This window comes from Paenibacillus sp. GM2FR (genome assembly GCF_002803325.1).
In the GTDB taxonomy this organism is placed as follows: domain Bacteria; phylum Bacillota; class Bacilli; order Paenibacillales; family Paenibacillaceae; genus Paenibacillus_AQ; species Paenibacillus_AQ lautus.
The window spans coordinates 1-115,343 of sequence record NZ_MKZM01000009.1; the positions used below are offsets into that span (position 1 = coordinate 1).

Genomic DNA, 115,343 nt, shown 5'->3' on the forward strand with positions numbered 1-115,343 from the left:
AGCCCCCCTCAAGATGAGATTTCCCAACTAGTAAGACCCCTTGAAGACGACGAGGTAGATAGGTTGGAGGTGGAAGTGCAGCAATGCATGGAGCTGACCAATACTAATCGGTCGAGGGCTTATCCAACATATTTCAATGTGCTGCAAATTTCGTTTCGTATCTAGTTTTCAGGGAATCAATCTCTGTAACTGCATACAAGTTATGATGGAGAGATACCCAAGTGGCTATAAGGGGACCCTCTGCTAAGGGGTTAGACTGCGTAAGCGGTGCGAGGGTTCGAATCCCTCTCTCTCCGCCATTTGAATAACTTGAACGCAAATAGGTTTATATGGCGGTGTAGCTCAGCTGGCTAGAGCGTACGGTTCATACCCGTGAGGTCGGGGGTTCGATCCCCTCCGCCGCTACCATACATACCTGGAGGCTTAGCTCAGCTGGGAGAGCATCTGCCTTACAAGCAGAGGGTCGGGGGTTCGATCCCCTCAGCCTCCACCATGTACTATTTTTATCACCTTACCATGCCGGTGTAGCTCAATTGGTAGAGCAACTGACTTGTAATCAGTAGGTTGGGGGTTCAAGTCCTCTCGCCGGCACCATTTTTAATAATGTGGAACTGTGGTGTAGAGGCCTAACATGCCTGCCTGTCACGCAGGAGATCGCGGGTTCGAATCCCGTCAGTTCCGCCATTATTAATTTTAAGGAATAAAAATGGTCGGTTTTCCACAGATTAAAGTGGGAATCCGTGCTTTATTTTTATGTAAGGCTCGGTAGCTCAGTCGGTAGAGCAGAGGACTGAAAATCCTCGTGTCGGCGGTTCGATTCCGTCCCGAGCCACCTTTATATCCTGGAGGATTAGCGAAGTGGCCAAACGCAGCAGACTGTAAATCTGTTCTCGTCCGAGTTCGGTGGTTCGAATCCATCATCCTCCACCAGTAATAAGAGCCATTAGCTCAGTTGGTAGAGCACCTGACTTTTAATCAGGGTGTCGAAGGTTCGAGTCCTTCATGGCTCATCCGAAGAGTCGTCAACAACGTTGACGGCTCTTTTTGTGTTGTTTTTAAGCTGTTTTTCCCCAATGTAGGTGGATATAGAGAGAAGGCATTGTCGTTTGTACAGGGTGTTATGCTAAAATAAGAAAAAACGATAAAGTGGTGGAGTCATCAATGGTGGAGATGGAGCACATCGTTCAGAAACTAGAGCAGACCTTGGGTACCTCACTCGGTTTAAAAACATTGAATGATCAGGAAGCAGCATGGTTAACACAATCAATGGCGACCTCACCGCAATTCGGTGATCGGATTGTTCATGAGGAAGGAGCCCAGGGATCGAGTAACCGTAATGGAACCTCACAGAAATCACGAAGGGTTCAAGGCATCTATGTACACAAGGATCTCGGTGAGATTTGGATTCCGGTGAATCAACAGGATCCTCGCCGGGTAATCGTAGCGGATCAAGGTACTTTGACGGAGTCGGAGATTGGGCTTATAACTCTGCTATTGTCCAGCCTTCAGGATACGACGCCAGGGTTAACGTCAAAGAATGCCGGTAAGGTAGAAGAAGAACGGCGCGCCCAACAGTTGGGTGGTTGGTTAAAGGAACGCCTGCAGGCCGGTGAACTGCTAGCGGAGTTACCAGAGGAACTGTTGATTCGGACAAGCTTGACGGAGGACATGGTTCCCTTTCTTCTTATTCATGAGAGTGAGCATGCTCCCACTCCAAGTTATAAGGCGCTGCATCGGTTGTTGCGAAGCTATTTTGACGGGGACATCATTTTGGTGCCACTGCTTGATAAAGAATGGATTATTCTAGCCGACCAAGAATTGCTGGACGGTATAACGACCGATGATAAAGAGGATACTCCGGCAGAAGGCGATCAGGATTTACTCTCCTTATTCTGTATGGGGCTCTACGAGCTTATCTCAACGGAATGGGTGGGGGATTTCCATATCTCCGCGATACCGGCAGTTAATGCTCTCCATGCTCTGCCACAGACCGTTAGCATGTTAAGAGAGACCATGACCATCGGCCGTACATTCCAGGTGAAGGAACACATCCATCTGTCGACTGGACTTCATCTGGAGCGTCTGGTCTATAGCATTCCCGAGTACCAGCGCAATCAATTCCTGCGAGAGTACGCTGCCGGACATACCGATTTATTCGAGGATAGTGAGACCTTGTCAACGCTGGAGTCTTTTTTCGAATTGGATTGTAACGTGAGTGAGACGGCCAAGCACCTGTATATCCACCGTAACACGCTGCTGTACCGCTTGGATAAGATCAAACAGGAGACGGGGCTTGATGTTCGCAGCTTCAGTGATGCGGTTTTAGTAAAAATAACGCTTCTATTGTATAAAGTGACGAAAAGGAAATAGGTTTTTTGTGCAGATTGTGTATAGCAAGTCAGGTGCCTATGGGGTAATATAAGATTATAAATTAATTGTATTCGATTTCATAACATTCATATGAGGGGGCAAATGCACATGGCTGGTGTACGCTTAGAGCATATTTACAAAAAGTATGCAGGTGCGGATAAAGCAACTGTAATTGACGTTAATCTGGATATTAAAGATAAAGAATTCTTGGTATTGGTAGGTCCTTCCGGTTGCGGTAAGTCCACAACACTGCGTATGATCGCAGGTCTTGAGGAAATTTCTGAGGGTAAACTTTACATTGGCGACCGCGTTGTTAACGATGTAGCACCTAAAGATCGCGACATCGCGATGGTATTCCAATCCTACGCCTTGTATCCACATATGAACGTATATCAGAACATGGCATTCGGTTTGAAACTCCGTAAAGTGAAGAAAGACGAAATCGATAAACGTGTACGTGAAGCAGCGAGAATCCTGGATATCGAGCATTTGCTGGAGCGCAAACCAAAAGCTCTGTCCGGTGGTCAGCGTCAGCGTGTTGCCTTGGGTCGTGCGATTGTCCGTGATCCACAAGTCTTCTTGATGGATGAGCCGCTTTCCAACTTGGATGCGAAACTCCGCGGTCAGATGCGTGCCGAAATTACAAAGCTGGTTAAGCGTCTTGAAACCACTTGTATCTATGTAACGCATGACCAAACAGAAGCTATGACGATGGGTGACCGTATCGTTGTTATGCAGGACGGCATTATTCAACAAGCGGATTCCCCAGAGCAACTGTACAACAATCCGAACAACCTGTTCGTTGCTGGTTTCATCGGTTCCCCAACCATGAACTTCATCAACGGTAAATTGTCCGAGCAAAACGGTGGCGTATACTTCACTTCCCAGGGCTTGAACGTTCAAGTACCAGGCGGTAAAGCACAATTGCTCAAAAATAAATCCATGATTGGCAAAGAAGTAATCATGGGTGTTCGTCCGGAAGATATTCATGAAGAGCCAGTCTTCCTGGAAGCTTCTCCGAACACAATCTTCACTGCAAAAGTTGACGTAACCGAGAACCTTGGTCACGAAATGCTCTTGTACCTGAGCGGTTTGGGCACCGATACGGTTATCGGCCGTGTAGACGGACGTTCGACTACTCGTGAAGGCGACAATGTGAAATTGGCACTCGACATGAACAAAGTTCATATCTTTGATAAAGAGTCTGAATTGAACGTATTGCTCGAAGACTAATCTTCAGCAATCGGGATCTCTTGGAAACCGCCCCCTCAAGGGGCGGTTTTTTTAGGAGCAAAAGACATAAATCAAGGTAGTATTCGTATTCACCCCTAAAGAAGGTGTAAGGCGCTTTACGCAGAAGGTAGTAAATATATTCAATAGAATAGCAGATTATTAAAGCAGTAAACCCGGAGGCGGGAAAAGAATAGAGTTAATAATGCCTTTCGTAATAAAACATTACATTTATATTATTCAAGTTATAGTACGTAACTGTAGCGTCGGTTCACCCCGATATGAGCCTAATGTCCCTAGCGAATAGTCGAAGAGAATTGCATTCATTGGCTTTTTTCGATAAGATAAGCACAAAGCAAGGGATACATAAGTATGGATCACATGGGATGTTGAAGCGTATTTCATGCTAAGTAACAAACGGCTGTACGGCATGTGAAGCATTGTTTTGTAGAAGGACATAACCGAATCATGAAATATATCATCATAAGACGAGCCGTGGTGACGGTTGCGTTGTGATGTCAACATACAATGGAAGAAGAGGGGTAAGACCATGGCCAAGAAAGTGAAGGTATCCGAGCTGGTCCAGCAGTTTCAGCTGGAGGTCATCGCAGGTGAGGAAGGCTTGAAACGTCAGATTACAACGGACGATCTGAATCGCCCGGGATTGGAAATGGCCGGTTATTTTGAATACCATCCGCGGGAACGGGTTCAGCTAATGGGGCGCACGGAGTTGGCTTTCTTCGGAATGCTGAAGCCGGAAGAGCGGAAAGAGCGGATGCGCAGCCTGTGCACGGAAGAAACACCTTGCATCGTGGTAACACGTTCCTTGGAAGTACCGGAAGAACTGGTGGAACTCGGGAATGAGAGAGGTTTGCCTGTACTGCGCAGCAGCATGGCGACAACCATTCTGACAAGCCGATTCACAAGCTTCCTGGAGCGCAAACTTGCACCAACTACAACCATCCACGGGGTATTGTGTGATGTTTATGGCGTAGGGATGCTGATAACAGGCTCAAGCGGTATCGGGAAAAGCGAGACGGCACTGGAGCTCGTCAAACGCGGACACCGACTAATTGCGGACGATGCGGTGGAGATACGTCAGACATCGGATTTTCAGCTTCACGGAACGGCGCCGGAGCTCATTCGCCATCTTCTGGAGATTCGCGGAGTCGGTATTATTAACGTGATGACTTTATTCGGTGCAGGAGCCGTTCGGAACAATAAACGGATTACGCTTGTTGTTCGATTGGAAGCCTGGCAGCAGGATAAACAGTATGATCGTCTGGGGTTAGATGAAGAGACAACACGAATTATCGAGACAGACATCCCTCTGGTCACCATTCCGGTTCGTCCAGGACGTAACCTTGCGGTTATTATTGAAGTGGCAGCTATGAACTACAGATTGAAACAAATGGGACTGAATGCTGCACTGCAGTTTACGAACAAACTGACAGCTACGATCGCTGAAGATATGGACGATTTGGACTAGGACTAGGGAGGTTATAAAAGATGCAAACATTGCTCATCGATCCGGTGGCGTTCTCCATCGGATCGCTGCGTGTTCATTGGTATGGCTTGATTCTGGGTTTGGGTGCTTTGGCGGGCCTGTTACTGGCCATACGCGAGGGGAAGCGTTTTGGCATTCCGCAAGAATTTTTCATGGATTTGCTCCTGCTTGGCGTTCCTTCCGCTATCATTGGTGCGCGTATTTATTATGTAGCTTTTAAATGGGAAGACTATAAAGACAACTTCCTGGATGTGTTCAAAATATGGAACGGCGGGATTGCCATATTCGGTGCACTTATTGGTGCCATTATCTGTGCGTTGATCTATGTTCGCCGCAAAGGCTATTCGTTCTGGCGGATTGCTGACATCTGTGCTCCGTCCCTGTTGGCCGGCCAGATCATTGGACGCTGGGGGAACTTCGTTAACCAGGAGGCTTATGGCGGTCCTGTAAGCGAGTCCTTTTTACGCGGACAACTGCACCTGCCTGATTTCATCGTCAATCAAATGAATATACAAGGCGTATTCCATCATCCTACCTTCTTATATGAATCCTTATGGAACTTGGTGGGTATTGTCATACTGCTTATCCTCCGCAGACAGAAATTCCTGCGCGCAGGCGAACTTTTCATCGGATATTTCATCTGGTATTCCATCGGCCGATTCTTCATTGAAGCGGTGCGCACGGACAGTTTGGCGTTCCAAGGCGCAACCGGACTTGCCGACTTCATTAACAATACGTTATGGGCACCGATGACTTGGATGGGCTTTGAACTGGGCCATCTGGATCCGGCTTACGGCAATATTAGGATCTCCCAGCTGCTGTCCGTGTTGATTGTCATTGGAGGCATCGTACTGATCATTGTACGCCGCGTGACAGGTCGCGCCAATGTGCGGTATTTGGACCCGATCGTGTCAATGAAGACCGGAGCAGGCCCTACGCCTGAAGCGGACCTTCAGACCAATAAAGCCGTGAAGCCATCCGCGCAGGCACCTGCTAAGCAGGACAAACCGGCAGCAGATCCAGAAGAGACGGCTGATAAAAGCTCTCTAACCCAGGAGACGGAAGACAAACCGTCCCGAGTAGAAGATACTCCGGCAATAAAACCGGATACGGAGGACAAAAAGGAGTAGTTGCAGCATGATCGAAACCGTACTGTTTGATTTGGACGGAACCATTATCGATACGAATGAATTGATTATCTCGTCGTTTCTGCATGTCTTCGAGGCTCAGGCCCCGGGGCCGTTAACCAGGGAGCAGATCATTCCACATATGGGAACCACGCTGGAACAGCAGCTGCAGGCGTTCTCGGGAGGCGTCGAGGATGTTAGTCCGCTTGTCAAAGCCTACCGCTCCTTCAACACGCTTCATCATGATGAGATGGTGAGACTGTTCCCCCATGTAAATGAAGTCGTGGAGCGTCTTCATCGTCACGGGCTTTCGCTGGGAATTGTAACCACGAAGATCCGTCCTTCCACGATGATGACTTTGGAAAAGTACGATCTGGAGCGTTTCATGTCGGCGATTGTTACGGTGAACGACGTCGAGCATCCGAAGCCGCATCCTGAGCCCGTTCTGACGGCGATTGAGCGGCTGGGCGCCAATCCGGCTACGACATTGATGATCGGGGACAGCCCGGTTGACATTCAATCTGCCAAGGCGGCGGGCGTGAAGGCCGCCGCTGTAGCTTGGTCCCTGAAGGGTGAGCAGAAGCTGATGGAGTATGGTCCGGATTATGTTTTAAGGGATATGAAAGACCTGTATGAAATCGTAGGACTTCAAGAGGAATAGGAGTTTTGGCAGCATGGCCAGAAAGATTACCCGTTATCCTGTAGAAGGGCCCAACGCGTTATGGCAAATCTACCGCACCGTGAGCCCGATCAAGGGCGTCAAGAACTTCATCTTTATCCAGTTGGCCCGCTATTGTCCTATCCTGCCCTTGAAGAACTGGATATACCGCCATATGCTCGGGATGAAGGTGGGGAAGCATACCGCGTTTGGATTGATGGTCATGGTGGATGTGTTTTTTCCGGAGAAAATATCCATCGGCGAGAATTCGGTCATCGGCTACAATACAACGATTCTTGCTCATGAGTATTTAATAAAGGAATATCGTTTGGGTGAAGTGCGGATCGGGGAGAACGTGCTCATCGGTGCGAACACCACGATTTTGCCTGGCGTAACGATCGGAGATGGAGCGGTTGTTGCTGCAGGGTCTGTCGTACATAAAGATGTGGCACCGGGTGTTTTTGTAGGCGGCAATCCATTGCGAGAGCTGAAAAGGACATCGACGGAAAGTGAGTCAATTTGAGGTAATGTGACAAGTTAGGTTCTCAATCTGCCTGAATTATTGTAGAATGAGTAGAGGATAACATGACACAAAGTGATTCCATAGTCCCCTGGGTATGATAGCCTTGAGGGACTTTTTTGCCCGCCTATCCTTAAACACTGGCTCTATGAAAATACTTGAAATCAAGGAGGCGACGCCTGACATGAGTGCAACGCTGAACAAAAAGGAAAGGCTCCCGCAGCTCGATATTTATCGTGCGCTGGCCATCCTGGGCGTGCTTCACGTTCATGCGACTTCATTTGCAACGGTTGATGCGATTGATTCGCGATTCTATTATATTATTAATTTTTTGAATATTTTCTTTAAATACGGTACACCCTCGTTTATATTCCTAAGCAGTTTTGTGCTGTTCTATAACTATGCAGACCGGCCACTGACCAAGGATCTGATCAAAAACTTCTACAAACGGCGGCTCTTGTATATTTTGCTGCCTTATGTGTTGTTCTCGATTATCTATTTCTTTGTGCGAATGTATCAGAACGGGTTGCTCAACAGCTCATTTGATCTATGGGCACAGATGCCGATTTTCTTTGAACGTTTAATTCGGGGACAGAACTACACGCACTTATATTTTGTATTTATCAGTTTGCAGTTCTATATCCTGTTCCCGATTTTCCTTAAGCTGTTCAAATCGTCACGGTTTCTTGTACGGTGGGCGGTTCCCATCGGGTTCCTGCTGCAATGGGGCTTTATCATTTGGAATAAATACGAGCTGCACTACACGTTTAAAGGAAGCTTGGCCATCTCGTATTTAGCCTACTATATGCTGGGTGCTTATCTGGCGATGAATTATGACAAGTTCAAGGGCTGGCTAACATCATCCTGGAAAAAGCAAACTTCAGGTCAAAGAGCAGGTACGATCGTGTTATGGGCCGGCTGGCTCGCGATGGCGCTAACGCATGTGCAGATTTGGTACAATCAGAGATTGCACGGTGCCAAATACGATTCCCTGTTGTACGAGCTGTTGTGGAATCTGCACACGGTTTTCTCCGCGATTGTGCTGATGCAGCTGGCCAGCTGGCTGTACAACAGCGGTTGGAAACTCATCGTAAGGGTTCTGACACGTATTGGCGAGCTGTCCTTCGCGATCTATCTGGTGCATCCTCTTTGGCTGTTCCTGTATCGGGAGTACGATCTCAAGCTGAATCCGGTAACCGATGACTATCTCATCTGGATATATGGCGGCATGGTAACTGCGCTCATTGTCAGCGCACTGGTGGTACAAACGGTGTTCCGGTGGATTCCAGGCTCCTGGATGCTGCTTGGCAGCGTTCCACGATCATTGAAGCCATCATCCAAAGCACCGAAAGCACCATCGCAGAGAAAAGACACCGTTGCAGGCGACAGCAAGAAATCAGTTGATCTATAACCAAAGCAGGCATACCTTTTTCTTTTCTATCATCATGAAGCAAAGCCGCCCGGCTGCCGGGCGGCTTTTTTTATTATGCCGCATGCACATAGCAAAGTTCATCCATAGACAAGCAAGCCACTCCAGCATGTTCTTGTGTTACAATTATACCCAGAAGTGAAGCGGATTTTTTGGCGGCTAGGCTGGATGACAACTGAGAACGATACATAAGCAGAACGCATCCCTGATGCATTGACGATCAGGCTGGGTTCATGGTAATATAGCCAATATCCTTTAATTTATTAGCAAGGTACCACTTTACCATATTAAAGACTTTACTGAATTTGAGGTGGAGCGTCATGTCTAAACCGAAAGGCTTCGAGAAACCGGCAGGTGTTCGTGATTATCTCCCTCATGCGGTCACCAAGCTGCGTCGGATTGAACGCGAAGTGCTTGCATGCATGGACCGCTGGGGTTACCGGCAGATTATGACACCAACGATGGAATATTACGATACGGTAGGCGTGGCAAGTTCTACGTCGGACCAAAAACTGTTTAAATTATTGAATAAACGCGGGACGACGATGGTGCTGCGGTCCGATCTGACCGCTCCCATAGCACGGGTTATGTCGTCGCTGCTGAAGGATGAGCCGCTGCCGGTGCGTTTGTCTTACCATGCAAATGTGTTTCGCGCAATCGAAGAGGAAGCAGGCCGGGAGGCTGAGTTCTTCCAGACCGGCGTCGAGCTTGTAGGCGATGATACGCCGGAGGCGGATGCCGAGGTGATTGCGCTGGCCATCGAATCCCTGAAGGCGGCAGGCGTGGAGAAATTCAAAATCGCGATGGGACATATGGGTTATCTTAATGGCCTTCTCCAGGAGGTGCTGCCTGAGCGTACGGAGGATCAAGAGAGCCTGAAGCAGGATCTGCTGAACCGCGACTATGTCGGATACAGAAATACCATTGCCAGTCTGCGCCTTACGGAGTCACAGCAGAACCAACTGGAGGGAATCCTAAAGCTGCGCGGGGGCAGGGAGATTGCCGGGCAAGCACTTGAGATTAGCAGCAACGATCTCGCAAGAGCTTCTATTGAGCACCTGTGCAGAGTATGGGAGGTGCTGGAGGCATACGGCGTCTCCAGACATGTTCTGTTTGATCTGACGATGCTCGGCGACTTCTCCTATTACACGGGAATGACGTTCGAGGGATATGCTGCCGAACTGGGCTCGCCCGTCGCAAGCGGTGGTCGTTACGACAAGCTTCTGCAGCAGTTTGGCCGTGCGGTTCCGGCAACCGGCTTTGCACTCAAGACCAATCGCATTCTGGATGGGGTGCAAGGGGAAGAGATTGCGGAGGAGCTGCCTATTCTGATCCGGTACACGGCCTCCTATCGCAAAGAGGGATTGGCAAAAGCATCAGAATTGCGGGCACAGGGCCATACCGTCATCACCTCGATCATGCCGGACTCCGCGAGTGTCAGCGATGCGGGGGTACCCGTTGTATCCGGCAGTCTGCTTAATCGAGGCTATCGGGAGATCATTACCCTTCAATAGAACGCTGATATATCACTCTATTTTATATAGGTTAAGGTCAGGAGGATGTGAACGTGGCGGAAACGTTGAAAGTAGCGATGCCCAAAGGGCGTATTTATAAAAAAGCATCCGCGCTGTTCCGTTCAGCCGGACTTCCGATTCCCCTCGATGTGGATGAGACGCGCAAGCTGGTCATTCCCTTGCCGGAGGCAGGAATGGAATTTATTCTGGCGAAGCCGGTGGATGTGCCGACTTATGTGGAATACGGTGTCGCGGATATCGGAATCGTTGGCAAGGATGTGCTGATGGAAGAGAACAAAGACGTATATGAGCTGCTGGATCTCGGCATTGCGCGGTGCAGGATGTCGGTTATCGGCTTGCCGGACTGGAAGCCGGGCATACGTCAGCGGGTTGCCACCAAATATCCGAACGTGGCATCACAATATTTCCGTGAACAAGGCCAGCAGGTTGAAGTGGTTAAGCTGAACGGTTCGATCGAGCTTGCACCGCTAATCGGTTTGGCGGACCGGATCGTGGATATGGTGGAAACGGGCCAAACGCTCAAGGAGAACGGACTTATAGAGATGACCAGCATTTTTGAAATTACAAGTCGCCTGATTGCCAATCGTGTCAGCTATCGGATGAAGAATGATGAAATTCAGGCATTGTGCGATCGGCTGCAAACGGTCATTATGTCTGAGGGAGCCGATATACAGCGATAAGAAATGAAGGTATAAACAAAGATGTGCATGGATAGATCGGACAAATAGATTGACGATTCGTAAGAAACGCTAAGCGTGTATCGAAACAAGATGTGATGCAAGCAGCGGGATTGGGGGAGATTAAGGTGAAGGTTGTATCAGCACGGGACTTTCAGCTAAAACGGGAAAATGATTACGGCACACCAGAGCAGAATGAAGTCGTGAAGGCGATCGTGCGGGATATTCGGTCTGAAGGAGATGCTGCCTTGCTGCGGCATACCGAGCAATTGGACCGTGTCCGTCTGACCGCAGATCAGCTTCGAGTTACGGAAGAAGAGCTCAAAGCGGCTTATGAACATGTGGAGCCCTCGTTCGTGAAGGCGATTCAGGCCGCGGCGGATAATATTCGGGCTTTCCATGTGAAGCAGAAGCGAAATTCCTGGATGGATCTACAGCCGGATGGTAGCATCTTAGGACAAATCATTCGTCCGTTGAAGCGCGTGGGTGTATATGTACCCGGTGGAAAAGCAGCCTATCCTTCGTCCGTGCTGATGAACGTGATCCCGGCGCAAGTGGCAGGCGTGCCCGAGATTGTCATGGTCACCCCTCCGGCTACCGGTGGGAAGGATGGGATTAACCCCTATATCCTGGTCGCTGCGGCCGAAGCGGGCGTTACGGAGATCTACCGCGTAGGAGGAGCTCAAGCGATTGCAGCTTTGGCCTACGGCACGGAGACCATTTCCCCCGTCGATAAAATCTGCGGTCCCGGCAATATTTACGTTGCGCTGGCTAAGCGAGAAGTGTACGGGGCGGTCAATATTGACAGCCTGGCTGGTCCGAGCGAGATTGCGGTATTGGCCGATGACAGCGCAGATGCTTCGTATATTGCGGCGGATTTGCTCTCCCAAGCAGAGCATGACGAAATGGCATCCGCCATTCTCGTGACGCCTTCGCGCAAGCTGGGCGAGGCGGTTGCCACTGAAGTGGAGCGGCAGCTTGAGCTGCTGCCGCGGCGCGACATCGCCCGAGCTTCCGTTGACACTTACGGTGCGGTGATCATAACGGAATCCCTTAGAGAAGGGATCGAGGTTATTAACCGTTTGGCGCCAGAACATCTGGAAATCGTGACGGAGGAGCCGATGGCGATTGTGGGCCAGATCGAGAACGCGGGTGCAATCTTCCTGGGGCCATACAGCTCGGAGCCGGTAGGCGATTATTTTGCAGGACCGAATCATATCATCCCGACGAATGGGACGGCACGGTTCGCATCGCCGGTTGATCTGGACGATTTCATTAAGAAATCGAGTTTGATCTACTACAGCAAGGAGGCCTTGCTGCGCGACGGCGAGCAGATTATGGAGCTGGCCCGGCGCGAAGGGCTTGAAGGCCATGCCCGGGCGATCGAGATTCGGCTTGAACAGGAGCGTTAAGCATCAAAGAGGAACTTGAATGATTCGTGCATACTAGATACGTTTAGAGGAGGCAATCAACGTGAGCAGTTTGGATGCAGCAGCAAGATCAGCCGGCGTGAGCCGCAAAACCAATGAGACCGACATTGCCCTGGATTTCAATGTCGATGGAACCGGGATTTCGGAATTGGAGACCGATGTGCCGTTTCTGAATCATATGCTTGACTTGTTTACGAAGCATGGCCAGTTCGATCTTCGCGTCAAGGCGAAAGGCGATATCGAGATCGATGACCACCACACGGTGGAGGATATCGGGATTTGCCTGGGGCAGACGTTCCGGGAAGCGCTGGGCGATAAAAAAGGGATCAAGCGGTATGCCAGCGTGTTTGTACCGATGGACGAGGCGCTTGCTCAAGTCATTGTGGATATCAGCAACCGCCCGCATTTTGAGTATCGGGCCGAGTATCCTTCGCAGCAGGTAGGCTCTTTTCATACCGAGCTTGTCCATGAATTTCTGTGGAAGTTGGCGCTGGAAGCCCGGATCACGCTGCATGTCATCGTTCATTACGGACACAATACCCACCATATGATTGAAGCGGTGTTTAAGGCGCTCGGCCGTGCATTGGATGAGGCGACTACCGTGGATCCGCGAGTGACCGGCGTGCCATCCACGAAGGGAGTGCTCTAATCGATGGCCATTGCAATCGTGGATTACGGCATGGGCAATCTGCACAGCGTCAGTAAAGCAGTGGAGCGGCTTGGATATAAGCCGCTTCTGACGGGGGAGCGTGAGGAGATTCTGGCGGCGGACGGCATCATTCTGCCCGGGGTCGGCGCGTTCGGAGATGCCATGGAGCAGCTGCGCGAAACCTCGCTGGACTCGGTCATGAAGGAAGCTGCGGAATCGGGGAAGCCGCTGCTGGGGATTTGCCTCGGCATGCAGCTCCTGTTCAGCCGAAGCGAGGAGCATGGCAAGTATGAAGGACTGGATATTTTGCCCGGATCGGTTGTACGGTTTGCGGGTGGTGACTACAAGGTGCCGCATATGGGCTGGAATTCGTTGCAGTTCGAGAAGCGGGAGCATCCGCTGTTTGCGGGGCTTGAGGAAGGTCATGTGTATTTTGTCCACTCGTATCATGTTCTTCCTGAGGTTCAGGCTGATTTGCTGGCGGTTACCGATTACGGTCAGCCAGTGACGGCCATCGTGGGCCGTGGTTCGGTGTACGGCATGCAGTTCCATCCCGAGAAGAGCGGGGAGCTTGGGATGAGCCTGCTTCGGAATTTTTTAGCTTTAACATAGGCTTTAACGTAAATGTAAGGCGATCAAATAGACCAGAAGGAAAGTGGGAATGGGGATGTCCTCTTTTATCATATATCCGGCAATCGATATTCGTGGTGGCAAATGCGTCAGGCTCGTGCAAGGTGATTATAATCAAGAAACGGTATACAATGACAATCCGCTCGAGGTAGCCAAATCGTGGGAAGAGCAGGGCGGCACCTTTATTCATCTTGTAGATTTGGACGGAGCAAAGGCTGGTCATCCAGTGAATGACGATATCATCGGGAAGATCGCATCCAGCGTCCAGGTTCCGGTTCAGGTAGGCGGAGGCATGCGTACGCTGGCGGATGTGGAGCGGCTGCTCTCGCTTGGCGTCAGCCGGGTTATCATCGGTACGGCGGCAATTGAAGACCGTGTCTTTACGGAAGAGGTGCTGGGAAAATACGGCGATAAGGTGGCCATCGGGATCGACGCGCGCAACGGATACGTCGCAACAAGGGGCTGGCTGGAAACGTCGGAGGTTCAAGCCGAGGTGTTGGCTAAGGAGCTGGCAGCCAAAGGAGCGGAAACCTTCATCTTTACCGATATTTCCCGCGACGGGATGATGCAGGGGCCTAACGTAGAGGCGATTGTCTCGCTTGCCAAAGCCAGCGGCCGCTCGGTCATCGCTTCGGGAGGCGTGACGAAGCTGGACGATCTGCTGGCGCTCAGCGCGCACAGCGGTGACGGTGTAGGCGGAGCAATCGTAGGCAAGGCGCTGTATACAGGCAATATTGACCTGAACGAGGCCATTTCGCGAATCAAGTGAGGCTGGACCTTGGATCCGTTCAAATAAGCGATTGATTGAGTTCAAAGGGGAAGAGGGGAAAGGCATGCTGGCAAAACGGATCATACCTTGCTTGGACGTGAAGGACGGCCGGGTGGTGAAGGGCGTAAATTTTGTGAATCTCCGCGATGCGGGCGATCCCGTGGAATTGGCGGCGCTCTATGACCGGGAAGGCGCAGACGAGCTAGTCTTTCTGGATATATCAGCTTCGGTTGAAGGCCGGGCAACGATGGAAGAAGTCGTTCGGAGAACGGCAGGTGAAATCGCCATTCCTTTTACCGTGGGTGGAGGGATCTCGTCCGTCGAGGACATGAAGCGGATTCTGCGTGCGGGCGCGGATAAAATCGGGATGAATACGGCCGCGGTCAAGCAGCCTGAGCTGATCTCCGCCGGAGCACGCAAATTCGGCTCCCAATGCATCGTCGTGGCGATCGACGCCAAGTACAACGAAACGTGGGGAGAATGGGAAGTGTACACGCACGGCGGACGTACGCCTTCCGGCATCAAAGCGCTGGATTGGGTAAAACAGGCGGAGAGCCTGGGTGCGGGCGAGATTTTGTTGACCAGCATGGATGCGGACGGTACAAAGGATGGGTTCGATCTGTCGCTAACCTCTGCCGTATCTTCGACGGTGCAGATCCCGGTCATCGCGTCCGGCGGCGCCGGCAAAGAGGATCACTTCTATGACGTGTTCACCAAGGGGAAGGCGGATGCGGGTCTTGCCGCAACGATTTTTCACTATAAAGAGATCTCGATTCCTCATCTGAAGTTGCATCTTAGTCAAAAAGGAGTGGATATACGGTGAGCGAAGATATGTTGAAGGATTTATCCCTGGAGCAGGTCAGCGAGCACATCCGTTGGGATGCCTCGGGCCTGGTGCCGGCGATTGTACAGGATGCACAGAGCAAGCAGGTGCTGATGATGGCTTATATGAATCGGGAGTCTCTTCGATTGACGCTGGAAAGCGGCGAAACTTGGTTCTGGAGCCGTTCGCGCGAGGAGCTGTGGCATAAGGGGGCAACATCCGGGAACGTCCAGACGGTAGTATCCATGACGTACGACTGTGATGGAGACACCCTCTTACTGCAGGTGAATCCGAAGGGACCGGCTTGTCATACCGGACAAACGACCTGCTTCCACAATGAGATTACCGTTCAGGGGCAGAAAAGCGGGTCAGGGAGTAACCCTTCAGCTGCTGAGAGCGGGCGGTTTGCGGTTCTTGCCGAGTTGGAAGAGGTCATTGCCCAGCGTGAAGTGGAGCGGCCTGAAGGGGCTTATACGACATACCTCTTTGATAAAGGGGTGGACAAAATCCTTAAGAAGGTGGGCGAAGAAGCCTCCGAAACGATCATCGCCGCCAAAAATAAAGACAACGCCGAGCTGAAGCTTGAGATCAGCGATCTGATCTACCACCTGCTGGTGCTTCTTCAGGAGCGGAAGCTCCCGCTGGATGAGATCATGGATGAGCTGAGCCGCCGCCATGAACGGCCGCGCCGCGATTAGGAGGCCTGCTCGATGCATATTGATTACCATACCCATCATGCCCGGTGCGGGCATGCCGAGGGGCAGCTGGAGGAGTATGTTCGGCGCGCCATTGAACTCGGGTTGGATCAATTGGGCTTGTCGGATCATATGCCCTTGATTCACGTCAACCCGGAGACGTATTATCCGGAGATGGCCATGCCGATGGACGAGCTGCCGCGTTACGTGGAAGAGTGCCTGCAGCTGAAGGAGCGTTACAAAGGACAGATTGACATTCGGATTGGTATCGAAGGCGATTATATCGAGGGATATGAAGAACAGATCGAGCGGATCGTGAAAGACTATCCTTGGGATTATGTCATTGGCTCCGTTCATTTTCTTGGTGAATGGGATATTACGGATTACCGCCAGACCCAAGGCTGGGAGGGCAAGGATCCGCTTGAGGTCTATCAACAATATTATGATGCGGTGCAGAAGGCCGCCGCGACCGGCTTTTATGATATCATGGGCCATCTGGATGTGATTAAGCGGTTCGGATATGGGCCAGGACCCGAGCAGAAGCCGGACGTGATCGCTCTGGAGCGAGCCGCGCTTGCGGCCGTGGCCCAAAGCGGGCGAGCCATGGAGCTGAACGCCTCCGGTTTATCGAAGGCCTGTGAGGAAATGTTTCCGAGCCGCCGCATGCTGGAGGAAGCGATGAAGCTTGGCATTCCGTTGACTTTAGGGTCGGATGCCCATCAGCCGATGAAGCTGGGCGAGCATCTGGACAAGGCCCGGACACTGCTCTGGGAGCTTGGCGTTCGGGAGATCGCGACCTTCCGTAACCGGAAGCGGGAGATGGTGCTTTTGAATGTTGAGGGAAACGATGTATAATAAAGAAAAGCTCTAATTGCAAACAGGTTTATTGCAGACGGCTGTTTTCTACTCCTAGAGACCCTTCTTCGAAGAGGTTGAAGGAGGCGGGAACAGCCTGATTTGACGATAGCGCTTTCAACGAGATCGCTGCATCAGCCGACATTATCAACCACTCTCGTCAGGAGGTCCTCATGTATCGTTCATTACGATTGTTCGCCGGAACTTCCAATCCGACGCTTGCCGCAAATATCAGTCAGCAGTTGGGAGTTGAACTGGGAAAGATCAAGATTTCCCGCTTTCAGAGTGGCGAAGTTTATGTACACTTTGAAGAGAGCATCCGCAATTGCGATGTTTTTCTACTGCAGTCCTTTTCTCACCCGATCAATGAAATGTTCGTAGAACTGCTGGTGATGATTGATGCCGCAAAGCGTGCTTCCGCCAGAACGATCAATATCATTGTGCCCTATTACGGTTATGCCAGACAGGAACGAAAGTCAGCGCCTCGTGAACCGATATCGGCCAAAATGGTAGCCGATGTGCTGACCACAGCCGGGGCCAACCGCGTGATTACGATTGATCTGCATGCGCCCGCCATTCAAGGTTTCTTCAATATACCGGTGGATCATCTGACTGCACTGGATCTGATTACGGAGTATCTGAAGTCCAAGAATATCGAGAACCCGGTCATCGTATCCCCCGATGCCGGGCGGGCGAAGACAGCCGAGAAGCTCGCAAGCCGCTTGGGATCGCCGTTTGCCATGATGGTCAAGCAGCGTCCTGCCCATAACGAAGCCGTTATCACCCATGTGATTGGGGACGTGGCAGGGCGTACGCCGATTATTATCGAGGACTTGATTGATACCGGAACCACCATCGTGCAAGTGGTCGAAGGTCTTAAGGAACGGGGAGCTAACGATGCCATCGTTTGTGCGACCCATGGGCTCTTCTCCGGTGAAGCGCTAAGCCGTCTGGACCATGCTCACATCGAGGAAATCGTGGTCACAGACTCCATCGTGCTCCCGGATCATCACTGCAAGATGCGGCTTAAGGTGCTGTCTGTTGCGCCCATGTTGGCCCAGGCAACCCACATTATTATCGAGGGCGGATCGATCGCCACTTTATTCAAAGACGCCGGTGTGTAAACTGGTGTCTTTTTTCTGCAAATGACGTTGAAACTTGTGTTATACTGTTGTGGATAGAGGAGCAAGTTAAAGGAGGTGCCTTGCTTTTCGTGAATGGTCATCCATATGGGTCCAGTGACCCCCACAATGTTATATCTATCGAGATGAATGCCAATTTCTTCTTCGATCGCGCGGTTCGTTCGCTTGATCGTTTCCAATATGACAAGGCTCTGAAATATTTTCGCAAAGCTGTTGAATATGAACCGGATAATCCGGTGAATCATTGCAATATGGCGGGTATATTATCAGAGACGGGAGATTATAAAGCTTCCAACGATGTGCTGGCTCACGTTCTGGAGCAGGTTGACCCGTTGATGACGGAGTGCTATTTCTATATGGCGAACAACTACGCCAATATGGAACAGTTCGAGAAAGCGGAAGAAGCGCTTGTCACCTATCTGGAAGAGGATCCCAGCGGTCAGTTTCTGGATGAGGCCGAGGAGATGATGGAGCTGCTTCATTACGAGCTGAATCGTCCTGCCAAGCTGAACCGGATCAAGAGTCGTGAAGGCGTGGTCGAGCATGAGCATGCCCGGGCACTGCTTGAGGAAGGGAAATTCGCTCAAGCGGTCAAGCTGTTGGAGGAAATCGTCAAGGATAATCCGGATTTTCTGGCTGCGCGCAACAATCTGGCTCTGGCTTATTATTATATGGGGCGCTTTGATACCGCGAAGCGCACGATTGGCGAGGTGTTGGATCAGGAGCCGGGCAATCTGCACGGTCTATGCAATCTGGCTATCTTCTTTCAGCATGAAGGAAATCAGGAACAGCGCGACCGATTGATGGACATGCTAACGGTGACGGTTCCTTTTCATCAGGAGCATGTATTTAAGCTGGCGACAACGATGGGAATACTGGGGCAGCATGAAATCGCCTACGGTCATTTTCGCCGCTTGTTGAAGGAAGAGGAGTTTAGCGGAGATCCTAGTCTGTATCATTATACTGCTGCTGCGGCTTGCAATAGCGGTTATTATGATAAGGCCGAGAAATATTGGCGGCAAGCATTGAAGCTGGACGGAGACTCGGTGATTCCGAATTTCTATCTGGCACAGCTGCAAAAGCGTAAAGAGACCGGTACGGACCAGATGAAGGTGAGTTATCACTATCATCTTCCATTCGAAGAGCAGTTCAAACGCTGGGAGCATGACGGCGACAAATTGACGGAGGAAGCGAAGCAGAATCCGCTGATTCGATCTTCGTTCTTCTGGGCGCTCCGACATGGCGATCCCCATACCAAGCTGCAGGTGATCCGGACGTTGGAATTGATTGCCGATGAAGAGGTGCAGCATGCGCTGCAGTCGTTCTTGCAGGAGCCGGGAGAGGATGCGGAGCTGAAGGATGCCGCCCGCCTGGTACTCCAGCAGATGGAGGCCGCAAGCAATCGGCTGAAGGAACGCCGCGACGATCGCGATGTATCCAGCAGCAAGACCCGCGAGGTGCTGCCGGATTGGCTGCCTTCCTGGAAAGCGGTGCTGGAGAAGGCAGAGCAGACGATGGACATGCGGGTAGACGCTTTTTGGAAAAAAGAGATGGAGAATCTCTGGTCCGATTTCCTAAGCCGGCTGTATCCTGATATTCCGAACATTCGGAATGTGGAGGGCTGGGCAGCGGCATTGGAATATCTGACGGCCAAGAAGCGCGGACGAACCCTGACCTATGAACAGGTGGCTGTCCGTTATGGTATATCGCCATCAACCGTTAGCCGTTACGCACGTCAAATGGATAGCGTATGTGAAACGAAAGCACAGCCGGATGATAATTTTCGGCCATTTACGGAAAACATTTAAGTAAGAACCCATATTCGGATACTTAGGAGACCTTGGTACATGAAGATTCCATAAGTCCAGAATAGAATGAAGCACGCAACAAAAATCGACACCTTAAAGGAGGCCGTATCTATGTACAAATCAATCGTAATCGGAACAGGACCTGCCGGATTGACGGCAGCCATCTACTTGGCACGCGCGAACTTGAAGCCGCTCGTTATCGAAGGAATGCAGCCGGGCGGTCAACTTACGACAACGACGGAGGTTGAGAACTTCCCTGGATTTCCGCAAGGAATCATGGGTCCTGAGCTGATGGATAATATGCGTCAACAAGCGGAGCGCTTCGGTGCGGAGTTCAAGAGTGCCTGGGTCGAGTCCGTTGATTTCTCCGAGCGTCCGTTCAAGGTGAATGTCGAGGGCATGGGCGAGCTTCTGGCTGAGTCCGTGATTATCTCGACAGGAGCTTCCGCGAAGTATCTTGGAATTCCGGGAGAGCAGGAGAACGTTGGCCGCGGCGTAAGCACATGCGCAACATGCGACGGATTCTTCTTCCGCGGGAAAAAGATCATTGTCATCGGCGGCGGCGACTCCGCGATGGAGGAAGCCAGCTTCTTGACGCGTTTTGCTTCCAGCGTAACGGTAGTGAACCGTCGTACCGAACTGCGTGCATCCAAGATCATGCAGGATCGCGCACGTGAGAACGAGAAGATCCAGTGGGCTCTGGACCGTACGCCGGTTGAGGTGGTTACCAGCGAAACCGGTGTTAAGGGGCTAAAGGTCCGCAACAACGAGACCGGAGAAGATGAACTGATTGAAGCGGAAGGCGTGTTCGTGGCGATCGGCCATACGCCGAACACGGGCTTCCTTGGCAATCAGATTACAACCGATCCGACCGGCTACATCCTGGTTAAACCGGGTACGACGGAGACGAACATCCCGGGCGTATTCGCCTGTGGTGACGTTCAGGATACGCGTTACCGTCAAGCGATTACGGCTGCAGGCACAGGCTGTATGGCCGCTATGGACTGTGAGAAATATCTCGAGGGTCATATGGTGCATGACTGGAGCGAAACGCTGAATAAATAATCCCTATCTTTTTGAGGGATGATATGTAAATTAGAAAAAGCCTCTGAGCTATACAGCTGACGGTTTTGGCGAGACTAACATCTCGTAAAAACCTGTCTTGTGTAGCCTGGGGCTTTTTTGCTGAGGTTAGAGACTTAATGCCTTGTTGGCATTTTTCACGTCATTCTCCAGCAGCTGCTTCAAATTGTAAGATGGATACAGACCGCGCGCATACATAAAATAGAAGACCTTCCCGTGCAGCTCAATGGCTTTGTTCAATTGCTTCTGCAGGGTTTCTCTTACGCTAGGCGTTGCGGCTTCGGTAATGGCAATAGCGTAGCTGCGGACAGAGGTTTTGGCAAAGCCCAAGAGATGGCCAGCGTAGTACGCCGTCAAATCGGCACCGGAAAGACTACGGGTTCCGGTTGGGGCTTCCGAATAGTAAGGTAAAAGCTCTCGTAAGTTTTGTTCTACTCCTTGGATCGCCTCGGTGTATAGTCCATGGAGTTGAGGGTCTTTAATATCATGCAATGACATTTTGAATCCCATCAGGTGGTTAGCCTGAAAGGCGGTTAATTCATGAATCTCCAGCGTTTCATGCCAAGCAAGATGCCTCGGGTTTTGACTCATGCTCAATAGATTCTCCTCCATAATCAATATGCGATAGCCTATTCACCGAATGAAGGAGTGGTGCATAGCCCAGCCCCGAAACCTTACAAATCTAACGACAACCGCACCATGTCGCGCAGCAGCATGCCGTTCTCATAGATTTCCTCTTCGTAATGACGGACAAAAAAGTCCCGATCGATGCCTGTCATCCGAAATCCGCATTTCTGATACAGCGCCAGCTGCGCCACGCCGGTACTCCCTGTGCCAACTTCAATCGTTGCATATCCCAGCTCTCGTGCTTGCCCGATGGCATGATTCACGAGCTGTTTGCCATATCCCTGGCCGTGCAGATTCTCGCTTACGGCAACGTTAACCAGCTCGATCGTATCGGGCCTTGTCGGCAGCAGAACGTAGACCCCGATTGGATGCGAGTCCTCTTCAGCCACATAGCAATGACCTCGTTTTACATAGTCCTCTACAAGCCTGATCGACGGGTCTGCAAGGAGCAGCAGGTCCATAGGGGGTTTTTCATGAGTATTCAGCTTTCTAATGTTCACGAGCGTTCTCCCTTATTATCATCTATAGTGATTTTAAAACAGGTTTATTGTAACATGCCTGGGCACTGAATTCCTGAATTTGGATGATTTCAACTGGCGGTTGAATTCTTCCGGGATTCAAAGATCGGGTTATTGTGTGCCCCGTGCAGGCCCCCTACAATGTGGTTATATAGGAGTGTGATACGTATGAGAGACATGTTAGCCAAAAATATTCATCGTTACCGCAAAGAACGGGGGTTTACGCAGGAGGGATTGGCCCACAAGCTGGGCGTTACGTTCCAGGCGGTATCCAAATGGGAAACGGGACAGACCATGCCCGATATTGCGCTGCTTCCCGAGCTCTCTCTGCTGCTTGATGTCAGCATCGATAAGTTGTTTGGTTATTCTGGGGCGGGCAAGCCGATCAGCATATATGAAGAGGAGTATAAAACACCAGGGTACTATTGGGGCACGGAGCCGAACGCAGCCTGTTATCAGGTGCTTGAAATGATCCCGCCCACAAGAAGGGTAAAGCTGCTGGATATCGGGTGCGGTGAAGGGAAGGATGCCGTGTTTTTTGCCCGTAACGGCTATGATGTCACAGCATTCGACATTTCGGATGCGGGGATTGAGAAAACGAAGCGATTGGCCGATCACATCGGGGTTCACGTGAACGTATTCAAGGCGGATATTTCCGATTACCGTCTGGACTCGGAGTTTGACGTGCTGTATTCCAGCGGCGTGCTGCATTATATCCGACCCGAGTATCGTGAAGAGATCTTTGCGAATTATAAAAAATTCACGTCGGCAGAGGGACTTCATTGCCTTAATGTGTTCGTACAAAAGCCGTTCATTGCGCCTCCTCCCGAGGATGAGCCGTACGCTTACGACTGGAGGTCCGGGGAGCTTATGATGCATTATCACGATTGGTTGATTCACAGCTGCCCTGAGGTGATTTTTGATTGCAATTCGTCGGGTATACCGCACCGTCATGCGATGAGTAAGTTGATTGCACAGAAGGCGTAAGGAAGGCGACTTGAAAAGCCGAGTATAGACGGTTACCAATCCGGGTACGGCAAGAATGGTAATCCACCAACGACAAGATGATGCTGGAGAGCTAACGATTAGCATCAAGCATCATCACAACCGCCAATTTGGCGGTTTTCTTAAGATATCAGAAAGTATACACTTCGAAGCTTGTGACTTCCTGATATCGCAAGAAAAACTTCTTCTAACTGCGGTCTGTCATCTGTGAAGGTGCGTCGATAGACGTTTTTCTTGCTTGTTGGTATAAATATGAGGATTGTTAACATAGCGGCTCCTTCCCGGACATACATAAGGGTGTAGGATTAATATTGGCATGGGAGGTCTTTCATGAACAACCATAACAATCTTGGTTATCCAGCGCCGTCTGCGGGTTATGCACCGGGTTACTATGCCTATCCCCCGCCCCAACCTATACCGCCGTATTACGCGCCGCGTACCCCGGAAATTCCGCAGCCAGCCCACTACGCAGCGCTGGTTGAACCGGTATTTATTGAGCATCTGCTGCGGCATAAAGGAGCCAAGGTGGTCATCATGACCACCGCGGGGAAAGTCGATGGGATCTTATCCGGCGTTGCGGTGGACCATCTCCAATTGACGGTCGGGGATCATAAGGCGCTGCACATTCGGTTAGCCGAGGTGGTATACTTCGAAGGCGTTCCGTACTAATAAACAGGTGAGCAAAAATAGTTTAAACGGAAAATTACCGGCTGGAAAGGAAGGATTAGGCCGGCAAATCGCCAATTCATACAATACAGATCCGAAGGCGTTCCGATGGGGACGTCTTTATTCTATTGAACTGAGGCCGACCGATTGGATGGGGCGGTGTGGAGGAACGATGAAAAAAGTACGCATTCCATTCGACATCATGACGCTGCCTGTCAGCTTGCAGCCATATATCCAGACAGCTGTCGTCTATGACAGCAGCTCCTCGGAACAGGCCAGAACCCTGTACATCGAGGGAGCGAACCAATCGATGTTTTTAAAGATAACGAAACGGGATGAACTTATGAGAGAAGGGTTGATGTCGGATTATTTACACGGAAAAGGCCTGGCTCCCAAGGTGCTGGCTTATGAGCAGCATGGCGAGAACGATTACCTGCTCACCGTTGCGCTGCAAGGGGAAGATGGAGTGTCCGGAGGTCATCTGAAGGATCCGAAGAGGCTGGCTTCCGTGTTCGGGGAGAGTTTGTGTTATCTCCATTCTGTATCTGCAACCGATTGTCCCTTTCCGAATCGAACGGCTGAACTTGTCCAGGAGTATCAGGAAGGCATCATGAACAAAATGGAAGATGTCAAAGGGTTTCCGGGTGGAAGAGAACAGGCCCTATTATGCCTTGAGAAGCTGCAGGGAACGGCTGATCATGATGTGCTGCTCCACGGCGATTATTGCCTGCCGAATTTGATTATGAGAGATTTCCAGCTTGAAGGTTTTATCGATCTGGGCAATGGCGGGATCGGGGACCTTCATTACGATCTCTATTGGGGAATATGGACGCTGCGATATAACCTGGGGAGCGATGACTACCAGGATATTTTTCTCGACCATTACGGTCGGAACGATTTTGATCCGGAGAGATTGGCGTTATGGACCGCATTGACGGATCGTATCTAGGGTGGAAAGGAAGATGCACATGAATTCATATCATATTCGAGTCGCTGGCCGGGAGGATGAATCCTTTTTGCGGGAAATGCTGTATGAGTCTCTGTATGTGCCCGAGGGAGAGGAGCCTTTTAGCCGAGACATACTCGAAGAGCCGTTCATGAAAAAATACGTGGAGGACTGGGGGCGAGCGGGCGATCTGGGCTACATTGCCGTGAATGCCGCAGGCAAGCCGGCAGGCTCGATTACCATCCGTTATTTTGATGAAGGGAACAAGGGGTTCGGTTACGTGAGCGATGACATCCCGGAGCTGGGCATGGCGCTGCTGCCGGAATCCCGCGGGCAGGGGCTTGGAACGGCCCTGATGAAGGAATTGTTCAGAGGAATGAAGGAGCAGGGGATTCAAAAGGTATCGTTAAGCGTCGCTCCGGAGAATACAGCAGCTATGAAATTATATGAGCGTTTCGGATTTCAAGAGGTAGGCATGAGCGGAACCTCTATCACGATGGTTGCGGATGTCATCTGAGACACGGGAATTGGATGATCTAATAAGGAAGATGGGGGATTACGATGCTGGTGTACGAGGCAGGGCCGATAACGGTTCGCGAGCTGGAGGAGAAAGATGAATGGTCCTTAGCTTCTTGGCTGTCCAATCCGGATGTGCTGCAGTATTATGGGGGACGGGACCATCCTCACGACGTGGAGCGGGTGCGGGAGCATTTTTACGTGGATGATGATGAGACTCGCTGCATCATTGAATATGAGGGGAAGCCGATCGGGTATATCCAGTTCTATCTTTTGGATGAAGAGACGTTAGGCGAGTATGGGTATGGCGGGAGTGATTCGGGCGGAAGAACATTTGCCACGGATCAATTCATCGGGAAGCCGGATTATTGGAACCGAGGCATCGGTACGAAGCTCGTGACTTCCATGGTGGATTATCTCGTGTTTCAGAGGCAGGCCGATCGGATCGTAATGGACCCGCAGGCTTGGAATGAACGGGCGATTGCCTGTTACGAGAAGTGCGGTTTCCGGAAGGTCAGGCTGCTGGAGAAGCATGAACAGCATGAGGGAGAACTGCGGGACTGCTGGATTATGGAGTATCGGGCGGAGCGAAATTAAATAGATTGGGCATTGAAGGGATGGAACGAAGCGGCTGAGTTTTCAGTGTAGGTAAGAAGCAAAAGAGTACGGTCCTAGGGGATACCGTACTCTTTTGCTCTTTTTCTTTAAAATACTCATATCATTAGTAACCGTTAGCGGTATTCCCTTGGGATTCGGCGCGCTACCCCGGTTCGGATGGCTGCCTGGATGACAAGGTCCCGGATGCCGCTGACGACTTGCTGGTTGAATACGCTCGGAATGATGTAATGCCGGCTCCGTTCCTTGTCCGTGACCGCCGATGCGATCGCTTCGGCCGCGGCGAGTTTCATCTCCTCGTTGATGGTGGAGGCTCTGCAGTCCAGGGCGCCGCGGAAAATTCCCGGAAAGCATAACACGTTGTTGATCTGGTTCGGATAATCCGATCTTCCCGTTGCAATGACGCCTGCGATATCCTCGACCTCCTCCGGGAGAATCTCCGGGATCGGATTGGCCATCGCGAAGACGATAGGACGCTCTGCCATCGCTTGAACATCCGCTCTCTTCAGGATTCCGCCGGCAGACAAGCCGATAAACACGTCGGCGCCTTGGATGACGTCTTGGAGTGATCCGGAACGCCGTTCGGGGTTGGTATGGCTGGCGTACCACTGCCACATGGCATGGTCATACGTCTGATCAGCGGTCAGCGCGCCGAGGCGATCGACGCCGATGATGTTCTTCACGCCCGCTGACATAAGTATTTTGCTGCAGGCAATGCCGGCGGCGCCAATGCCGCAGACGACAACCTTCAGATTATCCACGGATTTACCGACGACCTTCAGCGCATTGATCAAGGCTGCATACAGGACGACGGCGGTTCCGTGCTGGTCGTCATGGAACACCGGGATGTCCAATTCCTCGCGGAGGCGCTGCTCAATCTCAAAGCATCGCGGCGAGGAGATATCCTCCAGATTGATACCGCCAAACGCGGGAGCGATCGCTTTGATCGCCGTAATGATGCCCTCGGTATCCTGCGTATCCAGGCAGATCGGGAAGGAGTCCACGTCTGCCAGCTGCTTGAAGAGCATCGACTTGCCTTCCATCACCGGCATGGCCGCATAGGGGCCGATATTGCCAAGCCCCAGGACGGCGCTGCCGTCGGATATTACGGCCACGGTGTTGCGCTTTACGGTTAGCGTAAAGGCCTTGCGGGGCTCTTCGTGAATGGCCATGCACACGCGCGCGACATCCGGGGTGTACACGCGGGAGAGGTCGGCGCGGTTCTGGATCGGCGCTTTCAGCTTGGTCTCGATCTTTCCTCCCAAGTGCAGCAGGAAGGTGCGATCAGATAGATGCAGCAGCTGAACGCCGGACATGCTGCGAATGCGCTCGGCAATAATGTCGATGTCGACGGTGTCGATCACGGTGATGGTAACGTCTCGAATCGTGGCATGCTTGCTCGTCTGAATGACGTCAATGGCGACGATATCGCCGCCTGCCTCGAAGATGGCGGCCGCGACTTGGCCGAAGTTGGCTTCTTCCATATGCATTTCGATTCTTGCGATGACACTTTTGCCGCCTAATTTGCTGGTATTCATGACTGCCTCCTTCGCCTACGATATACGTATGATGGTTAGCCTTCTTCGTTCACGACAACTTCCTTGCCTCTTCGCTTGAGCAGAATCGGAACGATAATCCAGAGCAGGGCGATGATGAGGAATGCCAGCGACATCGGCTTCTGCAGGAAGATCATAAAGTCGCCGTTGGATGTGGTCAGCGCCCGGCGCATATTGTTCTCGATCATGGGACCCAGCACGAGTCCGAGCACCAGCGGCGCGAGCGGAAAGTCATTGCGGGCCAGCAGGAAGCCGGCAATGCCGCAGATGAGCAGGAGGACCAGGTCGAAGATCTGTGCTTGAACGGCGTAAACGCCGAAGATGGAGATGGCAATAATGATCGGAATGAGATATTTGGCCGGGGTCTGGATGACCTTGGCGAAAACCTTGACCAGCGGCATGTTCAGCACGAGCAGAAGCAGGTTGCCGATAAGCATGCTGGCGATCAGTCCCCATGCAACCTGTGGGTGCTCTTCGAACAGCAGCGGGCCTGGCTGGATGTTGTACATGATGAGCGCCCCCATCAGGATGGCAGTTGTCCCGGAGCCTGGAATGCCAAGCGTCAGCAGCGGGATCATAGCGCCTCCTGATGCCGCATTGTTGGCCGATTCGGGTGCAGCCACGCCAGCGATGTTGCCTTTGCCGAAGGATTCCGGATGCTTGCTGACCTTTTTCTCAACGATATAACTGAAAAAGGAAGCAAGCGTTGCGCCAGCGCCCGGCAGAATACCGATAAAGAAGCCGAGGATCGAGCCTCGGGCAATCGGTCCCGCGCTATCCTTCAGGTCTTGGCGTGTCGGCAGGATGCGGCCGATCTTGGAAGTTGGACCTGCTGCGTAGTCTCTCTCCAGAATGGATTTAAACACTTCGCCAAGGGCAAACAAACCGACGGCAATCGTTAGAAATTCCAGTCCGGAGTACAGGATGGGGATATCAAAGGTGAAGCGGGCGACGCCGGATACGGTATCCATGCCGATGGTAGCAAGCAGCAGACCGAATACGGTCATAATAAGTGCCTTCGTGATCGATTTGCCTGCAAGTCCGCTTACTGCACAGAGTCCCAGCAGCATGAGCGAGAAATAATCAGCTGGCCCGAATTTAATGGCTACATTGGATAATGGCTCCGCCAGTGCGATCAATGCCACAAGCGCGAAGAGCCCGGCTGCGAACGAGCCGATCGCAGCGATGGACAAGGCAGGGCCTGCCCTGCCTTGCTTCGCCATCTGGTAGCCGTCCAGCGTCGTAACGACAGACGAGGACTCTCCCGGCGTGTTCAGCAGAATCGAAGTTGTAGATCCGCCATACATAGCTCCGTAATAGACGCCTGCCAGCAGAATAATCGAGCTGGTTGCTGCCGCTTCCGCCGGCAAGCCGCTAGTCATGGAGGCGGTGACGGGGATCAGAAGCGCGACGCCGCTCATCGGACCGATGCCGGGAAGGACCCCGACCGAAGTGCCGATCAGCACGCCTAAAAAGGCGAAGAGCAGATTATGCCACTGCAAGGCGGTCATAAAGCCATCCGCCAAATAATCCAGAACGTTCATTGTAGATTCCTCCCATGCTCATGATAGCCAAGACGGGAAGCCCGGCATGGAGCCTTCCAGCAAGATAACAAAGATGACGTACACGCCGCCGGAGAACAGCGCGGAGATTAGAATGGATTTCAGCCACTTGCCTCGTTCCAGCGTCTGAAACGCAAACAGGAGGAACAGGAAGGTACCGATGATATATCCGATGAATTCCAGGAAATAAGCATAGAGAAAGGCTGCCGCAAAAATCATGAAGAACCTTCTGTAGTCCAGTTTCTCTGTATGGTTCTCCGTCGGCTTGGCTTTCAGTGCTTCATAAAACAAACGAATGCTGAGCAGCACAAGCGCCAGGCCGAGGCCGAACGGGAATATGTTAGGGCCGACGGTGCTTCCGTACGCGGATGAGCTGATCTTGGCGCTCTGCCACATAAAGCCGATGCCAAGGAGCAGGAATACGATGCTGGCGTAACGGTCAAACGTTCTGTTCAAGGTTGACACCTCCTCAAGATGAAACGGGAGAGGGAGTGTGCGCCACCCCCTCATTCCAAGGCGTTACTTCTGCATGCCTAGAGCCGTAAGCAGCTCCTGCACGTCTTGGTCTTGCTCTTCAAGGAAGGCCTTGAAGTCAGCGGCGTTACGATACTCACTAGCCCAATCGTTAGCAACGAGCTCTTGCTGCCATACTGCGTTCTCGGAGAGGTCCTTCAGCGTTTTATCCCAGAAGGCCAACTGCTCTTCCGTCAGTCCCTTCGGACCGAATACACCGCGCCAAATGGTGAATTCGGCGTCCAGACCGAGCTCCTTCAGGGTCGGTACATCCGCGAAGTCTCCGCCGAGTCGTTCGCTTGAAGTAACGGCCAGGATCTTGATCTTGCCGGCCTTCAAGTAGCTGCCGAGCGAAGAGATGTCCGTGCCGATCGCATCGGCATTGTTGCCGAGGAGTGCCGCGATGGCCTCGCCGCCGCCATCATAGGATAAGTACTTCACGGTTCTCGGATCCACGCCCGACTTGAATGCAGGCAGAACGCTGATCAAATGGTCCATCGAGCCCGGAGCGGAACCGCCCGCTAGTGTGACGGAGGTCGGATCGGCTTTGATCGCGTCGATCAGCGATTGCAGATCGGTGAATTTGGAGTTTGCCGGTACGGCAATCGCTCCGAAGTCTTTGGTCATTTGGGCGAGCGGCGTCACGTCCTTGTAGCCGAATGGACTGTTCCCTTCTTTTTTCAGATTGTTAATTAGAATAGGCGGGGAGCTGACGAACAGCTTGTAGGGGTCTTCGTTGTCTTTAGCTACGTATTCCGCGAGAAACACGGTTCCGCCGCCGCCAGGCTTGTTCTCAACGGTCATCGTCTGTTCGATAAGCTTGGTTTCCGTTAATACCTTGGTGAGAGATCGGGCGGTTTTGTCCCATCCGCCGCCCGCCCCTGAAGGTGCGGTCACGATAAATGGTTTTTTCGGATATTCGCCGGTGCTGCTTCCGGAAGTACTGCAGGCTGTCAGGCTCATCGCCAAGACAAGCGCAGCGGTTATGATTTTTATGCCGTTTCGTTTAAGCATGGATAAATTCCTCCTTATCGTTGACCGAGAGTTCGCAATATCTGTAAGCGCTTACTTAATGAAGTTCCTTCATACTATCATCGAGCGTCTGGCTTGAATAGAATTGCGACATAAGTTGAAAAAACTTCATTTCGCTAATTTTGTTCATAAAATTTACGGCTGATTTTTTTAGAGGACTATGTTAGAGGTATGATCTAGAATACAATAGGAAAATCAGAGACATGTGTGTTTAGGCGACCATGCGTATGGGGGAGATTGAATGCGTTTACAGACGAGGCTTATTCTGCTTATCGGCACCCTGTTGTTTGCCGTCATTGTCGCCTTGACCTTCAGTTTTGAGCGACTGCTCGTAACGACGCTGGAGAAGAGCATCGGCGCATCGGCATTAAAGCTGGCGAAGGCCGTGGCGGAAATGGACGTCATTCAGGATGCGTTCGAGGAGGAGAACCCGTCTGCCATTATTCAGCCCGTCGTGGAGGAAATCCGGCTGGAGACAGACGCCGAGTATATCGTCATCGGTAACCGTGAAGGGATCCGGTATGCGCATCCTCTTGCCGATCGGATCGGCAAAGAGATGGTCGGAGGCGACAACGGCCCGGTATTGGAGGGCATGAGCATCATATCGAAGGCGAATGGCTCCATGGGGCCCTCGCTTCGGGGGAAGACGCCGATTTACAATGACAAGAACGAAATCATCGGCATCGTATCGGTGGGCATTCTAATGAGAGATATCGAGACATCGGCACAATCGTATCGCAATCGAGTCCTGTTCTTTGCGGGAATTGCATTAATCCTGGGGTGCGGCGGAGCTATATGGATATCGTCCAGCGTCAAGCGATCCATTCACGGGCTGGAGCCGAAGGAAATCGGCTTATTGTACCAAGAGAAACGCGCGATTCTGGAAACGATTCATGAAGGTATTATCGCCGTTAATCGGGAGGGCATGGTAACCCTGGCCAACCATACAGCGATGATGCTGATTGATCCGGCGGAGCGAAGGGCGATCGCCGGGCAGTATATTCAGGATGTCATCCCGGGCACCCGATTGCTGGAGGTTATGCAGACCGGGGTAGCGGAGAAGGATCAGGAGATGGTCATTAACGATCATGCGGTTGTGGTGAACCGGCTCCCTATCTATGATCATGAACATCGGATTGTAGGGGCAGTCTCCAGCTTCCGCAATAAATCCGAGCTTCTGCACCTGACCGAAGAGCTTACGCAGGTGAAGAGATATACGGAAGCGCTGCGCGCGCAGACGCATGAATATTCCAACAAGCTCTATACGATTTACGGTCTGATTCAGCTGGAATCATATCAGGAGGCGATGGATCTGATTACGCATGAGACCGATGTGCATCAGAACCTCATTCAATTTCTGCTGCAAGAGATACCGGACCCTATCATCGGTGGTATTCTCATCGGAAAGTTTAATCGCGGAAGCGAATTGAGAGTGAAGGTGGAGATCGACCGGAGCAGTTCCTTCAAAGACATCCCCGGTCATATTAGCCGGAACCAGCTGGTCACCATTATCGGTAATCTGATCGACAACGCCATGGAGGCGGCATTGGGATCCAAATCGGATAACAGATGGGTAAGAGTAGAGTTACGCGACAAGGATCATGAATTAATGATCGAAGTATCCGACAGCGGGAACGGTATTGCCGAGAATGATACGGATCGTTTGTTTGAGCTGGGTTACTCCACCAAAGGGGAGCACAATCGGGGCTTTGGCCTATCTATCGTTAACGGGACCGTACAGCAATTGCATGGTACGATTGCTTACCGTAACGCACCTGAGGGCGGGGCGGTATTCACGGTCAAGATTCCAAAAACAAGGGGGGATATCCATGATTCGGGTCGCAATCATTGAGGATGATGTGCGTATTGCCAGCATTAACCAACGGTTCGTAGAGAAGGTAGAGGGCTTCGAGGTCGTTGGCATTGCAACGGATCGGGCCCAGGCGCATGAGCAGCTGGACATTCTGGCACCTGATCTGGTGCTGCTGGATTTGTATTTTCCGGATATGTCGGGACTGGATCTGCTGCAGCATATACAGTGGGGATATCCGAATACCGATGTTATTATCATAACAGCAGCCAAGGAATTCGATACGGTGCGGGAGGCGATTCGCGGCGGGGTGTACGATTTCATGATCAAGCCGGTGGTCTTCGACCGTTTTCAGGAGAAGCTGAAAGCCTACCGGAAATATTACGAGCAGATGAAGCAGCTCGGCGGTGCGAACAAGCAGATCGACCAACAGGGCATCGACCAGCTGTTATGGCGTTCCGGCGAACGAATGGACAAAGAGACGTATTTTCCGAAAGGCATCGATAAGCTGACAAGCGAGAAGATCCTGTCCTACATCGAGGAGTCGGAGGATGTGTGGACCGCGGAGGAGCTGGGTAAGCGCGGCGGCTTTAGCCGTACTACTGCTAGAAGGTACCTAGAGTACTTCGTAGAGAAAGGCGTGCTGATAGCGGATATTTCATACGGCACGGTAGGCAGGCCGGAACGGGTGTACCGGAGAGCGTAGGGTTAAATAACCGGATGCGAGACTGGGATATTCCGCCTACACTTGCAGCTGCATATCGCTGGGATCCTTTCCTTGGATTCGAAATTCATAGAAAGGAGGGAGTGACGCGATGATTACCACCGTTGTTTTTGATTTGGACGGGACGCTGCTTGACCGCGACACGTCATTGGTTCATTTCGTTCAAGATCAGTATGATCGTCTAGCGCTCCATGGAGGTTTAGTTGTGGGCAGAGATGAGTACGTAAGACGGTTTGTCGAGCTTGATCGCAGAGGTTATGTATGGAAGGACCAAGTATATCGTCAGCTAACCGAGGAGTTTGCGCTCCCCCTGGGTTGGGAAGCTCTGCTGCGGGATTACATATCGGGGTTTCAACAACATTGCGTCGGTTTTCCCCATTTGCATGAAATGTTAGCTTACTTGAGGAGTAAAGGGATAAAGCTCGGACTGATCTCCAATGGGTACGGCGATTTTCAATACAGCAATATCAGGGGGCTTGGCATTGAGCCTTATTTTGATATGATCGCGATTTCCGAGTGGGAAGGTTTACGTAAGCCGGATCCTAGGATTTTCCTCCATACATTACATCGGCTTGAATCAAAGGCCGAAGAATCGATCTATGTTGGAGACCATCCGGACAATGACGTAACTGCAAGCCGGCGTATCGGCATGAAGGGCATCTGGAAGCGGGATCCCTATTATGATCAGGACTTCGCCAAGGATGGGGAGATTACCGATTTGCTTGAGATTATCGATTATTTGAAAAATTGAACAACCATTTCATTCTTTTACTCGTTATCATTTATATAAGCCGAATCGAGATAACCGGTTGTTCTGCGTGAGGAGGGTGTCCCCGTGAATCGAAATAAAACCATGACCTTTATAGGCAAGGGTGAGAAGTGGAAAGCGACTTATGCCATTACCCATCAGGATAAGGTCAATGCGAAGTTTACCGTGTTTCAGGATTCGCTTGGCGGAAAGTTGAAGCTGCAGTACTTAGGAAAGGAACTCCTCGACCATGGCAAGGTAGACTATCGGCTAGAAGATATGACGGGCCACTCCATGGAGGGCGGAATTGTCGTGGGGATCGATCATGCTGCCATGAAGGAAACCAAGGGGAAGCTGGATTTTGAGCATCTGCTCGATATGATGAACCCAAACAAGGTTCTAACCCTAAAGATTGAGTGGAACGGGCACCGTGAAGAGTTTACGCTGGGGCTTCCCCGGAAGATCGGCTTTGGAAAAGTGGTCCGTAAGCGGAAGGAATAGCGGGACTTCATGGAAGCAGGACAGGGGCCGACTCTTCCATCATCACTTACGCGTAAGGCTGGTATAACGACCACATTATTCCAATGATATTGCATCAAATGCTTTTTTGCATATGGTGATCCTGCCCACACTGTTGGTGTGGGTTATTCGGTTTTGGGTTATAGCCATAAACCCCCAGGATAACAGCAGGGCTGATTATGACGCGGGTGTGCGTTTTTTAAACGCATTTTAAACGAAGGAATCCCCGTCATTTAAACTTGATCCTGTAACTTATAAGTAGAACATCAATGAGGGAGTGAACGAAAGCATGCTGGAAGCCTACCTGTTTCCAATATCTTATGCATTTTTAACCTTTCCCATAGCGGCTTTGCTGTGCGCAGTTCCCTTTCTGATTGTGCAGTATCGCAAATATGGTTATTTTAATAAATTCCGGGGATTTCTGTTGTATCTATTTCTGCTCTACATGATGAACGCAGTGTATCTGGTGCTCCTTCCTTTGCCTGCCTCGCGGCATAATGCTCCGATGAATGTCGCCTCGGTTATGCAGTGGATTCCGCTGAATTTTATACAAGATATATTGAAGGAGACCAAGGTGGTATGGGGCGAGCCTTCGACTTACATGCATCTGTTGAAGGAAAGAGCCTTCTTGCAGGTCGTGTTTAACGTATTTCTCGTGGTTCCGTTCGGCATGTTCCTGCGTTATTACGCTCGGGCGTCCTGGGTTGTATGTCTGGCGGCCTCGTTCGGTTTGTCGTTGTTCTTAGAGGTGACCCAGGTAACCGGCATTTACGGCTTCTATGATCACCCTTACCGATTGTTTGACGTGGACGATCTGCTGATGAATACCCTGGGCGGAATGATGGGCCTTGTGCTCGCGGATTGGATGAAAAATCACCTGCCCCGCCTGGATCGTTTGGATGAGAAGGTGGATCTGTCGCAGAAGAGGGTCAGTTATACGCGCCGGGCCATTGCATTTGGCATAGATGCAGCGGTCATGCTGCCGATCATTGGTGTGCTGACCGTGATGAACGTGAGGGGTGCATACTTCTTTGCCGTGATTTTATATCATATCGTGCTGCCTTATATGATGCAGGGGCAGACGCTGGGGAAATGGGTCGTCCGGGTCCAGATCCGCGGAGCGGGCGAACATCTGAAGCTGAAGGAAGTAATTGTCCGCAACGGCCTGCTGTATGTGGTATGGGGCGGGTTCCATGCCCTGTTCATTACGGTTAATGTCACCGGCTCTCATGTCCTGCTTGCGATGTACGCGCTGGGGATATTGCTGCTGGACGGCGTTGTGTTCCTTAACGTGCTGTTATGTCTCATCCATCGCGACCGGAAGCTGCTGCATGAAGCCAAGAGTGGAACAAGGCTCGCTATCGTAGTCAATAAACCATTAAGCAAGACTGATTAATTAAGGCTACCACAGGGTCTCTTATTTGTTATAATGTGGAAAACGGGTTCACAAGGAGGAGATATAACTGAAAGGTAAAATCCTCTCCATTTCCGCAATCATCGTGGGGTTGCTGTTTATTTCCAACCAGCATCTGGGCTATTCGTTCGGGGATGATCTGTTCCGCTGGGCAGGGGTCTCGCCATGGACTAAGAAAGGCAATTATGGCTTTCATCTGCCTGTAATTACCGGTCTAATTTTGTTGATGGTCGGTATCCTGTGGGTGGTCCGCATATATCGCCCCCGTTATCCGAAGATCATGAGCCGGGTGATGATCGGCTGCGTCGCATGGATCGTTGTTTTTCCATTCGTATCGGAGTCCGCCATGTTTGTGGCGAACTTCAATTCGAGCGGAATATCCACCGTCGCCTATTCCAAAAAAGACAGCAAATGCGACTATCGTACAGAGGACGATGCTATTCGGGCACACTGCCAGATTCATATTTACAGCTATGGCACCGAGCAACAGGTTACGGTACGACCGCTAAGCGTTGATATTGGCGGGAGGATGGTTGATTTCAAGCCTAAGGTGGTTACGGTTCGGCCACGAGGGGTGGTGCAGGTCCATGAAACCTTCGAGGGTTCAACAGAGCAAATCGATGCTTCATACGGTGTTTCGGGCGGAATAAACGAGCCGGGCATCGAGCTGATCGTGGATGGCAGAAGCAAGCAGGTGAAATAGCCATCCGGTTCTTCAGATAACATGACTCTGAAATGTGGGGTGAACCATGGTTGATATTCGCCGTGCGGGTCGGCTTATGCCGATATCGCTGTTCACGCTGCTGTTGCTGGTGATGTGTTCTTCGCCCGCTGCGGTTGCTTCCTGGGCATATCCATTTGTCGTGAATGACGGGAAGATTTTTGTTGTGTCAGAGGACCGCGTGGAGGAGTCCACCCTTGGAGACGTGGTGGGGAAGGTCACCTACCATACGGATCAGGAAGGGACCTACGGCGGCAACTTTTCTAATATTTACCCAAAGGGAACGAAATACTATGCCATCCAAGGAATTGCTCCTGAATCCACCCTTGCGGTTGAGACGCAGGAAGGTTATGTCATGGCTCGTTATGAGGGTGAGTATGGCGGGTCTTATGTTCCTTGGGAAGTCATCAAGAATTGGATTGCGGCGGGGCTGATCCTGCTGATCGTTGTGTGGATGAGTGCCGTTGTTCGAAAGAAGCGGCAGAGTGGCTCATATAGGCGCTAGATGGCTTCGGGAGATGGGCAGACTTATTCACGATGCGCAATAACACAGCCGGTATTCTTTGAGCGTGCTCATAGGACACCGGCTTGTTATATTCATGTATCTATGCGGATTGCAGGTTAGCCTATGGAGGATTTATATTTGCTACAATAGAAAATAGAACTAGAAACCGATACGATAAGGAGACAGCCCATGAAACCGATACGAAACTCGGCCAAGGCCGTTATTATGCGGAATCATCACATTCTTCTAACAAAAAACGTAGACCATTTGGGGGACTTCTATCTGTTCCCTGGAGGCGGACAAGAGAAGGGGGAAACCTTGGTGCAGGCGGTGATTAGAGAGTGCCAGGAGGAAATCGGACGTAAGGTTGAAGTTCGCGATCTGCTGCATGTCCGTGAATACATAGGGTCCAACCACGAGTTCGCGGAATGGGATTCCGACGTGCACCAAGTGGAGTTTTATTTTGAGTGCAGCTTGGCAGATGCAGGGGATACCTTTCTTGGCCATAACCCGGATGAATATCAGGTGGGTGTGGAATGGATCGATCTGTCCGCATTGGATGAGATTCGAGTATACCCTCGCTCCCTGGTCAAGCCACTTCAGGATAAGGCTGCGCGCCCCGTGGTTTGCTATGTTGGCGATACGAACTAATTTTATTTACAGAGATTCTTGAAGTTTGTGGTCAAAAATCAATGGATGATGGAGGATGCTGAATATGGATCAATGGGAATACAAAACGCTGAAATACAAAACCGGAGGATTCCTTGGAGGCAAGGTAAACGAGGAGGAATTCGAGGATTTATTGAACAGCTACGGGATTGACGGCTGGGAATTGATCTCGTGTTTTGATACGAGCGTGCATCAAGGCCAGTCCAGAGACATCATTGCCGTAATGAAGCGAAGAGCGTATCTGGGGTAAGGAAGGAATAGAGGGGAGACGATCTGATGATCATTCGCGAGACAGAGGATGCTTTTGTCATGACGGCCCAGGATGACCATGGCCGATTCTCGGGGGATGTTGCCCGGGGCTTCCGGCGAGACCTGTTTATGGATGAGTCTGTATTGGAAGAAGTACTGCTGGCTATAACCGAGCATGACCGCGCTTGGCTTCGGATGGATGATACACCGATCTGGAATGACGAGAGCCGGACTCCGTTCACTTTTATCGATTATCCGGTCCTGCCAAAAATGCTAATGTATACGAAGGGTGTTGATGAGATCGAAGCGATGAGTCCTTATGCAGGGTATCTCTGCAGCCTTCATTTTGCGTCATTTATGAAAAATGCGACCGAAGCGCCGCTGGTGGAATTCTACCATGAAGAGTTGGATCGGCAAAAACGGCTGCGTGATCAATTTCCATTTCCCGATGAAGACGTGGTTAACAGGCAGTTTGGCCTGCTGCAACTGTGCGATGATATCTCGCTCTATGTAAACATGAATGCACCCGGTGTTTCCAAGGATCAGGAGCATCCTTGGTTTAAAGAGGGTTTTGATATGTCGATCGATGGGGAACGGGTTATGGCGGCATGGGCCAGCGAGCACGAGATTCGATTGAGTCCGTTTCTGTTCGAACAGCCATGGTCGGCTTCGGTGAAGTGGAAATATGTGTTGAAGGCGAAGATTGATGAACAGGGAGTGGCCAAGGCATTTGATGATGCGGCGTGGACGGAGCAGACGGTTACTTTTGTACCGTAAGTTCATATAAACGATCATACTTCATAAGGGAAAAATATGATATGATCACCACAGTGGTTTGTAGACTGAACAGATTTGATTCTGTAGGAATGTAGAGGATGAATAATGAAGAAAAAGGAATTTTTGATCGTTGCGCTGTTTAATTTTTTGGCCGCGATAGCGTTCTTGGTGGTCGTTTTCATTACAGATCGAAGCTCTTGGCAATGGGGATTTGGAATCGTTTCACTGTTGTTTGCGATTGGTGGAGTAGGGAATTTGGTATTGCATGCCAAGAACAAGTAAAACCTCCTTCGCAGGGCTATCACGATAAGATTCATTTTGTAAGGCAGGAGGAGTATGATTTTGATGGAATGGAAGAACCTTTATCGGGGTGTGCTGATGGGAATCAGTGACCTGATTCCAGGTATAAGCGGCGGCACGATTGCTGTCGTGCTGGGTATCTATGATCGTCTGCTCGCGGCTATCAGCGGATTTTTCAGCAGGGAATGGAAGAAGCAGCTGGGCTTTTTGATTCCGCTTGGCGTTGGAATTGGAGCAGCTCTATTGTTGCTGAGCCGCTTGATTGAATACCTGCTGGCAAGCTATTATGAGCCCACCCAGTTTTTCTTTACGGGATTGATTTTAGGGGTGTTGCCTCTTATTCTGCGTAAAGCGGAGGCGAGAACCCAATTCAAAGCCGTGCATGTGGTCGTGTTGATAGTGGCAGCGGGTTTATTGGCTTCAACGGCCTTTCTCAGAACGGATGCCACATCCGATCCGATATCGACACTGACCTGGTCCAACGGGATCGGACTGTTCTTATCCGGCTGGTTGGCCAGCATGGCGATGCTGCTGCCTGGCATTAGCGGGTCGTTTGTACTTCTCCTTCTGGGCGTGTATTCGACTGCCATCTCAGCACTTTCTTCATTAAATATAGGGATTATAGCTGTCATTGGGGCGGGAGTGGTGATTGGCTTCGTGGTTAGCAGCCGGTTGATTCGGTACCTGCTTGACCGTTTCCCGCGTATGACGTATGCCGTTATTATTGGCTTGATATTAGGATCTATTGTTATCGTGTTTCCGGGAATTCCATCCGGAACGGGTATGATGGCTACCAGTATTGGAACCTTGCTGCTGGGACTTATCGTAGCAGTATTCATGGGTAGAAAAGAATAAGAATGAAGTATAAGACAGGGAGCCGCAGGCTTCCTGTTTTTATATTGGCACGGAGCAACGCTGCACTGGAGGAGCGGAGGGTTGAGATGGAATATAAATCATTTATGCCTTTACTTGTTATCGCATTTATGTGATAATATTCACAATTAAATGAATTTTACTAAAGTGCTCATGGATAGGATCCGTGAGGATTCCGTCCATAAGACATGTTAAACGATAAAGAAATGCTTAGATGTCGATGTTGTCTTTCCAAGTAAAGGAGCGTTATTCATGAGGAATAATGGGAATTGTGTCAGCTGCGGCGGCGAGGTACACCCTGCCTCTAACAGATGCGCTCAATGCGGAATGCTGCAGACGTTTGGTCCAACCAAGCACACATTCATGCTGCAGGTTGCTTCGATGATTGGTGCCGGGCTTCTTATTTTTGCGGTCCCGGTGATCCTGCTGATGATGTGGAGACATTAGGATAGAAACGAATACATTTTATAATCCCCACTAGAAGACTGTGATCGAAGCGTTCATCAAGTGATGAGGGGGAATATTTCATTATACTGATCTTGTACCGAGACCCTCATCCCGAATCATGTTAAAATACCCCTAACCAGATAAGGGATGGGGTTCGTGATGATACATAAAATGAAGGAATTTGCCGCCAGCATCCGGTTTTCGGGAGCTGTGCTCGTAACAGATGAAAATGACAACATCGTATGGGACGGTGCCTTCGGTTATTCAAACCGGGCCGATCGCATCCCGAATCAAGCAGACACCAGGTTTGGCATTGCCTCAGGCTGTAAGCTGTTTACCGCTATTGCGGTTTGTCAGCTTATCGAACAGGGCAAGCTGTCGCTGGACAGCAAGCTAGGCGATTGCCTGGATATTTCACTGCCTCATTTTAGCCCGGAGATTACCGTTTTTCATTTGTTGAGCCACAGCTCGGGTATTCCGGATTATTTTGATGAAGAGATCATGGATGATTTTGAAGATCTGTGGAAAGCGGTTCCCATGTATACACTCCGGAACGGAAGGGATTTCCTTCCTCTGTTCCAGGATGAGCGCATGAAATTTCAGCCCGGCGAAAGATTTCATTACAACAATGCAGGATTTGTGGTGCTTGGCTTGATCGTTGAACAGCATGCCCGAATGCCGTTTCGCGACTATGTCCAGCAGTATGTATTTCAGCCGTGCGACATGCAGGACTCAGGTTATTTCCCGTTGGATCGTCTGCCTGCGAATACGGCTTACGGGTATATTGATGAGGAAGACGGCACGTGGAGAACGAACCAGTATGCCATTCCGATTCAAGGTTATGCCGATGGCGGGGCGTATGTGACGGCACCGGACATGGTGAAGTTATGGAAATCGCTTATGAATAATACGCTGCTCACCGCATCCATGACAGAGAAGCTGCTGGCTTCACAAATGCAAGTTCCGGACAGTGACCTGCATTATGGACTTGGCGTGTGGATTAGCTTGAGAAATGAGGATGTGTTTAAATACCACGTCATGGGCTATGATCCGGGTGTGAATTTTCGGTCTGCCTATTATCCGGCTACCGGTTATACCCTTGTAGTGGCTTCCAATGCCGGTGGTGGCGCTTTTGAAATGATGCAGTTCATCGAGGAAGAATGGTTGAAATGAGCTTGACCTACATGAAACAGCCCCAGGCCTTGAATAGGCCAGGGGCTGTTGTTCTGTGGATCCCAAGATCAAGCCGGTGTTGGTGGGTTGGTTACGTTTCAGCTTTGAAGTACCGATTCGCCGCGGGTCGGAACATAAAAACCAAGGCTGCAACAACGGCTATAATATGAAGGGTACGGCTGGAGGCAAATAGTATGGAAATATTGTCTGCATTAGCGAAAGCGTTCCAAAGGGAACCTCCTGTAATGAGCCATTTAATGGGGTCAATGATTAGGGAGAGAATGCCAAACCCGCCTAAAAACAAAGCCAGTGCGATACGCGCCCAATTTTTACCTCGAAGCATTCTGAACATGATGTAGACAAGGACAGCGAACATCATTGTTCGTGCTGCTACTTGAATGAGAATACCGACAATTCCAGTACCCGTTAGGCTGGATATCGAATCGATGACAGCCAGGGTCATCTCGAATACCCCTGCACCAATGGCAATGATCCATAACAGAAAAGACTGGAACACTTCATGGGGGACAGCATCCTTTTTCAAGATCCATCATTCCTTTCGTGTTAGAATGATCCAATAACGCGTTGTTAGGAGAAACAAGCTTAAACGATGGTGCGTCTGGCCGTGAACCACCAGCCTCCTGCGAGCAGAACGAGGGAGATGATCAGCGTGAGTCCGAGTCCTTGCAGCAGCGAATCGTTGAAGAGAAGGGCCAGCAAGCCATCAGCCAGCGTATGCCGGAGTGAAGGAATGGATGTAAAGATAGGGATTGCCGCAATAAATACCACCCAGACTACCCAGCCCAGTACATGACGCAGACCGGAAAACAGCAGATTCAGTAACGAAATAAGTAGCAGGTACGCTCCGAATTGATAGAAGAACATGCCAACGATTCCGAATTGATTCCACCCAAAGATTTCAAGGATGTTGAAGGTATTTTCATATTGCCGTATAAAGCCGATCTCCACCTGAAGCCAGATGATATTGAGGACAGCAAAGATGGCGGACCAAATGGAGTAAACCAGGAGCATGCCAATATAATATTCTTTTCGAGTAGCTCCTAAATTCATCACCCGCCGGAACAAGCCTGCCGGGAGTACACTGCCTACAAATAACAGGAACACCGTAAGGAGGTTGGCCGCAGACACCTGCGTATTCTCCGAACTGTCTCCAAGAGACAGGCTTATGATCACATTTGCAATCATACTAATCGCAATGGTGCCGAGCATTACCAAGAGATAAGGTCGAAGCTGAAGAAATGAAGCCCTCATGAGTGCGGTGGTCTTATTCAATGGATTGCCCTCCTTCGATTAAATAGGAGAAAAATTTTTGCAGCGGTAAACCGTCAATAGCAATACCAAGCTTGTTGGCTTGTGTACGATCTGCCTCATGAATGGCTCCATATATCGCGGTTAAGGAACCCTTACCGTAAGATTCTTTATAGATCACGTGACGATCCTTCGTAAATTGTTCGATTTGCTCCTGGTTCCCGGTCAACAGATGAGAATTGGCGCGGATATGGTCAACATCGTCATGCAATAACATAGCGCCGGAATCCATGATATAGACTTTCTCAACGACGGTTGCGATCTCATCAATCAGATGGGTCGAGAGCAGGATGGTCCGGGGATGATTGGCATAATCCTCAACCAGGACGCGATAAAATTTCTCTCGCATGAGTACATCCAATCCCAGCACCGGTTCATCAAATACGGTGATCGGGGCCCGGCTCGCCAGACCGATTATGTTTCCGACCAGAGATTCCATTCCCCGTGATAGCTGACGGATTTTTTTGTCCGGGTTTAGCTTGAATGTCTTCAGCAGGCTCTGGGCATAGTCCCAATCCCAGTTCTCGTGAAAGGCCGAAGCCAGGCGCAACACATCCATCACCTTGGCACCGCCGAAGAACAAATTTTTCTCTCTAACGTAGCAGATTCCTTTGGGAGTTTCCCCACTCTTAAGCGTTACCCCCAAAACCTGAATACTGCCATAGTCGGGAAAAGATCCGCCCGTCATCATATTAAGAAGCGTAGTCTTTCCGGCGCCATTGCGGCCCAGCAGACCGTAGATCGTATTCTCTTCCAACTGGAGCTCGAGATTTCGGACCGCTTCCGTACGCCCGTAACTCTTGCTCAGGTTGGAACAGGTAAGTATTGCGTTCATCCCGCTCATCTCCTATCTCTTTGTTTGATCATTTCAATAACATCCTCGGTGGTCAATTCAAGCTTTTCGGCTTCATCAAGCAGCTTCAATACGAGTTCGTTGTAAAACCGATCCTGTCGTTTGGTCAATATGATCTGTTTGGCATCTGCTGCAACAAACATGCCTAGCCCCCTTTTCTTGTACAAAATCCCTTCATTGACAAGCAGGGCAATGCCTTTTACAGCTGTTGCGGGATTGACCTGAAAAGTACTCGCGAACTGCGACATCGAGATAATCTGATCATCCGCTTGGTATGTCCCGTTCAATATGTCATCTTCAATCATATCTGCGATTTGCTGAAAAATCGGCTGTCCTTCGTCAAACCTGGAATTCATGGATATCACCCTGTCGGTATGTTAGTCTTGTAACATACTATAATGCCGGATGGGAGGATGTGTCAATCAAAAAGAAAAAAACAGACCCGAATGGGCCTGTTTGCGCTGTGAAGTATAAAAAGCCCTCGTCTCTTCAAGACGAGGGGAAGGTGTGTGATCAAGCAACAAGGAGGCTATATCCAGCCCTTCTCTTCCGCCATCGAGATGGCCTCGATCCGGTTCTTGGCATTCAGCTTGCTTAAAATCTCGGACATATAGTTGCGGACCGTCCCGTAGGATAAGTGGAGCTTCGACGCAATTTCATTGGAGCTGTTACCGTCTGCAGCCAACCGCAGCACTTCCCGTTCGCGTTCGGTCAGCGGGTTGGCACCCGCACCCGAAAGCGTACCGAATACGAGCTCAGGGGAGACCTCCCGCCGTCCATCCATTACCCGGCGGATGGCTTCCGCCAGCCGTTCACTGGGCTCGTCCTTAAGCAAGTATCCCTGAACCCCCGCCTGTACGGCCCGCTCGAAATAACCGGGTCTGGCAAACGTGGTCAGGATGATGACCCGGCTGGTATAACCGCGCAGCTTCACTTCCTCTGCCACTTCGAGACCGCTGCGCGCAGGCATTTCGATATCCAGCAGGCATACATCGGGTTGATGCAATGCAATCAGGGATAGAGCTTCATCGCCGTCGCCGGCTTGACCAATCACATCAATATCGTCTTCAAAATCAAGCAAGGAAGCCAGAGCGCCGCGCAGCATTCGCTGATCCTCGGCGATCAGCACTTTGATGCTCATGGGATGTGTCCTCCTTCCGGTTCTTGATGATGATCGGAACACGAATGTCCAATATCGTGCCTTGTTGGTCGGAGCTGGCCTCAACGGTGCCTCCGATGAGGGACAGTCGCTCCACCATGCCTTTCAGGCCATTACTGTTGGAGGAGGATGCATCCTCTTCCTTGCATTGAAGACCCACTCCATTGTCGGCCACCTCAAGACGCCACTCATTATCAAGCGACTCAATGGCAATCCGGCACTGGCTTGCCTGGCTGTGCTTCACCACATTGGTTACGGCCTCCCGCAAGCAGAGACTCAGAATATTGTGGGCTAGGTCGGATATTCCGTCCAGCTTTGGATCGCCGCTGCAGATAAACCGGATATCGGCACTCTCCAGAATGATCTGGGCCTCTACCAATTCCTCGGGCAAGGTGGCGGTCCGCATATCGGATACCAGCTCACGCACTTGGCGCAGCGCCGCGCGCGAGGTGTTCTGAATCTCTCGGGCCTCCAATTGGGCTTTCTCGGGATCCTTCATTGCCAGCTTCTCGACAAGCTGGCTCTTCAACGTGATGAGGGAGAGGGTATGCCCCAAGGTATCATGAAGATCTCTGGCGATACGCATCCGCTCTTCGCCTTTAATCAGATTCCGAATCTGCTCGTTAGCCTGCGCGAGCTCCTTCTCCAACTCCTGCCGCCGGTTCAGTGAGCGGATACCGAAGGGTGAGAATAGCATGATGAGAAAGAAAGGAATCATGAACACCAGATCCTTCCAGCCCAGCATGCTCGCATTTTTGATTAAAGGAACGGTCTCGATGATGCCGAACAATACGAGGGAGATCGTGAAATTACGCCGGTCGGTATACCAGCCGATGAAATTGGCCGTAAAGAAGCCCATGTACATGTAGGTTGGGTGGTACCACATACAGAGAATGAAAATGATGGACATCTGAACGCCCAGCCACGCAAAGAAACGAGGCGTGCCGGCGGCGAAGTAAAGCTGGCGGTACGTGACGAGAAACAAGGCAATAAGCGTAAAGCCGATCCCCATCTTCCATCCTTGTTCGCTCATCATGTTGATCACGGGCAGGGATATATAAATGAGCCATAAATAGGGGAAAAACCCCAATTGCGTTGGAAACACCTCAAACCCTGCAGATTTCGCGTCTTTCAATTTTTTCATAAAGCCATCATCCTAACCCCTTAATCGGCTTGTTGTTTTTTCCGAATATAGGTGGATAGTAACATAAATACTACCAAATATCCTGCCAAAACCATGAAATTATCCAAGCCCGGCGCTTCTCCGCGCACGATCGACCAGGCACCTCCGCCGAAATGGTAGGAGGGCATCCACTTGCCGATAGCTTGCATGATAGAAGGCATCGCCTCGATCGGGAACCACATCCCACCCGTCACGGCCAGCCCTAAGTAGATGCCGTTGCTGACACCGCTTGCCGTATCGACCCGTTTCATGGAGCCGATCAGGGTACCGATGGCAAGAAACGGGACGGATGCGATCAGAATCCACAGACCGCTGAGCAGCCATTGTCCGAAGGTGAGGGAGACGCCGTTAATCAGATAGCCGGCTACGAAAATCACAATGATGCAGAGCAGATGCATGACCGTCTGCACAAACATTTTGCCAAAGAAATACACGCTGCCGGGAAGCGGCGTTACCCGCATGTATACGGCCCAGCCCTGGACTCGTTCCTGAACGAGGCGTATGCCGAGCGACATGATGGCGGTGCCCATGACACTGAAGGATGCCATCGACATGAGATAATGGGCCTGCCATTGTCCGGTATCGTCGGCTCCCGTATTCACGACCCGTGTAAAGATGAAATAGAACAGAATCGGCATAGCAAGCGACCAGAAAATATAATATGGATTGCGTACCATCCGGAGCAGTTCCATCCTGCACTGTGTGGCCATCAGTTTCCAGGTTGTCATGATTATACGGCCTCCCCTTGATTCATCGTTAATTGGTCGAATGCCTCATCCAGGCTTCCTTGATCGATGCGGATGTCACGTACGGCCAGCCCGGCCCGGAACAGAGCCGCTAGTGCCGTGTCCGTATTATCCGTTACGGCGTTTAGCCGACCGTTCAGTTCATATACATCCGTTACGCCGGGCACCTCATGAAGCAGCTCCTTGACCTGCTGGTGATTCGCATCGACGATAAAGGAGAGCGACCTTCGGGTCAGCTTAGCCTTGATCGCTTCCGGTGTGCCGTCTGCAGCAACCTGACCTTGGTGGAATAGCACAATGCGGTCGGCCATATCGTCTGCCTCTTGCAGGTAATGGGTGGTGAACAGAATTGTTTTGCCCTGATCGGCAAGCTTGCGTACCGTCTGCCAGAATAACCGGCGTGCCGATGTATCCAGGCCGACCGTGGGTTCATCGAAGAATAACAGCTCGGGGTTCCCCGCAATCGCCAGTGCAAAGCTGAGCTTGCGTTTTTGGCCGCCGGACATTTTGACAGCCCATTTGTTAAGCTCTTCCGTTGTGAGCCCGCTAAGCAGGGCGATATCGTCAAGCGACAGAGGATTCGGATAATAGCCGCGAATGAGGTTGATGATCTCGCGTGTGCGGAGCCCGTCCATGACGCTGACTTCCTGGAGCATGGCGCCGATCTTCTCGCGGACCTTCAAGTCCTTCGGGCTTTGACCGAACAGGAGGACCTCGCCTTCGCTGGCGTCCTTCAGACCGAGCATCATGGAGATGGCGGTTGATTTACCTGCTCCGTTTGGCCCGAGAATGGCCGTGATAGATCCTTTTTCTATCGTAAACGACACTTGGTTGACGGCTTTTTTGCTTCCGAACATTTTGGTTACCTGCCGCAGTTCCGCAATAGGTTCATGGATTGGTTTTGACATGGTATCGCTCCTTCTGTCATCGAAATGATCTGAATTCATCATACGAAAGCGAAGGGATACCCGTTAGTAAAGGATGTCATCACTTCGGAGTGACATTTGTCATGTGTGATCTGATGAAGGCTAGAGGGGGGGGGATTATGAACAAATAAGGGCGGTTTCGAGGCGGATTGTATGCGCTTACATAAGCGCGATTAAAGGTCTGCTTACGATTTTCCGTAACGTTGTCTTCTCTTGACCGCAGGAGTGCCTTCAATTATAGTGGGTACAGTAGGAGCAATCTATAATATAGAAGGAAAAAGGTGGCTTGAAACATGTCTGAGAACATCTACGTCGGTGTCGATCTGGGCGGAACAGCAATTAAAGTTGGAATTTGCAACGAAGAAGGGCATCTTCTGCATAAGTATGAGGGGCCGACGGAAACAGCCAAAGGCGTTGACACGGTTATTGACAACATTGAGAAATATGTGCGTCACATTGTAGAAGAATCGCCATACAGCTGGGATCAACTTGCTGGTGTGGGAGCTGGATTCGCCGGCTTTACGAATATTCGTGAAGGCATCATTATTCTGGCACCGAATGTAGGATTTAAAGATGTACCGATTCGCGCACTGCTTGAAGAGCGTCTCGGCAAGCCCGTCAAAATAGACAACGACGCCAATGTGGCTGCATTGGGTGAAGCCTGGAGCGGCTCAGGCCGCGGCGTTGAGAACTGCGTATGCTACACGCTGGGTACCGGCGTCGGCGGAGGCATTATTATTAATGGCAAGATTTATCAGGGTTTCGGGGGCATGGCTGGCGAGCTTGGACATATCTCGGTTGTGCCGGACTTGGAAGCGATTCAATGCGGATGCGGTGAAATGGGCTGCCTGGAGACGGTTTCGTCGGCAACCGGCATTATCCGCATGGCGAAGGATGCCGTAGAGCGTGGCGACCGTACTTCCCTTGCCCATGTAGAGAGCATTGCGGCGAAGGAAGTGTTTGATGCTGCAAAAGCCGGCGATGAAGTTGCCATTCGGATCGTGAATCGCGCAGCGTATTACCTGGGCAAATCCATGGCAGCCGTTGCGGCTGTGTTGAATCCGGAAGCCTTTATTATTGGCGGCGGCGTATCCAAAGCCGGCGACATTCTGTTTAACGAAGTCCGTGCTGTATTTGCGAAGCTGACACCAGAGCCGCTTCAACGAGGTGTACGCATCGTTCCGGCTGAGCTTGGCAACGATGCCGGCGTTGTAGGCGCTGCTGGCCTGCATTTGCGTTCATAGTCATTATTCACCATACATCGTCTGATCTAAACTTATAAGGGAGGGAAAGCTGATGCTGGAAGCAGCCAACCGCGGCAGCAACACATCATCCATGGCCACCCTGATCATCATCACCGGGATGTCGGGAGCAGGTAAGACCTTGGCCGTACAAAGTCTGGAGGATCTTGGATTTTTTTGCGTCGATAATCTGCCTCCGGTGCTCATTCCCAAATTCGCGGAGCTGATCGATCAATCCAAGGGTAAGATCGGCAAGGTTGCATTGGTCATCGACCTGCGTGGCCGCGAATTTTTCACGGCTCTTTCAGAGTCTCTGAGTTACATCAAGGACCACTTCACCATCCACTGCGAGATTCTGTTCCTGGATGCAACGGATTCCGTGCTTGTTCAACGTTACAAGGAAAGCCGCCGTCGCCATCCGCTCGCTCCGGAAGGCATGCCGCTTGACGGAATAAGGTTGGAGCGCAAAATGTTGGATGAGCTGAAGAATTCGGCCACTCAGGTGATCGACACCAGCAATATGAAGCCTGTACGACTGAAGGAGAAGATTATCTCACGCTTCACACATCTGGAGAGCAGCACGTTATCGGTAAATATCACATCCTTTGGGTTTAAATACGGTATTCCGATTGACGCTGATCTGGTGTTTGATGTGCGCTTTCTGCCCAACCCGCACTATGTTGAGCAGCTGCGCCCCAATACCGGCCAGAACAGTGATGTATATGAATACGTGATGAAATGGCCGGAGACGCAGGCTTTTCTGACCAAACTGCTCGATATGCTGCATTTCTTGATCCCGCAGTATCGGAAGGAAGGCAAAAGCCAGGTTATTATCGGCATTGGCTGTACCGGCGGGAAGCACCGCTCCGTTGCGATAGCGGAATACCTTGGCAAAATGCTGGGCGTTAGCGAAACGGAGACGGTTTCGGTGAGTCACCGTGATTCTGATCGGGATCGGCATTAATTAAGGGAAGTGATAAATGTGGCTGTGCAAGCTAGAAAGCGTCCCCGCATCGTGGTGATGGGTGGAGGAACCGGGCTGTCCGTTATGCTGCGGGGACTCAAGGAAAAGCCGCTCGATATTACGGCCATCGTTACCGTCGCTGATGATGGGGGAAGCTCCGGCATACTGCGTAGCGAATTGCAGATGCCGCCCCCGGGAGATATTCGAAATGTACTTACAGCGCTTGCCGATGTGGAGCCGCTGTTATCCGATATATTGAAATACCGTTTTAAGAATGGCTCGGGACTGGCCGGGCACAGCCTCGGCAATTTAATCTTGGCTGCCATGACGGATTTGCACGGTGATTTTGTCACGGCAGTCAAGGAGATGAGCCGGGTTTTTGTTGTTCGTGGACAGGTGCTGCCCGCGGCGGGTGAAGCTGTTATTTTGCATGCGGAGATGGAGGACGGTTCCATTGTGACCGGTGAATCCAAAATCCCGGAGGCTGGACAGCGCATTAAGCGGATCTTCCTGGAGCCGGAGCATGTCGAGCCGCTGCCGGAGGCGCTGGAGGCGATTCAGCAGGCCGATGCGATTCTGATCGGTCCGGGAAGCCTGTATACCAGTATTTTGCCCAATTTGCTTGTTCCCAAGCTTGCTGAAGCCATCGTATCCTCTGAGGCGATCAAAATGTTCGTGTGCAATGTGATGACGCAGCCTGGAGAAACCGATAATTATACGGTGAGCGATCATTTGCAGGCCGTTTACGATCATATTGGTCTTCATCTGTTCGATTATGTTATTGTAAATGATGGAGAAATCCCGCCTCAGGTTCAGGATAAGTATGCCCAGAAGGGGGCAAAGCCCGTGTTCCTGGATCGTGATGAGGTGACCAGCAGAGGGTACAAACTCATTGCAGATAAGCTTGTGCTATTTAGAACATACTTAAGGCATGACGCTGACAAGCTGAGCAACCATATTTTTCAGCTGGTACAGGATTGGATTACACGAAAGGGGTGAGTACCTTGTCCTTTGCGGCACAGACGAAGAAAGAACTGACAATGATCGAAAGCCAGAACTGCTGTGAAAAAGCCGAGCTGTCCGCGCTCATTCGGATGAACGGTTCTGTTCAGCTTTCGAACAAAAAGGTAATCCTGGATATTTCAACGGAAAATGCCGCGATTGCAAGACGTATTTATTCCTTAATTAAGAGGCATTTCCAGGCGCATACTGAACTTTTGGTGCGTAAAAAAATGCGTTTGAAGAAGAATAACGTATATATCGTTCGTATTCCCGCTCAGGTTCAGGAGATACTTAAAGAACTGCGCATCGTTTCCGAAGGCTTTCTGTTTCAATCGCGGATAGATAAACAAATCGTTCGCAAAAATTGCTGTAAACGCGCCTATTTGCGCGGTGCCTTTATGGCTGGCGGTTCAGTGAACAATCCGGAGGGATCTTCGTACCATCTGGAAATTGCCTCAATGTATGAAGAGCACTGCCAGTCCCTGGTGGACCTGGCGAATGAATTTCATCTGAACGCACGTTGCATCGAGCGGAAGAAAGGCTTTATCTTCTACATTAAGGAAGGCGAGAAAATTATCGAATTCCTTAATCTGATCGGTGCCCACCAGGCATTGTTCAAGTTCGAGGATGTCCGGATTATGCGGGATATGCGCAACTCGGTAAACCGGATCGTCAACTGCGAGACCGCCAACCTGAACAAAACGATCGGCGCGGCCGTCCGGCAGATCGAGAACATCAAGCTGCTCCAAAGGGAAATGGGTCTTGAGAATTTGCCCGATAAACTGCGGGAAGTGGCGGAAATTCGGCTGGCTCATCCGGACATGAATCTGAAGGAAGTCGGCGAGCTGCTTAAAGGAACCGTCAGCAAATCCGGCGTCAATCACCGTCTGCGCAAAATCGATGAATTGGCCGAAAAGATTCGGAATGGGTAAGAATTTTTTCTTCTAGTGTCCTGTATGGTAAAATGGTATAATATTATAAAATGTCAATCGCGCTTTCAATGCAGCAGATTTATTAGATAGGGGGTAATTTTCATGACAAAGCACCCGGTAGTCGTTCGGTTAAAGACGGGTCTTCACGCCAGACCGGCCGCGCTGTTCGTTCAGGAAGCGAATAAATACTCATCTGAAATCTTCGTTGAAAAAGATGATAAAAAAGTAAATGCCAAAAGTATCATGGGAATTATGAGCCTTGCGATCAGCTCTGGTACGGAAGTTTACATTAGTGCTGAGGGAGCCGACGCGGAGCAAGCGGTTACTTCACTCGTGAACTTGGTGAGCAAAGAGGAACTCGAGAACCAATAAGGGTATCCGTGATTGAAGTTTAAGAAAAGTCTTGTTACTGCAAGGCTTTTTTTGCTATCAAGTTCTTGTTGCTGTGATTCTCGCTTGTTTTTCGCGTACATAAGAATAGATTTCGAGAAGGGGCGGAGCTATCCGCCCTTTTTCAACATATACGAATTCATAAGTTTTTTTGGGTCCCCGCAAAGCATTTGGAATAAGCATCGCAGCATAGGCTCCACTTTGTGGGGTTGTTTTAGGTTGTTTTCCCAAAAGTAAGACTTCGTTTAACTTCAGTTTAACTTGTTGAACTATTCTTTCCTTACAGACAATAAACAGGGATGGAAGGGAAGAGGAAACGATGAGAGAAACGGATCATACTTCTATACAGGAAATAGCCCAGGAAAAGCCGGCCGGCAGCAGCAAAGCAGGTTCGCAGGCCTTCTTCCGGCTGTTGAAAGAAACGAAACCTCCGATGCTGCTGCTGATTGGAGCCATCCTGCTGAATGTGGTATCAACCCTGGTCGGACTTGTCATTCCGATGTTTACGAAGAGCCTGGTGGATGGCTTCTCCTTAACGGATATGAATTCTTCCCATATCATCGGGCTTGGAATCGCGTTTGTAGTGCAGACAATTGCCGCCGGGGTTTCGATTTTCTTGCTGAGTTATACCGGACAGAAGATGGTGGCTGCCCTTAGGGAACGGCTGTGGAAAAAGCTGCTTGTGCTGCCGATCCGCTACTTTGATCATAACCGTTCAGGGGAATCGGTCAGTCGAATGACGAATGATACAGGCGTGATCAAAAGTCTCATATCGGACCATGTGGCCGGATTTTTCAGCGGGATGATCTCCATTGTCGGTTCCATTGGGGTGCTCCTCTATTTAAACTGGAAGATGACGCTGACGATGTTCATCGTCATTCCGATTGCAGCGCTGATCCTTGTGCCGCTTGGCAAGAAAATGTACAAAATATCGCTTGGCATGCAAGACGAGACGGCGACGTTTACGGCGAATATCAGTCAGGTGCTGTCGGAGATTCGCCTGGTTAAAGCTTCTAACGCTGAGGACAGAGAGTATGAGAATGGGCATAAAGGTATCACCAATCTGCTGAATTTCGGGATCAAGGAAGGCGTGGTATCCGCCTGGATCGCTCCGCTGATGTCCTTCGTGCTGATGATGCTGCTGGTGGTTGTCATCGGGTATGGCGGACTTCAGGTATCGACAGGGGCACTGACCGCTGGCGAGCTGGTTGCGTTTATTCTGTATCTGATTCAGATCGTGATGCCAATGACGCAGTTGACGACGTTTTTTACCCAGTTTCAGAAGGCCAAAGGAGCAACGGAGCGAATATTGGAAACCCTGGATGCAGAGGAAGAGTCCATTTCGGCAGGTAGCGATGTGGTGAACGCGAATCAGCGGGTGTCCATCGAGAATCTTTCGTTTGGTTACAAGCCGGATGAGCTGGTACTGCATGATATAAGCTTTCAGATGGAGCCGGGCACGGTCACGGCAGTGGTGGGCCCGAGTGGCGGCGGTAAAACGACGCTGTTCTCCATGCTGGAGCGTTTTTACCTCCCGCAAAAAGGACAGATCCGATTGGGCAAAACGGCGATTGATACGTTCTCTTTACGCTCATGGCGCGGATTGATCGGCTATGTCTCACAGGATAGTCCCATGATCGCGGGAACCATCCGTGACAACTTATGTTATGGGATGGACCGGGAAGTGAGCGATGGGGAGATCCGAAGAGCGGCAGAAATGGCCTACGCCGATGGATTTATCGACGAGCTGCCTCATGGTTTTGATACGGATGTGGGTGAACGGGGCGTGAAGCTCTCCGGGGGCCAGCGGCAGCGGATTGCCATCGCCAGAGCCCTGCTGCGGGATCCGAAGATTCTGATGCTGGACGAAGCCACCTCCAGCCTGGACAGCCGTTCCGAGATTGAAGTGCAGAAGGCGCTTAAGAACCTGATGGCTGGACGGACAACAATTATTATTGCGCACCGATTATCCACGGTTGTAGGAGCGGATCAAATTATTTTCATTGAAAAAGGAACGGTAACCGGACGGGGAACGCATGATGAATTGATTGAGCAGCATGATATGTATAGAGAGTTTGCCGTGCAGCAGCTGCAGATGAATGAAACGGTCGAGCCTAAGGGCGCCTAGAAGATGCTGGGGAAGAAGGGATGGCCACCATGGCAAAAATATTGGTAGTGGACGACGACCCGAATATCCGCGAACTCATAAAGGTGTTCCTGGAGGAAGCGGGGATGGAAGGGGTGTTCGAAGCCTCGGACGGCGTCGAGGCCTTATCCGTCATGGATCAGACATCCGTCGATCTGGTCGTGATGGATATCATGATGCCGAATATGGACGGATGGGAGTTATGCCGGGAGATCCGGAAGAACACCGGTATTCCGGTGCTGATGCTGACGGCCAAAGGAGAAACGAGACAGATCGTAAAGGGCTTTGAGCTGGGTACCGACGATTATCTGGTGAAGCCCTTCGAGCCTGCGGAGCTCGTCGTTCGCGTCAAAGCGCTGCTGAAGCGGTATCAGGTAGCCGCATCACAGACGGTGACCATCGGCAAGCTGCAGATGAACCGCAGAACCTATGAGGTCAAGGCGGGCGATGAGGTCTTTACCCTGCCGCTGAAGGAGTTCGAGCTGCTCTTCAAGCTGGCCAGTTACCCGGGGAGCACGTTGCCGCGCGACCGGCTGATCGAGGATATTTGGGGTTATGACTTTGAAGGGAACGAACGCACGCTGGACGTTCACGTGAATCGGCTGCGGGAGCGATTCCCAGAGGAGAAGTACCGGTTCAGGATTCGAACGGTGCGCGGGCTGGGATATCGCCTGGAAGCAGGTGAGGGCTGATGAAAAAAACGCCCAAAATCTTGTGGAAGATCGTTCGAGAAACACTTCAGACGATCTTGGTCTTCGCGGTCTTGGGAGCGTCATGGACAGCGGCGACCTATGTGACTCGGTTTGTTTACACCTGGACGGGAACCCCGCCGTGGGATTATGTCATCCAGCTGATCGACTTGTTTGTCGGCGTGATCATCTTCTTCCTGTGCATGCTGGTCGTGGGCATGTTCTTCAAGCACCGGCAAATGGCCATGCTGAATTCCATTACGGATGCCATGCGGCGGATATCGCAGGGGGACTTCAATGTAAAGATGAACGAAAATGAATGGCGCGGGGAGTTCAAGATGATCGCGAGCGGCATTAACGACATGGCCGGCGAATTGGGGCGGATGGAGACCATGCGTCAGGATTTCATCTCTAATGTGTCCCATGAAATCCAATCCCCGCTTACTTCGATTCGGGGGTTTGCAAGGGCGCTCCGAAATCCCCGCCTCACGGAGGAGAAGAGAGCCCGTTACCTGGAGATTATCGAAGGAGAGAGCCGCCGCTTGTCGCAGCTGAGTGACAATCTGTTAAAGCTGTCATCCCTGGAAGGAGAGCAGCCGGCATTCGAAAGAGCGCGTTACCGGCTCGACGGGCAGCTGCGTGCGGTCGTGTTGGCGAATGAACCGCAATGGCTGGCGAAGCGGATTCAGGTGGATCTGGACCTCGCTGAGGTAGAGATTGAGGCCACGGAGGATCTGCTGAGTCAAGTGTGGACCAATTTGCTGCACAACAGCATCAAATTCACGCCCGAAGACGGCATGATCACGATTGTGCTGAAAGCAGGGGAAGACGGTGCCGAGGTTACGATATCGGATACGGGAGTCGGGATGTCGGAGTCGGATCAGCTGCATATATTCGAACGCTTCTACAAAGCCGATAAATCGCGCAATCGCGCCGCTGGCGGCAGTGGGCTGGGATTATCCATCGTGAAGCGGATCGTCGATATTCATCAGGGGAAGATAACGGTCCAATCCGAGCTAGGAAAGGGTTCAACGTTTACCGTGATGGTGCCTTATAAGCGATCTCTGGATACGAAGCATTGATTGAGCAGTGAAGGTTTGACATTAAAATTGTACGTGAAGATGTGACATGGACATGAAGTTGGATATGAAGATTCGAATATGAAGATTAGATGGGCTTGGATATGAAGAATAGATGGGTTTAATGAAGTACGTGGGGAGCTGACATAAAAAGGGCGCTGATCGTGTGACTCTCCTCCAGGAAGGCGGGAAGGTATAGAGAATTAGGACTGTTTCGGGGATGTTCCCAAGCAGATTTAGAACTAAGGTGTGAGGAGATGGCTGCTTACCCGCCATATCTGGAACAACTTGAACCGGATATGTCCATAGAACAGGAGTAAGGGCTATGATCGCCCCTACTCCTGTTTGAGCTGTGCGTGATGCGATATGGACAAACTCACCGAGTTGGGTTAAAGCAGGTGAATTAGCTAAAGCGGTCGCGAATTTAGCGGACACCAATGACCTTATTTGCCGAATTAAGCGCCGTATTCTAAAATAACGGACTCCAGATCCGTTATTTTAGGGTTTGTTTAGGTAAATGCCGCCTTTTGGAAGGAATAACGGATCCTTGGTCCGGAAGTTTCCGGAAAACCGCCATTTTCCCTCAAATAAGGTACTCTCGGTCCGTTAGCTCCACTAAAGCAGCGTGCAGCCACCGCACGACCACCGCAGTCGACTCTAATTTTAATGCACATGCCATTACTATCCGTATGTTAGTCTCACCCTAACGGGCTAGCCGGAAGGGTCACTGGTTACTGCTTGAATCTAGTCGACAGCCCTCCAAGCCTGCTCCGGACCACACACCGTGCGCACAGGGAGCAGTGCGCACAGGGAGCAGCCCGCACAGGGAGCAGCCCGCACAGGGAGCAGTGCGCACAGGGAGCAGTGCGCACAGTGAGCGCCCGCACAAGGAGCAGTGCGCACAGGGAGCAGTGAGCACAGGGAGCAGTGCGCACAGGGAGCAGTGAGCAGCCCGCACAGGGAGCAGTGCGCACAGGGAGCAGACCGCACAGAGAGCAGTACACACAAGGAGCAACCCGCAAGGTGCGTGCTGCCATGCCAAGCACACCCCGAGGGCCACGCACCGTGCGCACAGGGAGTTGTGCGCACGGATGATGCAGCCGCACGGCAGCAGCTTGTTAAAGATAGGTTAGCTGTATGATTACAGCACCTTCTCCAAAAAGCTGATCGTACGCTCATGCTTCGGTCTGCCGAATACTTCCTCCGGCGGGCCTTCCTCTACGATATACCCGCCATCCATAAAGATCACCCGGTCGGCAACCTCGCGGGCAAAGCCCATCTCGTGCGTGACGATCATCATCGTCATGCCTTCGCGTGCCAGATCCTTCATGACGCCGAGCACTTCGCCGACCATCTCCGGGTCCAGTGCTGAAGTCGGCTCGTCAAACAGCATGATGTCCGGATTCATCGCCAGCGCCCGGGCGATCGCCACACGCTGCTTCTGACCGCCTGAAAGCTGGCTTGGGAAGGCCTCCGCCTTATCGGACAGGCCTACTTGTTCCAGCAGCTTTAGCCCCGTGGCACGCGCCTCGGACGCGTTCTGCTTGCCCAGCTCCACCGGGGCAAATGTAATGTTCTTCAGCACGTTGAAGTGAGGGAACAGATTAAAGTGTTGGAACACCATCCCGATATTCTCCCGTGCCTTGTTGATGTCTGTTTTAGGGTCATTGATATCCTTGTCATGCACGAACACCCTGCCTGCCGTAATGTCCTCCAGTCGATTGATGCAGCGCAGGAAGGTGCTTTTGCCGGAGCCCGAAGGTCCGATGACACAAACAACCTCGCCTTCCTGGACCTGCATGTTGATGCCCTTCAGCACCTCGTTCGTGCCAAAGTTCTTCTTCAGTCCTTCTACGCGGATTTTATCCATGACGCACCTTCCCTTCCAGACGGCCAGAAATTTTGGTCAGAATCGTGATCACGACCAGATACATGATGGCCACCACGAGCCAGATATCAAACGAAGCGAACGTTCTTGCGATGATGATTTTCCCGGATTGGGTCAGTTCGACCAGACCGATTACCGACAGGATCGACGTATCCTTGAGCGTGATCACGAGCTGGTTAATAAAGGTCGGAATCATAACCTTAATCGCTTGGGGAATGATGATTTTCATCATGGCTTTGCGGTATGGCAGACCGAGTGAACGGGCAGCCTCCAGCTGTCCAGGGTCAATGGATTGGATACCGCCGCGAATAATTTCCGTGACATAAGCGCCGGCATTCAGGCTAAGTGTCAGGACCGCTGCCACGATCGGCGACATCGTGAATCCGAGCGCCTGCGGAATACCGAAGTAGATGAAGAAGGCTAGGACCAGCAGCGGTATGCCGCGGAAAATGTCCACGAATACGGTGGCGATCCCTCGGAGCCATTTATTGCGTCCGACCTTCATAAAACCGAATATTAATCCTAAGAAAAACGCAAAGAACAGCGATACGATGGTCAGCAGCAGCGTATTGCCAAGGCCCTTCAGCAACGAGGGCAGCGACTCCACGACCAGCTCCCAGCGGCTTTGACTCGCCGCACCTACCGCATTTTCGCCAATGTATTTTGCCTTAATACGTTCATATTCTCCGCTTGCCTTCAGGTTGATCAAGCCGGCATTGAATTTCTCCAGAAGCTCCTGGTTCCGTCCCTTGCCGACGGCAAATCCGTAGGAAGCGCCGGGCTCCATATCCGTAACGATCTTCAGTCCGTTGTTCTGCTCGACTCCGTATGCCAGCACGGGGAAGTCGTCAAAACAGGCAACAGAATTGCCAGTCCTGACATCGTCATACATCTGGGCCGAATCGTCAAAAGGCACGATGGTGAATCCGTACTTGGAGGATATGGATTCAGCAAAGCTGTAGCCCTCCGTACCGGTTTTAACGGCGACTTTTTTTCCTTTTAAATCCTCATACCCTTTGATGGACTCCTGATCTTTGCGAATGGCCATGACCACACCTGAGTCAAAATAAGGATCGGAGAAGTCGAATTTCTGCTTCCGCTCATCCGTGATGCTCATGCCGGCAATGACTCCGTCCACCTGGTTGGCTTCCAGCGCTTGAACTGCCGCATTGAAGCCGAGCGGCTTGATCTCATATTTGAAGTTCTGATCTTTCGCGATCGCATCCAGCAGATCCATGTCGATACCGACAAATTTGCCGCTTGCATCCTGGAATTCAAACGGGGCAAACGTAATGTCCGTTCCGATCTGATAGGTTTTACCGGAGGCTGGCTCTGCCGCGGCGCTTGCCGTCCCGTATGGCATGCCCGCTGCCATGAGTAGCAGCAGTGACATGAACGCGTATAACATCCGCAATGATTTCATAGTGACCTCCTCTTTTTAAACACCGATGTAAGTTAGTTACCCATTAAGGCTTCCTTATTAAACAGTTACTGCCTTCTTCATTGGGTATCTTATTTTGCTAATCAACCAATCATGCCTAGATATACCAATTAACAGGGGCGTATTAAAATAAGTTGAAGAAAAATTTTAAAACGCTCCGTTCCGGATGCAACATTTACCAATGCCCCCACGTTAGAAGGGTAAGGCAAGCATGGCAGCGATGCCAATATTGAAGGAGGCTGACAATAATGAAAAGATGGGTCAAACAAGTAGGTTCCATCATGATTGCAGGTGCACTGTTGACTGGAAGTACGGCTTTAGTAGGATTGAGCGGGGCAACCGAGGTGCATGCGGCGGAGGCGGCACAGCAAAACCTTCTTACCGTACTCGGTAAAGGCGAGATCTCGGTGAAGCCAGATATCGTATATCTTTCCATCGGGGCTGAATCATATGCGGAAACCGCAAAATCCGCACAGAAGAGCAATGCACAGAAAATGGATAAGATTACGAAGCTGTTGAAAGAAACATGGAAGATTGATGACAAGGATATCAAAACCGAACAGTTCTATGTCCAACCTAACTATACGTATTCCGATGATAATGGACGTAAAGTGAAGAATTACAGCGCCTATCATTCCCTGGAAGTCACCCTTCGCGACTTGAGCAAAGTGGGCGATCTGCTTGATGCAGCGTCCGATGCCGGCGCTAATTCCATTGGCAACGCCCGTTTCTCGGTCGAGAACCGTGATGCCTTCGAAGCTCAAGTGATAGATAAAGCCATGGCGAATGCGGACCTGAAAGCCCAAGCTATGGCAAAGGCCTCCAAGCGCCAGCTGGGTATCGTGCTAAACATTGTGGAAGGTTCAGTTGGTGTAGATAACATCTATGGCCTCGAAAAAATGGCGATGGAAGCACAGTCTACTGCAGCGGACGCGGGCGCCAACACATCCGTGAAGCCGGGCGAAATCAAAATCTCGACGCAGCTGTACGTGCAATATGAGCTGAAATAGCAGCTGTTTTCGACTAAGAATACTGAAAACCGTTCATCCTGGTCTTTCCGGGTGAACGGTTTTTTGTGCATCCCTATTCGGAAAATGAAATACCATAATCCGGTCCCATATCCGTGCCTTCCCCTGTCGAAATACGCAGAAAAGTGTTGTGTATAGGGGGAAAACGAGGTATAGTGAATATGCGAAAAACTGAACTTTATGTTAAACGTTAAAGCCATACCCATGGATATGGCTTTTTTTTCTTAGTAGAGACTTCTAGACGCTTCCACCCTTAAGAAACGGATTCTGCCAACCTGAGCACGATAGGCAGTATGACCGTTTCTTCTTAGTGGGGAACGTTTTTGTGCATACTGGTTAGCAGGAATGTACACATGGATTAGGTCGCATTTTGAAGAAGGGGTTGATGCATGTGATTGAACTTGTCCAGATCGAGAAGCATTTTCAGGGACAAGCGGTCGTGCATCCGCTGTCGCTCTCCATTAAAGAAGGGGAATTCCTGACTTTGCTGGGCCCCAGCGGCTGCGGCAAAACGACGATTCTCCGAATGATAGCAGGATTCGAACAGCCGACCAAAGGACAGGTCTGGCTGGCGGGTCAGAATGTGACGGAAATGCCTGCGAACAAGCGGGACTTGAATCTGGTATTCCAACACTATGCTCTGTTCCCGCATATGACCGTAGAAGACAATATCGCTTTTGGGTTGAAAATGAAAAAAATGCCGCGTCAGCTTATCAAGGAGCGGGTGGACGAGGCCGTTGCCATGACGCAGCTGACTCCCCTGCGGGAACGATTCCCGCACCAACTGTCCGGCGGACAGCAGCAGCGCGTGGCCATCGCCCGCGCCATCGCCAACAAACCGAAGGTACTGCTGCTGGATGAACCGCTTGGCGCGCTGGATTTGCAGCTGCGGAAGAACCTGCAGTCCGAGCTCAAGCATTTGCAGCGGACGCTCGGGATTACGTTTGTATATGTAACCCACGACCAAGAGGAAGCCATGATGCTCTCCGACCGGATCGTCATCATGAACCACGGACGGGTAGAGCAAATCGGCACGCCGCGCGAGATCTATGCGAAACCGCAAACGCTGTTTGCCGCCACGTTTGTTGGGGAGAATAACGTCTTCTCCTCGCCAGAGGGTCTTTTTGCCGTAAGGCCGGAGAAACTTATTCCGCAACGGGAATCGGGTGCCAGGAAGAGCGGCGTGATCGAGGATGTGCAGTACCTCGGCAGTGTTCATAAGCTGCTGGTCCAATTGGATGATGAACCGATGAAGGTCACGATTGCCTTGGATATCTCGGATGACCATCCTTGGGAGGTTGGTGAACGGGTCGGGGTGAACTGGAACACCAAAGATGAGGTGATCATCGGGCCATGAGGAAATCAAGGTTCCTGTTGACTCCGGTGCTGCTGTGGTTATCCCTGTTCCTGATCGTTCCGATGCTGATTGTGGTCGGCATCTCCCTGCTCTCGCGGGATTCGCTGGGGAATATCGTTTTTTCCTTTAGTCTCGAAGGCTATAAAACCTTTTTTGACCCTTTATATTTGGGGATTTACTGGGATACCCTGGTATTGTCGCTGCTGACTACGGTGATTTGCTTGTTAGTCAGCTATCCTTTGGCCTATTATATAGCCAACGCTTCCCCGCGTATCCAAACCTGGGGATTAATTCTGATCACGGTCCCGTTCTGGATTAACTTTCTGATCCGGACCTATGCTTGGGTTCTCCTGCTCCGGACGCAAGGCGTGGTGAACAGTCTGCTGCTGTGGATGGGATGGATCGACGAGCCGATTCAGATGCTGTATACGTATGGCGCCGTACTTCTCGGCATGGTCTATAACTTCATCCCCTTCATGGTGCTGCCGATTTACGTGGCTCTGGAGCAGATGGACAAGCGTCTGCTGGATGCGGCCAGCGATCTGGGCGCTTCCAGGTGGAAGGCATTCCGGCACATTACCTTCCCGCAAAGTAAATCCGGCATCATGACGGGAGCGGTTCTGGTGTATGTCTCGACTTCCGGGATGTTTGTAGTTACGGATATTTTGGGAGGCGCGAAGTCCTCCATGATCAGTAATATTATTCAGCAGCAGTTCCTGGGTGCGCGCAACTGGCCCTTTGGAGCGGCGTTGTCGGTGATCTTTGTGATTACGTCCCTCGTGCTGATCCTGCTCTTTAACCGGGCGATGCAAGCCCGCCATCAACGCGTAGGGGAGGGGAGATAAGTGAAGAAGAAGAATCACCCGCTGCTCGGGATTCACTCTTTCCTTATGATGGCTTTCATCTATGTACCGATCATCATGATCATCATCTATTCCTTTAACAACACGCGGCTTAGCGGCAACTGGGAAGGATTTACGTTGGATTGGTATGTGTCGCTGTTCGAGAACCGGCACGTGATGGAAGCGCTGATGAACAGTTTGACGGTGGCGGTCATATCGACGATCGTTTCCACCCTGCTCGGAACCGCAGCGGCACTCTCGCTTCGGAGTATGGGGCGCAGAGGTCGCAGCGGCATGAATGGGCTGCTGTATCTGCCGGTCATTATCCCGGATATTATTATGGGGCTGTCGCTGCTGGTTTTGTTCAGTCAACTTAATATGCCGCTCGGTAAAACGACCGTGATTATAGCCCATATCACCTTCAGTATGTCTTATGTATATGTTGTAGTTACGGCCAGATTGTCTGGAATGGGCAAACAGCTCGGTGAAGCGGCGCAGGATTTGGGAGCTACGCCTTGGCAGACGTTCCGGTACGTCACGCTGCCGCAGATTGCACCGGGCATTATCTCCGGAGCCCTGATTGCTTTTACGTTGTCATTGGATGACTTTATGGTCAGCTTTTTTGTCGCCGGCCCAAGCTCAACGACGCTGCCGATCTATATTTACGCTCAGGTGAAGCGTGGCATCTCGCCAGAGATTAACGCGCTATGTACGCTGCTCATTCTGGTCAGCATCACGCTGATTCTGTTAGCCCAATATATTCTTAACCGCGGCAGCGGGGAAAAGAAACATAAAACATTACCGATTTAAGCGATAGAAACGCTTTTTCGAAATAAAACATGGAACCGGAAAGAGAGGAGATATTGAATTGAAAAAATCAAGATGGACCCGCCTGCTGACGGCAGGCATGGTTGCGGTATTGTCTGTAGGACTGCTGGCCGGCTGCGGCTCAGATAAGGAGACGCTTCACATTTACAGCTGGGCGGATAACTTTGATCCCGAGGTGCTGAAGGACTTTGAAGAGAAGTTCGACGTGAAGGTAACCTACGACAATTACGCAAACAATGAAGACCTGCTGGCTAAAATCAAGGCTGGCGGCAGTGGATATGACCTCATTCAGCCGTCCGATTATATGGTGAAAACGATGATTGAATCGGAGCTGCTTGAGCCGCTTGATATGAATAATATCCCGAACTTCGTCAATCTTACGGATACTTTCAAAGATCCTTCTTATGACCCGGGCAATAAATATTCGATTGTCTACACGTCCGGTGTAACGGGAATTGCATATAACAAGAAGTATGTTAAGGACGAGATCAACAGCTGGGAAGACCTCTGGAACCCGGAATACAAGGGGAAAGTCCTGCTTCTGGACGACAACCGCGAAATGATCGGCATGGCGCTGAAGAAGCAGGGGAAATCCAACAGCAGTACGGATGAAGCGGAAATCACCGCAGCTACGGATGACCTGAAGACCTTGCTGCCCAATGTGCTCGCGTTTGATACGGATAACATCAAGCAGAAGATGATCCAAGAAGAAGGCTGGATTGCTACGGTCTGGTCCGGAGATGCGGCCTTTATTGCAGCTGAGAATCCGGATGTGGCGTATGTCGTGCCAGAAGAAGGGGCTACCATCTTCTCTGATAACTACGCGATTCCTAAGGGTGCCAAGAATAAAGAGCTGGCCGAGAAATTCATCAACTTCATGATGGAGCCTGAGGTCAGCGCCAAAAACTATGAATTCATCGGATACAGCAATCCGAACACCAAGGCGATGGAATTCCATAGCGAGGAATACCGCACCAATACGATGATCAACCTGACAGATGAAGAGCTGGGCCGTACCGAGTGGCTCGATAATGTCGGTGACTCGCTCTCAATCTATGATCGTCAGTGGTCCGAGCTGAAGAGCGGTCGTTAATGATAGCTTACATTTTCATATTTTTGTAATAAAAAAGTCTGTCCCATTGGGGGCAGGCTCTTTTTTTGTTTGCGAAGAATAGGCCCTAAGACCCCGAATAGGAAAAAATGGCCGATTTATACGAATTGAACCACAACTTTGGGGCCCGTCTCGTTGTTATATATAAGGGAAGGACGCAAATGACATAAACGAGGTTTCTATGCGTTTAATCAGAAAAGGAGAAAGCGGCTTGAGCGATGTGATGGGCTTGTTGGTTATTGCGGGAATCGTGGCTGGTGCTGGAGCGGTATTGCTTCTGAACTTCTTCAGGAAAAGCGCGCTGCATCTGCTGTTATTGAGTATTCACAGTGCACTCGTTGGCATCGGTTTTATTTTTCTTGCTTACGTTGTCCAAGGCAGTGAATTACTGCTGCTTGCGGGTTCATGTGCTCTCTTGTTCGGTGTGTTTCTTAGTGTAGCGGCGTGCGTACGGAAAGAATAATGAAAACATATAGGCCCTACGGCCTGGAATCAAAATTGTCACTGGCTTTGTTACCAATACATTGAAAGCTTTCCTTATAATGATTAAGGGTAATAGATTAACAACTAACGGAAACTTAATTTAACAAAGGTGGAATTCTAATATGAATCCTAAATTTCGTGTATGTGCATCATTAATTGCAACTAGCGTCCTGCTTGGCAGTCTGGGTTTGAGCGGACAGGTCATCGATGCAAGCGCCGCTAAGGCAACCGTTTCCGCCAGCCAAAAATCCTCAAAGAATGAAGTCGTACTGAAATGGAATGGCAAGACCCTGTCACAGAAAGGTCTCGTGCTGCACGGGGTAACTTATGTGCCGGCAACCGCTTTGCGGGACGGCCTGGGGATGCCTCTTAAATATGATGCAAAAAACCGTACGTATACACTGGGTAACGGTTATAACAAACTGAGCGCTATCGTATATGATTCAACTGAAATCGGTATTCTGGTAAATGGCTCGTATGCCGGCGAGCCTGGCGGACAGATCATGAATGGTCGTCTCTATGTGCCGTTCAAAACGATCAGCGAATACATGGGTGTTCAGGGGCAATGGAATCCTTCCTTGAAAACTCTCAGCATGACACAGAAGAAGCAGAATGACATCACCATTAAATCGGTAGCGCTGAAGAAGAAGATTCAGGGCGTGGATGCCGTTGTGAACTATCCTGTAATCAGCGGACTCGATAATGCAGAGGTTCAAGCCGAGATCAACAAAGTGCTGAAAGAAAATGCGTCCGGCGTAATCACCGGTGCCGAAGGGAATGCTGAGGAATTCCCGCCGTCGGAATCCAGTTTCCCATACGAATTCAGTGGTGACTTCGTGGTCCATTACAACCAGAACGACATCCTGAGCATTACGGCGTACGATTACTCGTATACCGGCGGCGCCCATGGCATGACCTTCCGTAAAAGCTTCACGTTCTCCTTGAAGGACGGCAAGCAGATGAAGCTGGGCGATTTCATCAACATGCAGGGCAAGAACAAGCAGAAGCTGAACAACCTTGTGCTGAGCAAGATGAAGAAAGAAGGAGGCTATCTCGGCGGATTTGAGGGCGTGCCGGCCGATGCTGATTTTTATGTGAAAGATAATGCTGCGGTGCTGTACTTCCAGCTTTATGAGTACACGGCGTATGCTTATGGATTTCCGGAGTTTGAGCTGAAACTGAAAGAGTGGAAGTAAGAGTATATGATAAGCGGTTTGTGTAAACTGTGATCATTTAATTTCATACCATAGCTTGTTGAGATATATGATGCTGTCCTGAAGTAACACTGTGCTGGAACCAATTGCGATAAATCCCTTGATCATGGAACGTGGAGAGTGTGTATTCTCCCTTCCAGCGATCAAGGGATTTTTTGTGTTTATCGAGGCAAATGGGTTTTCCTGTATTCCCCTCCCCTCAAGTTAAGGGAGGCCTTTTAGGAGGGGAGTGCCCTTACCGTCTTTATGTTTTATTGAAAAAATCGTACCGAAGTGAGAGTATCCTTGGAGGAGCAACGCGTTCGCCTTTGAAATCGGGAAACCTCCTTATCCATTCATTCATGTTTCCCGATTTCAACAGCGACCGGAGGGGATACACTCACTATTTAGTACTCGAAGTTTTCAATGAATCCAGAGGATAACAAAGGGCAGGAACCGGATAACGGCGCCTGCCCTTTGCTTCATTTCTTTTATAGTCCTTGCGGTGGTGTATTTTCCAGTACTTGATCGATCAGGCCATACTCTTTAGCTTCGTCAGCCGTCATGAAGTAGTCACGATCGGTATCCTTCTCAATGCGCTCCAGCGGTTGGCCCGTGCGTTCGGACAGGATGCGGTTCAGTTTGTCGCGCATTTTGAGAATGCGGCGAGCACGGATCTCAATATCCGTGGCTTGACCTTGTGCGCCGCCGAGCGGCTGGTGAATCATAATTTCGCTGTTAGGCAGACCGTAACGTTTGCCTTTAGCGCCTGCGTTGAGCAGGAATGCGCCCATGGAAGCAGCCATGCCGACACAGATCGTCGAAACGTCCGGCTTGATGAACTGCATCGTATCGAATATCGCCATACCCGCGGTAATGGAACCGCCAGGACTGTTGATGTAAAGATGAATATCCTTCTCAGGATCCTCAGCCGACAAGAACAGCATTTGAGCAATGATGGAATTGGCGACCACGTCATTTACGTCGGAGCCGAGGAAGATAATGCGGTCTTTCAGCAATCTGGAATAGATGTCGTATGCCCGCTCACCGCGGTTGCTTTGTTCAACGACCATAGGTATAAAACTCACGTGGAAAACCTCCTCTTAAGTACCTCATATAAATACTGTTACCGTATTACCCACATGATAAACAATTTAAATCAAAAAGTCAAAGATAGTCAAACTATTGGGTAAAAAAAAGAGCCGTCATGGGCACTTTAGGGTAATCAGTATAGAGAATAAAGATAAAATGGCGCGCCCGCGAGGAATCGAACCTCGATCTCAGGCTCCGGAGGCCTACGTCATATCCATTGGACCACGGGCGCATAAGAGAAACGTCTATCGACGTACATTCAAAGAAGACAGACCGCGTTTAGCAGTAGTTTTTCTTGCGATATCAGGAAGCTGACTCCGCGAAGTTTATACTTTCTGATATCTAAAAAAATTAGCAACGAAGTTGATTATACCGCATCTTTTTCAAAAATACAATAGCAGGCAAAACTTTGTTCCTATTATATAGACAAGCCTGTAGTTGGTCATAATGTATAAGAATGCCTGGGGCAGAGAAATATACTTTCGGACACTTGCAACCGGCCTGATTATTGGTTAGAATAAGGGTGGGACTTAAAAAGTTTGACTGGGACATTTTACGACCAGGCAGAGGAGAGCCGAGACGAAGTTTGCAGGAGTGGAATGCATGCGTAACCTATTAGAAATACAAGAGCAGCTTCTGCCGGATCTGATGGACACTCTTAAACGAAGGTATTCCATCCTTCATCAGATCAAGTTGTCCGGAATTGTTGGCCGAAGAACACTGGCTTCATCACTCTCGATGACCGAGCGTGTCCTCAGAGCAGAGACGGATCTTCTGAAAGCGCAAGGGCTGATCGAGATTGAAACGCTTGGCATGCGGATCAGCAGTTCAGGGGTATGTTTGCTGGAGGAACTGGAACCGGTTATGAATGAGTTATTCGGACTGGTTGAACTGGAAGAGAAGATCCGTCAGGCTTACGGGCTTCGTAAAGTGGTCATTATTCCCGGTGACAGTGAGTCATCTCCGGAAGTCAAACGCGAGCTTGGCCGTGCCGGAGCAAGAACGCTGCTAAGCTTTGTACAGGATGGAGATACGATTGCCGTAACAGGCGGCTCCACGCTTGCCGAAGTAGCAGAGCAGATGTCCTCTTTGCCTGGTGGCGAACCGCTGACAAGCACATGGTTTGTGCCTGCCCGGGGCGGTCTCGGGGAGAGTGTCGAGATTCAAGCGAACACCATTGCCTCTAAGATGGCTAAGCGCGTGGGAGCTGAGTACCGATTGCTGCATGTACCGGATCTGCTTAGCGAGGATGCCTACCAGTCTTTGGTGCAGGATCAGCATATCCAGGAGATTGTGGATGTGATCAGGCGCTGCCGAGTCATTATTCACGGCATCGGAGATGCCATGGAAATGGCAAGAAGACGCAAGCTGGATGAAAACTCGATTCAGAACTTGCAGGCCGATGGCGCGATTGCGGAATCCTTCGGCTACTACTTTAGTGAAGATGGCGAAGTTGTCCACAAAATGCTTACCCTCGGGCTGCGGCTTGAGGATATTATGCGGACGGAGACGATCATCGGCATTGCTGGGGGTCAAGGCAAGGGCAAGGCGATTCACGCGGTGCTGAAATTCGGACATGAGGATATTCTCGTTACCGATGAAGCCGCGGCACTGGAAGTCGAGAAGGAGATTGACGCCGGTATTTGAATCCACGGGCGTACAATTGATTTTTCATTATTGTTGTCTTGATTGGCTTAACGGCCAATCTTGAATATATAAATTTTACAAATATGGAGGGAACTACTCATGGTTAAAGTAGGTATTAACGGTTTTGGACGTATTGGACGTAACGTGTTCCGCGCTGCGCTGAACAACAGCGAAGTTGAAATCGTGGCAATCAACGATTTGACGGATGTAAAAACGCTGGCACACCTTTTGAAATATGACACAACTCACGGCAGACTTAATGCAACGGTTGAAGCTAAAGAAGGCGCACTCGTTGTAAACGGCCGTGAAGTGAAAGTATTCGCTGAGCGTAACCCAGAAGCATTGCCTTGGGCTGAGTATGGCGTAGAAATCGTTGTAGAATCCACTGGTATTTTCACAGCGAAAGACAAAGCTTCCGCTCACTTGAAAGGCGGCGCTAAGAAAGTTATCATCTCCGCTCCAGCAACTGACGAAGATATCACGATCGTTATGGGCGTTAACGAAGACAAATACGATGCAGCTAACCATACTGTAATCTCCAACGCTTCTTGTACGACAAACTGCTTGGCTCCTTTTGCTAAAGTTCTTGACGAGAAGTTCGGTATCGTTAAAGGTATGATGACTACAGTTCACTCCTACACGAATGACCAGCAAGTGCTTGATCTTCCGCACAAAGATCTGCGTCGTGCTCGTGCAGCTGCTGAGAACATCATTCCATCCACAACAGGTGCTGCTAAAGCGGTTAGCCTCGTTCTGCCACAATTGAAAGGCAAATTGAACGGTATGGCAATGCGTGTACCTACAAAGAACGTTTCCGTAACGGACCTCGTAGTTGAGCTGTCCAAAAACGTAACGCTTGAAGATGTAAACGGAGCACTGAAAGCTGCTGCTGAAGGCCCGCTCAAAGGCATCTTGAACTACTCCGAAGAGCCGCTTGTATCCAGCGACTACAATGGCGACCCAGCTTCTTCCACGATCGATTCGCTCTCCACTATGGTAGTTGGCGACAACATGGTGAAAGTTGTTTCTTGGTATGACAACGAGTGGGGCTACTCCAACCGTGTCGTTGACCTCGCTGCTTACATCGCAAGCAAAGGTCTGTAATTGATCTAGCCATACAATCGAAGAGGAGTTCCGTTTCACGGGTCTCCTCTTTGGTTCATGGTTTTTCCTTGTTTTCATGCCAGAGCACTGGGAAGAATAGACAAGATCCGGGCGCTGGTTAGCGATAGAGAGAAACGAGAGCAACTGCATGCTGTCGGTGAGGAGAATAGTTTTCTTAGGAGGAACGTGGAGATGAACAAGAAAAGTGTACGTGATGTAGAAGTAAGCGGCAAACGGGTGTTTGTCCGCGTCGATTTCAATGTACCGCTCGAAGATGGTAAAATTACAGACGACACTCGTATTCGCGAGACTTTGCCGACCATTAAATATTTGGTAGAGCAAGGAGCGAAAGTCATCCTGGCCAGCCACATGGGCCGTCCAAAAGGTGAGGTCGTTGAATCTTTGCGCCTGACTCCGGCAAGTCAGCGTCTGTCCGAGCTGCTCGGCAAACCGGTAGCCAAAGCGGATGAAGCCGTAGGAGAAGCGGTTAAAGCGCAGGTAGAGAAGCTGCAAAACGGCGATGTGCTCGTGCTTGAAAATGTTCGTTTTTACGCTGGTGAAGAGAAGAATGATCCGGAACTTGCGAAGCAATTCGCTGAACTGGCCGATCTGTTCGTGAATGACGCGTTTGGTGCTGCTCACCGTGCGCACGCTTCGACAGAAGGTATCGCTCATCATCTTCCGGCTGTATCGGGATTGTTGATGGAAAAAGAGCTGTCCGTTCTCGGCAAAGCCCTTTCGAATCCGGACCGTCCTTTTACCGCCATCATCGGTGGATCGAAGGTTAAGGACAAAATCGACGTGATCGACAACCTGCTTACGCTTGCTGACAATGTCATCATCGGCGGTGGACTTGCTTACACGTTCTTCAAAGCTCAAGGCCATGAAATTGGTCAATCTCTGCTTGATAAAGAGAAGCTTGATGTTGCACTCGGTTTTATCGAGAAAGCTAAAGAGCTGGGCAAAAACTTCTACCTGCCGGAAGATATCGTCGTTACGGACGAGTTCAGTGCAGACGCGAATACCAAGATCGTTGATATCGACGGCATCCCAGCCGATTGGGAAGGCGTTGACATCGGTCCTAAGACTCGCGCCAAGTATGCAGAAGTGATCAAGAACTCCAAACTTGTCGTGTGGAACGGTCCTATGGGTGTATTCGAAATCGCTCCGTTCAGCAACGGTACTCGTGAAGTGGCACAAGCTTGTGCGGATACGGAAGCTTACACGATTATCGGCGGCGGCGACTCGGCTGCAGCAGCGGAGAAATTCGGCCTTGCCGACAAGATGAATCACATCTCGACAGGCGGCGGTGCATCTCTTGAGTTCATGGAAGGCAAAGCACTTCCTGGTGTTGTGGCACTGAACGATAAATAGAAATAGGCACTACAATTGGATAGCAAGTGGATGAAGTTTGGACCCCGATTCTTCGGGGGAATAAAGGAGTGAATCGTGTGAGAACACCTATCATAGCTGGTAACTGGAAAATGTTCAAAACCGTTCCGGAAGCAGCTTCATTTATTGAAGATGTGAAAGGCAAAGCGGAAGTAGAAGGCGTGGAAAGCGTGATTTGCGCGCCATTTACCAATCTTCCTGCATTGGTTGAAGCGGTCAAGGGCACGAACATCAAAATCGGTGCACAAAATCTTCATTTTGAAGATAATGGCGCCTTTACGGGTGAAATCAGCGGGTTGATGCTGAAGGATCTGGGCGTGGACTATGTCATTATTGGACATTCCGAGCGCCGTCAGTATTTTGCCGAAACCGATGAGATTGTGAACAAGAAGGTACATGCGGCATTCCGTCATAGTCTTCTTCCGATCGTATGCGTTGGAGAAAAGCTGGAAGAACGCGAAGCCGGCCAAACCAAAGACGTGTGCAAAGTACAAACGGAAGCTGCGTTCGCAGGTGTTCCGGCTGATCAAGCGATTCATGTTGTTATTGCTTATGAGCCAATCTGGGCGATCGGAACGGGCAAGTCCTCTACGGCAGAGGATGCGAACGAAGTCATCGCTTATATTCGTGAACTCGTTAAAGGTCTGTACGGCGAAACCGTTGCCGAGCAAGTTCGCATTCAATACGGCGGTAGCGTGAAGCCTGAAAATGTAGCGGAGTATATGGGACAAAGCGACATCGACGGCGCGCTCGTTGGTGGTGCAAGTCTACAACCGGCTTCCTACATCGCACTCGTTGAGGGGGCGAAGTAAATGTCTGCTCCAAAACCCGTAGCTCTGATCATCATGGACGGTTTCGGGCTTCGCAACACCGAGGTGGGCAATGCGGTCGCTCAAGCGAACAAGCCTAACTACGACCGGTATTTGAAGCAATACCCGAACACCACGTTGACCGCTTGCGGTGAAGCTGTAGGCTTGCCGGAAGGCCAAATGGGGAACTCCGAAGTGGGTCACTTGAACATCGGCGCAGGCCGGATTGTGTATCAGGACTTGACCCGTATCACGAAGTCGATTCGTGAAGGAGAATTCTTCGAGAACGAAACGTTGGTGGAAGCCGTTCGCGCTGCCAAGAACAACAACAAGAAGCTGCATTTGTACGGATTGGTATCCGACGGCGGCGTTCACAGTCATATTGAGCATATGTTCGCCATGCTGGATCTTTGCAAAAAGGAAGATTTCCATGACGTATACATCCATGGCTTCATGGATGGACGCGACGTGGCACCGGACAGCGGCAAGCAGTTCGTTAAGGATCTGATTGCGAAGATTGAAGAAGTGGGCGTTGGCCAAATCGCTACGCTTTCCGGTCGTTATTATGCGATGGACCGCGACAAGCGTTGGGACCGTGTCGAGAAGGCTTACCGTGCCATGGTGTATGGCGAAGGACCTAAATATACGGATCCGCTGAAAGCCATCACTGAATCTTACGAGAAATCGGTTTACGATGAATTCGTTGAACCGACCGTAATGGTGAATGGTGAAGGCGAGCCGGTTAGTCTGGTGGAGAGCGGAGATTCCGTCATCTTCCTGAACTACCGTCCTGACCGTGCGATTCAGCTGTCCCAGGTGTTTACGAATAATGATTTCCGTGGCTTTGAACGTGGACCGAAGTTCCCGCAAAACTTGCATTTTGTCTGCTTGACGCTGTTCAGCGAGACGGTGGAAGGCTTCGTCGCCTACAAACCGAAGAATCTGGACAACACGCTGGGCGAAGTGCTGGTTCAGCACAACAAGAAGCAGCTTCGTATTGCGGAAACTGAAAAGTATCCACACGTCACGTTCTTCTTCAGCGGTGGACGCGATGTTGAGCTTCCAGGCGAAACACGCGTACTGATCAACTCACCGAAAGTGGCGACGTATGATCTGAAGCCGGAGATGAGCGCCTATGAAGTGGCGGATGCTTGTGTGAGAGAAATCGAAGCGGATAAGCATGACGCGATTATCTTGAATTTCGCGAACCCGGACATGGTCGGCCATTCCGGTATGCTGGAGCCGACGATTAAAGCCGTTGAGACGACGGATGAGTGTGTCGGCAAGGTTGTAGAGGCTGTTTTGGCAAAAGGCGGGGTTGTTCTGATTACCGCTGACCACGGAAATGCGGACATGGTATTTGATGAGAATGGACGTCCATTCACCGCACATACCACGAACCCGGTTCCGTTCATCGTAACGGATGAGAATGTCACGCTGCGTGAAGGTGGTATTCTCGCCGACATCGCGCCAACGATTCTCGACCTGATGGGTCTGCCGAAGCCGGACGAAATGACCGGAACCTCGATGATTGCAGCACGTAAATAAGTGGTTCATAATGGAACATAAACATAACATATCAAAGGAGACTATACACATGACTATTATTTCTGATGTATATGCACGCGAAGTCCTTGACTCCCGCGGCAATCCAACCGTAGAGGTTGAAGTATACCTGGAATCCGGTGCAATCGGTCGCGCGATCGTTCCATCCGGTGCTTCCACTGGCGTTCACGAAGCTGTTGAGCTTCGCGACGACGACAAATCCCGTTACCTGGGCAAAGGCGTTCTGAAAGCTGTTGAGAACGTGAACGAAATCATCGCTCCTGAAGTGATTGGCATGGACGCTCTGGACCAGCTCGGCATCGACAAGCTGATGATCGCTTTGGACGGTACCCCGAACAAAGGCAAATTGGGTGCGAATGCAATCCTGGCCGTATCCATGGCTGTAGCTCGCGCTGCTGCTGATGCATTGGATCTTCCACTGTATGTTTACCTTGGCGGATTCAACGCCAAACAACTTCCAGTACCTATGATGAACATCGTGAACGGTGGCGCTCACGCGGACAACAACGTTGACGTTCAAGAGTTCATGGTATTGCCGGTTGGAGCACCTAGCTTCAAAGAAGCACTTCGCATGGGCGCTGAAATCTTCCACAACCTGAAATCCGTTCTGAAGGGCAAAGGCCTGAACACGGCGGTTGGTGACGAAGGCGGCTTCGCTCCTAACTTCACATCCAACGAAGATGCACTGTCTTCCATCATCGAAGCAATCGAAAAAGCCGGCTACAAGCCAGGCGAAGATGTATTGCTGGGTATGGACGTAGCTTCAACTGAGTTCTTCAAAGATGGCAAGTATGTTCTGGAAGGCGAAGGCAAATCCTTCACACCAGCAGAATTCGTGGACTTGCTCGCTTCTTGGGTAGACAAATACCCAATCGTAACCATCGAAGACGGATGCTCCGAGGACGATTGGGAAGGTTGGAAATTGCTCACCGAGAAATTGGGTAACAAAATTCAACTCGTGGGTGACGACCTGTTCGTTACCAACACCGAGCGTCTGGAAAAAGGCATCAACGAAGGCATCGGCAACTCCATCCTGATCAAAGTAAACCAAATCGGTACATTGACGGAAACGTTCGATGCGATCGAAATGGCAAAACGCGCAGGATACACGGCTGTCATCTCCCACCGTTCCGGTGAGTCCGAGGACAGCACGATCGCTGATATCGCAGTGGCTACCAATGCAGGTCAGATCAAAACGGGTGCTCCTTCCCGTACGGACCGTGTGGCAAAATACAACCAATTGCTTCGCATCGAAGATCAATTGGGCGAGCTTGCTCAATACAACGGCTTGAAGTCGTTCTACAACTTGAAGCAAAAATAATTGAAATAAGAGAAAGTCCGGCTCCTGCTTTTGAGGGAGCTGGGCTTTTTTGCATTCATTTGAGAGCTGCGGGGTTAGGGCTGCACAGTCTGTTATCGTGCCGTGGGGCGGTGCGTATATCGTCTCCGGTCGCTGTTAAAATCGGGAAGCTGGAATGGAATAGGCTAAGGAAGCTTCCCGATTTTAAAGGCGAACGCGCTACTCCTCCACCGATATACGCACCTGAGCGGGGAAGAAGTGTGCAGCCTCTTGGGGCATCTCGTAGTCGTGCAAAGAAAGCCCCAGCTCATGTCCGATGAGATGAGCTGGGGCTTTTGGGCGTGGGAGGAGTAGAGAGCGAAGGGCTGCATACACTGTTATCGTCTCATGAAATAATTTACTTTAATGGGTAATATTAGCATATATACTAAATAATTTATTCAGAAGATAAAAATTGATGAAGAAATTTGTTTCTGCTTGCTTGACAGCTGCGCTCAGTTTTTCGTTGTTAACAGGTTCTGTAATTGCTTCTAGCCCATTGACCGAAGCTGATTACGATACCGCCTGAAGGGACATGTTGAACATACAGTTCATGTTAACATGCCTTATCCAATCCCGGACTACGGCGAAACGTTCACAAATAAGATTTCACAATCTTGCGACACGTACTAGATACATCAAGCAGATTTTTTTGGTGGGAAAGAGCAGGCGCTTATCAGGTTGCTTGGGCTTCCGTTGATAAATGAGATTCCGTTAAATTCAAAATAAGACCCATTCCGAGACGAAAGCTTTGGAGTGAGTCTTATTTTATCCAAGATTTTATCTGATAGCCGCCACCTTCTTGCTATATCAACGGGATCCGCAGAGCTCTTGGGACCGCCAACAGTTCTATCGTTGCTACCAGTGCGCATTGTTGTTTCAGTTGAAAGTTCAACAACTTTCCATTCTTCTTGGTGTACAAGTTTTAGACTTAGGGGATCAGGTATATTTCCTTTGAAGACTTTTGAAGAAATTCAATATTTTTAAAATCGGCCTTGATAGTATTCCCGATATTACGAATTTTTTTTATTTCATCTTGATAGGCGCGTTCGTCGTTTAAAGAATCCTTTGATGTTGTAATCCCCATTCCCGGTGGAACAATTACAAAATCCCTTCCATCGCTATCTTTCAGTTTGAGCATAACAGATATACCTACTCCCCTAAGTGAAGCATGTTGTTCTTCTGTATATTCAAACCCAAGCCCCAATGCACCGTCTATTATGTATGGTTTTGTTAACTCTGGCCAATTATATCTTGCATTGTTTGGAGGATCGACTTAGCCGTCCAGTTTCCATGTTCATAAATATTTATTAAATATGCTTCATCTTCTTTTACATATAAAAATAATAAAGGGCCTGTTCTCGCAATAAACCGTTCGTCTTTTTCCCTTAGATGAAACTTTATAAGAAACAAGCTTTTTCCCAAATAGCGGTTTTACAGGATTAAGGGTAAAAATATAGCTTTTTTGTGATAAGCTCGTGCCGATAATATCGTAAGCAATTTCGGTATAACCTGGATCAATCTGGAGCTCTTCATCTCTTGAGAAGGAGTGTTTGTTCTGTTTAAGCTGCGAAAGTTGAGTTAATAATTTTATGCGTTCGTATTAATGTCAGCAATAAAGACCGATTCATAGCTATGTAATTAGATCTTATCAAAGGCAATGGAAATAATTGAGTGAAATTATAAATTTAAGTATAAAAATCAGATATAAAGAAATTTAGTTGTTGAGTTTAGATATATTTATATATATACTTAATTGGGGGTATTTGTATACATACCTTTTTATTCCCAGTCGGCCGACTGAATTTATAAATGGAGGTGTGAGTCCTTATTACGTAAATTGTGCCTCCTTATTATTCCACTAATTATTTTGGCTACTCTTGTAAAAGTATTTTTAATCGACACAGATAGAGCTAACAAAGAGTGGGGAATAAGGATGATAAACACTGAAGCCTTCTGGTCTAGTGGAATTACTGGCGAAGGGATAAATATTGCTATTCTAGATAGTGGTATTTATGCGGACCATTTCGATTTCGGACCCCAAATGAAAGAGGGCGTTAATTTTGTGAATAAGGGCCAACCACCTATAGATTATGGTGGACATGGGACCCTTGTCGCTGGGATTATCTCTGCGAAGCATAATAATTTGGGGATAGATGGAATAGCGCCTAGTGCAAATGTTTACCCATTGAAGGTGTTAGATAAATGGGGAAATGGTAACACAGCACATATTATTGAGGCTATTGACTGGTGTATAGAACATAAGATCGACATCATTAACATGAGTTTTGCAATGGATCAGAATAGTCCTAAACTTGAGAGGGCAATCCGAAAAGCGCTTGATGCAAATATTATAGTTGTTGCTGCAGCAATGAATTCATACGGCGGTGATGTTGGATATCCTGCAGCATACGATGGAGTAATCTCGGTTAATGCTATTAACTACAAAAAAAAACTTTCAAAGACAGGACCTCATGGAAAGATCGATTTTAGTGCCCCGGGTGTAGATGTATTATCTACATCTATAGATAATGACTTATCCTTTGTCAGCGGAACCTCTATTGCTGCTCCTCACATCACAGGAATTATTGCTCTCTTACTTCAAAAGGACATTTCAAACAAATCAGACATCTATAACGAATTGCAAGCTTATGCTATTGATTTAGGCGATAAAGGTAAGGACCCTTACTTTGGGGAAGGTACTATTTCGCTAATAAACAAATAAAGGAGATCACAAGTTGAAGAAAACGTTTAAAATTCCAATGTCCATACTTATGGTTTTTGCCATAGTATTTTCCGCGCTAAATCTTTCTGTTTTTGCTGAAGAAAAAGAGTCTAACGATGAGTACAATTTCGAACTGGTTCAAAAAGATGATAATATTGTAATTGCAAAGGCAACCCATGAAAATGGAGACGAATTGTATGCTACTTTAGATAAAGCGACAAGCGAAATCACTCTGGAAGCTGTGGAAAAGCCAAAAGGTTTATTGAAGTTTGGCGATGATAAGACAACTAAATATATCGTAAAAGCAGAAACAATTGATCCTGCTCTTGATGTGGTAGATGTAACAATTATTGATGAAACGACTAAGAGTGAGCTTCGTATTTCACCGGAATATGTGCAGGCACAGCTTCCGGTCTTAGTACCAGTAGTTACATGGGGCGGAAGAGCATTGCTTTTGTGGCTTATGGAACACGCTTTAGCAATGACCATCGCAGGTATAACAGCGTATGTTGCTACTGATTTGATAAGCGACATTAGAAAAAGTAATAAAAACTATTGGCCTGCATGGATAAGAAATAATAATGTATATATCGGTGGCGATGCATTTGATACCGATTATCAAGCTGTTGGGTGGGTTAAGACTGCAAATAGCGGAGAATATAATCTCTGGGCAAGAACTGAAGCAAAAGCTAAAGAAGCAGCGAATAAGGCAGCAGGAACTAACGTATGGCATCAAGGGAAACCAACAGATGGACATTACGATCACTATCACCCTGCTAAACCGTTAGTTACTGATCCATGGGTTGTGAAACTCGATAACCACTTATGGTATTAAATAACTAAAGATAAGAAATATGTGAATAGGAGGCCCTTCTATATTTCTTGTTCCTTATATTGAAGTAAGGACGATATATGAAGGGCTTTATCTATAAGGTGGTGAAGTCATGATTTCAACAACATTGATTGCAGGGTATGAGGAACATAATAAGATATATTGTTCTTCTTCAGATCGCTACAAGATTTTTAGAGTCAGCAAGAACATCAACGAGGAATGGAATATCCTGGAAGGATTTGATATTGGTTTAATTCGGTATGATAATGTTACTTCTCAGGTGGACTTTCATTCATTTGAAAAAACCGCACACATTGTTCCAGTTAATTATGCAGATGACATTTTTTATTACGGTACTTTAAGTTGGAGTGGAAACGTAGCTACTTTTACTTTGAATAAGATCCAATATAGAACCTCAAAAATTACTGATGATGAGATTTATTCATTTGAATTGATGGACTATGGGCAGGATGGAATCGAATATTCAAACTTGTGGGGGATGGAGTTATTTGTACTGTCAGAAAGATATATATGTCTGGCTATTCCGTATGCAAACAAAATAGGGGGGATTCCGTCTCGGTTTTCGCAGTTTATGTTAGTTGATACTATTGAAAAAAACAGCTATACATTACCGGAATCTATTGGAGACAAAGATACAATTTTACGATTGGACGCCATTCGAGTTTTTAACATAGATAATCAAACATTCATTCTCCTTCATACCGGACGAATATTAATTAACGAGAAAGAGGAGCTTTGGAGAAATGAAGGCAACAACAATTTACATGCAATGCTTCAAAGTGTGGTCTTAATGGAACTTGATGAGTTCGTGGATCATATTATGTCAGACACTCCAATAGGTTCTTCCTATATTATCGATACCAGCCTTTATGAAAGTGGTATTGCAAATATCTCAATTAATGAAAACATGGTGATTTTGCTTAAGCGAATCTTTCACAACAATACCACGGAATGCGTATTCACTAATGTGCTTACAGGAGAGCAAAGAGTTATTATCTTTAACGATAGCTATACTAGTATTCTTTCGGTACAAGGGAAGATAATCGGCTTTCTATATCACGAGAGTGGTATTGGGATATATAATCTTGATACAGGTGAATTAGAATTATCCCTTAATGATTCGGAAATGTTAGTATATATCGGTACTCAGGGGAGTTATATAGTATCCCGGTCAGAGAATAACAGGTTATTTGTGGATTGTAAAAGCACTCGAAATGTAACGAATATACTTGATATTGAGGTTTCCGACAACAGATATCTTTTAATGTATAACGAACAAATGAACGGAATGGTTTGCATTCTATAAACACAATGGAGAGACCGGTTGACTATGTTGAAAATAATTGCGATACTTTCAATGTTAATTGATCATATAGGGATAATTTTCTTTCCAGGCGAAATTTTTTTTTCATTAGTAGGAAGGCTGGCGTTCCCATTATTTTGCTGGAGTGTCGCCGAAGGATTTATTAGAACCAGAAATTCAAATAAATACCTAATCCGTTTAAGTGCTATTGCTATTGTTTCACAAATTCCATATTACTACTTGTTTAATAACTTTTATTTAAATGTGTGTTTCACACTTGCGATTGGTCTACTGTCTATTAAGGTGTATTCCAGTTCTATGCATTACTTTCTCAAAGCTTTGGTGATCATCGGTTTGCTCTTAATTACGGACGGCTTACAGTTAGAATACGGAATGTACGGGGTGCTCTCGGTTTTGTTGTTTTTTATTTTCAGGAACAAACTACTCGAACTAATAATGGGGCAAACCATAATTACGATCTTTGCAATAAACCTTTATAGCTATCAAGATATACAGATCGTTGCATTATCGGCACTACTTCTTATAACCGGTTTCAAAAAATATGATTTTAAGATCAATAAGTTAGTCAATTACTTCTTCTATCCCTTACATTTAACGATGTTGTATTTTCTTATGAACTTTAATTAAATCTGTTTGAGAACCATTGTCATTCACGGATCATATCACCGAGGCAATATAGCTACTATGTTGCGGCAAATGGGGCACATCTCCATTATGCAAGATTTTGGACTTTACCTATATACAAAATAGAAGTGAGTAACTCAAGCACATTCACTTTAAATAGAATAGTTCTTCAACTAACGGGAGATGATAGTTCAATCAAATAAGGGTATCTATAATATGTAAGAAAAAAATTTTAACGTTATAGTTACCCGTCTTTAAATGAACTTTGGTATCAAGGCTGCCAAGGTTCTTTTTTCTGTAACTAGTGCTAGAAGGTATAAAACTATACTCGTCATCTTCTCTAAATGAGGGATTAACACATGTCGGAAATGTTTGATGTTTATCTTCAGAATCTTGATCGTAAAGGATTGGCCACTTCCACGATTAACAATTACAAGGCAACCTGGGGCACGTTTAGGAAGTGGATGCTTCGGACTGATCCAGATCTGCAGGATACCAGTCATGCCACGCAGAAAGATATCGCTGACTTTAAGCGACACATGATGGAGCATGGAGGGAAGGGAGGAGGGCCAGCAAAAGCCAAGTACGATGCAACTGACCTTTGTGCATTTAAATGCGATCTTTCAATATTTTGCCGAGCAGAAGCTTATTCCGGATAATCCGGTTGGGCCAGTAAAAAAACCACCGGCACCTCGTCGAACACCGAAATGGCTTATTCGAAACGAACAGAACGCATTTCTAAGAGAGATACGCAAGAGTGGATCATCGAGGGATTACGCCTTAACCTTGATGATGCTTCAAGCAGGGCTCCGAGTTCATGAAGCGTGTGATCTCTTCAAAAGTATGAAATTCATTTTAAGAGCTAGAGGGAAACGATAGTACTATCTGCCACAAACCATTCGTTAAACGAATGGTTTTTTTATAGACTTTTGAAGGACAAGCCTGGTAGACTTTTGTTATTCTGTTAAAGTGAGCTTAATTGTTATTGAGACTGTTCAAAATATTAATCAGGGGTGTCAAATAGGAATGGAAATTGATCTGAAACAAAGATGGACACTAGGATCTCAACTCGGAAGTGGTGGCTTTGGAAGAGTTTTTGAAGCTAAAAATGAAAACGGTGACGTAAAAGTAGCAATTAAACTCATTCCAAAGACGCCTGGCGCAGATCGTGAGCTTTTGTTTGAAGATCTTAGTGGTGTTCGTAATATCATCCCCATAATTGATTCCGGTGAATTTGGGGATAACTGGGTTCTTGTGATGCCACGGGCTGAGAAGTCGTTACGTGACCATATTAGAGAAAATGGGAGTTTATCTGTTTCTGAAGGTGTGAGCGTATTATCAGACATTGCTACAGCATTGTCTGATATTAAGGGTAAGGTTGTTCACAGAGATCTTAAACCAGAGAATATCCTGCTTCTTGATGGGAAATGGTGTATATCCGATTTTGGGATAGCACGATATGCAGAAGCTTCGACTGCAGTTGACACTCATAAGTTCTCATGGACGGGTGCCTATAACGCACCGGAGAGATGGCAATATTACCGTGCTACTGCAGCCTCGGATATGTATTCGTTGGGCGTTATTGGTTTTGAAATAATCACAGGTCGACGACCGTTTCCAGGTATTGATCCTAGGCAAGAACATCTAACGCAGAATCCTCCTCCGCTGACAGGTTGCCCGCCGCTTTTAACAGCTTTAGTAGCCCAATGTCTGATGAAGGCTCCAGAAGTACGACCATTAGCCGAAAACTTCTTGGCTCGTCTTGCTCCAATCCTTCGCCCATCATCTGGAGGTGCTTCACTTCTACAGTCAGCTAATTTAGCTCAGTCTCAAAAATTAGCCAGTGAAATGGCAGCACGGTCAGCAACTGAGGATGAGGATCAGCAAAAAAGAGAGATTGTAAAATCCGCAAGTCAAATTTTTTCTATGGTTCTCAACCAACTAGAACAATTAATCAGTGATAATGCTCCAAACGCAAGGATAGAACAAATAAGAAACAAGCGGATGGTGGGGACGACACGGAAAGTCCAGATCCTTGATAATAGTAGGGATTACTCTTATGGTTTGTCCACCAAATTAGGTCCTGCCACACTAACAGCTCAGCCTGTTGAAGAGACCAATAATAACAATTGGGGGCATTACAAGCCAGCCTTTCAGGTGCTGGCACATACTTCAATTGAAGTTCGAATTCCACCAAACAGATATGAATACGAGGGAAGAGGGCATTCACTCTGGTATTGCGACGCTGAAGAAGAAGGGGTATTTCATTGGTATGAAACCGCATATATGTTTACGCCTCTAACAAATAAGAGAGGGCGCCAAAATCCATTTTCTCTCTCACCCGGTGAAGAGTCCGGAAAAGCTCTTAGTCGAGCATTGACGGAATATCAAGTGGCTTGGCCATTCATTCGGATCGAAGTAGGCAATGAACATGAATTTCTTGATAGATGGATGACTTGGTTCGCACAGGGAGCAGTGAACCAATTGTCTCACCCTTCATCCATGCCAGAAAGAAACACACACGCAACATGGCGTCAGTAATAAAGTACAGCCGGTTAATATTCCAACCTTCCAACCGGCTGTTTATTTGTTCAATCTGGACAAGAATATTAATAGATGTGAGGTGTGGTTGGGGGACAAGAACTTCTATACACTCCCTGGGCCAAAAATACCCCGAGTTAAACGGGAAACGATAGCTCAATAAAAGCAAGAAGCAGCCGATTAACTTGGATCGGCTGCTCTTGTTCAACTAACGGGCAGATTAGTTCAATCAAGCCACGCGGAAATAATCCAGTCGTTTGTTAAGCTAACGGGAAACGATAGCGAAATAAACACGCAGGCAGCCGGCGACGCGATCGGCTGTCTTTATAATTCAACTACGGGCAGGGCACGCAGAAACGGACTGCAGGTCTTTTTTCTTTTGTACATACTGTTAGTCAAAAGTCCTGTTTTGTACATATGTCTAAAGTGTCGGAAAAAAAGAAAAACGACCAGCAGCTAATTGTCGGAGGACAAGAACATGTACCGTTAAAGGACAAGAACTTGTACCCATTGCCGTAACTTGCCCTTTTCCCTCTTAGATTTCTTCCATCATCGTTTTAATAAAAAATAAAAACCCGTAATTAATCATCAACGGGTTTAAAAATTCAATTTTTTAACATATAGATCAACCGATTTTTGGAGTTGTTGTATATTCTCATCATCTGGTTTGCTCATGACCAACATTGCAATTTTCTAAGGTGTAAATGATAACATAGATTGGATTGCTTCATTGCTTAGTTCATCTTGATACGGACAATTGTATTGGATAACTGATTGTTCTGATTGTTCTGAAGCTAAATGGTGAAATTCAACGGAACTTATGGAGCCATTTTCCATATGGGCGTATTTAAAAGCTATGTTAGGAAAACACAAATCCCTCATTTTTTCGATATCGTCCCAGCGAGGAACACTAGTTTCTTGACTTCTCTTCCCTGATATACTCAACCACGCCTTGAAGAAATTGTCACTAAACTTAGTCACTATTTTTTCAAGTGCCCAGAATAAACTGTTTGGATGGATACCTCCCGATACACTCATTTGATGTCTGACAATTTGGTCTGCAAAGTACTCCAAAAGATCTCTTATAATTAATGGTGATCCTATAAAAAGAGCTATGCTCCATCGTTCTGCACAGATTATCACTGTAGAAATATTCTTCCTTTAGCAGAGACGTTCTCCAAAAAACATAAGCATATGCATAGGGACATATGATGGGGAAATCAGCAAACTTATCCGCTTTTTTGAGCTCCTTCAGCTGAGAAATACAATGTCTATGATCAAGCAATATACTTTTGAGCAACCCCTCTTCTACTTTTTTGAAAGCATCGGAACAGATACGCAACAACTAATAATTGTCTAATGACACAAATCAGGAAACGTAATTGACACAAAAGTAGCTACATTCCTCCCCTTGTGTGATGAATCACCGAAACAATGATATCAACGATCACTTTCTTGCTGCGCACGGATATCCAAAAGAAGTCATTGAAGTTCTGGATATTGGCCAGAAGGAATCATTCTATATGCAAAATGCAGCCTATGTTTCACACCAGTTTGATAGTGCAAACTTAGTAGAAACGAATAAAAATGAAGTGAATGGAAGTTCAATTGATCTGATAACACCTATGGCGTTACCTAACTGGAAAGCCAATTATCCTCAAATTATAACCACGCTGTTGATACTGGTAAGTCGTGGGATTGGTATCACAGTGATTTTTAAATGAAATCGTATTTTTTCAATTGAAAGAATATAAATAGAAAATTTGATAGTAGAAAGCCCATTCTTCATTGAATGGGCTTTGAAACATTATTTGGAGGTTGATTATCTTATGGGGAAAGCCTCATTTCTTTCAAGGATTAGCCTGTTATCAATATTATTTTGCGTAGCTTGCTCAATTGAAGCGGATGTGAAGGTATTGAGTGAATCTTCTGCAAATTGGAAAATTAATCTTACTCTTACTTATACAAAAGTTAAAGGTGAAAAATATTACGTTGTAAAGCCTGAAGTAAACTACATTGGAAAGGATTCCATTGATTACGCAGCTATCACAATACATTACAAAAATAATAGCAGCACTGTAAATACAATAGATATCTCTAATTCCAGTGAAGTATTGAATTTACCAACAAGAAGTAAAGTAGGGAATTGGAATGGTATTGAATTTATGGAAATTAAATGGAATAAAAAGAAGGAGAGGCTACTCTTTGATAAAACAGAGTAGCACTGAGAGGTATGGCCAAATCCAACAGATAGATATAATCAAGTTCTATCAGTTTGGTGGATGGATATGCATCGAAATTCGTGAAATCCAAAGAAGGAAGAACGGTACTGGTTCACTTCACATCATGGCGGGTAACGTAATCATTCACATCTTCACTGGAGTGTAATGACAGCAAGCAAGAGTCTGAATATTCAGGCTCTTGTTTTGTTAGGGCGTTATTATCAATTTCAATTACTGGGTCTTGTATAAAGGTCCGAGATGTGCTATACATTGCGTCGGAGGAGTGACCAAAAAAATATACTACCCTCTTAGGAGGAGGAAAGTTGTACCTTAAGATGTCTACTTTTTTGGATCGTCCAAAGGTTTTCTAAAAGCAGAAAAAATGGTTCTGGTGATATATATTATTTAAAAGCGAAAACATATGCTTATAATTCTCGTATGTATTTATACTAGGAGAATAAGGAGTGTATTTTGATTGAGATCACGAAAATGGAATTGGGTTATCGTTGTTTTTGGACTATCTTAGACCAGCGGCAATACGTTCAAAAGCGGAAATAACCGGATCGTTGAAATTGATGCAAACGGCAAGGTCAAAGCCGTATGCAAGGGATCGACATGGATCTCTGCCAATGATTATCTGGGGACGAGAAGTTTGGTCTACGTTAACGTGAATAATGGTCCGGCTTATGGCAAAGTGAGTAACTGGGCTCAAGCGGATTACATGAAGGCAAAAGCGAATGGCATTATCGGTTGGCCGTTTGACCGATCCTACCAGCAGCCGATCACCAGAGTGGAGTTTACGGAGATGGCGGTAATGATCGAGACCATGCTGGGACAGGATCTTTATATGGACGTCACCGGCGTTAAGACCCCGTTGAAGGACGTCGATGATTGGACCGTGACGTGGGCAAGCCAAAACGGAATCATCAACGGCACATCGCCGCAATCCTTCTCGCCGCGAGCGACCATCACCAGAGAACTGGCTGCCGCGCTGATCCTTCAGGTGTATGCCAAGACGAATGAATTGAAAGGCAGACCGGCATCAACCGGATCAGTTTTCGGCCTCTCGGTTCGCGGACGATAGCAGCATCTCGCCATGGGCGAAGGAACAAGTATACCAAGCGATAAACCTCTCTTTAATGAACGGCATGGCCAAGAATCAGTTCAACCCGAAAGGCGAGCTCACCTTCGAGCAGACGTATGTGCTGCTGTTAAATTGCTTTGAAATGCTGATGGAAAAGTAAGTTTTATAAATCCGATTTCTAAGTTCCGAATGCCATAGATACCAGGTTCCCGCATCGGTTCCGTTTGCAATAGATGAGGACCAAGCTCTCTTACGGAGAGTTTGGTCTTTTTTGTCTGATAAAATAGAACAAATCTACACATCCACTGCGCCTGCCCTCGGCATCGACCGCACATATCCATGCAATTTCAGGGATTGCCATTCTCAAGCGAACCGGTGCTGATATAATTGAAGAACAAGCGAGCGAAAAGGAGAGTGCGGGAGGGTGCTGAACCGAATACGATCCCTGTTTCCACACAAGCTGAAATACCGTCTGTTTGCCGCGTTCGTTCTGGTCATACTGCTGCCTTTCGGCATTTTGAATTTGTACAATTACCAGCGGATCGAGACCCTGGTCCAGGAGAAAATCAGCCAGCAGAGCCACAGTCAGCTGGAGCAGATGTATCGAACGCTGGAGGATCAGTTGAGCGTAGCCTTCAAAACGCTGATATTTCTGGAGCAGGATTCAACGGTGGCCTCCGTGCTGACCCATCCCGGACAGCGGCAGGGACTCGAGAACAAAAACCTGATGGAGGAAAAGTTCAAAAATTTGAACAACAGCTTTTTCCTGTATAATCCGTCGGTCTACTTCACGATTCTCGACTTTCATGGCAACGCTTACACTTCGTATTCTCCCAGAGAGGCGCTCGATTACAGGAAGCTGCGGGACAACCCTGGCTTTGATCGGGAACAGATGGAGGGCGTGTCGTATCATTGGGTTTCGAGCGATGCGAACTACGTGCTGCGGGATATCTCCACGAGTCCTTACCTGCTGTCGCTGTACGCCTACATGGAAACTCCACGCAACAAGCCGTACGGCATGGCCCGGATCAGCATCGATTACTCCTTTTGGTTTCAATCGGTATTAAAGCAGTCGACGCTGCGCCAGGAATACTTTTTGATTACGAGCGCCGGCGAGAACGTATCCCAATCGATCTTGAACAGCAGTCTGACCGGTGAGGTGAAAGCCAGGATTGCGGCCGAGCCCAGGCAGAAGTATTTTATCGACAAAGCTTCCAATACCCTGGTGAATTACATTTACGTGGAATCGCTGGATTGGTATATCGTGAACCGGATTCCGCTGACGGTGCTTTTTAACGAGATCGAGGAGCTGAAGCGCCAATATTTCATGACCTTTTTCCTGCTGACCGGCGCTTTTCTCATCATGACCTTCATTATTGCCGCCACGATTACCCGGCCGTTATCCCATTTGCAGAATAAGATGAAGGCGGTTGTCCGCAACAATCTGAAAATCCGACTGCCGGAGCACAAGTTCCGAGGCGAGATTCTGGAGCTGACGCAGACGTTCAATTCCATGCTCAACGACATGGATGTGCTGATTCAGCGATTGAAGGCCGAGGAAAGGCAGAAGGAAGCGGTGCATTTCCATATGCTGCTGGCTCAGATGAACCCGCATTTTCTGCTCAACACGCTAAATACGGTCAAGTGGAGTGCCATTCGTCACGGGAATGAGGATATCACGAATATCACCCTGTCTCTCGGCAAGCTGCTGGAAGCAAGCCTGAATACGGAGAAGGATCTGGTGCACCTGAAGGACGAAATCGAGCTGGTGCAGGCCTACGTCCATATTCAGCAGGTGCGTTATAATCACCGTTTTGACGTGACCTTTGCGTATGATGAGGACATCCTCTATGCGCTTGTACCCAAGCTCTGTCTCCAGCCGCTCGTGGAGAATGCCATTATACACGGAATCGGGCCGCTGCCAGAGCAGGAGGGTCTCATTGAAATTGAGGTTACCCGGGAAGGGCCAAACCGATTGGCGGTGGAGATCAAGGACAACGGCGTCGGCATGGAGCAGTCCCGGCAGGCGGGCGGGATGCGTAAACGTCCGGGCATCGGACTCAGCAATGTGCAAGAGCTGCTTCGGCTGCTATTTAAAGAAGAGGGCAGCATGGAGATTATTTCTTCGGAGCGGGGAACGCGGATTCGATTCTCCATCCCGTTAATTTCAACGCCTTATCAGAACGATCACTTGATTTCATCATAACGGGCAGATTATTCGTCGCTGGCTTGTGTAGGCTTGGAATCGGATTTTAAAAAGCTTCGAGGAGGGGAGACCTATGTGGAAGGTGCTGCTGGTTGAGGATGAAGTGTTTGTGCGAGAGTCCGTGCGGGAGATCATCGCGTGGGAGGAGCTCGGATTCAAGGTGGAGGGAGAGGCAGGCAACGGCGCCGAGGCGCTGGAGATGATCCGGAGCAATCCGCCCGATCTCGTGCTGACCGATATCGTGATGCCGGAGATGGACGGCGTGGAGCTCCTCCGCAGAACCCGGGAAGAAGGGTATGCCTCGAAGTTCGTGATGCTGACCTGCATGAGTGAATTCGAGTATGTCCGGCAAGCGATGGAATACGGGGCATCCAACTATATTCTGAAGCTGTCGATGAGCGTGAATACGCTGCGGGAAACACTGCACAAAATGAATGCCGAGCTGACCAAGAATAACCCGAGCCCGAACCTAAGCCAACCTGTTTCGATTCCGGTCGCGTCCATGGAGACGACGATGCCGTCGCAGCCGGGGCATCATGCCTCCCCCAAGGAAATCACGACGCACCCGGAAGTACAGAAAATATTGCAGTACATCCATGAGCACTACGAGCAGGACATTACGGTAAAATCGATGTCTGGCTACGTGATGATGGGCGAAAATTACGTCAGCGCGCTCTTCAAGAAAAAGACCGGACGCACCTTGATTCATTATTTGCACCAGGTCCGGGTGGACAAAGCCATCGCGTATTTGCTTCAAACCGACCTCCCTGTTCACGAGATCGGCCTTCGGGTGGGGTTCGTGAACGACAATTATTTTATTAAAATATTCAAGCGGTTGACCGGCTTCACGCCGAGTAAATACAGACAGCACGGCAAAGACCCTAAATAGAACGATTCTATGCAGGACATAGGATTCGCCGATACAGGAATTCCATCGTTTTGTTCCATCATCTGAATGGATATGTAGCTTAAAAGCGGCTCCCGTTCCCTGCTACGATGAGAGGGCATCACACCAATATGATTCTCGGGGAGGTCACTAATGTGAGAAATAAAAAAGGATGGGCGATGCTTCTCATCGGCGTATTGCTAATGGGTCTTCTTGCAGGCTGCGGCGGCAAAACCGCATCATCCGCGATTGAGGGACAAGGAACGGATAATTCGAAAGCGCCTTCATCCGGCGATCCGGTCAAACTAACCATGTGGGGCGGCGTACCGCCGGAAGCGGGGCCGCAAGAGGTCATTGACGCATGGAATGCTGAGCATCCGGATGTCCAAGTTGAATATGTCCGCTACGTCAATGACGATGACGGGAATCTGAAGCTCGATACCGCGATGATTACGGGCCAGGATGTGGACCTGTTCGTGAATTACACGCTTTCCCAAACGTCCAAACGGGTGGAGTCCAACCTGGCCTTGGATCTGAGCCAATTCGACGATTACAATATCGACGAGAAGATGGGTCCTGATGCTGAAGGCTGGAAAATCAACGGGAAGTATTACGGGATGCCGACCACGAAAAGCGCCTTCTTCGTCGCGCTGAACAAGGATGCCCTTGATGCGGCCGGCCTGCCCGTTCCGAAGGACTGGACGTGGGATGAACTGCGCGAATATGCCAAGAAGCTCAAAGTCGGCAATAACTACGGATTTATTCAAAATATGGAGCCGTTCGTTGATCCGATTGATTCGGTGTTATCGCAAGAGGGGTACACCAAGGCGGACGGAACCTCGAACCTGGACCACCCGCTGGTCAAAAAATGGCTGGAAACCCTGAACGTCATGATGAAGGAGGACAAGACCACGCCGCCGCTCGGAGAGCAGCTGACTTCCAAAATGCCGGTGGAGCAAGTGTTCCTGAGCGGGGAAGTGCCTATGCTGAATATCGGGGCTTGGCTGCTGCGAAGCTCGAATAACTTTACGGATTTCCCGCGCGACTTTACCATCGCGTTCGCCCAAGTGCCGAGATTAACGGACAGTGCGGATAGCTACGTGACAAGGGGCGGCCTCGGAGATTACATCTCCATTAATGCCAAATCCAAAAAACAAGCGGAAGCTTGGGAATTCCTGAAATGGTATGCGGACGGAGGCATGGCTCCTATGGCTGCGGGCGGAAGATTGCCTGCTTCGAAGGACGCCGATCAGGAAGAGGCGTTAAACAACCTGCTCGGCGATAAGAAAGACACATATGACCTGGATTCCCTTATGCATGTCATGTTCGAAGACAAAACACCTACGTATGTAAGGAGCTTGCCGCAAGAGGTGATGGATATGCGCGCGCAAGAGTATGAGAAGTATTTCCTTAACGCCCAAACGCTCGATCAAACGCTGGAGGCCATGGTGAACCGGCATAATACGTTTTTAAAAGAGGGCAAATAAGGAGAACGGTCTTGCGGCCAGAGATTCATCGCTTTCGAGCCATCCACATTTTGGCTACCCTATTGGGTACTACGTCACCGAAGGTGGTATTATCCAACAAACAGGTGGAACAAGTGGTGGGGGTACGTTCATTGTTAATCGGATTTTGGTTAACTATACAACAGCTACTTCGTTCCGAGGCATTATGTTCCTTGATGCCTAGTCCCTACAGAGGCGGCGCAAGTTAATTTCAGAATGAAAAACGTGACAAAAACATAGTAACAATAGAAGCCGCTGATTATGCGGCTTTTTATATTTATGTTGATAACATTCCCGATATGATTTCATCGAGGCAGCAGACGCCTTTTTATTAAGCTTACGGGGAGAGGTCCATTTCATTGATATCACACTCCTTAGTGATGTGATTGGATAAAGCTCGTCCTCATGTTTCATTCCGGCAGTCCTAGCAATGAGCGAACGGCTTGATCTCCCACAGTATGGTTGATCACTTCTTTGGGAAGGCGTGTCATATGACATTTTGACACTGTTACACATGACAACGAGTGCAGTAGGATACAGAAGAGTTCTGGGAACTAGAATATATCTCATCAAACCAAATGACAAAGTATTTAAGGAGAGGATTTTATGAAAAAGAAAATGGTTATAGCCATTGCTGCTTCGATGATCACACTGACTAGTTTTACGGGAAGTACTAATGCAACTCCAATAGTAGGTGCTTCTGTTACAGCTCCCTACAACTCAAATCAAAAAGCCGAACAGATAAAATGGTTAGAAGACAATGCAAAACCATTAAAGACAACGGATTCAACAGCATCGCTTCAGGATTTAAGACCGCTTAAGGATATGATCGGATCAGCGACAATTGTTGGTTTAGGCGAAGCGATGCATGGAGCTCACGAAGTTTTTGCCATGAAACATCGCATGGTTAAGTATTTGACAGCTGAAATGGGCTTTAAGGCCTTAGTGTTAGAAGAGGGATGGGATAAAGCTTTAGGACTCGATCGTTATGTTCTTACGGGAAAAGGGGACCCAAGCCAATATCTAAGTCCTGTATTTAACACAAAAGAAATCATAGATCTGCTTCAATCGATACGCCAATATAATGCGGATCCAAAGCATAAATCCAAAATACGGATTATTGGCATGGATATACAAACCGTAGACAAGAGTGTTTATAACAATATCCTCGCGTATGTAAAGAAATACGATCCGAAACTTGTCATTCGTTTCGAACAAAAGATGAAAGGCCTTATTCCTGTAACCAAGGATTTAGATACCTTTGGCGGTCTTGAGAAAGAAACGAAAGCACGATATGTTTCAGATGCGAAACAAATCAGCGCTTTATTAGAGCAAAATAAAAATAAACTGAATGGAAAATCCCCAGAGTTCGCATGGATCAAACAAAATGCCCGTATTATCGAGCAATTTACGACAATGACAGCCGCATTTCCTGATAACCTGGAAGACTTTTATTTGAAACACGATATTGCCATGTATGAGAATGCGAAATGGACAGAAGAACATATTGGAAAAACAATCGTGTGGGGCCATAATGGGCACGTTTCGAAAACAAATATGATCCCATTCGTGTACCCTAAAGTAGCTGGGCAGCATTTAGCAGAACATTATGGAAAACGGTATGTATCCATTGGAACATCTGTCTATAAAGGACGTTACAATGTTTACAACATTAACCAAGAATTCGGTGCCTATGGAACATTAAAATTAGATGACCCGAATAGTTTCAACTATACCTTTGGACAAGTAAAATACGACCAGTTTTTTGTTGATTTACGTAAGGCAAGCGGAATGACTAAAACTTGGCTAAACGAGCAACATCCCATCTTTGCTGGAGTAACAACGGTAGGTCCAGATTTCCCAACAACTGTTGATGTATCATTAGGTAAAACATTTGACATCATCGTTCAAATTCAGAAAGTGAAGCCATCTCAACTGAATCAATAAAATCTTAATTAAAGTACAAATGGATGAGTTTTGAAGAAGCAAAAGAAAAAGACTAGTCCACGATCAAGTCCTTGGATTTATTGATTTGTATAGAGACAAGAACATGTATGCTTAAAAGTCGCTTAGTTGCGGCTTTTTTTGTTTTAAAGATGAATGCTCTTGTCAAAAACCATTGAAGTTTTCTTTGCGGGATCTGGAAAATTGCCAGTTCTTATTTGTACCTTATCTTTCCAAATTTATGCGTCGCCGATCTTGTAGGAACAAAGCGGAGCGTGACCGGCAAATCGGAAGTTTACAAAATCAGGCTTGTATAAGTTAACAAATTACCAGATCGTTGTCGACGCCGTTTCCCTCGAAAAACTTGAAAAAGCGCGCTCACGCTCCGTTCATTTTGTGTCATATGACATTATGACACTGGCAGATTTGACATCAAAAGCAGTAGGATACGTTTACTACTTGCAAAGGATGTGAACTCTTTGATAGCAAGAACTGTCGCTCGTTTTGTTCAAAACGGCTATTTCCTGTTGCTTACTTTCGTCACATCTGCTTTTATCTGGTTGCCATTATTCTGGGGTTGAGTCTGTCGTTTACTGTCGTGGGCGTTCCTCTCCTGGCTAACGTTTTGCGAACGACAACTGCCTTCCTGCAATTCGAACGAGTACAAACCAAGATCTATGTGGATATCACCACCGATCCTTGTGTTAAAGCCGTCAACCCGAATGTGTCCAACTGGCTCCAAGCGAAAAAGGAGTTGCTGAACCGACGTAACTGGATCGCTATTGGCTGGCTGATGTTGAAGTTTCCGGTAGGGATTTTAAGTCTGATCAGTGCGACCTTGCTCTACGTGGCGCCGCCTGTATTGATTGCGGTCCCGTTCCTCTATCCGTTTATCAACCTTTCCTTTATGGGTGCGACGGTAGACACGTTTGCCAAAGCCGTGATGGTATCGGCCACAGGGGTCGTACTGATGATGGTGAGCTACTGGCTTGCGGACCGCTTGGCGCGCTGGATAGGCGGCTACACGCTTCAAATGATCAAGCATGTGAACCGGTAGGCGAATGCCCCGCTTCGCCTCGTAGGTCGTCGGAGGATAGTTTACTCTATAGCAGTTTACTTTATAATAGTTACGTAATGTCATACTGAAAGTCTTTAGGGGATGATGGTTTTGTTCGATTTGGTCAAGCAATGGTACTGGTACGACTGGCTCATGTTTATAATCCGCCTGATATTCAGCATTTCTCTCGCGTTTACGACCATAGGTCTGCAACAATATTTCACGCTGCCGATTGTGGTCCTTGTACTATGGCAGCTGATTGCTTTTTCCGTTCCATGGTTTTGCTTGCAGCTCGATTATAAATACTACATGTTTACCGAAATCGTGATCTCGGGCGGATTGTGTTTGTATCTGGCTTCATTTTTTCCGCAAGCCTACTTAGCATTCCTGCTGTATGCTTTCTTCATTGCTGCCCACAGCGCGCAAAGGGCCTATCTCTGGTCAGGGCCTATATCCATATTGCTCCTGCCCGCCATAATCAAGCAGCTTGCAGAGCAGAGTAATACTGGGTCATGGCCGTTCACATCGGGATGGCATATATCTTCGGATTCTCCTTCCATTTACTCGTGCTCAATCATCGTCAAGGCGAAACGATCCGTTAGCAAAATGCGGTGTTGGAGCAGTACCTGTCCCAAATCGAGCGTATTACGCTTGCCGAAGAGCGTAGCCGGCTGTCCAAAGAGCTTCATGATACCGTCGGTCATGCCTACACTTCGCTCATTATGGGATTGGAAACGTTGCGTCCTCAGATGGCAACGGATACAGGAACAAGCGGTGCAAAAAGCCAGGGAGCAATGCTTTTATATCGCAGCCCTTTGGACACGAACTGTAAAATTTCAAGCTCCCGCGGCGTTAATGCTCGGTCATCCTTTCTCCAAGTCACAGAAAATCATAGAAGGGGACTATCGCTTCGGGGAGGTCCCCTTTTTGCATATGAACATAGAACAAATCTACGAAGCGACCAAACGGCCCCGGCACTGCAATTGCATACTTCTGTAGCATAAATTCGAAGGTTTTGTTCCTTATCCCCGCTCGGTCCCGACTGCTATGCTTGAGATGAAAAAGACCAAGAGGAGTGGGGCTATGTGAAAACATCCTGGATGAAACGGCAGCAGTATCTCGGCTATCTGTTTATAGGGCCAAACATGGTCGGCGTGATGCTGTTTTTTATTGTGCCGGCCTTGTATTCGTTCTATCTCATGTTTACGGACTACAAATTTATGAGCTCGGAGACGAAGTTCGTAGGCCTGGCCAACATTCAAAAAATGCTGGGCGACGAGGTCTTCTACATTTCGATCAAAAATACGCTGTTCTTTCTGTTATCCGTGCCGATATCGATCGGACTGGCTTTCATCGTCGCCGTGGTACTGAACCGCTCGGTGTATTTAAAAAAGCTGCTCCGCGCTTTATATTTCATGCCTTACATCACCAGCGGCGTCGCCGTGGCCTTCGTATGGATGCTGCTGTTCCACCCGAATAACGGGCCGATCAACGGAATCCTCAAGTCGTTCGGGATGACGAATCCCCCGGGATGGCTGTCCACCATGGATTCCTCCATGTATGCCGTCGACATCATCTGGATCTGGTTCATGCTCGGTTATAACATGATCATCTACCTGGCCGCGCTGCAGGAGGTCTCAACGGAACTGCTGGAGGCCGCCAAAATCGACGGGGCTCGCGCCTGGCAGACGGTTCGCACCATTCTCTGGCCGCTCGTCAGCCCTACAACCTTCCTTCTGCTGATCACCGGGCTCATCATGACCATCAAGCAGTTCGGGATCATTCAAGCCATTACGCAAGGAGGCCCGGGCAACAGCACCACCGTGCTGTCCCTGTTCATTTACCAGAACGCCTTCCGCTACTACGAAATGGGTTATGCATCCGCGATCTCGTGGGCGCTGTTCTTGATCATCATGATCTTCACCGTCATCCAATGGATCGGTCAGAAGCGCTGGGTTCACTATTAAGGAGGAAGGAATATGACCAAAGCCTTTTATACTAAAATAATCATTACGCTCATTATGCTGTTCTTCAGCGTGATTATGATCGTTCCTTTCCTCTGGATGATCAGCACCTCGTTCAAGATGCCGGCGGAAGTGTTCCAATATCCGATTCAGTGGATTCCCGCCCAATTCATGTGGGATCATCATGTGAAAGTGTGGACCGGAGCGAACAGTTTTGGCCACTACTACCTGAACTCACTTAAAGTCGCCTTGATCAGCACCGTTGGAGCGGTACTGCTGTCCGCTTTAGCCGCTTACGGTTTTGCTCGGATCGAGTTCAAGGGACGGAATGCCCTGTTCATGATCTATTTGTCGATGATGATGGTCCCTCCTCAGGTGCTGTTTGTGCCGAAGTTCATCATGTTCGACTGGGTCGGCATTTATAACACGCATTGGGCTCTTATATTACCGGGCGTATTTACGATATTCGGGGTGTTCATGATGCGGCAGTTCTTCCTCTCCGTGCCTTATGAAATTTCGGAAGCTGCCTTTATCGACGGAGCAGGGCATTTCCGCATTTTTTCGCGGATCATTCTGCCGATGGCAAAGCCTTCGCTGGCCACGCTGGCCATTATCGATTTCTCCTGGCATTGGAACGATTACGAGAATGCCTTGGTGTTTTTGATCGATCAGGATCTGTATACCGTTCCGCTGGGACTGCAAAATTTCATCCTCGAAAATACGGTGGATTATAACGGCATGATGGCGGCGGCGACCGCAGGCATTATTCCGATGATTCTCGTGTTCCTGATCGGTCAGAAATATATCATTCAGGGCGTGGCAAGCTCGGCTGTTAAAGGATAGCCCATAATCCAGGTCCACAGATGGGCTGGACGAAAATGAAAGGAGAAGGAGCATGAGAAACGAAACGGAAGTAAGCGACATAACGGTGATTGGCGGCGGTTTGGCAGGGGTCTGCGCGGCGGTGGCGGCCGCCAGGCTCGGACAAAAGGTAGCGCTCGTACAGAACCGCCCGGTTCTGGGCGGCAACTCCAGTAGCGAGGTGCGCGTATGGGTATGCGGCGCGACGGCCCACGGGATCAACCGCTATGCCCGGGAAACCGGCATTATGGGCGAGATGTTCGTGGAGAACCAGTACCGGAATCCGGACGGCAATCCGTATCTATGGGATTTGATCGTATTGGAGACCGTGCGGGCCGAGCCGAACATCACCCTGTTCTTGAATACGGACGTGCATGAGGTAGAAGCGGATGGTGATTCTGACGCGCGGCAGATCCGATCGGTTATCGGTTGGATGATGGGCTCGGAGCGGCGCATCCGGTTTGAGAGTCCCGTGTTCCTGGATTGCACGGGGGACGGGCTGGTCGGCTTCCTGGCGGGAGCGAAATACCGGCTCGGGCGGGAAGCCCGCAGCGAATACGGGGAGGAATGGGCGCCGGAAACGGCGGACGATGTGACGCTCGGCAGCACGCTGCTGTTCTACACCAAGGACGCCGGACATCCGGTGAAATTCGTGCCGCCCGTTTTTGCGAAGGATATTACGCAGACGCCGATCCCGATCAAGCGGGTCATCCGCAGCGGCGACTCGGGCTGCCATTACTGGTGGATCGAATGGGGCGGGGAGCTCGATACCGTGCATGACAATGAGCGGATCCGCGATGAGCTGTGGTCGGTCATTTACGGCATATGGGACTATATCAAAAATTCCGGCAAATTCGATGCCGCCAATATGACGCTGGAGTGGGTCGGCGCCCAGCCGGGCAAGCGGGAATACCGCCGGTTTGTCGGCGACTATGTGCTCACGCAGAACGATATCATGGCCCAGGAGCCGTTCGAGGACCGGGTGGCCTTCGGCGGCTGGTCGATCGATCTGCATCCGCCGCAGGGCATGTACGCCGAAGAGAGCGGCTCGAAGCATATGCATGCGGACGGGAATTACCATATCCCGTACCGCAGCCTGTATTCGGCAAACGTGACCAACCTGCTGTTCGCCGGGCGCAACATCAGCGCCACCCATGTGGCCTTTGGCACCACGCGGGTGATGGCGACCTGCGCCGTCCTGGGCGAAGCGGCCGGCACGGCTGCGGCGCTGTGCGTCCAGCACGGCATCACGCCGAGGGAGCTGTCGCGCAGCCGGAGCGGGGAGCTTCAGCAGACGCTGCTGAAGCAGGATGCCTCCGTACTCGGGGCAGTAAACCGCGATCCGCTGGATCTGGCCCAAAGCGCCAAGGTCAGTGCATCGTCCCACCTGTCCAGGATCGCGATCGAGGAGGCGGAGGCGCCCTATCCGCTGGAGCGGGATATCGCCGTGCTGATGCCGGCCGAGCCGGGGCTGGCGGGCGAGGTGGCATGGCTGGTGGATGCGGAGCAGGAGACCGACATGACGGTGGAGGTTTGGAGCACGGGACGTCCAGAGAATTACGTGCCGGCCGCGTTGGAATTCCGCACCTCTGTCCGCGTCATGCCGGGGCTGGGACAGTGGGTCCCCGTCCCGCTGGATTGGCAGCCGGGAGAGCCGCAAAACGCCTTGATCATCGTGCGCAAAAATCCGGTTCTGACGCTGTATTTGTCGTCTAAGCCGATGAGCGGGCTGCTTTCCTTCGAACGGGGGACGCCAGCCCGCGTCTCCAAGGAGCTGGAAGACCATGATGACAGTCAGCCGGTAGTGGAATGGAGCATGAAGGGGCTGGTCCGCAAGCTGTTCTGCCTGAGATCGGCGATCGACTCGAGGGCGTATCTTCCGGAGCATGTCATTGACGGCTATAAACGTCCGTTCGGCGGTCCGCATATGTGGGTATCGGAGCGAATCGCAGACGGGGAGACGCCTTGGTTGAAGCTGGAATGGGGGGAAGTGCAGACGGTCCGCGAGATTCACCTGATCTTCAACGATGATGTTAACGAGGATCTGATCAATCTGCACCATCATCGTACGCCGTTCGACATCATTCCTGAGCTGGTCCGTGCCTACAGACTAGAAGCGTTGGATTCGGAAGGAAATTGGATCACGCTTGCCTCTGAGGCATTTAACCGCCGCCGGAGGAGAGTCCACCGTTTGGAGGAGCCCGTTCTATGCGCGGCGCTTCGATTGACGGTGGAGCGCACGAACGGCTCGGATTATGCCGAGGTTATCGAAGTGAGGGCTTACGGTTAGTTTTTCAAAGCTAACAGCTGCTTGTGTATTCAACGGGTGCCAGCCTGGACAGGATTTGATGAGGAGCTATCTTATATCTGCTAAACCGTTAGTCGATACAAACGAAGCAAAGGCAGCCGTTCATCCGGCTGCCTTGTTCAGTTGGGGAATGTAGGGCGGAAAATCGTCAATTCTGCTGCAGCATCTCCAAAAAAGCTCCTGCAGCCAGCGAGGGCGACACCTGCTTCTGAACAGCGACACCGATATATCGATCCGGTAACGGCGTCTCTGTCCGAAGCTCTAGCAAGGAACCGTCCGAGATACGAGACGCGACAAAGGCCCGCGGCAAGAAGGCTGTTCCATAACCGCGCTCGGCAAATTCCGCTAACATGTCCAGGCTGTTTAACTCGAAATCGGCTTCCACTTCTACCCCTTGCGATCGGAACCATCCTTCGATGAAGGACCGCGTCGAGCTGCCAGGGGATAGCAACAGGAGGGGAAGCTCCGTCAATTCTTCCGTCCGTAGAGGCCTGCGGGTCCAATCTGCGAAGGCCGCTCCGACCACGGCGCAATAAGGCGAGGTACGGGAGTCGATGATATGGATTTCCTCGTCCGATACGGGAAGGTGAACAAAGCCGAGATCCAACGATCCTTTCTTTAAGCGCTCCACGATGCTGCTTGTTCGTTCCTGTGACAGCTGAATGCGGATGTCGGGATAGCGGGCATGGAATCGGTCGAGCAGGGAGAGGAGAAAGTCCTTAACGATAGCTCCGTTCGCGCCGATCCTCAGCCTGCCTTCGCCGAACTGCTTCAGCTTCTTCAAGCGGCGCTCGGCTGAATCAAGTTCTTCGAAAGCTTGCCGGACATGCTGATACAAGGCCTGACCTTCTTGCGTCAAGCGGACGCCCTTGGATAACCGGTCGAACAGCCCCACACCGAGCGCTTCTTCCAACTGCTTGATGGCATAACTCACCGAAGGCTGTGTCATATGGAGGTTTTGCGCAGCCTTCGTCAGATTGGAAGTCTCTGCAGCATGCAGGAACACTCGATACCATTCCGTGTTGGCGATCATTTGTTATCAATCCTCTCTATGGCAACTGTTGATTATTACGATTTCATTTATTTCAAATATACCTCTAAACTGAAGGATATGGAATCGAAATGTTTACGGGAGGTATGAACATGGCAGGAAGTACGTTTGGAGAGCGGTTGAAAATGACTACGTTCGGGGAATCACACGGAGAAGCAGTGGGCGTCATTTTAGAAGGTGTCACACCGGGCGTTGAGCTGGACGAGGCCTACATTCAGATTCAGATGGATCGAAGAAGGCCAGGGCAATCCTCCGTTACAACTCCCCGCAAGGAATACGATAAGATCCGCATTTTATCTGGACTTTTCGAGGGGCGAACGACGGGGACGCCACTGTGCATCATGCTTAACAATACCGACATGCGCCCGTCGGCTTACGATACAATCAAATCAACCTACCGGCCCGGGCATGCGGATTTCACTTATGAGAAAAAATACGGGATTCGCGACTATCGCGGCAGCGGAAGAGCTTCGGGAAGGGAGACAGCTGCGCGAGTGGCTGCCGGAGCCGTGGCGCGCAGGCTTTTGGAACGTCGGGGCGTCTCCATCATGGCTTATACGACGGAGATTGGCGGCATCCGATGCGAGCAATTTGACGCCGATGCTATCGAACGGAATGCCGTTCGCGCGTGTGATCCCGAAGCGGCCGTTCGCATGATCGAGAGGATAGAACGACTGGCCGAAGAGGGCGACAGCTGCGGGGGGATTGTCGAATGCCGAATTAGCGGCATTGCGGCGGGACTGGGGGAACCCGTATTCGACAAGCTTGATGCCGAGTTGGCGAAGGCGATGTTGTCTGTCGGCGCGATTAAGGGCATTGAATTCGGGGCTGGCTTCCAAGCGGCCTCTATGCGGGGAAGCGAACACAACGATCAGATGGACGCGGGAGGGTTCAAGACGAACCATGCCGGCGGGATCATCGGTGGTATCAGCACCGGGGCGGACATCGTGTTCCGAGTCGTCGTAAAGCCGACTTCATCCATTTCTATCCCTCAACAGACGGTCGATGTAGACGGCAACGAACGGGAGATTGAGACGATCGGCAGGCACGATCCATGCATCTGTCCCCGCGTCGTACCCGTGATTGAAGCGATGGCTTGCATGGTCCTCGAGGATCATTACAAGCGTCAAGCCGCCTTGCGGGACGAATAGCACTGAACAGTATGGATGAAGCCGGCCCGAGAGCACCAGCAGTGTCGTCATCTCAGCCATCGTTATTTTGGACGATACATTTGCCACGTTGATTCTTCGGAACGGTCCGTTGAATTGAGCTGGCAGGGGCCGTTCCATGAGCGGCCTGTCTTCCAAGTCAGCGGTAAGAGCTAGTTACTATACAGCAAAAAAACCGGAAGAAGACTGAAGTCTTTCTTCCGGTTTTTGATTTAAGAGATAAGTAAGTATAATCATCCGAGGCTTAGCATCCTTATCTCGCATGAAAAACTTCCACTAAATGCGGTCTGTCTATTGTGAAAGTACGTCGATAGACGTTTTTCTTATATTTAAAGATTCAATGCGGCTTTAAGTCCAGGGGGGAGGACTGATATCGCATTAAACCAGGGTTTTCAAGGAGTCCGGCGTGAATGGTGCCAACTCGTCGAAACGTCCGTCTCGAACTTTAGCCGCCCACTCCGGATCGGCCAGCAGGGCACGACCTACGGCAACCAGGTCAAATTCATGTTCCTCAAGGCGGCTCAGCAGCTCCCCGAGGTCCCTCTGGCCGGCACCCTTACCTTGGGTGAAGAGGCTGGTAAACACTTCATCGAGGCCGACAGAACCGACGGTGATGACCGTTTTTCCAGTCAGTTTCTTGGCCCACCCAGCAAAGTTCAGGTCAGAACCTTCGAATTCAGGCTCCCAGAAGCGGCGGGTGGAGCAGTGGAATATATCGACACCAGCGTCAGACAGCGCGGTTAACAACTGTCCCAGCTTTTCAGGCGTATCCGCCAGCTTGGCTTCATATTGGGTCGTCTTCCATTGGGATAGGCGGATGGCAACAGGGAAGTCAGGACCCACTGCTTGACGGACTGCTTTTACCACTTCGATCGCAAAGCGGGCACGCTTCAGCATGTCGCCTCCGTATTCATCGGTACGCTGATTCGTTCTTTCCCAGAGGAATTGGTCGATCAGGTATCCGTGGGCACCATGAATTTCTACGCCGTCAAAGCCAAGGCGTTTGGCATTCGCAGCCGCATCGGCATAGGCTTGAATAACCTGCTCGATTTCATCCTTGGTCATCGGTTTCGTGACGATGTTGCCGTCCAGGTCAAGTCCGGATGGTCCGATCGGAAGTGCTTCCGGATTTGGCTCGGCTCCTATTGGTCTTGTCATGCCGATGTGCCAAATTTGCGGCATGATCTTACCGCCGGCTTCATGGACCTGACGGACCACCTCAGCCCAGCCGTTCAATGCGGCCTCTCCATGGAAATTAGGTATATTAGGGTTATCGGTAGCCGCCGGGTGGTTAATCAGCGTTCCTTCGGTAATGATCAATCCGACGCCGTTCTCCGCACGCCGGCGGTAGTAAGCGGCCACATCCGGGCCCGGAACGCCATTCGGGGAGAAGCCTCGGGTCATGGGAGCCATCACCACGCGGGAAGGAAGGGTAAGGTTACCGATGGTATAGGGCTCGAATAGGGATGCGGTAGATCGGACGCTTTGATTTTGGTTGCTCATGTATGGAATCCTCCAATATGTTTAATATGCTTTTCTGTATTTTCATAAAAATAGATATATATGATAAAAAGAAAGAGCTTTTAAGCCTAATCTTCAGGTTGATTTGCTTTTTAAGCTTAAAGCTCTTCCTTGAGTTGTTCGATAAAACGCTGAATGCCCTCCTCATTACGTCTGTAATACGTCCACTGGCCCGCTCGATGGGATTCCAGTAGACCAGCCTTTTGCAATTTGACGAGGTAGCCAGAAACGACCGACTGAGCGAGTCCTGTTTTTTCTGAAATGGAGCCCACGCAGATACCGCCCTGAAAATCACATTTGGAAGGCATGTGATCCTGCGGATCAAAATGTACCTCCGGATGTTTCAGCCACTCCAGGATTTTAAATCGGGACTCGTTTGATAGTGCTTTGATGGTTTGTAAGGTATCCATACGCTTATTATATCTATTTTTATAGAAATGTAAATATGGTTTTTGAAAATGATGGCTACCGGAGGATCAGGACGAGACCGAGCGTTTGTTGTTTTGCCGAATGAAAGATGCCGGCTACAGCTTACCGTGCTCCTACAAATTCAGCCGATTTAATGCCGGCTTGGCGGCCGAAAATAATGATCTCGGCAACGGAGTTACCGCCAATTCGATTTTGACCGTGCAATCCACCTGTTAGTTCGCCAGCTGCGAACAATCCGGGAATTGGCTTGCCGTCTTTGTTCAACACTTCCGTGTTCGTGTTGATTTTTACGCCGCCCATGGTGTAGTGAATACCGGGGGCGATTTGGATGGCATAGTACGGTGCGCCGGACAATTCGTTATCCATGCCTGTCGTTCTGCCGAATTCGGCATCTTCTTTATCCTTAACCGAGCTGTTCCATGTATCCAGGGTAGCTTGGAGCTGATCGGCCGGAACATCCATTTCTTTGGCCAAGGCCTCGATGGTATCGCCCTGAATAACAAAGCCCATTTTTTCATATTGCTGAATGGCTTTGACGCGGGATTTTACACCGGAATCGAACACAAGATAAGCCGATTTTTCAGGAAGCTTATGGATGGCGGCGGTGACGTTATCCCGAGTATCCAGCTCGTTTGTGAAACGTTTGCCTTGGCTGGAAACGAGGATGGCCCCTTCTCCCCGAACGGCTTCCCCGATAAGATAAGATTTCTCCTGCTGAACCGTAGGGTGAACCTGGATTTGATCCATATCGACCGTAGTGCCGCCGAGTTTTTCAATCATGGTAATGCCGTCACCGGTGCTGCCTTCTTGATTGGTGGTCACGTAACCTTTCAGCTCGGACCGAACTTCGGAGATCATGTCCATGTTGGCTCCGAAACCGCCGGTTGTCACAACGACGGCATCCGCTGCAATAGATTTCTCGTCTTTCCCGTTGAAGATGACTTTGACGCCGTTTGCTTTGCCCTCTTTTTCCGTAATATCCGTTACCTTGGCGTTGACGAATAGCGGAATTTCTTGTTCTTGTACATTTTTCACCAGACCGTTGACAAGGTATTGTCCTACCGCCGAGCCGTCCTCAGGACGGTGCGTGCGCTTTTCGTTCATGCCGCCCGTAATGGTGATATTGTTCAACCGAATCCCGATGGAATCCAGCCAATCGATTGCGCTTGCCGAATGATCAACGAAGAAACGAAGCATGTCTTTGTCGTTGGTTCCATGACCGCCCTTTAAAGTCTCTTCATAAAATAAATCGTTGCTGTCCTTAATGCCTTGCTCTTGTTGGAACTTGGTTTCGGAAGCATTCATGCCCGAGGATGATTTTATGGTATTCCCGCCGGCAATCGGCATTTTTTCAAAAATGACCGGGTTCATGCCTTTTTCTTTTGCCTCAAGGGCAGCAGACATACCGGCTCCGCCTGCACCGACGATGATGATATCATACTTTTCTTTTAGCTGATCGATCGGCGTATACCTGGTTTGGGACGCACCCGAAACGGCCGTATCTGGGGCTTCTTCTTTTTTGGCGTTGTCCTGACTCTGATCCTGGGTCCCGCCGCCGCATCCCGCGATGGTGAGCATGAAAGAGAGAATGAGTATAAGCGTTGCTGCAACCTTCTTTTTCACTGTGTAGCCCTCCACTTTCTCTGTATCTATTTAGTTGACCATAAAGAGTCAAACGAAAAAGGAGGTTTAACGTAGAAAAACGAGAAACGAAAGGGTATGCGAGCGTGGCCTTTATTCTTCGAATCTCAGATCTTCCCCGGTTGCCTCCCTCCGTCAGCCTCGTTAGGTCCACTTCATTTTAATATAGGGCTGTTAATTAAGTGGTGAATTATTTCACAATATAAACTTAATTTTTATTTACAACGATGCCATCGGGTTGCGATTTTCTCGACTTCTGCGCATTCCCAATCTATTTGCCTTCATAGGGTCACCGCTTTTTCGCGTTGAGTTCCTTTATAATGAAGGTGTATCGTCTGACTAATGGCCTTTGTGAATGATTACGCTCTGGATTGGAGGAGTTTTATGGCACAAACAACAAAAAAAGCGCTTGCCCTATCGCTAAAAAAAATGCTTGAGAAAAAAACGCTTGATAAGATTACCGTCATTGATGTTGTCGAGGACTGTGAAGTGAATCGGCAGACGTTTTATTATCATTTCAGGGATATTTATGATCTTGTGGAGTGGATTTGCACAAGCGAGGCTACCATAGCGCTGGATGGCAAGAAAACGTATGACACGTGGCAGCAGGGCCTATTGCAAATATTTGAGTATGTGCTAAAAAACAAGGCGTTTGTGACGAGCGTCTATCATTCTATTAAACGAGAGCAGCTGGAAAGGTACCTATTTAACGTAACGTATCATCTTTTGATAGGGGTTATTGAGGAAAAGGCCGTTACGATGTCGATCAGGGATGAGGATAAGTCGTTTATCGCTGACTTTTATAAATATGCGTTTGTAGGGCTGATGCTGGATTGGATTGCTAAAGGGATGAAGGAAGAGCCCTCTGCGATTGTGGACCGGCTGAGCATTTTGATTCAAGGCGATATCTTTTTCGCGCTGGAAAAGTTTAAATTGCACCACTCTCATTAGACAATATTAGCCTTGTGTCGAAAGTTTCGACATTAGGCGGACATTGTCTATGGGAGACCTCCGAATATTTTTTTATGATGTAGTTGCTAGAATCAATTCGGAGGTGACGGGAATGTATTATAGCAATGGAAATTATGAAGCGTTTGCCCGCCCGGAAAAACCGGTCGATGTCGACAAAAAATCAGCGTATCTGGTTGGAGCCGGTTTAGGCTCTCTGGCAGCTGCGTGCTTCCTCGTGCGCGACGGCCAAATGAAGGGAGAGCGGGTCCACATTCTGGAGGAGCTTAGTCTTCCCGGAGGTGCCTGCGACGGAATTCATGACAGCGATAAAGGTTTTATTATTCGCGGTGGTCGGGAAATGGAAGATCATTTTGAATGCTTGTGGGATTTGTTCCGTTCCATTCCGTCTCTTGAAATTGAAGGCGCATCGGTTTTGGACGAGTTTTACTGGCTGAACAAGAAGGATCCGAACTACTCTCTAATGAGAGCCACGGTTAACCGGGGCGAGGATGCCCATACGGATGGGAAATTCGCTCTGAGCGAAAAAGCTTCGCTGGAAATCGTGAAGTTATTCTTTACTCGAAACGAAGATTTGTATGATAAGAAAATTACCGATGTATTCACGGAGGATTTCTTTGCCTCGAATTTCTGGCTTTACTGGAGAACGATGTTTGCCTTTGAAGATTGGCACAGCGCCTTGGAGATGAAGCTTTACATTCAAAGATTCATTCACCATATTGGCGGACTGCCTGATTTTTCAGCGTTGAAATTTACGAAGTATAACCAATATGAGTCATTGATTCTGCCCATGATGAAATATTTGCAGGCGCATGGCGTTCATTTCCAATATGATACGACGGTTACGAATGTCGTATTTGATATTCAAGGCAATCAGAAGGTTGCCAAGCAAATCGTATGTCTCCGTGGCGGCAAAGAGGAATATATCGATTTGACGGAAGATGATTTGGTGTTTGTAACAAACGGCAGCTGCACGGAAAATTCCGCTTCAGGCGACCATCACCGCGCGGCTGCATTCAATCGTTCCGCAGGCGGCTGCTGGGAGCTCTGGAGAAATATCGCCAGGCAGGATCCATCCTTTGGGCGTCCCGATAAATTCTGCACGAATACGGAAGCGACGAACTGGGAATCGGCAACCGTTACGACACTTGATGACAGAATCCCGCCTTATATCGAGAAAGTATGTAAACGCGACCCGTTCAGCGGAAAGGTCGTTACAGGCGGCATCGTGTCCGTAAAGGATTCCAAGTGGATGATGAGTTATACGTTAAATCGCCAACCGCATTTCAAAGAGCAGCCAAAAGATCAGCTTGTGGTATGGGTATACGGTTTATTCACTGATGTTCCGGGCGATTATGTCAAGAAGCCGATGAGAGAATGCACAGGCGAGGAAATTACGATGGAGTGGCTGTACCATCTGGGTGTGCCTGTTCATGAAATTCCTGACATGGCTGCGAACTCTGCACGCTGCATCCCCACCATGATGCCTTATATTACGGCATTCTTCATGCCGAGAACAGCAGGAGACCGGCCGAAAGTAGTTCCGGACGGTTGCGTCAACTTCGCTTTTATCGGGCAGTTTGCCGACACGGTTCGCGACACCGTATTTACAACCGAATATTCGGTCAGAACGGCAATGGAAGCCGTGTACACCTTATTAAATGTGGACCGCGGCGTGCCTGAAGTATTTGGCTCCTGCTACGATGTCCGTGTACTGCTGGACTCCACTTCCAAAATGATGGATGGTAAAAAGCTAACCGATTTGAAGCTTCCGTTGATCATGAACTTAATAGAAAAGCAGGCTTTGAAAAAAGTCTCCGGAACCGTCATCGAAGATTTACTGAAACGGTATAACATCATTTAGTCGAAGTCCCAATGTCAAAGATGATATGGAATATGGAACATCAATGAGCGCACCAATCCCAGGATTGGTGCGCTGCTTTATTCTACATGAAGAACTTGAGCCGTGTTTATTTATTCTTTGAAGGCTAGGCCCTTCTCGGCAAGGGCTTCGCGCAGTATTCTGATCGCTTTGGGTCCTACGCCGTGAAGCGCCAGCAGCTCTTTCTCGGATGCTTGGGTGAGGTCGGCAAGCTGACGATAGCCTGCAACGATAAGGGCTTGCCGTGCAGGTTTGCCGGCCTTAACGGGAAAGTCGCTCTCTGCAGTAGGAGCGGGGATTTTTTCACGCATGGGGATCCCTCTCTTTTCGGTTATTTTGTTAATGCGGATACAAGGCACAAGAATGAATGAATAGTAGAGGCTGAATCTGTAGGAATAATCAGTAAGATTATGGTATACATCAAATGTTCTGTAAAGTTTAAATCCTATGTTCATGATAGATCGACAGATTCATGGATGGTTCAGACAATCTTCATAAATTCTATTGACATTCTTAATGAGAATAATTATCATTGTGCTGAGTGTTGATAATGATAATTGTTCTCAATAATTATTATTAATAAACAATATCTACAATACATAGAGGGTAAGAGGGGGAGAAATTCAATGCGCAGTATGAAGGGGCTCGTGTTTATCGTATTGATATTTGCTTTGGTTTTAGCCGGTTGTGGCGGGGGCGCGGCATCCAATGAGGGAGGCGGCTCCACCGCAGCACAGAATTCGGATCAAGGGGCCGCCCAGAGCGGGGATAACACCGAAGCCACGCCGGAGACCCGAACCATCAAGCACGCCCTGGGCGAGACGAAAATTACGGGCGTTCCGAAGCGTATCGTGTCGCTGGAATGGCTTTACGCGGAGGATGTCCTTGCGCTCGGCGTTCAGCCTGTCGGCATTGCAGATATTGAGGGGATGAACCAGTGGGTAAACATTCCGGTGGAGATCGGTTCGGACGTGACCGATGTCGGCACTCGTCAAGAGCCGAACCTGGAGCTTATCGCTTCCTTGAAGCCGGACCTGATCATCGGTTTGAAATCGAATCTTGAAGCCGGCTATGAAACTTATAACAGCATCGCGCCTACCTTGGTGTTTGACCCTTATCCGGTCGAGGGACAAGGGGATCAATATGAAGAGATGGTTAATACCTTCAATACGATCGCTGACGTGCTTGGCAAAAAAGACGAAGCCGCGAAAGTGCTTAGCGATCTGGATCAAACCTATGCCGATGCCAAAGCCAAGCTTGAAGCTGCGGGCATGACAGAAAAGCCGTTTGCACTCGCGATGGCTTACAGCAACCAGAATGCGGTGACGTTCCGGATTTCGACGGACAATTCCCTGGCGGTCAAAATTTTGGAGCACATCGGGCTGACCAACGCCCATAAGCCCAATCAATTTGAGGTGTACGGATTCACCACTGCGGACGTAGAGTCGCTGCCGGCTCTTCAGGATGCCAATTTCCTGCATATTATTCAGGATAGCGATAACGTCATCGAGAACCAATTGAAGGACAATCCGGTATGGAAAGGTTTGAACTTTGTTAAAGAAGACCGCGTGTATGCGCTTGGCGGTGACATGTGGCCATACGGCGGCCCATTGTCTGCCCAAACCATGGCCCAGAAGACAGCTGATCTGCTCACAAAATGAGTCTCGGCAGGAAACTGGCACAGGGCTCCGCGCCGGTGAGCATCCATCCAGCCCCACCCGTTTCCTCAGGTAGGGGCTGGAAGCCGTTATGGATGCTGGCTGGAGGCCTTGTAGCTCTACTATTTCTCACGTTTATCAGCTTGACGCAAGGGCTAGCGGATATATCCGTCAAAACGGTGGTGCAGGCCTTGGTGTCTCCGCAGGATATTGCAGACCATCATCTCATCCGCAGCGTGCGCCTTCCCCGAACGGTGATGGGCCTATTATCGGGCGCCGCCTTGGCGGTGTCGGGTGTGCTTATGCAGACCGTCACGCGCAACCCGCTCGCATCGGAGACGACGCTTGGCGTGAATGCCGGCGCTTATTTGGCCGTTGTGGCGGGGATGATCTTCTGGCCGGGACTGCTGCATCAGTATGCCCTTCCTTTGGCTGTGGCAGGGGGAACACTGGCGGCTGTCGCCGTCTATGCGCTGGCGGGAAAAACGCAAGGTTCACCCTTGCGGATTGCATTATCCGGGATGATTGTCACCTTGGTTTTATCCTCCGTTACAAGTGCGCTGGTGCTGCTGAACCAGCAAACGACCCAGGGGATTTTTCTGTGGGGCTCCGGCTCGCTTATTCAGAATGACTGGGATGGCGTAGCTTTTTCATGGCCGTGGATCATTGGCGGATTGATCGTGCTGTGTTTGGCGGTACGTCAGTGGGACATTCTGACTCTTAATGAAGAGTCTGCACGTTCCCTTGGTCAAAAAGTCGGCACCACCCGCTTGCTTGCGATGGGGGCAGCCATTGTGCTGGCCTGCGTGACCGTGAGCGTGGTCGGTCCGATCGGCTTTATCGGGCTGGTCGCTCCCCATTTGGTCCGCCTATCCGGGGTGGTCCGGCATGCGGGGTTAATTCCCCTGGCTGCCTTATGGGGCTCGGCTCTGCTCGTCGGGGCCGATACGGTGGCCAGAATGTTCATAAACGCCTACGGTGAGCTTCCGGTCGGGGCCATTACGGCCATGATCGGAGCCCCGTGCCTCATCTGGCTGGCCATGCGGGTATCCCGCTCGTTGATTGGAGGGCGCGGGTCTTCCGGCGGATCGATCATGGCGGGCACAAGCCTGCGCCGAATTCCGTACCCGGTCTTGGTAACGCTGTTCAGCGTGCTGCTGGTGCTGGTCTGGGTATTCAGCCTGATGAGCGGCAGTCTGCGCATTCCCTTCACGGAAGTGCTGGCTGTGCTTACCGGAGGCGGCGAGGCGATGTATCGCCAAATTCTGCTGGAGTTCCGCCTGCCGAGGCTGCTCACAGCCGGCTTGTCCGGCATGGCGCTGGCCGTTAGCGGCAGTCTCCTGCAGAATGCGGTCCGCAACCCGCTGGGGGATCCCCAGGTGATCGGGGTAACCAGCGGAGCTGGTGCGGGCGCACTGCTCCTGATGATCGGCTTTCCGCAATTGTCGGCTGGCTGGGTACCGGCCGGTGCGGTTCTCGGAGGGTTGGCTGCAGCCGCGCTGGTATACGCGGTGTCCTGGAAAAGAGGACTTCATCCGACGATTCTTACGCTGGTCGGCATTGCCGTCGCCGCGCTAGGTTCCGCCATCATCAATCTGATGATCATTCATGCCAAGGTCGACGTAGCGCCGGCATTATCCTGGATGGCGGGAAGCACGTATAACCGGGGCTGGACGGAGGTGCAGCGGATTGTTCCGGCGATTCTCATCCTGCTGCCTTTGGCGGCATGGCTCGGACGGAAGGTAGATCTGTTGACGTTCAGCGAAGAAAGCTCCACCGGTCTTGGCCTTCATGTACGGAATACCCGGATGTATGTCGCCATCATTGCGGTGCTGTTGGCTTCGATCGCCGCAGCCAATGTCGGCTCGGTCGGCTTTATCGGACTGCTTGCGCCGCATGCCGCCAGAATGCTGGTTGGGGCCCGCCATCGGCAATCGATGGTCATCGCTGCGCTGCTCGGCGGAATTTTGCTGGCTGGGGCAGACTGGATCGGGAGGGTGGTCATGATTCCGAAGGAGCTGCCTTCGGGTATCGTGACCGCGCTTCTGGGTGCGCCGTACCTGTTATATTTGATGGGGAAAACCAATAAACTGAAAAAGAAATAACCGTCGTGTGTTGAACTATCCAAAAAGGCTATTCCATAGTCGCCAAGAGAGGTGACATGGGATAGCCTTTTTTTGTACTCAATCGGTGATTTATCAGATTTGACTTGCTTGGCTTCTTCTGGCTGTGGTCGGCTGTTAGGCTTCCGTGTACCGCACAAAAGACAGGATGATATCCTGCGGATGATCTCCGAAACCCGAACCATATAGATTCAGGCCGTTCGGGTGCTCGGCGTCTTTCTTCACTTCAAAGCGGACGCGGATCGGCCGGTTGAAGGCAAGCTCCAGCGAATCGATGGTCGTGGCGCTGGACTCGTGGCCATTGACCTGGCTGCCTTGCTTGGTTACGCGCCATTCTGTCAGCATGCCGTACTCACTGCCGCTTCTCCATTTATCCGGGGTGAGTTTCCCTTTTCGATCACCAAAATCACCGGGACTTGTCCAAGTGCCTACAGGGAGGTCGTTGATGCTAACGGTGATGTCGGATGGCCAGTCCTGCTGGAAGGAAGGCGCCTCGGAGCTAAGCTCCGCACGGACGCTCAGTTCATCGAGAGCCACTCCGGGAGGCATCGGGTTCGCAAAATAATATTCGATATATCCTGATCCCGAGAACCAGAGCAGCGCAGCCTCTGTCCGTTCCGGCATATAAAAGGCGCGCGGATCGTCAGGCGATCCGATCAGAGATCCGTCCCGGGCTGCCATGCCGCAGGTTGGCTCGATATAGCAGCGGGAGAACATGCCGATCGGCATGTGGATTTCTTCCGTGCGCTGCAGCCCCTCGCCCGGCTTCGAGGGCAGTTCGAGAAAAATGGAGCGGCAGGTGACGGCGCAGATTTTTTCCCGGTTCGCTCCTTGCGAAGAGACGATCAGATCGGCTTGCTCCAGCATCTGGACATTAATGGATACCGTAGGCTGCGCAATCCCAAGCGACTCCGCCAACTGACCGACACTCATCGGTTTATCGCCGAGCGCTTCAAGGATGCGGACACGGACATCACTGGATAGGGCTTTGGCCACTTCCACGATCCGGGATGCCGGATAACGGTTGGTTTCCAGCTTCGATTCGTTCATAATCCCCTTCCTTTACTGAAGAGTTGTAGTAGCTCCAAGTGTACAATAAATTTAGTATATTGTAAAAGTATAATGTACATTGCAATTATTATATATAGGTGCTAGAATAGGGGCAAATTCAGAAAAAGGAAAGGTTGTGTTCGCTTCATGAAGACTCCTGTAGCACCCTCCATTCATACGGAAATTCCGCGCGCGGAGTACCCCAGGCCGGATTTTGAACGAAAAGACTGGTTGAATTTGAACGGCCAGTGGTCGTTCCGGCTCGCCCCGGAAGGATCGGATGATGTACGACAGCAAACGGGTACGGGCACCGATGGTTACGCTGCTGCCCTGCAGGGCGGAGACGCCAGCCTTTTTACCTCAGAGATTACGGTGCCGTTCTCTTGGGTCAGCCCCTTGTCCGGGATTGAGCGCAACGAGAAGGGGGTAGGCTGGTATCGTCGGTCCGTGAAATGGGAGCCGACCCGGAAGCAGTCCCGAATCTTTCTGCGGTTTGGCGCCGTCGATTATCTCTGTGATGTATGGGTCAACGGCAAGCATGTCGGCTCGCATCAAGGCGGCTACGGGACCTTTGAATTTGATGTGACAACGGTTTGGGATACGGCAAAGGACAATACGATCGTTGTCCGTGCAGAGGACTTCGACCATAATTACCAAGCCCGAGGGAAGCAGGGGTATGGCGAGATCAGGGGCATTTGGCAGCCGGTTTGGCTGGAGGCCCGGCCGCAAACCTACATGGAGCAAGCTATTTTTACGACTTCCATTGACGGTCAGATCGAGTTGAAATCCAAGATCCAGGCTCAAGAAGCAGGCGTAGTGACACTCCAGCTCTCGTTTGCGGAGGGCTCGGTTACGCATCAGGTGGAGTGGGAGCTGCAAGAAGGCGCGAACGAACGGACAACGGTGTTCCAAGTCCACGACCCGCGGCTGTGGAGCCCCGAAACCCCTCATTTATACGAAGGGGAGCTGCGTCTGGCGGGTTCCTCCGGCGAAGATGTTGTCCATACTTATTTTGGCATTCGGGAGATCGGAACGGCGAAGTTCGGCGGACGGGATTATCGCTGGATTACGCTCAACGGGAAGCCGGTCTATTTAAACGGAACGCTGGACCAATCCTACCACCAGACGGGATTCTTCACCTACCCGACGGATACGGAGATGCGGGACGAGATCTATCTGATGAAACGGCTTGGACTGAACTTCGTGCGGATTCATATTAAGCCGGAGGAGCCCCGCAAGCTGTATTGGGCGGATAAACTCGGGATTCTGGTGATGGAGGATATGCCATGCTTCTGGGGTAATCCGGATGAAACAGCACGTTCTGCCTATGAACGCGAGGCGCTGGAAGTGATTGAACGGGACCGGAATCATCCGTCGATTTTTTCCTGGGTCATGTTTAACGAAACTTGGGGACTCCGTACGGATAGCGAGTCCGCCGGCCTGACGGGCGGCGAAGGACAGCATCGGTATTATCTTCCGGAGACGCAGGAGTGGGTAAGGGAGAAATACAGATGGGCCAAGGAGCTGGACCCGACTCGGATTGTAGAGGACAATTCTCCATGCGCTTACGATCATGTGGAGACGGATATCAACACGTGGCATTTTTACATCAATGGGTATGAACCGCTGCGCAATCATATCGAGGAGATTGTCCAGAAGACTCATCCGGGATCCGAACATAACTATATCGGCGGCAATCAGCAAGGCGACGCTCCGCTCATGAACAGCGAATGCGGAAACGTGTGGGGAATTGACGGAGGAGCCGGGGACAGCGATCTCGCGTGGCACTATCGTTACATGCTGAACGAATTCCGGCGCCATGATAAGCTGTGCGGTTTCGTATTTACGGAATTCCGCGACGTGACAAACGAATTCAACGGCTACTACCGTCTGGATGGGACGGACAAAAAATTCGGGTATGAGGATTTTGTGCCGGGCATGACGATCGCCGATCTGCACACGCCGGACTTTATCGTGATCGATGCACCGCCTTGCCAGACGCTGGACCAAGGGGCTGAGAAGACCATACCGCTGCTGCGTTCCAGTTATTCGGATCAGTACCATGGACAGAAGCTTATTCTGGCTTGGGAATTATCCTATGATCAGCTCGGAACGAAGGTTGTAACTGATCAAGGGACCCTGGAAGTGGCCTGGGACGGCTATGGTGTTGCGCCACTAACGGAACTCAAGCTCCGCATGCCGAAGACCGATGCAGTTGCGATCCTCGGAGTTCGTCTCTTAAATGCAGCGAACGGTGTGGTAACGCGCAACTTTACAACGTTTGATGTGCGTGGCGGACAGGGACAGGGGAACGATGGAGTGGAAGGCAGAACCGTAAGCATCCCGGTTAACACATTCCGTGAGCAAAGCTTCAGCTACATGTGGGAGGCGCTTCAAGGCTCCAAAGTGAATGGCGGCGGAGAGGGCCGATTCGTCTATGAGGTGCAGCTGCCGGATCATGACGAACAGCGGTTGATCCGCGATATCGAGATTTTCTTCGAGGCCGGCGCGAAACGCTTATTGGCCAGAAATATCGAGGGCGCGCGGCATCGCACGCACGGAATC

Annotated in this window: 108 protein-coding genes, 9 tRNA genes, 1 rRNA gene and 3 pseudogenes (1 of these 121 running past the window's edge); 93 read left to right on the forward strand and 28 right to left on the reverse strand. The window is 49.7% G+C overall.

All coding sequences use genetic code 11. From position 1 onward, the window contains the following. The 28 genes from PAEVO_RS21105 to trxB form a co-directional block, all read left to right on the forward strand. Window positions 1–127, forward strand: a 23S ribosomal RNA gene (locus PAEVO_RS21105); the annotation flags it as partial. Window positions 128–207: 80 nt separating this feature from the next. Beyond that, window positions 208–299 (forward strand) — tRNA-Ser (locus PAEVO_RS21110). A gap of 32 nt (window positions 300–331) precedes the next feature. Beyond that, window positions 332–408 (forward strand) — tRNA-Met (locus PAEVO_RS21115). A gap of 9 nt (window positions 409–417) precedes the next feature. Further along, a tRNA-Val gene (locus PAEVO_RS21120) sits at window positions 418–493 on the forward strand. A gap of 25 nt (window positions 494–518) precedes the next feature. Beyond that, a tRNA-Thr gene (locus tag PAEVO_RS21125) sits at window positions 519–594 on the forward strand. Between the two features lie 13 nt (window positions 595–607). Further along, window positions 608–684, forward strand: a tRNA-Asp gene (locus PAEVO_RS21130). Window positions 685–759: 75 nt separating this feature from the next. Next, a tRNA-Phe gene (locus PAEVO_RS21135) sits at window positions 760–832 on the forward strand. A 12-nt stretch (window positions 833–844) separates the two neighbouring features. Beyond that, window positions 845–930, forward strand: a tRNA-Tyr gene (locus tag PAEVO_RS21140). Window positions 931–937: 7 nt separating this feature from the next. Next, a tRNA-Lys gene (locus PAEVO_RS21145) sits at window positions 938–1,010 on the forward strand. 139 nt (window positions 1,011–1,149) lie between these two features. Beyond that, complete coding sequence (locus PAEVO_RS21150; protein WP_243390885.1) at window positions 1,150–2,370, forward strand: PucR family transcriptional regulator; 1,221 nt, start codon at window positions 1,150–1,152, stop codon at window positions 2,368–2,370. A 108-nt stretch (window positions 2,371–2,478) separates the two neighbouring features. Beyond that, window positions 2,479–3,603: an ABC transporter ATP-binding protein gene (locus PAEVO_RS21155; RefSeq protein WP_100539532.1), complete on the forward strand. Its 1,125-nt coding sequence runs from the start codon at window positions 2,479–2,481 to the stop codon at window positions 3,601–3,603. A gap of 547 nt (window positions 3,604–4,150) precedes the next feature. After that, window positions 4,151–5,089 carry an HPr(Ser) kinase/phosphatase gene (gene hprK / locus PAEVO_RS21160; protein ID WP_071219440.1) on the forward strand — a complete coding sequence of 313 codons (939 nt, stop codon included), beginning with the start codon at window positions 4,151–4,153 and terminating at the stop codon, window positions 5,087–5,089. A 20-nt stretch (window positions 5,090–5,109) separates the two neighbouring features. After that, window positions 5,110–6,237: a prolipoprotein diacylglyceryl transferase gene (gene lgt, locus PAEVO_RS21165; RefSeq protein WP_100539533.1), complete on the forward strand. Its 1,128-nt coding sequence runs from the start codon at window positions 5,110–5,112 to the stop codon at window positions 6,235–6,237. Window positions 6,238–6,244: 7 nt separating this feature from the next. Continuing rightward, window positions 6,245–6,895, forward strand: coding sequence for a pyrophosphatase PpaX (ppaX, locus tag PAEVO_RS21170; RefSeq protein ID WP_100539534.1), 651 nt, complete (start codon window positions 6,245–6,247; stop codon window positions 6,893–6,895). A gap of 13 nt (window positions 6,896–6,908) precedes the next feature. Next, window positions 6,909–7,415 carry an acyltransferase gene (locus tag PAEVO_RS21175; protein WP_100539535.1) on the forward strand — a complete coding sequence of 169 codons (507 nt, stop codon included), beginning with the start codon at window positions 6,909–6,911 and terminating at the stop codon, window positions 7,413–7,415. Between the two features lie 181 nt (window positions 7,416–7,596). Continuing rightward, window positions 7,597–8,823 carry an acyltransferase gene (locus tag PAEVO_RS21180; RefSeq protein ID WP_100539536.1) on the forward strand — a complete coding sequence of 409 codons (1,227 nt, stop codon included), beginning with the start codon at window positions 7,597–7,599 and terminating at the stop codon, window positions 8,821–8,823. A gap of 338 nt (window positions 8,824–9,161) precedes the next feature. Next, on the forward strand, window positions 9,162–10,355 hold the full coding sequence (locus PAEVO_RS21185) for an ATP phosphoribosyltransferase regulatory subunit (protein WP_100539537.1): 1,194 nt from the start codon (window positions 9,162–9,164) through the stop codon (window positions 10,353–10,355). A gap of 53 nt (window positions 10,356–10,408) precedes the next feature. Further along, window positions 10,409–11,056, forward strand: coding sequence for an ATP phosphoribosyltransferase (hisG, locus tag PAEVO_RS21190; RefSeq protein WP_100539538.1), 648 nt, complete (start codon window positions 10,409–10,411; stop codon window positions 11,054–11,056). A 125-nt stretch (window positions 11,057–11,181) separates the two neighbouring features. Continuing rightward, entirely contained in the window at window positions 11,182–12,465 is a 1,284-nt protein-coding gene (gene hisD, locus PAEVO_RS21195) for a histidinol dehydrogenase (RefSeq protein WP_100539539.1), read from the forward strand. Window positions 12,466–12,526: 61 nt separating this feature from the next. Beyond that, window positions 12,527–13,132, forward strand: a complete 606-nt coding sequence (hisB, locus tag PAEVO_RS21200; protein WP_009595657.1) for an imidazoleglycerol-phosphate dehydratase HisB — start codon at window positions 12,527–12,529, stop codon at window positions 13,130–13,132. Window positions 13,133–13,135: 3 nt separating this feature from the next. Then, a complete protein-coding gene (gene hisH / locus PAEVO_RS21205) occupies window positions 13,136–13,744 on the forward strand; it encodes an imidazole glycerol phosphate synthase subunit HisH (RefSeq protein WP_100539540.1) in 609 nt (202 codons plus the stop codon). A 55-nt stretch (window positions 13,745–13,799) separates the two neighbouring features. Next, the gene (gene hisA / locus PAEVO_RS21210) at window positions 13,800–14,531 is read left to right on the forward strand and encodes a 1-(5-phosphoribosyl)-5-[(5-phosphoribosylamino)methylideneamino]imidazole-4-carboxamide isomerase (protein ID WP_207797517.1); all 732 of its coding nucleotides are present in this window, start codon (window positions 13,800–13,802) and stop codon (window positions 14,529–14,531) included. 64 nt (window positions 14,532–14,595) lie between these two features. After that, window positions 14,596–15,354: an imidazole glycerol phosphate synthase subunit HisF gene (gene hisF / locus PAEVO_RS21215; protein ID WP_100539542.1), complete on the forward strand. Its 759-nt coding sequence runs from the start codon at window positions 14,596–14,598 to the stop codon at window positions 15,352–15,354. Beyond that, window positions 15,351–16,052, forward strand: a complete 702-nt coding sequence (gene hisIE / locus PAEVO_RS21220; RefSeq protein WP_100539543.1) for a bifunctional phosphoribosyl-AMP cyclohydrolase/phosphoribosyl-ATP diphosphatase HisIE — start codon at window positions 15,351–15,353, stop codon at window positions 16,050–16,052. Before hisF ends, hisIE begins: the two co-directional genes overlap by 4 nt. A 12-nt stretch (window positions 16,053–16,064) precedes the next feature. Beyond that, window positions 16,065–16,904 carry a histidinol-phosphatase HisJ gene (gene hisJ, locus PAEVO_RS21225; protein WP_100539544.1) on the forward strand — a complete coding sequence of 280 codons (840 nt, stop codon included), beginning with the start codon at window positions 16,065–16,067 and terminating at the stop codon, window positions 16,902–16,904. 173 nt (window positions 16,905–17,077) lie between these two features. Continuing rightward, window positions 17,078–18,028: a ribose-phosphate diphosphokinase gene (locus PAEVO_RS21230; RefSeq protein WP_100539545.1), complete on the forward strand. Its 951-nt coding sequence runs from the start codon at window positions 17,078–17,080 to the stop codon at window positions 18,026–18,028. Between the two features lie 143 nt (window positions 18,029–18,171). Further along, window positions 18,172–19,854 (forward strand): tetratricopeptide repeat protein, encoded by a 1,683-nt coding sequence (locus PAEVO_RS21235; RefSeq protein WP_207797518.1) that lies wholly within the window; start codon window positions 18,172–18,174, stop codon window positions 19,852–19,854. A gap of 111 nt (window positions 19,855–19,965) precedes the next feature. Further along, entirely contained in the window at window positions 19,966–20,919 is a 954-nt protein-coding gene (trxB, locus tag PAEVO_RS21240) for a thioredoxin-disulfide reductase (protein ID WP_076326141.1), read from the forward strand. 126 nt (window positions 20,920–21,045) lie between these two features. Here the strand turns inward: trxB and PAEVO_RS21245 are convergent, their stop codons facing one another. Then, window positions 21,046–21,528, reverse strand: coding sequence for a spore coat protein (locus tag PAEVO_RS21245; protein ID WP_100539547.1), 483 nt, complete (start codon window positions 21,526–21,528; stop codon window positions 21,046–21,048). Window positions 21,529–21,611: 83 nt separating this feature from the next. After that, the gene (locus PAEVO_RS21250; RefSeq protein ID WP_100539548.1) at window positions 21,612–22,064 is read right to left on the reverse strand and encodes a GNAT family N-acetyltransferase; all 453 of its coding nucleotides are present in this window, start codon (window positions 22,062–22,064) and stop codon (window positions 21,612–21,614) included. Window positions 22,065–22,250: 186 nt separating this feature from the next. Here PAEVO_RS21250 and PAEVO_RS21255 point away from each other — a divergent pair, with 186 nt between their 5' ends. The 5 genes from PAEVO_RS21255 to PAEVO_RS21275 all read left to right on the forward strand — a co-directional run bounded on the left by PAEVO_RS21255 (window position 22,251) and on the right by PAEVO_RS21275 (window position 25,812). Further along, window positions 22,251–23,069 carry a methyltransferase domain-containing protein gene (locus PAEVO_RS21255; protein WP_100539549.1) on the forward strand — a complete coding sequence of 273 codons (819 nt, stop codon included), beginning with the start codon at window positions 22,251–22,253 and terminating at the stop codon, window positions 23,067–23,069. Window positions 23,070–23,417: 348 nt separating this feature from the next. Then, the gene (locus tag PAEVO_RS21260) at window positions 23,418–23,756 is read left to right on the forward strand and encodes a DUF2642 domain-containing protein (protein WP_100539550.1); all 339 of its coding nucleotides are present in this window, start codon (window positions 23,418–23,420) and stop codon (window positions 23,754–23,756) included. 7 nt (window positions 23,757–23,763) lie between these two features. After that, the gene (locus PAEVO_RS21265; RefSeq protein WP_347708138.1) at window positions 23,764–24,702 is read left to right on the forward strand and encodes an aminoglycoside 3'-phosphotransferase; all 939 of its coding nucleotides are present in this window, start codon (window positions 23,764–23,766) and stop codon (window positions 24,700–24,702) included. A gap of 19 nt (window positions 24,703–24,721) precedes the next feature. Further along, entirely contained in the window at window positions 24,722–25,216 is a 495-nt protein-coding gene (locus tag PAEVO_RS21270; protein WP_100539552.1) for a GNAT family N-acetyltransferase, read from the forward strand. Between the two features lie 44 nt (window positions 25,217–25,260). Continuing rightward, window positions 25,261–25,812: a GNAT family N-acetyltransferase gene (locus PAEVO_RS21275; protein WP_100539553.1), complete on the forward strand. Its 552-nt coding sequence runs from the start codon at window positions 25,261–25,263 to the stop codon at window positions 25,810–25,812. A gap of 134 nt (window positions 25,813–25,946) precedes the next feature. Here the strand turns inward: PAEVO_RS21275 and PAEVO_RS21280 are convergent, their stop codons facing one another. The 4 genes from PAEVO_RS21280 to PAEVO_RS21295 form a co-directional block, all read right to left on the reverse strand. Then, window positions 25,947–27,368 carry an NAD-dependent malic enzyme gene (locus PAEVO_RS21280; protein WP_100539554.1) on the reverse strand — a complete coding sequence of 474 codons (1,422 nt, stop codon included), beginning with the start codon at window positions 27,366–27,368 and terminating at the stop codon, window positions 25,947–25,949. 35 nt (window positions 27,369–27,403) lie between these two features. Then, window positions 27,404–28,930, reverse strand: a complete 1,527-nt coding sequence (locus PAEVO_RS21285; protein WP_100539555.1) for a tripartite tricarboxylate transporter permease — start codon at window positions 28,928–28,930, stop codon at window positions 27,404–27,406. A gap of 18 nt (window positions 28,931–28,948) precedes the next feature. Further along, the gene (locus PAEVO_RS21290; RefSeq protein ID WP_100539556.1) at window positions 28,949–29,404 is read right to left on the reverse strand and encodes a tripartite tricarboxylate transporter TctB family protein; all 456 of its coding nucleotides are present in this window, start codon (window positions 29,402–29,404) and stop codon (window positions 28,949–28,951) included. 63 nt (window positions 29,405–29,467) lie between these two features. Continuing rightward, complete coding sequence (locus tag PAEVO_RS21295) at window positions 29,468–30,475, reverse strand: Bug family tripartite tricarboxylate transporter substrate binding protein (protein WP_100539557.1); 1,008 nt, start codon at window positions 30,473–30,475, stop codon at window positions 29,468–29,470. Window positions 30,476–30,734: 259 nt separating this feature from the next. On the opposite strand from PAEVO_RS21295, the gene PAEVO_RS21300 reads away from it, so the two are divergent. The 14 genes from PAEVO_RS21300 to PAEVO_RS21360 all read left to right on the forward strand — a co-directional run bounded on the left by PAEVO_RS21300 (window position 30,735) and on the right by PAEVO_RS21360 (window position 41,422). Further along, window positions 30,735–32,345 (forward strand): ATP-binding protein, encoded by a 1,611-nt coding sequence (locus PAEVO_RS21300; RefSeq protein ID WP_100539558.1) that lies wholly within the window; start codon window positions 30,735–30,737, stop codon window positions 32,343–32,345. Beyond that, complete coding sequence (locus tag PAEVO_RS21305) at window positions 32,323–33,009, forward strand: response regulator (RefSeq protein WP_100539559.1); 687 nt, start codon at window positions 32,323–32,325, stop codon at window positions 33,007–33,009. Before PAEVO_RS21300 ends, PAEVO_RS21305 begins: the two co-directional genes overlap by 23 nt. Window positions 33,010–33,118: 109 nt before the next feature. Then, the gene (locus PAEVO_RS21310; RefSeq protein WP_100539560.1) at window positions 33,119–33,778 is read left to right on the forward strand and encodes an HAD family hydrolase; all 660 of its coding nucleotides are present in this window, start codon (window positions 33,119–33,121) and stop codon (window positions 33,776–33,778) included. An 84-nt stretch (window positions 33,779–33,862) separates the two neighbouring features. Next, entirely contained in the window at window positions 33,863–34,276 is a 414-nt protein-coding gene (locus PAEVO_RS21315; RefSeq protein WP_100539561.1) for a hypothetical protein, read from the forward strand. A gap of 307 nt (window positions 34,277–34,583) precedes the next feature. Continuing rightward, entirely contained in the window at window positions 34,584–35,690 is a 1,107-nt protein-coding gene (locus PAEVO_RS21320) for a VanZ family protein (RefSeq protein ID WP_100539562.1), read from the forward strand. Between the two features lie 103 nt (window positions 35,691–35,793). Continuing rightward, window positions 35,794–36,411, forward strand: a complete 618-nt coding sequence (locus PAEVO_RS21325; protein ID WP_243390886.1) for a cytochrome c oxidase subunit 3 family protein — start codon at window positions 35,794–35,796, stop codon at window positions 36,409–36,411. Between the two features lie 46 nt (window positions 36,412–36,457). Further along, the gene (locus PAEVO_RS21330) at window positions 36,458–36,934 is read left to right on the forward strand and encodes a hypothetical protein (RefSeq protein WP_100539564.1); all 477 of its coding nucleotides are present in this window, start codon (window positions 36,458–36,460) and stop codon (window positions 36,932–36,934) included. Between the two features lie 189 nt (window positions 36,935–37,123). Then, a complete protein-coding gene (locus PAEVO_RS21335; protein ID WP_100539565.1) occupies window positions 37,124–37,585 on the forward strand; it encodes an NUDIX domain-containing protein in 462 nt (153 codons plus the stop codon). Window positions 37,586–37,649: 64 nt separating this feature from the next. Further along, a complete protein-coding gene (locus PAEVO_RS21340) occupies window positions 37,650–37,853 on the forward strand; it encodes a DUF4177 domain-containing protein (protein WP_006207549.1) in 204 nt (67 codons plus the stop codon). Window positions 37,854–37,879: 26 nt separating this feature from the next. Then, window positions 37,880–38,629, forward strand: a complete 750-nt coding sequence (locus PAEVO_RS21345; protein ID WP_100539566.1) for a DUF3891 family protein — start codon at window positions 37,880–37,882, stop codon at window positions 38,627–38,629. A 105-nt stretch (window positions 38,630–38,734) separates the two neighbouring features. Next, window positions 38,735–38,911, forward strand: coding sequence for an NRT1/PTR family MFS transporter (locus PAEVO_RS33920; protein ID WP_165789728.1), 177 nt, complete (start codon window positions 38,735–38,737; stop codon window positions 38,909–38,911). 63 nt (window positions 38,912–38,974) lie between these two features. Next, window positions 38,975–39,784 (forward strand): DUF368 domain-containing protein, encoded by an 810-nt coding sequence (locus PAEVO_RS21350; RefSeq protein ID WP_100539567.1) that lies wholly within the window; start codon window positions 38,975–38,977, stop codon window positions 39,782–39,784. 270 nt (window positions 39,785–40,054) lie between these two features. Further along, a complete protein-coding gene (locus tag PAEVO_RS21355; RefSeq protein ID WP_100539568.1) occupies window positions 40,055–40,249 on the forward strand; it encodes a hypothetical protein in 195 nt (64 codons plus the stop codon). A 159-nt stretch (window positions 40,250–40,408) separates the two neighbouring features. Continuing rightward, window positions 40,409–41,422 carry a serine hydrolase domain-containing protein gene (locus PAEVO_RS21360; protein ID WP_100539569.1) on the forward strand — a complete coding sequence of 338 codons (1,014 nt, stop codon included), beginning with the start codon at window positions 40,409–40,411 and terminating at the stop codon, window positions 41,420–41,422. Window positions 41,423–41,513: 91 nt separating this feature from the next. On the opposite strand, the gene PAEVO_RS21365 is transcribed toward PAEVO_RS21360, so the two are convergent. The 8 genes from PAEVO_RS21365 to PAEVO_RS21400 all read right to left on the reverse strand — a co-directional run bounded on the left by PAEVO_RS21365 (window position 41,514) and on the right by PAEVO_RS21400 (window position 47,600). Continuing rightward, window positions 41,514–41,966: a hypothetical protein gene (locus PAEVO_RS21365; RefSeq protein ID WP_100539570.1), complete on the reverse strand. Its 453-nt coding sequence runs from the start codon at window positions 41,964–41,966 to the stop codon at window positions 41,514–41,516. Window positions 41,967–42,025: 59 nt separating this feature from the next. After that, window positions 42,026–42,715 carry a hypothetical protein gene (locus tag PAEVO_RS21370; protein ID WP_100539571.1) on the reverse strand — a complete coding sequence of 230 codons (690 nt, stop codon included), beginning with the start codon at window positions 42,713–42,715 and terminating at the stop codon, window positions 42,026–42,028. After that, window positions 42,708–43,586, reverse strand: coding sequence for an ATP-binding cassette domain-containing protein (locus PAEVO_RS21375; RefSeq protein WP_100539572.1), 879 nt, complete (start codon window positions 43,584–43,586; stop codon window positions 42,708–42,710). The genes PAEVO_RS21370 and PAEVO_RS21375 overlap by 8 nt, the downstream gene beginning before the upstream one ends. A 5-nt stretch (window positions 43,587–43,591) precedes the next feature. After that, window positions 43,592–43,960 carry a GntR family transcriptional regulator gene (locus tag PAEVO_RS21380; RefSeq protein ID WP_207797519.1) on the reverse strand — a complete coding sequence of 123 codons (369 nt, stop codon included), beginning with the start codon at window positions 43,958–43,960 and terminating at the stop codon, window positions 43,592–43,594. A 173-nt stretch (window positions 43,961–44,133) separates the two neighbouring features. Next, window positions 44,134–44,745, reverse strand: a complete 612-nt coding sequence (locus PAEVO_RS21385) for a response regulator transcription factor (protein ID WP_100539574.1) — start codon at window positions 44,743–44,745, stop codon at window positions 44,134–44,136. Further along, window positions 44,678–45,907 (reverse strand): sensor histidine kinase, encoded by a 1,230-nt coding sequence (locus PAEVO_RS21390; protein WP_100539575.1) that lies wholly within the window; start codon window positions 45,905–45,907, stop codon window positions 44,678–44,680. The genes PAEVO_RS21385 and PAEVO_RS21390 overlap by 68 nt, the downstream gene beginning before the upstream one ends. A 20-nt stretch (window positions 45,908–45,927) precedes the next feature. After that, a complete protein-coding gene (locus tag PAEVO_RS21395) occupies window positions 45,928–46,674 on the reverse strand; it encodes an ABC transporter permease (RefSeq protein WP_100539576.1) in 747 nt (248 codons plus the stop codon). 2 nt (window positions 46,675–46,676) lie between these two features. Next, window positions 46,677–47,600, reverse strand: a complete 924-nt coding sequence (locus PAEVO_RS21400; RefSeq protein WP_100539577.1) for an ABC transporter ATP-binding protein — start codon at window positions 47,598–47,600, stop codon at window positions 46,677–46,679. A gap of 311 nt (window positions 47,601–47,911) precedes the next feature. On the opposite strand from PAEVO_RS21400, the gene PAEVO_RS21405 reads away from it, so the two are divergent. From PAEVO_RS21405 to PAEVO_RS21440, 8 genes are all read left to right on the forward strand, one after another. Beyond that, window positions 47,912–48,862 (forward strand): ROK family glucokinase, encoded by a 951-nt coding sequence (locus PAEVO_RS21405; RefSeq protein ID WP_098741335.1) that lies wholly within the window; start codon window positions 47,912–47,914, stop codon window positions 48,860–48,862. Window positions 48,863–48,914: 52 nt separating this feature from the next. Next, window positions 48,915–49,823 carry an RNase adapter RapZ gene (gene rapZ, locus PAEVO_RS21410; protein WP_071219481.1) on the forward strand — a complete coding sequence of 303 codons (909 nt, stop codon included), beginning with the start codon at window positions 48,915–48,917 and terminating at the stop codon, window positions 49,821–49,823. Between the two features lie 57 nt (window positions 49,824–49,880). After that, on the forward strand, window positions 49,881–50,822 hold the full coding sequence (locus PAEVO_RS21415) for a gluconeogenesis factor YvcK family protein (RefSeq protein WP_174819264.1): 942 nt from the start codon (window positions 49,881–49,883) through the stop codon (window positions 50,820–50,822). 5 nt (window positions 50,823–50,827) lie between these two features. Then, entirely contained in the window at window positions 50,828–51,757 is a 930-nt protein-coding gene (gene whiA, locus PAEVO_RS21420; RefSeq protein ID WP_100539578.1) for a DNA-binding protein WhiA, read from the forward strand. A 102-nt stretch (window positions 51,758–51,859) separates the two neighbouring features. Continuing rightward, a complete protein-coding gene (locus tag PAEVO_RS21425) occupies window positions 51,860–52,129 on the forward strand; it encodes an HPr family phosphocarrier protein (RefSeq protein WP_006207570.1) in 270 nt (89 codons plus the stop codon). A 337-nt stretch (window positions 52,130–52,466) separates the two neighbouring features. Beyond that, window positions 52,467–54,275, forward strand: coding sequence for an ABC transporter ATP-binding protein (locus PAEVO_RS21430; RefSeq protein WP_100539579.1), 1,809 nt, complete (start codon window positions 52,467–52,469; stop codon window positions 54,273–54,275). A gap of 29 nt (window positions 54,276–54,304) precedes the next feature. Next, a complete protein-coding gene (locus PAEVO_RS21435; protein WP_100539580.1) occupies window positions 54,305–54,985 on the forward strand; it encodes a response regulator transcription factor in 681 nt (226 codons plus the stop codon). After that, window positions 54,985–56,064, forward strand: coding sequence for a HAMP domain-containing sensor histidine kinase (locus PAEVO_RS21440; protein ID WP_100539581.1), 1,080 nt, complete (start codon window positions 54,985–54,987; stop codon window positions 56,062–56,064). The genes PAEVO_RS21435 and PAEVO_RS21440 overlap by 1 nt, the downstream gene beginning before the upstream one ends. 1,138 nt (window positions 56,065–57,202) lie before the next feature. Here PAEVO_RS21440 and PAEVO_RS21445 read toward each other — a convergent pair. Beyond that, complete coding sequence (locus PAEVO_RS21445) at window positions 57,203–57,931, reverse strand: amino acid ABC transporter ATP-binding protein (protein ID WP_100539582.1); 729 nt, start codon at window positions 57,929–57,931, stop codon at window positions 57,203–57,205. After that, entirely contained in the window at window positions 57,924–59,312 is a 1,389-nt protein-coding gene (locus tag PAEVO_RS21450; protein WP_243390924.1) for an amino acid ABC transporter substrate-binding protein/permease, read from the reverse strand. The genes PAEVO_RS21445 and PAEVO_RS21450 overlap by 8 nt, the downstream gene beginning before the upstream one ends. 326 nt (window positions 59,313–59,638) lie before the next feature. Here PAEVO_RS21450 and PAEVO_RS21455 point away from each other — a divergent pair, with 326 nt between their 5' ends. The 7 genes from PAEVO_RS21455 to PAEVO_RS21485 all read left to right on the forward strand — a co-directional run bounded on the left by PAEVO_RS21455 (window position 59,639) and on the right by PAEVO_RS21485 (window position 66,235). Continuing rightward, window positions 59,639–60,400, forward strand: coding sequence for an SIMPL domain-containing protein (locus tag PAEVO_RS21455; protein ID WP_100539584.1), 762 nt, complete (start codon window positions 59,639–59,641; stop codon window positions 60,398–60,400). 403 nt (window positions 60,401–60,803) lie between these two features. After that, window positions 60,804–61,775, forward strand: coding sequence for an ABC transporter ATP-binding protein (locus PAEVO_RS21460; protein ID WP_100539585.1), 972 nt, complete (start codon window positions 60,804–60,806; stop codon window positions 61,773–61,775). Further along, window positions 61,772–62,620 carry an ABC transporter permease gene (locus tag PAEVO_RS21465; RefSeq protein ID WP_100539586.1) on the forward strand — a complete coding sequence of 283 codons (849 nt, stop codon included), beginning with the start codon at window positions 61,772–61,774 and terminating at the stop codon, window positions 62,618–62,620. The genes PAEVO_RS21460 and PAEVO_RS21465 overlap by 4 nt, the downstream gene beginning before the upstream one ends. After that, complete coding sequence (locus PAEVO_RS21470) at window positions 62,621–63,427, forward strand: ABC transporter permease (protein WP_100539587.1); 807 nt, start codon at window positions 62,621–62,623, stop codon at window positions 63,425–63,427. A 58-nt stretch (window positions 63,428–63,485) separates the two neighbouring features. Then, window positions 63,486–64,538, forward strand: a complete 1,053-nt coding sequence (locus tag PAEVO_RS21475) for an ABC transporter substrate-binding protein (RefSeq protein ID WP_100539588.1) — start codon at window positions 63,486–63,488, stop codon at window positions 64,536–64,538. A 199-nt stretch (window positions 64,539–64,737) separates the two neighbouring features. After that, window positions 64,738–65,019, forward strand: a complete 282-nt coding sequence (locus PAEVO_RS21480) for a hypothetical protein (protein WP_243390887.1) — start codon at window positions 64,738–64,740, stop codon at window positions 65,017–65,019. 142 nt (window positions 65,020–65,161) lie between these two features. Then, on the forward strand, window positions 65,162–66,235 hold the full coding sequence (locus PAEVO_RS21485) for a PdaC/SigV domain-containing protein (RefSeq protein WP_100539590.1): 1,074 nt from the start codon (window positions 65,162–65,164) through the stop codon (window positions 66,233–66,235). 488 nt (window positions 66,236–66,723) lie between these two features. Here the strand turns inward: PAEVO_RS21485 and clpP are convergent, their stop codons facing one another. After that, on the reverse strand, window positions 66,724–67,320 hold the full coding sequence (gene clpP / locus PAEVO_RS21490; RefSeq protein WP_009593635.1) for an ATP-dependent Clp endopeptidase proteolytic subunit ClpP: 597 nt from the start codon (window positions 67,318–67,320) through the stop codon (window positions 66,724–66,726). Between the two features lie 161 nt (window positions 67,321–67,481). Then, a tRNA-Arg gene (locus tag PAEVO_RS21495) sits at window positions 67,482–67,556 on the reverse strand. A 371-nt stretch (window positions 67,557–67,927) separates the two neighbouring features. Here PAEVO_RS21495 and PAEVO_RS21500 point away from each other — a divergent pair. The 6 genes from PAEVO_RS21500 (at window position 67,928) to eno (ending at window position 75,163) form a co-directional block, all read left to right on the forward strand. After that, the gene (locus PAEVO_RS21500; RefSeq protein WP_100539591.1) at window positions 67,928–68,971 is read left to right on the forward strand and encodes a sugar-binding transcriptional regulator; all 1,044 of its coding nucleotides are present in this window, start codon (window positions 67,928–67,930) and stop codon (window positions 68,969–68,971) included. 99 nt (window positions 68,972–69,070) lie between these two features. Beyond that, window positions 69,071–70,075 (forward strand): type I glyceraldehyde-3-phosphate dehydrogenase, encoded by a 1,005-nt coding sequence (gene gap / locus PAEVO_RS21505; RefSeq protein WP_098741346.1) that lies wholly within the window; start codon window positions 69,071–69,073, stop codon window positions 70,073–70,075. 192 nt (window positions 70,076–70,267) lie between these two features. Next, the gene (locus PAEVO_RS21510) at window positions 70,268–71,449 is read left to right on the forward strand and encodes a phosphoglycerate kinase (protein WP_100539592.1); all 1,182 of its coding nucleotides are present in this window, start codon (window positions 70,268–70,270) and stop codon (window positions 71,447–71,449) included. A gap of 77 nt (window positions 71,450–71,526) precedes the next feature. Continuing rightward, on the forward strand, window positions 71,527–72,279 hold the full coding sequence (gene tpiA / locus PAEVO_RS21515; protein WP_100539593.1) for a triose-phosphate isomerase: 753 nt from the start codon (window positions 71,527–71,529) through the stop codon (window positions 72,277–72,279). Next, window positions 72,280–73,824 (forward strand): 2,3-bisphosphoglycerate-independent phosphoglycerate mutase, encoded by a 1,545-nt coding sequence (gene gpmI, locus PAEVO_RS21520; protein WP_100539594.1) that lies wholly within the window; start codon window positions 72,280–72,282, stop codon window positions 73,822–73,824. It abuts the gene before it with no gap. Between the two features lie 49 nt (window positions 73,825–73,873). After that, the gene (gene eno / locus PAEVO_RS21525; protein ID WP_009593642.1) at window positions 73,874–75,163 is read left to right on the forward strand and encodes a phosphopyruvate hydratase; all 1,290 of its coding nucleotides are present in this window, start codon (window positions 73,874–73,876) and stop codon (window positions 75,161–75,163) included. 949 nt (window positions 75,164–76,112) lie between these two features. On the opposite strand, the gene PAEVO_RS21530 is transcribed toward eno, so the two are convergent. Then, window positions 76,113–76,388, reverse strand: coding sequence for a hypothetical protein (locus PAEVO_RS21530; protein ID WP_133120341.1), 276 nt, complete (start codon window positions 76,386–76,388; stop codon window positions 76,113–76,115). A gap of 729 nt (window positions 76,389–77,117) precedes the next feature. Between PAEVO_RS21530 and PAEVO_RS21535 the strand changes: the two genes are divergently transcribed. The 7 genes and pseudogenes from PAEVO_RS21535 to PAEVO_RS21565 all read left to right on the forward strand — a co-directional run bounded on the left by PAEVO_RS21535 (window position 77,118) and on the right by PAEVO_RS21565 (window position 83,248). Beyond that, window positions 77,118–77,906, forward strand: a complete 789-nt coding sequence (locus PAEVO_RS21535; RefSeq protein WP_165789729.1) for a S8 family peptidase — start codon at window positions 77,118–77,120, stop codon at window positions 77,904–77,906. A gap of 13 nt (window positions 77,907–77,919) precedes the next feature. After that, a complete protein-coding gene (locus tag PAEVO_RS21540; protein WP_100539597.1) occupies window positions 77,920–78,741 on the forward strand; it encodes a hypothetical protein in 822 nt (273 codons plus the stop codon). A gap of 109 nt (window positions 78,742–78,850) precedes the next feature. Further along, window positions 78,851–80,065 (forward strand): hypothetical protein, encoded by a 1,215-nt coding sequence (locus PAEVO_RS21545; RefSeq protein ID WP_100539598.1) that lies wholly within the window; start codon window positions 78,851–78,853, stop codon window positions 80,063–80,065. Between the two features lie 24 nt (window positions 80,066–80,089). Continuing rightward, window positions 80,090–80,710 carry a TraX family protein gene (locus PAEVO_RS34905; RefSeq protein WP_100539599.1) on the forward strand — a complete coding sequence of 207 codons (621 nt, stop codon included), beginning with the start codon at window positions 80,090–80,092 and terminating at the stop codon, window positions 80,708–80,710. Window positions 80,711–80,725: 15 nt separating this feature from the next. Continuing rightward, a pseudogene (locus PAEVO_RS21555) lies at window positions 80,726–80,833 on the forward strand (DinB family protein); the annotation flags it as partial. A 233-nt stretch (window positions 80,834–81,066) separates the two neighbouring features. Continuing rightward, window positions 81,067–81,366, forward strand: a complete 300-nt coding sequence (locus PAEVO_RS21560) for a hypothetical protein (protein ID WP_100539600.1) — start codon at window positions 81,067–81,069, stop codon at window positions 81,364–81,366. 367 nt (window positions 81,367–81,733) lie between these two features. Then, on the forward strand, window positions 81,734–83,248 hold the full coding sequence (locus PAEVO_RS21565; RefSeq protein WP_100539601.1) for a serine/threonine protein kinase: 1,515 nt from the start codon (window positions 81,734–81,736) through the stop codon (window positions 83,246–83,248). A gap of 693 nt (window positions 83,249–83,941) precedes the next feature. Here the strand turns inward: PAEVO_RS21565 and PAEVO_RS21570 are convergent. Continuing rightward, entirely contained in the window at window positions 83,942–84,286 is a 345-nt protein-coding gene (locus PAEVO_RS21570; RefSeq protein WP_133120343.1) for a hypothetical protein, read from the reverse strand. Between the two features lie 380 nt (window positions 84,287–84,666). Between PAEVO_RS21570 and PAEVO_RS21575 the strand changes: the two genes are divergently transcribed. The 8 genes and pseudogenes from PAEVO_RS21575 to PAEVO_RS21615 all read left to right on the forward strand — a co-directional run bounded on the left by PAEVO_RS21575 (window position 84,667) and on the right by PAEVO_RS21615 (window position 94,152). Further along, a complete protein-coding gene (locus tag PAEVO_RS21575; RefSeq protein WP_133120344.1) occupies window positions 84,667–84,972 on the forward strand; it encodes a hypothetical protein in 306 nt (101 codons plus the stop codon). Window positions 84,973–85,077: 105 nt separating this feature from the next. Then, complete coding sequence (locus PAEVO_RS21580) at window positions 85,078–85,470, forward strand: hypothetical protein (RefSeq protein ID WP_100539604.1); 393 nt, start codon at window positions 85,078–85,080, stop codon at window positions 85,468–85,470. A gap of 667 nt (window positions 85,471–86,137) precedes the next feature. Beyond that, the gene (locus tag PAEVO_RS34455) at window positions 86,138–86,554 is read left to right on the forward strand and encodes an S-layer homology domain-containing protein (RefSeq protein ID WP_243390888.1); all 417 of its coding nucleotides are present in this window, start codon (window positions 86,138–86,140) and stop codon (window positions 86,552–86,554) included. Window positions 86,555–86,978: 424 nt separating this feature from the next. Beyond that, window positions 86,979–88,760: a sensor histidine kinase gene (locus PAEVO_RS21595; RefSeq protein ID WP_100539606.1), complete on the forward strand. Its 1,782-nt coding sequence runs from the start codon at window positions 86,979–86,981 to the stop codon at window positions 88,758–88,760. A gap of 73 nt (window positions 88,761–88,833) precedes the next feature. After that, window positions 88,834–89,649 (forward strand): response regulator, encoded by an 816-nt coding sequence (locus PAEVO_RS21600; RefSeq protein ID WP_100539607.1) that lies wholly within the window; start codon window positions 88,834–88,836, stop codon window positions 89,647–89,649. Window positions 89,650–89,801: 152 nt separating this feature from the next. Then, window positions 89,802–91,133: an ABC transporter substrate-binding protein gene (locus tag PAEVO_RS21605; protein WP_100539608.1), complete on the forward strand. Its 1,332-nt coding sequence runs from the start codon at window positions 89,802–89,804 to the stop codon at window positions 91,131–91,133. A 624-nt stretch (window positions 91,134–91,757) separates the two neighbouring features. Then, window positions 91,758–93,098, forward strand: a complete 1,341-nt coding sequence (locus tag PAEVO_RS21610; protein WP_100539609.1) for an erythromycin esterase family protein — start codon at window positions 91,758–91,760, stop codon at window positions 93,096–93,098. Window positions 93,099–93,577: 479 nt separating this feature from the next. Next, window positions 93,578–94,152, forward strand: a pseudogene (locus PAEVO_RS21615) (sensor domain-containing protein). Between the two features lie 560 nt (window positions 94,153–94,712). Here PAEVO_RS21615 and PAEVO_RS34685 read toward each other — a convergent pair. Beyond that, window positions 94,713–94,841: a hypothetical protein gene (locus tag PAEVO_RS34685; RefSeq protein WP_279300479.1), complete on the reverse strand. Its 129-nt coding sequence runs from the start codon at window positions 94,839–94,841 to the stop codon at window positions 94,713–94,715. Here PAEVO_RS34685 and PAEVO_RS34465 point away from each other — a divergent pair. Then, window positions 94,824–94,871: pseudogene (locus PAEVO_RS34465) on the forward strand (hypothetical protein); the annotation flags it as partial. The gene PAEVO_RS34685 and the pseudogene PAEVO_RS34465 overlap by 18 nt on opposite strands. Before the next feature lie 26 nt (window positions 94,872–94,897). Here PAEVO_RS34465 and PAEVO_RS33925 read toward each other — a convergent pair. Next, on the reverse strand, window positions 94,898–95,035 hold the full coding sequence (locus tag PAEVO_RS33925; RefSeq protein ID WP_165789727.1) for a helix-turn-helix domain-containing protein: 138 nt from the start codon (window positions 95,033–95,035) through the stop codon (window positions 94,898–94,900). Window positions 95,036–95,237: 202 nt separating this feature from the next. Between PAEVO_RS33925 and PAEVO_RS21625 the strand changes: the two genes are divergently transcribed. From PAEVO_RS21625 to PAEVO_RS21635, 3 genes are read left to right on the forward strand one after another with little or no spacing between them, the layout of a single operon-like run. Further along, complete coding sequence (locus PAEVO_RS21625; RefSeq protein WP_100539610.1) at window positions 95,238–96,119, forward strand: carbohydrate ABC transporter permease; 882 nt, start codon at window positions 95,238–95,240, stop codon at window positions 96,117–96,119. A 12-nt stretch (window positions 96,120–96,131) separates the two neighbouring features. Next, window positions 96,132–96,959, forward strand: coding sequence for a carbohydrate ABC transporter permease (locus PAEVO_RS21630; RefSeq protein WP_100539611.1), 828 nt, complete (start codon window positions 96,132–96,134; stop codon window positions 96,957–96,959). A gap of 52 nt (window positions 96,960–97,011) precedes the next feature. Then, complete coding sequence (locus tag PAEVO_RS21635) at window positions 97,012–99,267, forward strand: FAD-dependent oxidoreductase (protein ID WP_100539612.1); 2,256 nt, start codon at window positions 97,012–97,014, stop codon at window positions 99,265–99,267. A 166-nt stretch (window positions 99,268–99,433) separates the two neighbouring features. On the opposite strand, the gene PAEVO_RS21640 is transcribed toward PAEVO_RS21635, so the two are convergent. Further along, window positions 99,434–100,318 (reverse strand): LysR family transcriptional regulator, encoded by an 885-nt coding sequence (locus PAEVO_RS21640; RefSeq protein ID WP_100539613.1) that lies wholly within the window; start codon window positions 100,316–100,318, stop codon window positions 99,434–99,436. Window positions 100,319–100,428: 110 nt separating this feature from the next. Here PAEVO_RS21640 and aroC point away from each other — a divergent pair, with 110 nt between their 5' ends. Further along, the gene (gene aroC, locus PAEVO_RS21645) at window positions 100,429–101,487 is read left to right on the forward strand and encodes a chorismate synthase (RefSeq protein WP_100539614.1); all 1,059 of its coding nucleotides are present in this window, start codon (window positions 100,429–100,431) and stop codon (window positions 101,485–101,487) included. A 396-nt stretch (window positions 101,488–101,883) separates the two neighbouring features. Here the strand turns inward: aroC and PAEVO_RS21650 are convergent, their stop codons facing one another. The 3 genes from PAEVO_RS21650 to PAEVO_RS21660 all read right to left on the reverse strand — a co-directional run bounded on the left by PAEVO_RS21650 (window position 101,884) and on the right by PAEVO_RS21660 (window position 105,078). Beyond that, complete coding sequence (locus tag PAEVO_RS21650) at window positions 101,884–103,008, reverse strand: NADH:flavin oxidoreductase (protein ID WP_100539615.1); 1,125 nt, start codon at window positions 103,006–103,008, stop codon at window positions 101,884–101,886. Window positions 103,009–103,124: 116 nt separating this feature from the next. Next, window positions 103,125–103,436: an ArsR/SmtB family transcription factor gene (locus tag PAEVO_RS21655; protein WP_100539616.1), complete on the reverse strand. Its 312-nt coding sequence runs from the start codon at window positions 103,434–103,436 to the stop codon at window positions 103,125–103,127. A 121-nt stretch (window positions 103,437–103,557) separates the two neighbouring features. Continuing rightward, window positions 103,558–105,078 (reverse strand): flavocytochrome c, encoded by a 1,521-nt coding sequence (locus PAEVO_RS21660; protein WP_100539617.1) that lies wholly within the window; start codon window positions 105,076–105,078, stop codon window positions 103,558–103,560. Window positions 105,079–105,480: 402 nt separating this feature from the next. On the opposite strand from PAEVO_RS21660, the gene PAEVO_RS21665 reads away from it, so the two are divergent. Continuing rightward, window positions 105,481–106,047, forward strand: a complete 567-nt coding sequence (locus PAEVO_RS21665) for a TetR-like C-terminal domain-containing protein (RefSeq protein WP_100539618.1) — start codon at window positions 105,481–105,483, stop codon at window positions 106,045–106,047. Between the two features lie 112 nt (window positions 106,048–106,159). Continuing rightward, the gene (locus tag PAEVO_RS21670; RefSeq protein WP_100539619.1) at window positions 106,160–107,929 is read left to right on the forward strand and encodes an oleate hydratase; all 1,770 of its coding nucleotides are present in this window, start codon (window positions 106,160–106,162) and stop codon (window positions 107,927–107,929) included. 110 nt (window positions 107,930–108,039) lie between these two features. On the opposite strand, the gene PAEVO_RS21675 is transcribed toward PAEVO_RS21670, so the two are convergent. Continuing rightward, on the reverse strand, window positions 108,040–108,258 hold the full coding sequence (locus PAEVO_RS21675) for a helix-hairpin-helix domain-containing protein (RefSeq protein ID WP_100539620.1): 219 nt from the start codon (window positions 108,256–108,258) through the stop codon (window positions 108,040–108,042). A 315-nt stretch (window positions 108,259–108,573) separates the two neighbouring features. On the opposite strand from PAEVO_RS21675, the gene PAEVO_RS21680 reads away from it, so the two are divergent. Together PAEVO_RS21680 and fhuB are read left to right on the forward strand one after the other, a co-directional pair. Next, window positions 108,574–109,608, forward strand: coding sequence for an ABC transporter substrate-binding protein (locus PAEVO_RS21680; protein ID WP_100539621.1), 1,035 nt, complete (start codon window positions 108,574–108,576; stop codon window positions 109,606–109,608). Next, window positions 109,605–111,710 carry a Fe(3+)-hydroxamate ABC transporter permease FhuB gene (gene fhuB / locus PAEVO_RS21685; protein WP_100539622.1) on the forward strand — a complete coding sequence of 702 codons (2,106 nt, stop codon included), beginning with the start codon at window positions 109,605–109,607 and terminating at the stop codon, window positions 111,708–111,710. The genes PAEVO_RS21680 and fhuB overlap by 4 nt, the downstream gene beginning before the upstream one ends. 135 nt (window positions 111,711–111,845) lie before the next feature. Here fhuB and PAEVO_RS21690 read toward each other — a convergent pair whose 3' ends face one another. Continuing rightward, the gene (locus PAEVO_RS21690; protein ID WP_100539623.1) at window positions 111,846–112,778 is read right to left on the reverse strand and encodes an ArsR/SmtB family transcription factor; all 933 of its coding nucleotides are present in this window, start codon (window positions 112,776–112,778) and stop codon (window positions 111,846–111,848) included. 147 nt (window positions 112,779–112,925) lie between these two features. Here PAEVO_RS21690 and PAEVO_RS21695 point away from each other — a divergent pair, with 147 nt between their 5' ends. Continuing rightward, window positions 112,926–115,343: the 5' portion of a glycoside hydrolase family 2 protein gene (locus PAEVO_RS21695; protein WP_100539624.1), read on the forward strand. The gene runs 372 nt beyond the window's last position; only the first 2,418 of its 2,790 coding nucleotides appear in the window; its start codon is at window positions 112,926–112,928; its stop codon lies off the right edge, out of view.

Coding starts and splice junctions, on each gene's coding strand:
- PAEVO_RS21360 (WP_100539569.1), top strand. CDS start 40,409: ATGATACATAAAATGAAGGAATTTGCCGCCAGCATCCGGTTTTCGGGA.
- PAEVO_RS34685 (WP_279300479.1), bottom strand. CDS start 94,841: ATGAAGCTCTTTGGACAGCCGGCTACGCTCTTCGGCAAGCGTAATACG.
- PAEVO_RS21305 (WP_100539559.1), top strand. CDS start 32,323: ATGATTCGGGTCGCAATCATTGAGGATGATGTGCGTATTGCCAGCATT.
- PAEVO_RS21565 (WP_100539601.1), top strand. CDS start 81,734: ATGGAAATTGATCTGAAACAAAGATGGACACTAGGATCTCAACTCGGA.
- PAEVO_RS21390 (WP_100539575.1), bottom strand. CDS start 45,907: ATGAAAAAATTGAAAGACGCGAAATCTGCAGGGTTTGAGGTGTTTCCA.
- eno (WP_009593642.1), top strand. CDS start 73,874: ATGACTATTATTTCTGATGTATATGCACGCGAAGTCCTTGACTCCCGC.
- PAEVO_RS21385 (WP_100539574.1), bottom strand. CDS start 44,745: ATGAGCATCAAAGTGCTGATCGCCGAGGATCAGCGAATGCTGCGCGGC.
- PAEVO_RS21690 (WP_100539623.1), bottom strand. CDS start 112,778: ATGAACGAATCGAAGCTGGAAACCAACCGTTATCCGGCATCCCGGATC.
- ppaX (WP_100539534.1), top strand. CDS start 6,245: ATGATCGAAACCGTACTGTTTGATTTGGACGGAACCATTATCGATACG.
- PAEVO_RS33920 (WP_165789728.1), top strand. CDS start 38,735: ATGAAGAAAAAGGAATTTTTGATCGTTGCGCTGTTTAATTTTTTGGCC.
- PAEVO_RS21155 (WP_100539532.1), top strand. CDS start 2,479: ATGGCTGGTGTACGCTTAGAGCATATTTACAAAAAGTATGCAGGTGCG.
- PAEVO_RS21575 (WP_133120344.1), top strand. CDS start 84,667: ATGAATCACCGAAACAATGATATCAACGATCACTTTCTTGCTGCGCAC.
- hisJ (WP_100539544.1), top strand. CDS start 16,065: ATGCATATTGATTACCATACCCATCATGCCCGGTGCGGGCATGCCGAG.
- PAEVO_RS21395 (WP_100539576.1), bottom strand. CDS start 46,674: ATGACAACCTGGAAACTGATGGCCACACAGTGCAGGATGGAACTGCTC.
- PAEVO_RS21375 (WP_100539572.1), bottom strand. CDS start 43,586: ATGAACGCAATACTTACCTGTTCCAACCTGAGCAAGAGTTACGGGCGT.
- PAEVO_RS21680 (WP_100539621.1), top strand. CDS start 108,574: ATGCGCAGTATGAAGGGGCTCGTGTTTATCGTATTGATATTTGCTTTG.
- trxB (WP_076326141.1), top strand. CDS start 19,966: ATGTACAAATCAATCGTAATCGGAACAGGACCTGCCGGATTGACGGCA.
- aroC (WP_100539614.1), top strand. CDS start 100,429: ATGGCAGGAAGTACGTTTGGAGAGCGGTTGAAAATGACTACGTTCGGG.
- PAEVO_RS21665 (WP_100539618.1), top strand. CDS start 105,481: ATGGCACAAACAACAAAAAAAGCGCTTGCCCTATCGCTAAAAAAAATG.
- PAEVO_RS21295 (WP_100539557.1), bottom strand. CDS start 30,475: ATGCTTAAACGAAACGGCATAAAAATCATAACCGCTGCGCTTGTCTTG.
- hprK (WP_071219440.1), top strand. CDS start 4,151: ATGGCCAAGAAAGTGAAGGTATCCGAGCTGGTCCAGCAGTTTCAGCTG.
- PAEVO_RS21380 (WP_207797519.1), bottom strand. CDS start 43,960: ATGAATTCCAGGTTTGACGAAGGACAGCCGATTTTTCAGCAAATCGCA.
- PAEVO_RS34905 (WP_100539599.1), top strand. CDS start 80,090: ATGTTGAAAATAATTGCGATACTTTCAATGTTAATTGATCATATAGGG.
- PAEVO_RS21260 (WP_100539550.1), top strand. CDS start 23,418: ATGAACAACCATAACAATCTTGGTTATCCAGCGCCGTCTGCGGGTTAT.
- PAEVO_RS21345 (WP_100539566.1), top strand. CDS start 37,880: ATGATCATTCGCGAGACAGAGGATGCTTTTGTCATGACGGCCCAGGAT.
- PAEVO_RS21500 (WP_100539591.1), top strand. CDS start 67,928: ATGCGTAACCTATTAGAAATACAAGAGCAGCTTCTGCCGGATCTGATG.
- PAEVO_RS21300 (WP_100539558.1), top strand. CDS start 30,735: ATGCGTTTACAGACGAGGCTTATTCTGCTTATCGGCACCCTGTTGTTT.
- PAEVO_RS21335 (WP_100539565.1), top strand. CDS start 37,124: ATGAAACCGATACGAAACTCGGCCAAGGCCGTTATTATGCGGAATCAT.
- PAEVO_RS21255 (WP_100539549.1), top strand. CDS start 22,251: ATGAGAGACATGTTAGCCAAAAATATTCATCGTTACCGCAAAGAACGG.
- gap (WP_098741346.1), top strand. CDS start 69,071: ATGGTTAAAGTAGGTATTAACGGTTTTGGACGTATTGGACGTAACGTG.
- gpmI (WP_100539594.1), top strand. CDS start 72,280: ATGTCTGCTCCAAAACCCGTAGCTCTGATCATCATGGACGGTTTCGGG.
- PAEVO_RS21675 (WP_100539620.1), bottom strand. CDS start 108,258: ATGCGTGAAAAAATCCCCGCTCCTACTGCAGAGAGCGACTTTCCCGTT.
- PAEVO_RS21435 (WP_100539580.1), top strand. CDS start 54,305: ATGGCAAAAATATTGGTAGTGGACGACGACCCGAATATCCGCGAACTC.
- PAEVO_RS21185 (WP_100539537.1), top strand. CDS start 9,162: ATGTCTAAACCGAAAGGCTTCGAGAAACCGGCAGGTGTTCGTGATTAT.
- PAEVO_RS21275 (WP_100539553.1), top strand. CDS start 25,261: ATGCTGGTGTACGAGGCAGGGCCGATAACGGTTCGCGAGCTGGAGGAG.
- PAEVO_RS21640 (WP_100539613.1), bottom strand. CDS start 100,318: ATGATCGCCAACACGGAATGGTATCGAGTGTTCCTGCATGCTGCAGAG.
- PAEVO_RS21285 (WP_100539555.1), bottom strand. CDS start 28,930: ATGAACGTTCTGGATTATTTGGCGGATGGCTTTATGACCGCCTTGCAG.
- PAEVO_RS21415 (WP_174819264.1), top strand. CDS start 49,881: ATGGGTGGAGGAACCGGGCTGTCCGTTATGCTGCGGGGACTCAAGGAA.
- PAEVO_RS21310 (WP_100539560.1), top strand. CDS start 33,119: ATGATTACCACCGTTGTTTTTGATTTGGACGGGACGCTGCTTGACCGC.
- PAEVO_RS21440 (WP_100539581.1), top strand. CDS start 54,985: ATGAAAAAAACGCCCAAAATCTTGTGGAAGATCGTTCGAGAAACACTT.
- fhuB (WP_100539622.1), top strand. CDS start 109,605: ATGAGTCTCGGCAGGAAACTGGCACAGGGCTCCGCGCCGGTGAGCATC.
- PAEVO_RS21450 (WP_243390924.1), bottom strand. CDS start 59,312: ATGCCATACGGGACGGCAAGCGCCGCGGCAGAGCCAGCCTCCGGTAAA.
- hisF (WP_100539542.1), top strand. CDS start 14,596: ATGCTGGCAAAACGGATCATACCTTGCTTGGACGTGAAGGACGGCCGG.
- PAEVO_RS21560 (WP_100539600.1), top strand. CDS start 81,067: ATGTCGGAAATGTTTGATGTTTATCTTCAGAATCTTGATCGTAAAGGA.
- PAEVO_RS21340 (WP_006207549.1), top strand. CDS start 37,650: ATGGATCAATGGGAATACAAAACGCTGAAATACAAAACCGGAGGATTC.
- PAEVO_RS21445 (WP_100539582.1), bottom strand. CDS start 57,931: ATGGATAAAATCCGCGTAGAAGGACTGAAGAAGAACTTTGGCACGAAC.
- PAEVO_RS21175 (WP_100539535.1), top strand. CDS start 6,909: ATGGCCAGAAAGATTACCCGTTATCCTGTAGAAGGGCCCAACGCGTTA.
- PAEVO_RS21230 (WP_100539545.1), top strand. CDS start 17,078: ATGTATCGTTCATTACGATTGTTCGCCGGAACTTCCAATCCGACGCTT.
- PAEVO_RS21355 (WP_100539568.1), top strand. CDS start 40,055: ATGAGGAATAATGGGAATTGTGTCAGCTGCGGCGGCGAGGTACACCCT.
- rapZ (WP_071219481.1), top strand. CDS start 48,915: ATGCTGGAAGCAGCCAACCGCGGCAGCAACACATCATCCATGGCCACC.
- PAEVO_RS21245 (WP_100539547.1), bottom strand. CDS start 21,528: ATGAGTCAAAACCCGAGGCATCTTGCTTGGCATGAAACGCTGGAGATT.
- hisA (WP_207797517.1), top strand. CDS start 13,800: ATGTCCTCTTTTATCATATATCCGGCAATCGATATTCGTGGTGGCAAA.
- PAEVO_RS21535 (WP_165789729.1), top strand. CDS start 77,118: ATGATAAACACTGAAGCCTTCTGGTCTAGTGGAATTACTGGCGAAGGG.
- PAEVO_RS21670 (WP_100539619.1), top strand. CDS start 106,160: ATGTATTATAGCAATGGAAATTATGAAGCGTTTGCCCGCCCGGAAAAA.
- PAEVO_RS21320 (WP_100539562.1), top strand. CDS start 34,584: ATGCTGGAAGCCTACCTGTTTCCAATATCTTATGCATTTTTAACCTTT.
- PAEVO_RS21270 (WP_100539552.1), top strand. CDS start 24,722: ATGAATTCATATCATATTCGAGTCGCTGGCCGGGAGGATGAATCCTTT.
- PAEVO_RS21425 (WP_006207570.1), top strand. CDS start 51,860: ATGACAAAGCACCCGGTAGTCGTTCGGTTAAAGACGGGTCTTCACGCC.
- PAEVO_RS21350 (WP_100539567.1), top strand. CDS start 38,975: ATGGAATGGAAGAACCTTTATCGGGGTGTGCTGATGGGAATCAGTGAC.
- PAEVO_RS21480 (WP_243390887.1), top strand. CDS start 64,738: ATGCGTTTAATCAGAAAAGGAGAAAGCGGCTTGAGCGATGTGATGGGC.
- PAEVO_RS21400 (WP_100539577.1), bottom strand. CDS start 47,600: ATGTCAAAACCAATCCATGAACCTATTGCGGAACTGCGGCAGGTAACC.
- PAEVO_RS21460 (WP_100539585.1), top strand. CDS start 60,804: ATGCATGTGATTGAACTTGTCCAGATCGAGAAGCATTTTCAGGGACAA.
- PAEVO_RS21455 (WP_100539584.1), top strand. CDS start 59,639: ATGAAAAGATGGGTCAAACAAGTAGGTTCCATCATGATTGCAGGTGCA.
- PAEVO_RS21610 (WP_100539609.1), top strand. CDS start 91,758: ATGAAAAAGAAAATGGTTATAGCCATTGCTGCTTCGATGATCACACTG.
- lgt (WP_100539533.1), top strand. CDS start 5,110: ATGCAAACATTGCTCATCGATCCGGTGGCGTTCTCCATCGGATCGCTG.
- PAEVO_RS21655 (WP_100539616.1), bottom strand. CDS start 103,436: ATGGATACCTTACAAACCATCAAAGCACTATCAAACGAGTCCCGATTT.
- hisH (WP_100539540.1), top strand. CDS start 13,136: ATGGCCATTGCAATCGTGGATTACGGCATGGGCAATCTGCACAGCGTC.
- PAEVO_RS21570 (WP_133120343.1), bottom strand. CDS start 84,286: ATGAGTGTATCGGGAGGTATCCATCCAAACAGTTTATTCTGGGCACTT.
- PAEVO_RS21465 (WP_100539586.1), top strand. CDS start 61,772: ATGAGGAAATCAAGGTTCCTGTTGACTCCGGTGCTGCTGTGGTTATCC.
- PAEVO_RS21280 (WP_100539554.1), bottom strand. CDS start 27,368: ATGAATACCAGCAAATTAGGCGGCAAAAGTGTCATCGCAAGAATCGAA.
- PAEVO_RS21545 (WP_100539598.1), top strand. CDS start 78,851: ATGATTTCAACAACATTGATTGCAGGGTATGAGGAACATAATAAGATA.
- PAEVO_RS21510 (WP_100539592.1), top strand. CDS start 70,268: ATGAACAAGAAAAGTGTACGTGATGTAGAAGTAAGCGGCAAACGGGTG.
- PAEVO_RS21580 (WP_100539604.1), top strand. CDS start 85,078: ATGGGGAAAGCCTCATTTCTTTCAAGGATTAGCCTGTTATCAATATTA.
- PAEVO_RS21430 (WP_100539579.1), top strand. CDS start 52,467: ATGAGAGAAACGGATCATACTTCTATACAGGAAATAGCCCAGGAAAAG.
- PAEVO_RS21180 (WP_100539536.1), top strand. CDS start 7,597: ATGAGTGCAACGCTGAACAAAAAGGAAAGGCTCCCGCAGCTCGATATT.
- PAEVO_RS21650 (WP_100539615.1), bottom strand. CDS start 103,008: ATGAGCAACCAAAATCAAAGCGTCCGATCTACCGCATCCCTATTCGAG.
- PAEVO_RS21330 (WP_100539564.1), top strand. CDS start 36,458: ATGGTTGATATTCGCCGTGCGGGTCGGCTTATGCCGATATCGCTGTTC.
- PAEVO_RS21635 (WP_100539612.1), top strand. CDS start 97,012: ATGAGAAACGAAACGGAAGTAAGCGACATAACGGTGATTGGCGGCGGT.
- PAEVO_RS21630 (WP_100539611.1), top strand. CDS start 96,132: ATGACCAAAGCCTTTTATACTAAAATAATCATTACGCTCATTATGCTG.
- PAEVO_RS21485 (WP_100539590.1), top strand. CDS start 65,162: ATGAATCCTAAATTTCGTGTATGTGCATCATTAATTGCAACTAGCGTC.
- PAEVO_RS21405 (WP_098741335.1), top strand. CDS start 47,912: ATGTCTGAGAACATCTACGTCGGTGTCGATCTGGGCGGAACAGCAATT.
- PAEVO_RS21600 (WP_100539607.1), top strand. CDS start 88,834: ATGTGGAAGGTGCTGCTGGTTGAGGATGAAGTGTTTGTGCGAGAGTCC.
- PAEVO_RS21235 (WP_207797518.1), top strand. CDS start 18,172: ATGAATGCCAATTTCTTCTTCGATCGCGCGGTTCGTTCGCTTGATCGT.